The 108,270-nt window shown below is 32.8% G+C and carries 101 protein-coding genes and 2 tRNA genes (1 of these 103 only partly in view); 51 read left to right on the forward strand and 52 right to left on the reverse strand.

Annotated features, from left to right (window positions below; genetic code table 11):
* The 6 genes from Q0975_RS14840 to Q0975_RS14865 all read right to left on the reverse strand — a co-directional run.
* A protein-coding gene (locus Q0975_RS14840) for a family 20 glycosylhydrolase (protein WP_299437984.1) crosses the window boundary here: on the reverse strand, positions 1-1,001 show its start. 1,333 nt of this gene lie to the left of the window's left edge; 1,001 of the gene's 2,334 nt are visible here — the first part of the coding sequence; its start codon is at positions 999-1,001; its stop codon lies beyond the left edge, outside the window.
* Positions 1,002-1,880, reverse strand: coding sequence for a BadF/BadG/BcrA/BcrD ATPase family protein (locus Q0975_RS14845; RefSeq protein WP_299437986.1), 879 nt, complete (start codon positions 1,878-1,880; stop codon positions 1,002-1,004).
* Positions 1,881-1,908: 28 nt separating this feature from the next.
* Complete coding sequence (locus Q0975_RS14850) at positions 1,909-2,760, reverse strand: SMP-30/gluconolactonase/LRE family protein (protein WP_299437988.1); 852 nt, start codon at positions 2,758-2,760, stop codon at positions 1,909-1,911.
* An 81-nt stretch (positions 2,761-2,841) separates the two neighbouring features.
* Positions 2,842-4,767: a glucosamine-6-phosphate deaminase gene (gene nagB, locus Q0975_RS14855; protein ID WP_299437990.1), complete on the reverse strand. Its 1,926-nt coding sequence runs from the start codon at positions 4,765-4,767 to the stop codon at positions 2,842-2,844.
* Positions 4,768-4,898: 131 nt separating this feature from the next.
* Positions 4,899-6,434 carry a SusD/RagB family nutrient-binding outer membrane lipoprotein gene (locus tag Q0975_RS14860; protein ID WP_299437991.1) on the reverse strand — a complete coding sequence of 512 codons (1,536 nt, stop codon included), beginning with the start codon at positions 6,432-6,434 and terminating at the stop codon, positions 4,899-4,901.
* A gap of 40 nt (positions 6,435-6,474) precedes the next feature.
* A complete protein-coding gene (locus Q0975_RS14865) occupies positions 6,475-9,585 on the reverse strand; it encodes a SusC/RagA family TonB-linked outer membrane protein (protein ID WP_299437992.1) in 3,111 nt (1,036 codons plus the stop codon).
* Between the two features lie 227 nt (positions 9,586-9,812).
* Here Q0975_RS14865 and Q0975_RS14870 point away from each other — a divergent pair, with 227 nt between their 5' ends.
* The 5 genes from Q0975_RS14870 (at position 9,813) to Q0975_RS14890 (ending at position 16,477) form a co-directional block, all read left to right on the forward strand.
* Positions 9,813-10,865, forward strand: coding sequence for a histidine kinase (locus Q0975_RS14870; RefSeq protein ID WP_299437993.1), 1,053 nt, complete (start codon positions 9,813-9,815; stop codon positions 10,863-10,865).
* Positions 10,862-11,590, forward strand: a complete 729-nt coding sequence (locus Q0975_RS14875) for a LytTR family DNA-binding domain-containing protein (protein WP_299437994.1) — start codon at positions 10,862-10,864, stop codon at positions 11,588-11,590. Before Q0975_RS14870 ends, Q0975_RS14875 begins: the two co-directional genes overlap by 4 nt.
* A 108-nt stretch (positions 11,591-11,698) precedes the next feature.
* Positions 11,699-13,510, forward strand: a complete 1,812-nt coding sequence (locus tag Q0975_RS14880) for a sodium:solute symporter family protein (RefSeq protein ID WP_299437995.1) — start codon at positions 11,699-11,701, stop codon at positions 13,508-13,510.
* 188 nt (positions 13,511-13,698) lie between these two features.
* Positions 13,699-14,670 carry an aldo/keto reductase gene (locus Q0975_RS14885; RefSeq protein ID WP_299437997.1) on the forward strand — a complete coding sequence of 324 codons (972 nt, stop codon included), beginning with the start codon at positions 13,699-13,701 and terminating at the stop codon, positions 14,668-14,670.
* Between the two features lie 487 nt (positions 14,671-15,157).
* Positions 15,158-16,477: a lytic polysaccharide monooxygenase gene (locus Q0975_RS14890; RefSeq protein WP_299437999.1), complete on the forward strand. Its 1,320-nt coding sequence runs from the start codon at positions 15,158-15,160 to the stop codon at positions 16,475-16,477.
* A gap of 343 nt (positions 16,478-16,820) precedes the next feature.
* On the opposite strand, the gene Q0975_RS14895 is transcribed toward Q0975_RS14890, so the two are convergent.
* From Q0975_RS14895 to Q0975_RS14910, 4 genes are all read right to left on the reverse strand, one after another.
* Positions 16,821-17,222, reverse strand: coding sequence for a rhodanese-like domain-containing protein (locus tag Q0975_RS14895; RefSeq protein WP_299438001.1), 402 nt, complete (start codon positions 17,220-17,222; stop codon positions 16,821-16,823).
* A 21-nt stretch (positions 17,223-17,243) separates the two neighbouring features.
* Positions 17,244-17,558: a rhodanese-like domain-containing protein gene (locus Q0975_RS14900; RefSeq protein ID WP_299438003.1), complete on the reverse strand. Its 315-nt coding sequence runs from the start codon at positions 17,556-17,558 to the stop codon at positions 17,244-17,246.
* A gap of 117 nt (positions 17,559-17,675) precedes the next feature.
* Positions 17,676-18,302 (reverse strand): thioredoxin family protein, encoded by a 627-nt coding sequence (locus Q0975_RS14905; RefSeq protein ID WP_299438005.1) that lies wholly within the window; start codon positions 18,300-18,302, stop codon positions 17,676-17,678.
* A gap of 51 nt (positions 18,303-18,353) precedes the next feature.
* The gene (locus tag Q0975_RS14910; RefSeq protein WP_299438007.1) at positions 18,354-18,875 is read right to left on the reverse strand and encodes a TlpA disulfide reductase family protein; all 522 of its coding nucleotides are present in this window, start codon (positions 18,873-18,875) and stop codon (positions 18,354-18,356) included.
* Positions 18,876-19,093: 218 nt separating this feature from the next.
* Here Q0975_RS14910 and Q0975_RS14915 point away from each other — a divergent pair, with 218 nt between their 5' ends.
* The 11 genes from Q0975_RS14915 (at position 19,094) to Q0975_RS14965 (ending at position 27,899) form a co-directional block, all read left to right on the forward strand.
* Entirely contained in the window at positions 19,094-19,546 is a 453-nt protein-coding gene (locus tag Q0975_RS14915) for a MarR family transcriptional regulator (protein WP_299438009.1), read from the forward strand.
* A 40-nt stretch (positions 19,547-19,586) separates the two neighbouring features.
* A complete protein-coding gene (locus Q0975_RS14920; RefSeq protein ID WP_299438011.1) occupies positions 19,587-20,153 on the forward strand; it encodes a YceI family protein in 567 nt (188 codons plus the stop codon).
* Positions 20,154-20,382: 229 nt separating this feature from the next.
* Positions 20,383-21,783 (forward strand): anthranilate synthase component I family protein, encoded by a 1,401-nt coding sequence (locus Q0975_RS14925; protein ID WP_299438013.1) that lies wholly within the window; start codon positions 20,383-20,385, stop codon positions 21,781-21,783.
* Positions 21,784-21,810: 27 nt separating this feature from the next.
* Positions 21,811-22,380, forward strand: coding sequence for an aminodeoxychorismate/anthranilate synthase component II (locus tag Q0975_RS14930; RefSeq protein ID WP_299438014.1), 570 nt, complete (start codon positions 21,811-21,813; stop codon positions 22,378-22,380).
* Positions 22,381-22,382: 2 nt separating this feature from the next.
* Entirely contained in the window at positions 22,383-23,378 is a 996-nt protein-coding gene (gene trpD, locus Q0975_RS14935; protein ID WP_299438016.1) for an anthranilate phosphoribosyltransferase, read from the forward strand.
* A gap of 123 nt (positions 23,379-23,501) precedes the next feature.
* Entirely contained in the window at positions 23,502-24,287 is a 786-nt protein-coding gene (gene trpC, locus Q0975_RS14940) for an indole-3-glycerol phosphate synthase TrpC (RefSeq protein ID WP_299438018.1), read from the forward strand.
* Positions 24,284-24,958, forward strand: a complete 675-nt coding sequence (locus tag Q0975_RS14945) for a phosphoribosylanthranilate isomerase (RefSeq protein ID WP_299438020.1) — start codon at positions 24,284-24,286, stop codon at positions 24,956-24,958. Before trpC ends, Q0975_RS14945 begins: the two co-directional genes overlap by 4 nt.
* Positions 24,959-25,090: 132 nt before the next feature.
* On the forward strand, positions 25,091-26,272 hold the full coding sequence (trpB, locus tag Q0975_RS14950; RefSeq protein ID WP_299438022.1) for a tryptophan synthase subunit beta: 1,182 nt from the start codon (positions 25,091-25,093) through the stop codon (positions 26,270-26,272).
* 104 nt (positions 26,273-26,376) lie between these two features.
* Positions 26,377-26,679: a GIY-YIG nuclease family protein gene (locus tag Q0975_RS14955; RefSeq protein ID WP_299438045.1), complete on the forward strand. Its 303-nt coding sequence runs from the start codon at positions 26,377-26,379 to the stop codon at positions 26,677-26,679.
* 90 nt (positions 26,680-26,769) lie between these two features.
* Positions 26,770-27,531 (forward strand): tryptophan synthase subunit alpha, encoded by a 762-nt coding sequence (gene trpA, locus Q0975_RS14960; RefSeq protein ID WP_299438047.1) that lies wholly within the window; start codon positions 26,770-26,772, stop codon positions 27,529-27,531.
* 185 nt (positions 27,532-27,716) lie between these two features.
* The gene (locus Q0975_RS14965) at positions 27,717-27,899 is read left to right on the forward strand and encodes a DUF6576 domain-containing protein (RefSeq protein WP_299438049.1); all 183 of its coding nucleotides are present in this window, start codon (positions 27,717-27,719) and stop codon (positions 27,897-27,899) included.
* A gap of 5 nt (positions 27,900-27,904) precedes the next feature.
* Here Q0975_RS14965 and Q0975_RS14970 read toward each other — a convergent pair whose 3' ends face one another.
* The gene (locus tag Q0975_RS14970) at positions 27,905-29,167 is read right to left on the reverse strand and encodes a hypothetical protein (RefSeq protein ID WP_299438051.1); all 1,263 of its coding nucleotides are present in this window, start codon (positions 29,165-29,167) and stop codon (positions 27,905-27,907) included.
* A 212-nt stretch (positions 29,168-29,379) separates the two neighbouring features.
* Here Q0975_RS14970 and Q0975_RS14975 point away from each other — a divergent pair, with 212 nt between their 5' ends.
* A complete protein-coding gene (locus Q0975_RS14975; protein WP_299438053.1) occupies positions 29,380-29,961 on the forward strand; it encodes a DUF1287 domain-containing protein in 582 nt (193 codons plus the stop codon).
* 44 nt (positions 29,962-30,005) lie between these two features.
* On the opposite strand, the gene Q0975_RS14980 is transcribed toward Q0975_RS14975, so the two are convergent.
* The 6 genes from Q0975_RS14980 to Q0975_RS15005 form a co-directional block, all read right to left on the reverse strand.
* Positions 30,006-31,157 carry an NAD(P)/FAD-dependent oxidoreductase gene (locus tag Q0975_RS14980; RefSeq protein ID WP_299438055.1) on the reverse strand — a complete coding sequence of 384 codons (1,152 nt, stop codon included), beginning with the start codon at positions 31,155-31,157 and terminating at the stop codon, positions 30,006-30,008.
* Entirely contained in the window at positions 31,105-33,015 is a 1,911-nt protein-coding gene (locus Q0975_RS14985; protein ID WP_299438057.1) for a LodA/GoxA family CTQ-dependent oxidase, read from the reverse strand. Before Q0975_RS14985 ends, Q0975_RS14980 begins: the two co-directional genes overlap by 53 nt.
* 145 nt (positions 33,016-33,160) lie before the next feature.
* Positions 33,161-34,297, reverse strand: coding sequence for a nucleoside hydrolase (locus Q0975_RS14990; RefSeq protein WP_299438059.1), 1,137 nt, complete (start codon positions 34,295-34,297; stop codon positions 33,161-33,163).
* Positions 34,298-34,324: 27 nt separating this feature from the next.
* Positions 34,325-36,076: a thiamine pyrophosphate-dependent enzyme gene (locus Q0975_RS14995; protein ID WP_299438061.1), complete on the reverse strand. Its 1,752-nt coding sequence runs from the start codon at positions 36,074-36,076 to the stop codon at positions 34,325-34,327.
* A 12-nt stretch (positions 36,077-36,088) separates the two neighbouring features.
* Positions 36,089-37,834 (reverse strand): FAD-dependent oxidoreductase, encoded by a 1,746-nt coding sequence (locus Q0975_RS15000; protein ID WP_299438063.1) that lies wholly within the window; start codon positions 37,832-37,834, stop codon positions 36,089-36,091.
* Between the two features lie 147 nt (positions 37,835-37,981).
* The gene (locus Q0975_RS15005) at positions 37,982-39,415 is read right to left on the reverse strand and encodes a hypothetical protein (RefSeq protein ID WP_299438066.1); all 1,434 of its coding nucleotides are present in this window, start codon (positions 39,413-39,415) and stop codon (positions 37,982-37,984) included.
* 195 nt (positions 39,416-39,610) lie between these two features.
* Here Q0975_RS15005 and Q0975_RS15010 point away from each other — a divergent pair, with 195 nt between their 5' ends.
* Together Q0975_RS15010 and Q0975_RS15015 are read left to right on the forward strand one after the other, a co-directional pair.
* The gene (locus tag Q0975_RS15010) at positions 39,611-40,582 is read left to right on the forward strand and encodes an NAD(P)-dependent oxidoreductase (RefSeq protein ID WP_299438067.1); all 972 of its coding nucleotides are present in this window, start codon (positions 39,611-39,613) and stop codon (positions 40,580-40,582) included.
* Positions 40,579-41,277, forward strand: a complete 699-nt coding sequence (locus Q0975_RS15015) for a glycosyltransferase (RefSeq protein WP_299438069.1) — start codon at positions 40,579-40,581, stop codon at positions 41,275-41,277. The genes Q0975_RS15010 and Q0975_RS15015 overlap by 4 nt, the downstream gene beginning before the upstream one ends.
* On the opposite strand, the gene Q0975_RS15020 is transcribed toward Q0975_RS15015, so the two are convergent.
* From Q0975_RS15020 to Q0975_RS15030, 3 genes are read right to left on the reverse strand one after another with little or no spacing between them, the layout of a single operon-like run.
* Positions 41,258-42,031, reverse strand: a complete 774-nt coding sequence (locus tag Q0975_RS15020; protein WP_299438071.1) for a hypothetical protein — start codon at positions 42,029-42,031, stop codon at positions 41,258-41,260. The genes Q0975_RS15015 and Q0975_RS15020 overlap by 20 nt on opposite strands.
* The gene (locus tag Q0975_RS15025) at positions 42,021-42,848 is read right to left on the reverse strand and encodes a class I SAM-dependent methyltransferase (RefSeq protein WP_299438073.1); all 828 of its coding nucleotides are present in this window, start codon (positions 42,846-42,848) and stop codon (positions 42,021-42,023) included. Before Q0975_RS15025 ends, Q0975_RS15020 begins: the two co-directional genes overlap by 11 nt.
* Entirely contained in the window at positions 42,838-43,590 is a 753-nt protein-coding gene (locus Q0975_RS15030) for a class I SAM-dependent methyltransferase (protein ID WP_299438075.1), read from the reverse strand. The genes Q0975_RS15025 and Q0975_RS15030 overlap by 11 nt, the downstream gene beginning before the upstream one ends.
* Before the next feature lie 167 nt (positions 43,591-43,757).
* On the opposite strand from Q0975_RS15030, the gene Q0975_RS15035 reads away from it, so the two are divergent.
* Both Q0975_RS15035 and Q0975_RS15040 read left to right on the forward strand, forming a co-directional pair.
* Entirely contained in the window at positions 43,758-44,105 is a 348-nt protein-coding gene (locus Q0975_RS15035; RefSeq protein ID WP_299438077.1) for a hypothetical protein, read from the forward strand.
* 17 nt (positions 44,106-44,122) lie between these two features.
* Entirely contained in the window at positions 44,123-45,196 is a 1,074-nt protein-coding gene (locus Q0975_RS15040; RefSeq protein WP_299438079.1) for a hypothetical protein, read from the forward strand.
* Between the two features lie 3 nt (positions 45,197-45,199).
* On the opposite strand, the gene Q0975_RS15045 is transcribed toward Q0975_RS15040, so the two are convergent.
* The 8 genes from Q0975_RS15045 to Q0975_RS15080 all read right to left on the reverse strand — a co-directional run bounded on the left by Q0975_RS15045 (position 45,200) and on the right by Q0975_RS15080 (position 56,904).
* Entirely contained in the window at positions 45,200-45,892 is a 693-nt protein-coding gene (locus Q0975_RS15045; RefSeq protein WP_299438206.1) for a uracil-DNA glycosylase family protein, read from the reverse strand.
* A gap of 182 nt (positions 45,893-46,074) precedes the next feature.
* On the reverse strand, positions 46,075-47,733 hold the full coding sequence (locus tag Q0975_RS15050) for an MBOAT family O-acyltransferase (protein ID WP_299438081.1): 1,659 nt from the start codon (positions 47,731-47,733) through the stop codon (positions 46,075-46,077).
* Complete coding sequence (locus Q0975_RS15055) at positions 47,726-49,006, reverse strand: GDSL-type esterase/lipase family protein (RefSeq protein ID WP_299438083.1); 1,281 nt, start codon at positions 49,004-49,006, stop codon at positions 47,726-47,728. Before Q0975_RS15055 ends, Q0975_RS15050 begins: the two co-directional genes overlap by 8 nt.
* Complete coding sequence (locus Q0975_RS15060; protein WP_299438085.1) at positions 48,993-50,507, reverse strand: lipase; 1,515 nt, start codon at positions 50,505-50,507, stop codon at positions 48,993-48,995. The genes Q0975_RS15055 and Q0975_RS15060 overlap by 14 nt, the downstream gene beginning before the upstream one ends.
* Before the next feature lie 222 nt (positions 50,508-50,729).
* Positions 50,730-50,990, reverse strand: a complete 261-nt coding sequence (locus tag Q0975_RS15065; protein WP_299438087.1) for a hypothetical protein — start codon at positions 50,988-50,990, stop codon at positions 50,730-50,732.
* 244 nt (positions 50,991-51,234) lie between these two features.
* The gene (locus tag Q0975_RS15070) at positions 51,235-51,957 is read right to left on the reverse strand and encodes a hypothetical protein (protein ID WP_299438089.1); all 723 of its coding nucleotides are present in this window, start codon (positions 51,955-51,957) and stop codon (positions 51,235-51,237) included.
* 155 nt (positions 51,958-52,112) lie between these two features.
* Entirely contained in the window at positions 52,113-55,565 is a 3,453-nt protein-coding gene (locus Q0975_RS15075; RefSeq protein WP_299438091.1) for a pyruvate carboxylase, read from the reverse strand.
* Between the two features lie 196 nt (positions 55,566-55,761).
* Positions 55,762-56,904, reverse strand: a complete 1,143-nt coding sequence (locus tag Q0975_RS15080) for a TRAP transporter substrate-binding protein (RefSeq protein WP_299438093.1) — start codon at positions 56,902-56,904, stop codon at positions 55,762-55,764.
* Between the two features lie 206 nt (positions 56,905-57,110).
* Here Q0975_RS15080 and Q0975_RS15085 point away from each other — a divergent pair, with 206 nt between their 5' ends.
* Complete coding sequence (locus Q0975_RS15085) at positions 57,111-57,440, forward strand: hypothetical protein (RefSeq protein WP_299438095.1); 330 nt, start codon at positions 57,111-57,113, stop codon at positions 57,438-57,440.
* Between the two features lie 76 nt (positions 57,441-57,516).
* On the opposite strand, the gene Q0975_RS15090 is transcribed toward Q0975_RS15085, so the two are convergent.
* The 9 genes from Q0975_RS15090 to Q0975_RS15130 all read right to left on the reverse strand — a co-directional run bounded on the left by Q0975_RS15090 (position 57,517) and on the right by Q0975_RS15130 (position 66,015).
* Positions 57,517-58,863, reverse strand: a complete 1,347-nt coding sequence (locus Q0975_RS15090) for a TRAP transporter large permease subunit (RefSeq protein WP_299438097.1) — start codon at positions 58,861-58,863, stop codon at positions 57,517-57,519.
* Positions 58,863-59,366, reverse strand: coding sequence for a TRAP transporter small permease subunit (locus Q0975_RS15095; protein ID WP_299438098.1), 504 nt, complete (start codon positions 59,364-59,366; stop codon positions 58,863-58,865). Before Q0975_RS15095 ends, Q0975_RS15090 begins: the two co-directional genes overlap by 1 nt.
* Before the next feature lie 114 nt (positions 59,367-59,480).
* Complete coding sequence (gene yaaA / locus Q0975_RS15100; protein WP_299438100.1) at positions 59,481-60,242, reverse strand: peroxide stress protein YaaA; 762 nt, start codon at positions 60,240-60,242, stop codon at positions 59,481-59,483.
* Between the two features lie 119 nt (positions 60,243-60,361).
* Positions 60,362-61,357, reverse strand: a complete 996-nt coding sequence (locus Q0975_RS15105; protein ID WP_299438102.1) for an NAD-dependent epimerase/dehydratase family protein — start codon at positions 61,355-61,357, stop codon at positions 60,362-60,364.
* 149 nt (positions 61,358-61,506) lie between these two features.
* Positions 61,507-61,698, reverse strand: coding sequence for a cold-shock protein (locus tag Q0975_RS15110; RefSeq protein ID WP_299257466.1), 192 nt, complete (start codon positions 61,696-61,698; stop codon positions 61,507-61,509).
* 124 nt (positions 61,699-61,822) lie between these two features.
* On the reverse strand, positions 61,823-63,154 hold the full coding sequence (locus Q0975_RS15115; protein ID WP_299438104.1) for an amidohydrolase family protein: 1,332 nt from the start codon (positions 63,152-63,154) through the stop codon (positions 61,823-61,825).
* A 90-nt stretch (positions 63,155-63,244) separates the two neighbouring features.
* Positions 63,245-64,339, reverse strand: a complete 1,095-nt coding sequence (locus Q0975_RS15120) for a helix-turn-helix domain-containing protein (protein WP_299438106.1) — start codon at positions 64,337-64,339, stop codon at positions 63,245-63,247.
* Positions 64,340-64,362: 23 nt separating this feature from the next.
* Positions 64,363-65,409, reverse strand: a complete 1,047-nt coding sequence (locus Q0975_RS15125; protein ID WP_299438108.1) for an RluA family pseudouridine synthase — start codon at positions 65,407-65,409, stop codon at positions 64,363-64,365.
* Between the two features lie 27 nt (positions 65,410-65,436).
* On the reverse strand, positions 65,437-66,015 hold the full coding sequence (locus Q0975_RS15130) for a PASTA domain-containing protein (protein WP_299438110.1): 579 nt from the start codon (positions 66,013-66,015) through the stop codon (positions 65,437-65,439).
* A 94-nt stretch (positions 66,016-66,109) separates the two neighbouring features.
* On the opposite strand from Q0975_RS15130, the gene Q0975_RS15135 reads away from it, so the two are divergent.
* The 9 genes from Q0975_RS15135 to Q0975_RS15175 all read left to right on the forward strand — a co-directional run bounded on the left by Q0975_RS15135 (position 66,110) and on the right by Q0975_RS15175 (position 75,397).
* Positions 66,110-67,093: a D-alanine--D-alanine ligase gene (locus tag Q0975_RS15135; RefSeq protein WP_299438112.1), complete on the forward strand. Its 984-nt coding sequence runs from the start codon at positions 66,110-66,112 to the stop codon at positions 67,091-67,093.
* Between the two features lie 80 nt (positions 67,094-67,173).
* Positions 67,174-67,635 (forward strand): pantetheine-phosphate adenylyltransferase, encoded by a 462-nt coding sequence (gene coaD, locus Q0975_RS15140; protein ID WP_299438114.1) that lies wholly within the window; start codon positions 67,174-67,176, stop codon positions 67,633-67,635.
* A gap of 29 nt (positions 67,636-67,664) precedes the next feature.
* The gene (locus Q0975_RS15145; RefSeq protein WP_299438115.1) at positions 67,665-68,399 is read left to right on the forward strand and encodes a hypothetical protein; all 735 of its coding nucleotides are present in this window, start codon (positions 67,665-67,667) and stop codon (positions 68,397-68,399) included.
* 2 nt (positions 68,400-68,401) lie between these two features.
* Entirely contained in the window at positions 68,402-68,794 is a 393-nt protein-coding gene (locus Q0975_RS15150; RefSeq protein ID WP_299438117.1) for a VOC family protein, read from the forward strand.
* A 55-nt stretch (positions 68,795-68,849) separates the two neighbouring features.
* Positions 68,850-70,247 carry a DUF1800 domain-containing protein gene (locus Q0975_RS15155; RefSeq protein ID WP_299438119.1) on the forward strand — a complete coding sequence of 466 codons (1,398 nt, stop codon included), beginning with the start codon at positions 68,850-68,852 and terminating at the stop codon, positions 70,245-70,247.
* Positions 70,248-70,258: 11 nt separating this feature from the next.
* Positions 70,259-71,452, forward strand: coding sequence for a DUF1501 domain-containing protein (locus tag Q0975_RS15160; protein WP_299438121.1), 1,194 nt, complete (start codon positions 70,259-70,261; stop codon positions 71,450-71,452).
* Positions 71,453-71,561: 109 nt separating this feature from the next.
* Entirely contained in the window at positions 71,562-73,748 is a 2,187-nt protein-coding gene (locus Q0975_RS15165; RefSeq protein ID WP_299438123.1) for a M28 family metallopeptidase, read from the forward strand.
* A 338-nt stretch (positions 73,749-74,086) separates the two neighbouring features.
* Positions 74,087-74,428 carry a hypothetical protein gene (locus Q0975_RS15170; RefSeq protein ID WP_299438125.1) on the forward strand — a complete coding sequence of 114 codons (342 nt, stop codon included), beginning with the start codon at positions 74,087-74,089 and terminating at the stop codon, positions 74,426-74,428.
* A gap of 147 nt (positions 74,429-74,575) precedes the next feature.
* Positions 74,576-75,397 carry a class I SAM-dependent methyltransferase gene (locus tag Q0975_RS15175; RefSeq protein WP_299438127.1) on the forward strand — a complete coding sequence of 274 codons (822 nt, stop codon included), beginning with the start codon at positions 74,576-74,578 and terminating at the stop codon, positions 75,395-75,397.
* Here Q0975_RS15175 and Q0975_RS15180 read toward each other — a convergent pair.
* From Q0975_RS15180 to Q0975_RS15195, 4 genes are read right to left on the reverse strand one after another with little or no spacing between them, the layout of a single operon-like run.
* A complete protein-coding gene (locus Q0975_RS15180) occupies positions 75,394-75,612 on the reverse strand; it encodes a hypothetical protein (RefSeq protein WP_299438129.1) in 219 nt (72 codons plus the stop codon). The genes Q0975_RS15175 and Q0975_RS15180 overlap by 4 nt on opposite strands.
* Entirely contained in the window at positions 75,609-77,003 is a 1,395-nt protein-coding gene (locus tag Q0975_RS15185; protein WP_299438131.1) for a radical SAM protein, read from the reverse strand. The genes Q0975_RS15180 and Q0975_RS15185 overlap by 4 nt, the downstream gene beginning before the upstream one ends.
* The gene (locus Q0975_RS15190) at positions 76,993-77,736 is read right to left on the reverse strand and encodes a prolipoprotein diacylglyceryl transferase family protein (protein ID WP_299438133.1); all 744 of its coding nucleotides are present in this window, start codon (positions 77,734-77,736) and stop codon (positions 76,993-76,995) included. The genes Q0975_RS15185 and Q0975_RS15190 overlap by 11 nt, the downstream gene beginning before the upstream one ends.
* Before the next feature lie 42 nt (positions 77,737-77,778).
* Positions 77,779-79,422 carry a SulP family inorganic anion transporter gene (locus tag Q0975_RS15195; protein ID WP_299438134.1) on the reverse strand — a complete coding sequence of 548 codons (1,644 nt, stop codon included), beginning with the start codon at positions 79,420-79,422 and terminating at the stop codon, positions 77,779-77,781.
* 151 nt (positions 79,423-79,573) lie between these two features.
* Here Q0975_RS15195 and Q0975_RS15200 point away from each other — a divergent pair, with 151 nt between their 5' ends.
* The gene (locus tag Q0975_RS15200) at positions 79,574-81,319 is read left to right on the forward strand and encodes a M14 family metallopeptidase (protein WP_299438136.1); all 1,746 of its coding nucleotides are present in this window, start codon (positions 79,574-79,576) and stop codon (positions 81,317-81,319) included.
* A 6-nt stretch (positions 81,320-81,325) separates the two neighbouring features.
* Here the strand turns inward: Q0975_RS15200 and Q0975_RS15205 are convergent, their stop codons facing one another.
* The 3 genes from Q0975_RS15205 to Q0975_RS15215 form a co-directional block, all read right to left on the reverse strand.
* On the reverse strand, positions 81,326-82,003 hold the full coding sequence (locus Q0975_RS15205; RefSeq protein WP_299438138.1) for an ABC transporter ATP-binding protein: 678 nt from the start codon (positions 82,001-82,003) through the stop codon (positions 81,326-81,328).
* The gene (locus Q0975_RS15210; protein WP_299438140.1) at positions 82,000-82,917 is read right to left on the reverse strand and encodes a hypothetical protein; all 918 of its coding nucleotides are present in this window, start codon (positions 82,915-82,917) and stop codon (positions 82,000-82,002) included. The genes Q0975_RS15205 and Q0975_RS15210 overlap by 4 nt, the downstream gene beginning before the upstream one ends.
* A 111-nt stretch (positions 82,918-83,028) precedes the next feature.
* Entirely contained in the window at positions 83,029-83,637 is a 609-nt protein-coding gene (locus tag Q0975_RS15215) for an NUDIX domain-containing protein (protein ID WP_299438142.1), read from the reverse strand.
* An 8-nt stretch (positions 83,638-83,645) separates the two neighbouring features.
* On the opposite strand from Q0975_RS15215, the gene pyrE reads away from it, so the two are divergent.
* Both pyrE and Q0975_RS15225 read left to right on the forward strand, forming a co-directional pair.
* On the forward strand, positions 83,646-84,287 hold the full coding sequence (pyrE, locus tag Q0975_RS15220) for an orotate phosphoribosyltransferase (RefSeq protein WP_299438144.1): 642 nt from the start codon (positions 83,646-83,648) through the stop codon (positions 84,285-84,287).
* Positions 84,288-84,300: 13 nt separating this feature from the next.
* Entirely contained in the window at positions 84,301-84,693 is a 393-nt protein-coding gene (locus Q0975_RS15225; protein ID WP_299438146.1) for an SRPBCC family protein, read from the forward strand.
* Positions 84,694-84,704: 11 nt separating this feature from the next.
* Here the strand turns inward: Q0975_RS15225 and Q0975_RS15230 are convergent, their stop codons facing one another.
* Entirely contained in the window at positions 84,705-85,436 is a 732-nt protein-coding gene (locus Q0975_RS15230) for a biotin--[acetyl-CoA-carboxylase] ligase (protein ID WP_299438148.1), read from the reverse strand.
* A 90-nt stretch (positions 85,437-85,526) separates the two neighbouring features.
* On the opposite strand from Q0975_RS15230, the gene rsfS reads away from it, so the two are divergent.
* From rsfS to Q0975_RS15260, 6 genes are all read left to right on the forward strand, one after another.
* Positions 85,527-85,898, forward strand: a complete 372-nt coding sequence (gene rsfS, locus Q0975_RS15235; RefSeq protein ID WP_299438150.1) for a ribosome silencing factor — start codon at positions 85,527-85,529, stop codon at positions 85,896-85,898.
* An 11-nt stretch (positions 85,899-85,909) separates the two neighbouring features.
* Positions 85,910-87,856 carry an ATP-dependent zinc metalloprotease FtsH gene (gene ftsH, locus Q0975_RS15240; protein WP_299438152.1) on the forward strand — a complete coding sequence of 649 codons (1,947 nt, stop codon included), beginning with the start codon at positions 85,910-85,912 and terminating at the stop codon, positions 87,854-87,856.
* 121 nt (positions 87,857-87,977) lie between these two features.
* Positions 87,978-88,589, forward strand: a complete 612-nt coding sequence (locus tag Q0975_RS15245; protein WP_299438154.1) for an LUD domain-containing protein — start codon at positions 87,978-87,980, stop codon at positions 88,587-88,589.
* A 1-nt stretch (position 88,590) separates the two neighbouring features.
* Positions 88,591-89,400 (forward strand): phosphatidate cytidylyltransferase, encoded by an 810-nt coding sequence (locus Q0975_RS15250; protein WP_299438155.1) that lies wholly within the window; start codon positions 88,591-88,593, stop codon positions 89,398-89,400.
* Complete coding sequence (locus tag Q0975_RS15255) at positions 89,390-90,037, forward strand: phosphatidylserine decarboxylase family protein (protein WP_299438157.1); 648 nt, start codon at positions 89,390-89,392, stop codon at positions 90,035-90,037. The genes Q0975_RS15250 and Q0975_RS15255 overlap by 11 nt, the downstream gene beginning before the upstream one ends.
* 2 nt (positions 90,038-90,039) lie before the next feature.
* Positions 90,040-90,309 carry an acyl-CoA-binding protein gene (locus Q0975_RS15260; protein ID WP_299438159.1) on the forward strand — a complete coding sequence of 90 codons (270 nt, stop codon included), beginning with the start codon at positions 90,040-90,042 and terminating at the stop codon, positions 90,307-90,309.
* A 55-nt stretch (positions 90,310-90,364) separates the two neighbouring features.
* Here Q0975_RS15260 and Q0975_RS15265 read toward each other — a convergent pair whose 3' ends face one another.
* Positions 90,365-92,998, reverse strand: coding sequence for a valine--tRNA ligase (locus Q0975_RS15265; RefSeq protein WP_299438161.1), 2,634 nt, complete (start codon positions 92,996-92,998; stop codon positions 90,365-90,367).
* A 126-nt stretch (positions 92,999-93,124) separates the two neighbouring features.
* On the opposite strand from Q0975_RS15265, the gene Q0975_RS15270 reads away from it, so the two are divergent.
* Positions 93,125-93,529 (forward strand): DUF1573 domain-containing protein, encoded by a 405-nt coding sequence (locus Q0975_RS15270; RefSeq protein WP_299438163.1) that lies wholly within the window; start codon positions 93,125-93,127, stop codon positions 93,527-93,529.
* 53 nt (positions 93,530-93,582) lie between these two features.
* Here the strand turns inward: Q0975_RS15270 and Q0975_RS15275 are convergent, their stop codons facing one another.
* Positions 93,583-94,962: an aspartyl protease family protein gene (locus Q0975_RS15275; protein WP_299438165.1), complete on the reverse strand. Its 1,380-nt coding sequence runs from the start codon at positions 94,960-94,962 to the stop codon at positions 93,583-93,585.
* Positions 94,963-95,067: 105 nt separating this feature from the next.
* Here Q0975_RS15275 and Q0975_RS15280 point away from each other — a divergent pair, with 105 nt between their 5' ends.
* The 4 genes from Q0975_RS15280 (at position 95,068) to Q0975_RS15295 (ending at position 98,294) form a co-directional block, all read left to right on the forward strand.
* Positions 95,068-96,297, forward strand: coding sequence for a pyridoxal phosphate-dependent aminotransferase (locus Q0975_RS15280; protein WP_299438167.1), 1,230 nt, complete (start codon positions 95,068-95,070; stop codon positions 96,295-96,297).
* 67 nt (positions 96,298-96,364) lie between these two features.
* Positions 96,365-97,378, forward strand: a complete 1,014-nt coding sequence (gene murB, locus Q0975_RS15285; RefSeq protein WP_299438169.1) for a UDP-N-acetylmuramate dehydrogenase — start codon at positions 96,365-96,367, stop codon at positions 97,376-97,378.
* 104 nt (positions 97,379-97,482) lie between these two features.
* The gene (locus Q0975_RS15290) at positions 97,483-97,689 is read left to right on the forward strand and encodes a membrane or secreted protein (protein ID WP_299438171.1); all 207 of its coding nucleotides are present in this window, start codon (positions 97,483-97,485) and stop codon (positions 97,687-97,689) included.
* Positions 97,690-97,721: 32 nt separating this feature from the next.
* Positions 97,722-98,294, forward strand: a complete 573-nt coding sequence (locus Q0975_RS15295; protein WP_299438173.1) for a sigma-70 family RNA polymerase sigma factor — start codon at positions 97,722-97,724, stop codon at positions 98,292-98,294.
* Positions 98,295-98,347: 53 nt separating this feature from the next.
* Here the strand turns inward: Q0975_RS15295 and Q0975_RS15300 are convergent, their stop codons facing one another.
* Positions 98,348-98,581, reverse strand: coding sequence for a hypothetical protein (locus tag Q0975_RS15300; RefSeq protein WP_299213528.1), 234 nt, complete (start codon positions 98,579-98,581; stop codon positions 98,348-98,350).
* A 546-nt stretch (positions 98,582-99,127) separates the two neighbouring features.
* Here Q0975_RS15300 and lipA point away from each other — a divergent pair.
* Genes lipA through Q0975_RS15315 form a run of 3 tightly spaced genes read left to right on the forward strand, consistent with a single transcriptional unit; the run spans position 99,128 to position 103,282 of the window.
* Positions 99,128-100,000 (forward strand): lipoyl synthase, encoded by an 873-nt coding sequence (gene lipA / locus Q0975_RS15305; protein WP_299438175.1) that lies wholly within the window; start codon positions 99,128-99,130, stop codon positions 99,998-100,000.
* Between the two features lie 26 nt (positions 100,001-100,026).
* The gene (gene gap / locus Q0975_RS15310) at positions 100,027-101,031 is read left to right on the forward strand and encodes a type I glyceraldehyde-3-phosphate dehydrogenase (protein WP_299438177.1); all 1,005 of its coding nucleotides are present in this window, start codon (positions 100,027-100,029) and stop codon (positions 101,029-101,031) included.
* A 28-nt stretch (positions 101,032-101,059) separates the two neighbouring features.
* Positions 101,060-103,282, forward strand: coding sequence for a response regulator (locus Q0975_RS15315; RefSeq protein ID WP_299438179.1), 2,223 nt, complete (start codon positions 101,060-101,062; stop codon positions 103,280-103,282).
* Between the two features lie 104 nt (positions 103,283-103,386).
* Here Q0975_RS15315 and lpxK read toward each other — a convergent pair whose 3' ends face one another.
* A complete protein-coding gene (lpxK, locus tag Q0975_RS15320; RefSeq protein WP_299438181.1) occupies positions 103,387-104,394 on the reverse strand; it encodes a tetraacyldisaccharide 4'-kinase in 1,008 nt (335 codons plus the stop codon).
* Between the two features lie 109 nt (positions 104,395-104,503).
* Here lpxK and Q0975_RS15325 point away from each other — a divergent pair, with 109 nt between their 5' ends.
* The 3 genes from Q0975_RS15325 to Q0975_RS15335 all read left to right on the forward strand — a co-directional run bounded on the left by Q0975_RS15325 (position 104,504) and on the right by Q0975_RS15335 (position 107,700).
* Positions 104,504-105,598: a Nif3-like dinuclear metal center hexameric protein gene (locus Q0975_RS15325; protein ID WP_299438183.1), complete on the forward strand. Its 1,095-nt coding sequence runs from the start codon at positions 104,504-104,506 to the stop codon at positions 105,596-105,598.
* 3 nt (positions 105,599-105,601) lie between these two features.
* Positions 105,602-106,381 carry a C4-type zinc ribbon domain-containing protein gene (locus tag Q0975_RS15330; RefSeq protein WP_299438185.1) on the forward strand — a complete coding sequence of 260 codons (780 nt, stop codon included), beginning with the start codon at positions 105,602-105,604 and terminating at the stop codon, positions 106,379-106,381.
* Positions 106,382-106,455: 74 nt separating this feature from the next.
* On the forward strand, positions 106,456-107,700 hold the full coding sequence (locus tag Q0975_RS15335) for a glycosyltransferase (RefSeq protein ID WP_299438187.1): 1,245 nt from the start codon (positions 106,456-106,458) through the stop codon (positions 107,698-107,700).
* A gap of 75 nt (positions 107,701-107,775) precedes the next feature.
* Here the strand turns inward: Q0975_RS15335 and rpsT are convergent, their stop codons facing one another.
* From rpsT to Q0975_RS15350, 3 genes are all read right to left on the reverse strand, one after another.
* Positions 107,776-108,024, reverse strand: coding sequence for a 30S ribosomal protein S20 (rpsT, locus tag Q0975_RS15340; RefSeq protein ID WP_299438189.1), 249 nt, complete (start codon positions 108,022-108,024; stop codon positions 107,776-107,778).
* Between the two features lie 35 nt (positions 108,025-108,059).
* Positions 108,060-108,131 (reverse strand) — tRNA-Glu (locus Q0975_RS15345).
* Between the two features lie 68 nt (positions 108,132-108,199).
* Positions 108,200-108,270 (reverse strand) — tRNA-Glu (locus Q0975_RS15350).

Here is a 108,270-nt window from a genome sequence, read left to right on the forward strand (position 1 = left end):
CAGCTTTTCTTTGGTACTTCGTCACCGCCGACATGAAAATACTGATAGGGGAATAAAGATGACATTTCATCAATCACATCTTCTACAAATTGATATACATTTTCTTTACCTGCGCAAAGGATATTATAGTCTACCCCCCAGATTTCTCTTATCTCGAAAGGACCATTTGTACAGGCTAACTCTGGATAAGCAGCTAGAATGGCTGAGGCGTGACCGGGAATATCAAATTCCGGAACAATATCTATAAATCTTTCTTTTGCATATAGTACTACTTCTCTAATTTCTTCTTGAGTATAAAAACCATGATATTTCTGTGCTGTATTGTCTCCTCTTTTTGCACCTATCTGAGTTAGTTTGGGGTACTTCTTTATTTCCATACGCCAGCCTTGGTCATCAGTAAGATGCCAATGAAACTTATTGATTTTAAAAACCGCTAGCATATCCAATTGTTTTTTGATAAAATCTACTGAGAAAAAATGCCTTGATACATCTAACATGGTTCCACGCCACATAAATGATGGTTCATCTTTGATGATAAGCTTAGGAATATCAATAGATAGACTCTCAGAGTGTTTTTCTTTGGGAATAACTGGTAATAATTGAATAAAAGATTGTAACCCGTAGAATATTCCCTTTGGGGATTTTGCTTCTAAAACAACATGTTCATTTTTGAAATTTAAAATATATCCTTCTTCATTAAGATCTAATGTGCTATTCAGCAAAAGTTGTATACTGTTTTTTTCTTTTTCATCAAGAACAGGGATCTGTAATCCTGTTAAATGGTTAATCTTAGTTGCAAAAAAACCTGAAATAGGTTGTATAGAAGAATCTTCATAAAAGAATGATGTATCACTATTTAATGTAAAACTTCCTTCTTTTTTGTGAATTGAAAGAGGTTTAGGAATAATTGCTATACTATCAGAAATTATTTCGTCTGTAGAGGTTTGTGTGCAAGACCAAAAAAATAATAGAAACCCTATGATTGCGATGCATCTTTTCATTTATGAAATTTTTTCTAGTGAGGTTGGAGTTAGATTAAAAACGAGTGTTTTGATAAGTTTATCAATAGGTCTCTGTATATAACTTCTGACTACATAACCTTTTTCTTGTAATATTTTATTTATTGTATCCTGGGCATAATAAGCAACAGATCCTACAAAATGTATTGGGGCATTGTTTAATTCTTCTGTATATAACATCAAATAGTTTTCAATAAACAGACGGATTCCTTTGTCCAATATTCTTTGAATGAATGGATGTTCTTTATGTTTAAAAATAAAACTTGCGTAAGACGCTAAATATCTATTAGGGTATTGAGAATTATATAATTTTTGAAAAAGCTTGTTGAGATCAGCATCATATTGTTGTGTGAAACTAATGACAAGATCTTCTGGCATTTGGTGCAGATAAAAGCTCTTCAGTAATTCTTTGCCAAAATAATTACCACTCGCATCATCGGCAATCATATATCCTAATGAAGGAGCTTTCTGAATGATTTCATTCCCATCAAAGTAACAACAGTTAGAACCTGTTCCTAAAATTGCAATAATCCCTGGCTCCTTTGTTGCAGCGTATACTGCTCCAACAATATCCTCTTTAATATTAATTATTTTACAGTTTTCAAAAACCTTTGATAAGCATGTCTGTATTTTATAATTAGCTTCTTCAGTGCCACATCCGGCACCAAAAAAATAGATTTCAGAAATTGAATTCTTAAAATATACTATCTCCGATGCTTCCCATAACACATCTTCAATCTCTTTACTAGATAAAATCAAAGGATTTAACCCTTTCGTTTTAGATTTGGCTATATGTTTTCCTGTCTCATCGGCAATTATCCAGTCGCATTTGGATGATCCGCTATCTACTACTAATATCATTCGACCCTGTTGGTTTTATAGTTAAAAGCTAAAAAATTGATATTCGAAACATCTCAATACAGCCTCTATCTGCTAATGTTATATATGCTATTTCCGAATCGTTACTAAATGTTATGTTTGTTGGTTTTTTTCCTTTCAAAAAAAATTCTTTTATCAGTTCTCCTTCTGGTGTGAAAACAACCACAGTACCTTTATCATATCTACATACGAATAGATGTCCGGATGAAGTACAACGCATACCATCCATTCCAAAATCATCAAATTTTGCAAAAAGACGTTTGTTTGTAATATCATTGTTGCTAGTGATATCATATACCCATATGTTTCGCTGAATTGATTCATTTACATACAGGTGTTTTCCATCTGGGCTAACTTCTATTCCATTTGTTGTTCCCATATTTGCTTCGAGCAATTCGAACCCTTTTTCTTCTGTTACTCTCCATAAATTGCCACTATTGTCATGCCAGTTTGGGTCACTGGCATATATTGTTCCATTTGGAGAAATAGCTAGATCATTAGGTTGGTTTGCTGATGGTTGATTTGCTACTACTTTTATTTCCTTATTTTTTGTGTTAATTTTCAGTATGTTATGGTTCACATAGTCGGCTACGTACATTTCATCATTTCCCTTAAACCGTATACCATTACCGATACTACCATCTGGCAACTCTATAAATAAAGAGGTATCACCCGTTTTTGTTACTTTACCTATGGTGCCTTGCTTTTTATAATTTACGGCATAAATATTACCTTCACTATCAGTTGCAGGACCTTCGATACCATCTGTAAATTCTCCTTCTTTTGTAAAATCTTCACTTGTTATTTTTTTAGAACAACTAATAAAAATCAGAAAGAACATAAAATGTTTACTTACGCGCATAGCTCACAAAAAATTAAAAACTTTTTTTTCAAATAATGCATCTTCTGCATTTTTAGTTTTATATCATATTACAACCTTGGCTTACATAAAATGATATCTCTTAAAAGCTTCAATAGCTTCATAATTGGCTAATCCAAGGTTATCATATAACAATGCAGTATTTCTATTTCTATCCTGAGCTCTCATCCAAAACTCTCTAAAATCTTCTCCTTGAAACATCACTCGATCCTTTTGAGACTGATGAAAAAGGATTGCATTTGTTTTCCTACTAACCTCATCAGGACTAAGTGGCACTGCCATTTCTATTTCATGTATATCCCACTCATGCCAAGCTCCTCGATATAACCAAACCCAACAGTCTTTCATAAATTCTTGAGTTTTAAGCCTACTAAGTGATTCAAATATTGCATCTAAACATAATTTATGAGTTCCATGAGGATCTGCTAAATCACCTGCAGCGTATATTTGGTGCGGTTTGATTTCTGAAATTAAACTGGAAATAATATTTATATCTGTATCATCAATTGGATTCTTTTTAATTTTTCCCGTTTCATAAAACGGTAGATCTAAAAAAAAGACTTTATCATCAGGAAGACCTATATATCTTGTTGCAGCATATGATTCCATTCTCCTAATTAATCCTTTTGTTTTTCGCACTTGAGGTGGATCAATATCTCCTTCATTTTTGGATTCAATGGCTTTTACTATATCTTGAAAAATACTACAATCATTACCCGATAAATTGGATAATTCCCTAGCTACTTCTCCAAACTTAAGCGTTTCTTCATCGGTTACTGCAATGTTTCCGGAAGTTTGATATGCTACATATACATCATGCCCCTGATCGATCAATCTGGAAAAAGTACCTCCCATAGAAATAACATCATCATCTGGGTGTGGACTAAATAATAAAACTCTTTTTTTTGATGGAAGTGATCTTTCTGGTCGATTGGTGTCATCTGCATCTGGCTTTCCTCCTGGCCATCCAGTAATAGTGTGTTGTAGATGATTAAACATTTTAATGTTTAATTCATACGCAGAGCCTTCTAATGTAAGCAGGCTGGACAATCCATGATTATTATAATCTTTATCTGTCAGTTTTAAAAGTGGCTTATTCACTATTTGACTTAACCAAGTAACCGCTTTTAATTTTAGTTCCTCTGTCCAAATACACTGATCAACTAACCAAGGGGTTTTAATTCGAGTCAGTTCACCAGCAGCTTCACTATCCATAACGATAGTAACATTTTTATGTTCCTGCAAAAAAGAAGCTGGTATTGTGGAAGTTACATTTCCTTCGATCATTTTTTTTACAATGGATGCTTTTTTATGCCCCCACGCTAAAAGAAGAATTCGTTTCGCATTCATTATAGTGCTTATTCCCATTGTAACAGCACGCTTTGGTACATTTTCTAATCCATTAAAATCTGATGAAGCATCTCGTCTGGTGATGTGATCTAATGTGATTACCCTTGTTCCTGAGTTTTGATGAGATCCAGGTTCATTAAAACCTACATGACCGGTTCTCCCGATACCTAACAATTGAAAATCGAGACCTCCAAATTGCTTAATTTTCATCTCATAATCTATACAGTATTGGTCTATTTCCTCTAGAACAACACTTCCAGATGGGATATTGATATTTTGAGGGTTTATATCTATATGATCAAAAAGATGTTGATGCATGAAATGATAATAACTTTGTTGATTATCAGGGTTCATTGGAAAATACTCATCAAGATTAAAAGTGATCACATTTTTGAAACTCACTTCTCCCTGGCGATATAAATTGACCAACTCCTCATACACTTTAATCGGGGACGATCCTGTAGCCAACCCAAGAACACATGGTTTTCCTTCTTTTTCTTTTTGCTTTATGAGATCCGCAATTTCTTGAGCAACTAGCTTAGAAGCATATGAAGAATCTTGAAAAATTTCACTATGAATTTTTTCGAACTTTGTATCCTCAAACTTACCAACTTGTCTAAATCTAATATCTTTTATCATACTCAATTTTAATTTTGATGTTGTGTAGCAATTACTTTTTTGAGATTACCAACCACATCACGGTGATTTTTGAATCTGTGATGTGATTGTGTATGTATCCTTTTAAATTTTTGTATATGTTAGATCTCTTTCTAATCGATATCCCACCATAAACTGGTAGTCATTTGATCTGGACCTTGATTCTGGATTGCCTGTTGAACATTCACTTCATTAGCTACAATTTCTGTAGAAGAGTAAGGTAATCTTTTGGGAACGCTTCCGTTATTTGGTTCTGTAACGAAAAAAACCGTATTGTCTGTTAATGTTGGAATTAGATTGGTTCTTCTTACTAGAGACCAAGACTCATAGCCATTAGTCAGAAGTGCTAACCAACGTTGGTTCCATACACTGTTAAGTTGTTGCTCTGTTGAACCCGTTAATGTGGCAATAGATTCATTGATTATAAAAGATTCAATATCACCGGCAGGGACTCCCCAAAAACTCATACTAGCTCTAATTCCTTGCTCATATAAAGACTGCGCATTTCCTGAATATCCTAAAAGAGCTGCTTCTGCTTGTAAAAAATAAGACTCAGCCGCAGAAAATACTTGAGTTGGTAAAACATTAGCAACTTCTGTTGTAGAACCTCCTATTATTTTTTCGGATGGAATAGCAAGATCATCTCTAGGAATTATTCCTCTTTGAGATATTGCAGTACCCTCATACATACCTGATGGAGAAGCTTCTGTCATTTGCTCTCTTCTAGGATCGTTATTATCATTAAGAAAACTCATAAATCGACTGGAAAACACCCACTTTGATCCAAGTCCTCCAAAACCCCAATAAACATCTTCAAAACCACCATCAAGGAAAGATAATATCAATGGTGAATCTGATTTTGACACTAATGCTTGATTAGATTCATCAATTAATGGATTGTTTAAGCAATCAATAATAATCGCATCTATAAATGATTGATCTCCTGATTGAACGAATGCATCTCTAGATCTTATTGCTAATCGAAGTCTAAGAGTATTAGCAAAAGTCTTCCATTGTTGTGGATCTCCAGCATACACGAAGTCTCCTTCGGCTCCTGCAATTTCTTCAGTAGAGGACCCAATTGCATCCATTTGTTCTTTAAGATTCGTCAAAATACCCATATAAATATCTTTTTGAGAATCATATGTGGGCTGAGGATTGTCTAAAATAAGTTCATCTCCAATAACTTCACTATAGGGAATATTACCATAGATATCAGTCATTTTCTGATAAAACCATGACATCATAATTTGTGTTACAGCCTCGCCATTAGTATCACCAAGATCCTTATATGTTTTTAATAAATTTCTAATATTTAATGATACTTTTTGATAAGAAGCATTAAAAACAGCATCTGTCCAACCTTGATTATTTTGATACGCATCTCCGCCAAACCAAGAACCTTCAGCATTATAACTAAATTGGTTCGCAAATTGACTAGAATATATTAAGTTACCTCTCCAAGTCAAGAAACGAGGTTCTGCGAATTCGAAGTATTGAACTCCAGCCATAATACCTTCAACAGTAGCACTTTCTGGATCAATTGGATTCGTATTAATATCTTCAAAATCATCGGTACAAGAAAATACCGTGAGTGTTAGTATAAAAACAGTAGCTAATGCTAATACAATATTCTGTTTAGTTTTCATATTTTTTTTATTTACATCAAACATTTTCATTTATAATCATTTAAAAAGTAAGGTTTACTCTTAATCCATGGCTTGAAGCTGATGGTATTCCAAAGAATTCTAATCCGCTAAAACTTGTATTAAATCCAGTTTCCGGATCAAAATTATCCGTATTACTATGAAGTATCGCTAGGTTTCTACCTACATAACTTAGTGACAATTTTGAAAGCTTTAACCCTTTAATCATGTTTTCAGGAAATGAATAACCGAATGTAACTTCTCTCAGTTTTACGAAACTACCATCCACAATCCAGTTTTCTGAAATCTGTCCAACTCTACCCCAATATGCTTGTGGATTTACACCATTTGCTACAACATCAGGATCTAATGTCCCATTAATTACTGCATTGTCTGGAACCGCAATCCCTTGACCTCCATCAAAAAATGCTCTTCCTTGAAGTGTTTCAACTGCTGTACCTTGAGTGTGCCTCTGACTATCAGAGAAAGAATATATATCTCCACCAAAGCGAGCATCAAATAAAAATCCTAAAGAAAATTGTTTGTACGTAAATGTATTCCCCCAATTCAAAAAGGCATCTGGTGCGGCATCTCCAATCTTCTCTACTGCACCAATCTCTGGTAAGCCATTGGCGTCATAAATAACATTCCCGGAAGCATCTCGATTAAATGTAGGACCGAATAAAGCTTGTGGACTTGTTCCAACTTCTGCAGCTAAAATGATTCGTCCATTAAAATCAGAAATCAAAGGATTTCGTGTAATTCCTTGCGCTAATTCTTCAACTTGATTTTCATTAGTAGTAAAGTTTATGTTAGTTGACCAGCTAAAATTTTCGTTTTTTATGATATCTGCTCCAAGAGATAATTCAATTCCTTTATTAGTCACCAAACCAGCATTAATGATCTGATTTGCTGCACCGCTAGAAGGTGTAAGAGTCAACCTAAGAATCTGATCTTCCGTTCTCACACTATAATAAGTTGCTGAAAATTTTATTCTGTTATCTAAGAAACTAGCATCCAGACCAAACTCTAAAGTACTCGATATTTCGGGCACTAGATTAGGGTTTTGAAGCTGTGGACCAGCTCCAGCTCCTTCTTCATTATCACCAAAAAAGAAGAAACGTTGTCCATTAAATAAACCAGAAGAAACATTATAGGTATTTATTAATGAAAATGCTCCTGTTGCATTCCCTGTTTGAGCATAACTACCTCTTAGCTTTAAATTTGATAATACTCCATTACTTTTAAGAGCAGGAATTGCATCTGAAGCTACAAAACTTAATCCTACCGAAGGATAGAAAAAAGAAGCCTCATCTATTGGTAATGTTGAACTCCAATCATTTCTAGCTGTAAATTCTGCAAATAGATAATCGTTAAAACCTAATGTAACGGATCCAAATACAGAATTAGAAGAATTTCTTGCCGAAGCAGGAGCAACAGTTGTACTTTCAAAATTATTTAAAGAAAAGAAATTAGGTATTAAGAAAGTTTCTCCAACAGCACGTAGTGCTTTAAATGAAACATCTGAGTGACTGAACCCTAATGTAGAGGCTAAACTAATATTCGAATTTAGATACGTATTATACGTAAATATTAAATCGTAGTTATTGGTTTTAGATACTGAATTAACATCAGTAAACCTACCATTCCCTGCTATATCAAACGCTCCCAACGGATTAAAAATTTGCTGGCTTGTAGCAATGTGATCCTGAGAAATTCTAGTTAATGCTTTAAGCCCTTTAGCAATATCTATATTTAACTCTAATAAACTTAGATAACGATCCGTTTCATCTTCATTTAATAATGCACTCGTTGTATAATAAGGATTGGTTATAAAAGCGCCAGCCCAGTTATTTGGAGTTCCATCAGGCTCGGTTCTATTATCTCTAAGTAATCCATTAGAAATATTTCTAGGTCTTAAAGAAAGAGCTCTGGTTATATTTGTTTGACCTCCTGTAAGTTCTGGTCTGTTTCTAGCATTCTGATTAATATAATCGATCTTTCCTGTTGCTTTTAACCAATTTGTAATTTTAGCTCCTGCTTTAATACTAAAGTTTTGTCTTGTTAAATTACTCCCTGGAACAATAGATTCGTCATCTGATCGAGCATAACTGAAACGATAATCATATGTATCTGTTCCCTGTGATACAGCTACAGAATTAAAGAAAGAATATCCTGTTCTAAAAAAATCTTTAAAATCATTATCGTTGGCAGCATATGATGCGGTACCTACTCCATCAAATCGCTCACGCTGAGAACCATCTAACCTTGGCCCAAAACTACTTCCATTTGTTATATCATATACCAGTTCATTATTAGCGGTATCAAATATACCTTGACCGTACTCATTCTGAAATTCTGGGGCAACTAATACAGAATTGGCTGTAATAGCCGAACTTATTTCTACAACCGGTTTATCGGATCTACCCTTTTTAGTGGTAATTACCAAAACACCATTAATCCCTCTAAATCCATATAATGCTGTTGCATTACCTCCTTTTAATAAAGATATATTTTCAATATCATTCGGATTCAAATTAGAAAGTGTATTTCCATAATCAATACCATCAGCAAAATCCGCTTGCCCTCCTTGATTATCATCAATAATAACACCATCCAAAACAATTAATGGTTGGTTATTAGGACTCAATGAACTAATTCCTCTTACATTAATCGAAACAGAAGACCCAACTCCTCCTGAATTAGAATTAATATTGACTCCCGCTAATTTACCTTTAATGGCGGATCCAATATTGGGATCTGCTGTCTGTACTAAAGTCTCTGACTTTAACTGTTGGACAGAATAACCAAGTTTTTTAGCCTCTTGTTTTATTCCAAATGCAGTAACGACAATTTCATCTAATTGTTCTGAATCTTGCTCCATTTGAAGATTAATAGTATTCGATTCGCCGATTTCAATCTCAACTGTTTTTAGCCCTAAAAAGGAAAATACCAGAATATTACCTTTAGTAGTTGTAATCTCATATTTCCCGTCAAAATCAGTTTGTGTTCCAATAGAAGTTCCCTTTACTATTATATTTACTCCTGGAAGAGGTATGTTACCTGCAGTATCTGTAACGACTCCAGAAACTTTCTGTTCTTGCGAGAAAATACTATTGCTTAATAATAAAAGAAATAAAAATAGTTTTTTCATGTTTTCACCTTTTGTAATGATTATTTGTTTGCGAAACTAATATAGGAGTTAAGAGAATCTTAAAATCTTTTTTTATGCCAACTACATAAAAACAGCAACAAACGACATTGGGTTTAAGATATCCCGTTTTTCGATTTTTAGCAATTTGCATATTTCTTGCTTTTTAATATAAATAGCAATACTTTTTGCCTGTTTTTAATAATAAATTAAGATATCCTATTTTGTATTTGCAAAAAAATGAAGTTTATGATACTGCCGTAAGTAAGACGATTAAAAAGAAATATCATTTTCTTTTTTGGATTGCTTACTTTATTTTCAATGTGATACGTTGGGGAAGTTATTTCAATGATTATTGGTACTCATTAAAATCCAATTTAGTAGAGTTTCCTCTTCACCTTATCATCGTCTATGTCAATATATATTACCTTATTCCTAAATACTTATTAAGAAAAAAATATTCAACATATATTTTTTTGTTAATCCTAAGTTTAGGAGTTCACTATTTAATAAGATCAGGATTAAATTATTGGTTAGTTACCGAAAATATATGGCCTGAAGCTCAAGGAGAGAATCAACCTTATGGATTTAATCATATTATAGCAGTAACTCTTGGGGAATTATATGTTTTAGGAATTACTTCATCCATAAAATTTAGTGTAGACTTTATTCTGGAACGAAATAAAACCCAACAACTTAGAGAACTACATTATAAAACCGAATTGCAATATCTTAAAGCACAAATACAACCGCATTTCTTTTTTAACACCCTTAATAGCCTGTATGCACTTATCCTTCGTAAATCGTCAAAAGCATCAGAAGTTGTTCTTAAATTGTCAGAATTTATGGGATATATTATTTATGATGCTAACAAAAAAGAAGTGTTTCTATTACAAGAAATACGTTATATCGACAATTATATCGAGCTTGAAAATATTAGATATGGTGAATTGATAAATACAGAAGTTACTATTATTGGCAATATAGATACTATAAAAGTTACTCCTCTATTGTTTTTACCATTTATTGAAAATGCTTTTAAACATGGGTATAAAAATGAAGGTGTAATGGATTTAAAAGTTAATTTTGAAGTTGATGAAGAAACCTTAATATTTACATCCGAAAACAACTATAATTCTATAGAAACAAAAAAATCTAAAGATGGCATTGGAATTAAAAATGTTGTGAGAAGATTAGATCTTTTATATGCTGAAAACTATAGTCTAAATATAAATACAACTAACGAAACGTATACAGTCACGTTAAAAATCCCTAAGACATGATTATTAAAAGTATTATAATCGATGATGAATACTTAGCGGTAAGTATAATTGAATCCTATTTAGAGGAATTTAAGAACATTGAAATTATTGGAGTTTATAAAAACCCACTAGAGGCTTTACCCATTTTAGAAAAAGGTGAAATTGATGTGGTTTTTTTAGATATTAACATGCCTAGAATGAATGGTATAGAATTCTTAAAAAGCTTGCAAAAATATCCTCAAATTATAATAACAACTGCTTACAAAGAATATGCTATAGAAAGTTATGAATTAGACGTATTAGACTATTTAGTAAAACCAATCCCTTTTAACCGTTTTCTGAAGTCTATTAATAAATTAATGGCAAGGTTTATTTCTTTAGAAAAGGTGAAATCATCTACAGAATTTGCCCAAGCACCACATATTTTCCTAAAAGTCGATAGAAAATTGGTAAAAGTATTTCTAAATGACATCCTATATATAGAAAGCTTACGAGATTACATAAAAGTATCTAGTGTAGAAGGAAATTATGTATCTCACAAATCATTAGCAAGTATTACAGAAGAACTACCTGAAGAAAATTTTATCAGGGTTCATAAATCTTATACTATTGCTATTGATAAAGTAAAATCTATAGAAGGGAATCAGATAGAAATAGAAAACAAACGAATTCCTATTGGACGGAATTATACAATACATGCAAAACAAAGAATATTGAAAAACAAAGGGAATCTTTTAAAAGAGTAATTCTTATATAACACCAACACTTACAAGCACTAAATATCAATTAGGGTAACACATCTTAATCAGCTATTATATTGCCTTTTTATTAAAACAAATTTATATCCGACTACCATGAATTTAAGCACACTCGATTACGGAATCATCATATTTTTTTTCTTAACCACATTATTTATAGGGATCGTAGTATCCAAAAAATCAGGAAAGAGCGCTTCAGAATATTTTTTATCAGGTAGAAATATGCCTTGGTGGTTGCTAGGTTTCTCTATGGTCGCTACTACCTTTTCTACAGATACTCCAAATTTAGTTACCGATCTAGTAAGACAAAATGGAGTTGCTGGTAATTGGGCTTGGTGGGCATTTTTACTAACAGGATTACTAACTGTTTTTATATATGCTCGATTGTGGAGGCGTTCTAATGTAAATACGGATATGGAATTTTATGAACTACGATATTCCGGAAAACCTGGTAGATTTTTAAGGATTTTCAGATCTGTTTATTTAGGCTTAATTTTTAATGTTTTAGCCATGTCTGGCATTACATTAGCCGCCATAAAAATTGGACAGGTAATGCTAGGGCTATCGGCAATAGAAACCGTAGGGTATGCTGCAGTAGTAACTGTAATATTTAGTGCGTTAGGTGGATTTAAAGGAGTAGTTTATTCAGATTTCTTACTGTTCTTTGTTGCCATGGCTGGAGCCATAGGTGCAGCATACTATTGTGTAAATTTACCTGAAGTTAACGGTTTACAAAATTTAATATCCCATCCCAATGTAGCTGATAAAATCTCTTTACTTCCAGATTTTGGAAATAAAGAAGCCGTTATCACCCTACTATTTATACCATTGGCAGTACAATGGTGGAGTTCATGGTATCCAGGATCTGAGCCTGGTGGTGGTGGATATGTAGCACAACGTATGCTTGCTGCAAAAAATGAGAACCATGCTATTGGAGCTACCTTCTTTTTCAATATTATGCATTATGCGCTACGACCATGGCCATGGATATTAGTTGCACTTACATCTTTAATAGTATTCCCAGATTTAGCAAGTATTCAAGAAGCTTTTCCAGATGTAACAGCAGATAAATTAGGGCATGACTTAGCGTATCCTGCAATGTTAACTAAGTTACCAAGTGGACTTTTAGGAATTGTAGTAGCTTCTTTAATAGCCGCCTATATGTCAAGTATTTCAACTCACCTAAACTGGGGAGCTTCTTACTTGGTTAATGATGTGTATCGCCAATTTATAAAACCTAATGCTAGCGAAAAAGAAATGGTAGGATTCGGTAGATTATCGACCGTAGTACTTATGGCTTTAAGTGTTTTATTAGCATTAGCTCTAAATAATGCCGAACAAATATTTACATATATTATAATGTTTGGTTCAGGAACAGGATTAATTTTTATTCTTAGATGGTTTTGGTGGAGAATAAATGCTTGGAGCGAAATCTCGGCTATGTTTTCTTCTGGGATTATATCTTTAATCATAACTAAACCAGAAGTTAATGAAGTTCTTTTTGGTGCTGATGGTATTTTTCCAACTTGGTTTAGTATCCCGTTTGTAGTTATTATAACCACATTTGTTTGGATTGTAGTGACTTTTATAACAAAACCAGATACAGACGAAAAGCTTTTTAGTTTTTACAAAAAGTTACAACCAGGTGGACCCGGTTGGAAAGCAATAATTGACAAAGCTCATAAAAAAGATGTTGCTATTATTACCGATAATAAAAAATGGGCTGTTCCCTCTGGGATATTAGCCATGTTACTAGGATGCTGTTTGGTTTACGGCACCTTATTCACAACAGGTTACGTACTTTATGGAGAATATAAAACTGCAGCAATTACGGGAATAACCGCATTAATAGCAGGGTTTTTATTAAAAAGAATTTGGAATAAAATAGGTAAAAATCTAATTGAATAATCAAAAAAGAATTACACGAGTAAATTTCTTGAATAAAGCCACTAGTATCTTTTATCTGTGGGATACTAGTGGCTTCATCCAGACAACTTATCCATTGTGTTTCTTTCTATATTAGAAGCAGAAAATAAGTTGATTTTTATTGATTTTGCACTTCTTTTATAAACCTATAATAAAGTTATTTATTAAATATGATCTATAAAAAATTCGGGAAATTAGATTGGGAAATTAGCCAAGTTGGATATGGTATGTGGGGTATGGCTGGATGGTCAAAATCTAATGATATCACTTCCCACAAGTCCTTAGATAAAGCTGTAGAATTAGGATGTAATTTTTTTGATACTGCTTGGGGATATGGCGAAGGCAAGAGTGAACGTATTCTATCAAATCTATTGAAACGACATAAAAGTAAACGATTATATACGGCTACAAAAATACCTCCCAAAATAGATCAGTGGCCTCCTAACAAATCATCATTATTAAAAGATATTTATCCATCAGATCATATTATCTCGTATACCGAAAAAAGTTTAAAGAATCTTGATATTGAAACTATAGATTTATTACAATTTCATGTTTGGGAAGATAGTTGGGCAGATAATGATGAATGGAAAGAAATGATTGTAAAACTAAAAAAAGAAGGAAAAGTTTCAACCTTCGGAATTAGTGTCAATCGCTGGGAGCCTTCTAATTGCATTAAGGCCCTAGAAAGTGGTTTGATCGATGCTGTGCAAGTTATCTATAATATATTCGATCAATCTCCAGAAGATGAATTGTTTCCTTACTGTAAAAAAAATAATATCGGCGTAATTGCCAGAGTACCTTTTGATGAAGGTTCTCTTACAGGAAAGCTATCAATACATTCTAAATGGGAACAAGGTGATTTTAGAAATACATATTTTGGATCAGAAAATTTACCTCCAACTATTGAGCGTATTTCAAAATTAAAAAAAATGCTAGGTAAAGAAATGCCGATAGCAGAATTGGCATTGCGTTTTATAGCATCCAATCCAATAGTAAACACTATGATTCCCGGAATGCGACAATTACAAAATGTAAAAGCTAATATGGCAATAAGCAATGGCATTGGTCTATCAAAACAATGGATGTCAAATTTAAAAGATCATCGATGGGATAGAGTTCCTACGAATTGGTCTTGTTAAAAGACTACATGAACAAAGAAAATAATTAGATATAAAAACAGTTCATATGGTTTTAGAAACGTAATATCTATTAAGTCTTGTCGTTTGTCTAAATATTTTCTTTTTGATTTAAGTTCTCTTTAAGTTTACCCAACTCTTAAAAAATACAAATCAACATGAAAAGATCTACAGTACTTCAGTTAAAACTTTTGTTACTTATTTAATTTTCTGAAACTATATTCTACATCTTGACCCTTACTTTCTTTTCTTTTTTGTTAAAACCCTCTTCCACAAAGGAAATAAGTCCGAAATGTATTTAGAAAATCAACAAATAAATACGATAACTCTTACTACAAAATCATCTAAAAATAGTAAACCAACTGTTCTTTAATCTTTAATGAACAAGCTTGTTTTTTAATATGATAAAAGTAGATAAAGCGCTAATTCCTATGCTGTGCTTCCAAATCTTAGATTCTTAATTAATATATAACTTAAAACCTTTTCAATTATGAAGAAAACTCTTAAATTTCTCGGATTTTTTCTTTTCTTGTTGAGCATCGCTCAACCCGTATTCTCACACGGTACTGTTATTTATCCTCCAAGTAGGATTTACAATTGTTTTAACAATCCATCCACCCCTGTCTGCACTCCTTGTGGTAGCGCAATTTATGAATGGAGGGGAGTTTTACAGCCAGATACCAATTTCGGAAACCACCAGGCTCTTATTCCGGATGGCCAAATTGCCAGTGGTGGTAACGGTAGTGCAGTAGATTTTAGCTGTCTTGACGCGTTAAGTAGTGATTGGCCAGCGACAACTGTCAAACATGGATATATTGACGTAGAATGGACAAATACTGCGCCTCATAAGACTGAATATTACAAGGTTTACATTACTCAATTAAATTGGGATCCTACACAACCATTACGATGGAATGACCTAATAGAGATTGGTAGCGTGGGACAAGGACCTGCAGCAGCATCCACTATTATTAGATCTTTTATTCCTGATTCTTATGCCGGTAAAAAAGCTGCTTTAGTAAGTATATGGCAAAGAGATTACAATGATAGCCATGAAGCATTTTATTCAGTAAGTGATATAATCGTTGAAGGTGGCGGTGTTGGATGTACTACTGGCGACGCAATAAATGCTACTTTTACCAATAATACAGATTGTACATTACAGTATTATCAGAATAATTCTTTACAAGGATCTGCCAATGCAGGAGGTTCTTATGCTACAACAACTACGGTAGGAAGCCAGTGGGAAACTCGAAACCCTTCAGGGGATCAAGCAGGCAACTTCACTATTACTTGTAATCAAGCAATCTATAACTCTACAGGACAATGCAATGGAGGAGGTGGAAATGGCTGTAACGGAATAAGTGCCTGGTCCACCAATGCAACTTATGTTATTGGTAATAATGTCGTATACAATGAGGTCGAATATGAAGCCAAGTGGTGGAATACAGGGAAAAATCCAGAACAAAATTCAGGTCAATGGGAAGTATGGATAAATCTTGGAGCCTGTAACTCAAAGTCTAATGTTAATACTAAAGCATCCAATTCTGGAGAGTTAAATTTTATTGTTTTCCCTAACCCAGCCAAAGATATTCTTAATCTGGAGATTTATAATCTTCATTCTTCATCTTCTAAGATTAGTATTAAAGATATTAATGGAAGAACTGTGGAAACCCTACTAGTAAGAACACCTGAAAAAACAAATAAAGTAAGCCAGATAATTAAGCTAAATAATCTGACTTCGGGTATCTATTTTATGCATGTTACTACAGGAAATAAAACGTTGGTTCAAAAGATTTTTGTGAAATAATATAAAAACAGAAATATTATTTTTCACCTTATTCATAAAAGGGCTGTCTATATCTTTCTAGACAGCCCTTTTTATTATCAAGTTAAAGGTAAAAACTTTATAATTTATTACAGTTACCATAGTCCCATGTATGTTTTAGTTCTATTCAATCATTACGTCTGCAAGAGAACTATTTCAAGAATGCCGAACCCTACAACGATATTTTTGAAACCAAAAGGTTTGGGTATTATTTTTTTAACACTAATTAATTGAAAACACTATAAATAGAGGTTCACTATTAATATAAAAAAAAGCAAAACTTTAAGGTTTTGCTTTTTAAATAATATATAACGATCAAAGTATTTTATTTAACCGTTTCCTTTCCTTTATATTTCCATTCGGTGATTCCTCCATCAAGATCATAAATCTTGGTAAATCCAGCTTTTTTCATATAAGCAGAACACTTACCACTTCTTCCTCCACGACCACAATACACAGCAACTGGCTTTGATTTATCAACTTCAGATATCAAGGTCTCAAAATTCTCATCACTAAAATCTATATTAATAGCACCTTCTATATGTCCTTCTGCATATTCTTGTGGTGTACGTACATCTACGAGCTGTACTTTTTCTAATTCCAGCAGAGAGTCCATTTCCTCAACCGTAATAAGCTCTACCGCAGCAGTATCATTGTTATTACTATCCTTGCAATTAAATAATAATAGTGAGAAAACAGTTATGGTAACTATTGTTTTGATTTTCATAAGTAGTATGGTTAGATAATATTATTCGGCAACTTCGCCATCCCAATTCATAAAACCACCGATTAGGTTATATGTAGTTTCAAAACCCATTTGATTCATCAATGCACATGCTTGAGCGCTTCGAGCACCAGAACGGCAATACACATAGTAATTTTTCGATTTATCTAATTTCTCCACTTCATCCAGAAAACCTTGTCCTTGACGTATGTCCAAATTAAGCATATTCGGTATAAAACCATCTTCTACTTCTTCTTCACTTCTAACATCTAGAATTATTGCATTCGTATCATTAGCAATAAGATCTTCCCATTGATTTTGTGTTATATCTTCGGCCATTTTATATTTCCATTTTTTATATTGAACTTTTACCCAAATAATTCATTACAAATATAAGAGTCCTAAATGGATTGTACGAAACCATACATCCATTTATCTAAATATAATTAGATTGTTTTATGCTTTTATACTACAACCAATAGCTTTTGTAGTCTCAACAGGAACTTTCTGCCCTTTTAGTAAGGCATTAATAGCATCTTCCACATATTTCTTATCCGCTGCCGCTGCATCTTTATAATTATTATCGATTGCTCCAATATAACGAACGACATTACCGTTTTCCGTCTTTTCCAGAATATATACATGCGGTGTTTTTGTAGCGCCATATTGTGGATAAATCTTTTGACCATCATCAAATAAATAAGGAAATGTAAATCCTTTCTCTTTTGCTCGAATCTTCATTTGATCAAAACTATCTGTAGGATATGCTTTAGGATTATTAGGGTTAATTGCTATTACTGGATATCCTTTGTTCTTAAAATTTTTATCTAATTCGATAATTCTATCTTCGTAAGCAACAGAATACGGACAATGGTTACACGTAAAAATAACAATGAATCCTTTAGCTTCTTTATAATCCTTTAACGAAACCATAGTATCATCAATATTCTTAAGCTTAAAATCTGTGGCCGTATCTCCTATTATATATCCTGCATCGGTATCAGATACATTAACTTTGTCAATTGCAAATGCACTCACGGCAATTACTAAAACAACTGCTACTAAAATCTTTAAAGTCTTCATTTATCTGTTCTTTTAGGTTTTTATCATTATGAATGGGAACTCTGTATGATATTATAACATCTTTTTTAATTCTCTTTCTAATTCATCATAAGTAAAAGATCGTTCATAAAAATTTGAAGTATTTCCTTTATATATAATGGTAGCCGGTATAGATCCTGACCAATTTTCATTCACTTTAGGAATCCAACTGTTAGCATCTGGATCATCTAACAATACAATTTTACTTTTTATCCTTTGTTTTCTAATAAAAGGGATCAATTTAGACTCTACTTGATTAGGAAGATCTAAACTTACTAATATTACCTCAACCTCTTTATTCGGATATCTACTATTTATCAATTCGAAATAAGGTAATTCTGCAACACACGGTTTACACCAAGTAGCCCAGAAATTAATAATTCGAGTTTTTCCGTCATTAATACTTAATAAATACTCGAAATTCTTAAAATCATAAACAGGTATCTCTACACCTTTGCCAGAAAACACCTTAGTAGTCTCTATCGCCACCTTCTGTTCTCCTTTACAACTTACAAGCAATACGGTCAAGCCTATATAAAAGATCCATTTATGCATGATACTAAAGTATTAAAACGCTTTATTATCAAAAAGGAAATTAACAAGGTTTATGTAATTCATAAAGAGAATTTTAGGATTTCTATTAGTATTCAATCGAACAATAATAATATTAAAGAATAGTAATCATTAGAACTTTAACAAAGAATTAGTATCTATTTATGGTTTTAAAAACAATTAACATCATACATTTGTATATACAAATATTGTACAAACAAATGAATATTGAAGATATCATAAAAACCAAGACGGAACTTCCGCTTTCAAGAAAAGCAATCGTAAACTTATTATATACCGAAAATTGGATAAGTGATCAGATAAATTCTGAATTGAAGGTTTATGATATCTCTATACAACAATTTAATGTACTTCGAATTCTTAATGGTCAACAAGGAAAACCTGCCAACTTATCTACTATACAAGATAGGATGGTTAGCAAAATGAGTAACACTACAAGATTAGTAGATAAACTTATCAAAAAGAATTTAGTAAAAAGAGTTACCTGCCCGACCAATCGAAGAAAGGTGGAAATTACTATAACAAATGAAGGTCAAAAATTTCTAGAACAAGTAAGTCCTGCCATGAATAATTTTGAAAAAAGAATAACCTCCAATCTTTCACAAGAAGAATTAATTCTTCTAAACAATCTATTAAATAAACTTAGAAACTAATTAAGTAATCACAATTATATAAACATTAAATTTTAAAATCATGAAAACCAAACTTAAATCATTAATCCTAGCAGTTACATTAATAGCTGCGACATATTCTTATGCTCAACAAAAAGAAATCAAAGCCTCAGAAAGTTCTATTAATTGGACAGGTAAAAAAGTTACAGGTCAACATACCGGAACACTTAACTTTTCTAGTGGATTTTTAAATTTTGAGAATAATAGCTTAAGTGGAGGAGAATTTGTAGTAGATATGACTTCACTTGCTGTTACAGATCTTGAGGCAGGAAAAGGAAAAGAAAAATTAGAGGGGCACCTTGCTTCTGATGACTTTTTTGGAGTTAAAGATCACAAAAGTGCTAAACTTGTAATCAAAAAAGCCTCAAAAATGGATGGCGGCTATAAGGTTACAGGTGATCTTACTATCAAAGGAAAAACCAACCCTATCTCTTTTGACCTTACCGTTAATAGAGGTTCTGCTTCAACTACACTTAATGTAGATAGAACAAAATATGATATCAAGTATGGATCTGGAAGTTTCTTTGATAATTTGGGAGACAAAACTATCTCTGATGAATTTGAACTAGCAATAAATTTAAAAATGTAATTTTTTTGTTTTTTGAATTACAATAAATTTATATATTTGACTCAAGAAATAAAAAATGAATTTAATCTTAACAAATACCTGGTGGTGGTCATCTTATAACGAAAACGTCGTGAGATAGATCCTGTCATATAGTTAAGTAAACATATCAAAGGCTTGTCAAATCACGACAAGCCTTTTTTTTGTTCTAATAAATTAGGGGTTTTATAAATTATTAATATCAAAATATAACATGAGTTATACATTAACCACACATTTCAAACAAATTCTAGCGGATACTATCACTCCGGTAAGTGTCTACCTAAAAATTAGAGATAGATTTCCTAATAGCTTATTATTAGAAAGTAGTGATTATAGAGGAAATGAAAATAGTTTTTCTTACATCTGTTGCAATCCTATTGCAACTATTAAGATTGAAAATGAAACCATTTATGAATCATTTCCTGATAAAACTCATAAAGAAACCGCTATAACTCATGACACAGATATCCCACTTATCATAGAACAATTTGGGCGGAAATTCCAAACTTCAAAAAGTGATTTCAAATTCATAAACAATGGCCTATTCGGATATATTTCTTATGACGCAGTTCGATATTTTGAAGATATCACGATTACCAAAAAAGAGGATACCTTAAATATTCCAGACTTACAATACAGTGTATATCAAAATATTATTGCTATTAATCACTTTAACAATGAAGCTTATATTTTCGCTCACTGTTATGAATCAGAAAAAAGTAATGTTGCCGAAATAGAGTCTCTACTCAACGTAAAAAACTTTGCTTCTTTCAGTTTTACTACTGTAGACGAGACTACTTCAAATTTAAATGATGAGCAATACAAAGAGCAAGTGGCTTTAGCTAAAAAACATTGTCAACGTGGAGATGTATTTCAATTGGTTTTATCTAAACGTTTTTCTCAGAAATTTAAAGGCGATGAATTTAATGTATATAGAGCTTTACGAAGCATCAATCCTTCTCCTTACTTATTCTATTTTGACTATGGAGATTTTAAAATATTTGGTAGTTCACCTGAAGCGCAATTGGTCGTTAAAGATGATATCGCTGAAATTCATCCTATAGCGGGAACTTTTAAACGAACAGGAAATGATGAGCAAGATGCGAAACTAGCTAAAAAATTATCAGTTGACGAAAAGGAGAATGCAGAACATGTCATGCTAGTTGATCTAGCGCGTAATGATTTAAGTCGCAACGGTAGTGAAGTTACGGTAGACACCTATAGAGAAGTACAGTTTTTCTCACATGTGATTCATTTAGTAAGCAAAGTAACAGGTAAAAAACATAAGGATACAACAACAATGCAAGTCGTTGCCGATACATTTCCTGCAGGAACCCTAAGTGGTGCCCCCAAACATATGGCTATGCAACTTATCGAAAAATACGAAACTGTAAATCGCGACTTTTACGGAGGTGCCATCGGTTTTATGGATTTCTCAGGTAACTTTAATCATGCAATTATGATTAGAACATTTTTAAGTAAAAATCATCAACTTCATTGGCAAGCTGGAGCAGGATTAGTTAACCAGTCAAACGAAGAAAACGAACTACAAGAAGTATATAACAAACTAGGAGCATTAACCAAAGCATTAAAACTAGCTGAAGAAATATAAGGAGCTTATAAACTCCTATACAATAAAATGAGAAAAGTATTAGTAATAGACAACTATGATTCATTTGTGTATAACCTAGTTCACTATCTGGAAGATTTAGGTTGCGAAGTAATCGTAAAACGTAATGACCAATTAAGATTAGAGGATGTAGCTCCTTTCGACAAAATATTGCTTTCACCAGGACCAGGAGTTCCGGATGAAGCAGGACTGCTGAAAGATATTATCAAAACCTATGCAAATACCAAAAGTATATTTGGTGTGTGTCTTGGTCAACAAGCAATTGGAGAAGTCTTTGGCGGAAGCCTGATTAATCTAGACAATGTATATCACGGAGTGGCAACCGAAGTAAAACTTTCGGTATCGGATGAACCTCTTTTCAAAGGACTTGATACTACTTTTGATGTAGGTAGATATCATTCTTGGGTAGTATCAGATACTGATTTACCTTCTTGTTTAGAAGCTACATCATTTGACAAAAACGGACAAATCATGTCTCTAAGACATAAAGAATTAGATGTTAGAGGTGTACAATTTCACCCAGAGTCAGTACTCACTCCCGATGGAAAAAAAATGTTAGAAAACTGGATAAATAATTAATCATGAAGAATTTATTAAATAGATTAATCAATCACGAAATCATTTCTAAAAAAGAAGCCAAACAAGTTTTGGTCAATATATCAAAAGGAGATTATAACCAAAGCCAGATTGCCTCTTTTCTTACAGTGTATATGATGCGTAGTATTACCGTCGAAGAACTAGAAGGTTTTAGAGATGCTTTATTAGAACTTTGTGTTGCTGTAGATCTTAGCGAATACAATCCTATTGATCTTTGTGGTACCGGTGGAGATGGAAAAGATACATTTAATATCTCCACACTTTCTTCGTTTGTTTCTGCAGGAGCAGGTATAAAAGTAACCAAACATGGTAATTATGGAGTTTCTTCTAAATGCGGTAGCTCTAATGTGATGGAACATTTAGGTATTAAATTCAGTAATGACAAAGATTTCCTAAAACGAAGTATTGACGAGGCAGGGATTTGTGTATTACACGCTCCCCTATTCCATCCGGCTATGAAAAACGTAGCTCCTATACGAAGAGAATTAGGTGTAAAAACATTTTTTAATATGCTAGGACCAATGGTAAATCCAGCATTTCCAAAAAATCAAATCGTAGGAGTATTCAACCTTGAACTAGCCAGAATGTATGGGTACTTATATCAAAATACTGATAAAAACTTTACGATCATTCACGCTTTAGATGGATATGACGAAATATCTCTTACCGGAAGTACTAAGACCATATCTAACCATTCTGAAGGAATGTTAACACCTCAGGATTTTGGAGTAAATACTCTAAAGATGGAAGAAATAGTAGGTGGAGATTCTATTGAGGAATCTGCTGCTATCTTTATGAATATACTTAATGGTAAGGGTACTGAAGCACAAAACAATGTAGTTTGTGCTAATGCAGGAATGGCAATCGCTACAGTAGAAGGGTTACAACCTAAACAAGGGTTCGAAAAAGCGAAAGAATCGTTATTATCCGGAAAAGGATTAGTAGCGTTGAAGAAGGTGCAAGAATTAAGCAAGAGTTAAAAAACCCCTTCTCCTTGGACGACGACGTTTAGCGATAGACGAGAAGGAGCATTGGAGTTAGGATGAGGAGAAACACCCTCACCTTAATCCTCTCTCTCGAGGGAGAGGAAACTAAAAATAACTATGAACATATTAGATAAAATAGTAGCAGATAAATACAAAGAGGTTGAACTTAGAAAAAGTCTAATTCCTATTCAGCAATTAGAAAATTCGGTATTATTTGACCGTCAGGCTAGTTCGTTGGCATTAGCTTTACGTAATAGTGAAACAGGTATCATTGCAGAGCATAAACGTAGATCTCCTTCTAAATCGGTAATCAACCAAAAGGTGAGTGTACAAGATGTCGCTATTGGATATCAAGAAGCCGGAGCTTGTGGAATGTCTGTATTAACGGATGGAAAATATTTTGGAGGTTCACTAGATGATTTATTACTTGCCCGTGCTTCTGTAACCATGCCTTTACTTAGAAAAGAATTCATAATTGACGAATATCAATTGTTAGAAGCCAAGGCGTATGGTGCTGATGTAATATTATTAATAGCGGCAGTATTGTCTAGAGATGAGATTAAATCATTATCAGAATTTGCAAAAAGCATCTCACTAGATGTATTATTAGAAGTGCATAATCTGGAAGAGCTTGAGAAATCAATAATGCCTTCTCTAGATATGTTAGGAGTTAATAATCGTAATCTCAAAACTTTTGATGTCAGTACCGATGTAAGTAAAGAATTAAGCAAACATATACCTGATGACTTTGTAAAAGTTTCGGAAAGTGGTATTAGTAGTATTGAAGCGATAAAAGATCTGCAACAATATGGCTATGAAGGTTTTTTAATTGGTGAAAATTTCATGAAAACTGAAAACCCAGGTGCTAACGCCATAGAATTCATAAAATCATTGAAGGCATGAAACTGAAAGTGTGTGGAATGAAATATCAAGAAAATATTGAAGCTGTAGCTGCATTACAACCAGACTACCTTGGATTTATTTTCTATGAAAAATCTCCCAGAAACTTTGATCAAGATATTCCTGAGCTACCAGAAACTATTAAGAAAACTGGAGTTTTTGTAGGTGCATCTATCGATTTTATTTCGAAAAAAGTAAAAAAACACGATTTCAAAGCAGTTCAATTACACGGAAATGAATCTGCTGAATTTTGTAAAGAGTTAACTAATACAATAAATAGACCTGACAGGTTTTCAAAACCTGTCAGGTCTGGAAGAAACCAAATCGAGATCTTTAAAGTATTTTCGATCAAAGATGAATTTGACTTTAGCACATTAAAACCTTATGAAGGTATTGTTGATTACTTTCTTTTTGATACAAAAGGAAAAGAAAAAGGAGGAAATGGATTTACCTTTGATTGGAGTGTTTTAAACAATTATAACACTACTACTCCATTTATTTTAAGCGGTGGAATTGGATTACAAGAAATTGAAAAAATACAAACGATCCTAGAAACAGATTTACCAATATATGCTATTGACATTAATAGTAAATTCGAAATTGAACCAGGATTGAAAAATATAAATGATTTAAAAGAATTTAAAAAAATGCTAAATAATATGCGTGAGGGATAGCAGTGTAAATCCCGCAATCTTGTCATCCTGAGTGTCACACTGAGCTTGTCGAAGTGCTGTCGAAGGAAAACAAGATGAGGAATTGAAACGAATAGCCCGACCCTTTATGGGGCACGCCAAAAAAACAAAAAAATGAGTTATCAAGTAAACGAAAAAGGATATTATGGTGATTTTGGAGGAGCTTACATCCCTGAAATGCTATATCCCAATGTAGAGGAATTAAGATCTACGTATCTGAATATCATGAACGAACCTTCTTTTAAAGAAGAGTTCAATCAATTATTAAAAGATTATGTAGGTCGCCCATCACCTTTATATTATGCTAAACGGCTTTCAGAAAAATACAACACCAAAGTATATTTAAAAAGAGAAGATCTTAATCATACAGGAGCTCACAAAGTAAACAATACCATTGGACAAATTCTTGTTGCTAAAAAACTAGGTAAAAACCGAATCATTGCGGAAACAGGAGCCGGACAACACGGAGTTGCAACTGCAACAGTTTGTGCACTAATGGGTATTGAATGTATCGTATACATGGGTGAGATTGACATCAAACGTCAGGCTCCTAATGTAGCACGTATGAAAATGCTTGGTGCAGAAGTAAGACCTGCAAAATCTGGAAGTAAAACATTAAAAGATGCAACTAATGAAGCTATCAGAGATTGGATCAACAATCCTGTGGACACTCATTATATCATAGGATCTGCTATTGGACCTCATCCGTATCCGGATATGGTAACAAAGTTTCAATCTATCATTTCTGAAGAAATTAAGTGGCAATTAAAAGAAAAAGAAGGACGAGAAAACCCTGATTATGTTGTAGCGTGTATCGGCGGCGGAAGTAATGCAGCTGGGACATACTATCATTTCTTAGAGGAACCTAGTGTAGGAATTATTGCAGTAGAAGCAGCTGGAAAAGGTGTCAATAGTGGAGAAAGTGCAGCTACTTCGCAGTTAGGTAAAGAAGGTATTATCCATGGATGTAAAACTTTATTAATGCAAACACCGGATGGACAGATTACAGAACCTTATTCTATATCTGCAGGATTAGATTACCCAGGAGTTGGTCCCTTACACTCACACCTATACAAAACAGGTCGTGGTGAATTCTACTCTGTAACTGATGATGATGCAATGACTGCTGGATTAGAATTATCACAACTAGAAGGTATTATTCCTGCTATTGAAACGTCACACGCCTTAGCAATATTTAACGATAAAAAATTTCAACCGGATGATATCGTAGTAATTAGTCTTTCGGGACGTGGAGACAAAGATCTTAACACTTATATAGATTATTTCAAATTATAATAATTAGTAGAAAGTACAAAGTACTAAGTATTAAAATATTTTTTATTGATACTGACTACTTATTTGTCATTCCAGCGTAGGCTGGAATCCAAAATGAAAAATAAATGTTAAAATCAGAACATCAATATTCGGTCTACATTCTTAGTAATAAAAAAAATGGAACCCTTTATATAGGGATGAGTAATAATCTGGAAAGAAGAATTTTTGAACATAAAAGTAAAATGATTGAAGGGTTTACAAAGCAATATGATTTAAATAAATTGGTGTACTTTGAAACTCATAAATATGTAAATGATGCTATTCTAAGAGAAAAAAGATTGAAAACTTGGAAAAGACAATGGAAAATTAATCTTATCGAAGAAGAAAATACAAATTGGAAAGATTTAGCATTTGATTGGTATAATTAAAAATAGATCCCAGCCTACGCTGGGATGACAATATAAAGTATAAAAGCAAAAAAATCTGCCTTAGCGGAAATGACAATAAATGAATTACTAATGAACAGAATTAATACAGCCCTTGAGCAAGATAAAAAACTACTATCCATTTATTTTACTGCTGGATATCCATCATTACACAATACTAAAAAGGTTATTCAGGATCTCGAAAAAAGTGGTGTAGATATGATAGAGATTGGACTACCTTTTAGTGATCCACTAGCTGATGGTCCTACCATACAAGAAAGCTCTACAGTGGCTCTAAAAAATGGAATGACCACTAAACTATTATTTGAACAACTCAAAGATATCCGTGAATCAGTAAACATCCCTCTAATTATTATGGGATATTTCAATCCTATGATGCAGTATGGTGTAGAAGCTTTTTGTGCTAAATGCCAGGAAATTGGTATTGACGGATTGATTATACCTGATCTTCCAGTTGCCGAATATCATGAACAGTATCAAGAAACTTTTGAAAAATACGGATTAATCAATGTTTTTCTGATAACACCACAGACCTCTGAGGAACGTATTCGTTTTATTGATAGTGTATCTAATGGGTTTATCTATATGGTAAGTTCGGCAAGTGTTACGGGATCAACATCTGGGTTTGGAAATACACAAGAGACATATTTTGAACGTATCGCAAATATGAATCTAAAAGCCTCTCAGATTGTAGGTTTTGGAATCAGTAATAATGAAACGTTTACGCAGGCAACTAAAACTGCAAAAGGCGCGATTATTGGTTCCGCTTTTATCAAACACTTAACTAAAAATGGAGTTGATAGTATTGAAGATTTTATAAAAGAAATTCGATAATATTTATGAATTTTGAAATTAAAAAATCTTCTGTAGTTTTATAGGTTTACAATATGAACGTAATTAAACAACATTTAGAACCTTCATAAATGATTCCGACTTTATTAATAAGCTTTATATCAATTCCTTTAATAATTGCCATAATTATCATTTTTGTATTTATAAAATGGCTGAAACCCGATTTTTTGCAATTCAAAAAAACTATCCAACAAAAACCAGAAGGATTATTAGATGTAGATGATCGTTATAATGTAGATAAAATCGAAAAGGAAAAAGAATTAAACAGATTATTGGACAAAATAAACAATCAGGGAATTGATAAATTAAGTAAATCAGAAAAAGAAAGATTAGAAGAATTGTCTAAGTAAGATTATTATTCTTTCACGAATAGCTTATCTAGGAATTCCTCTAATTTTTCTCTTTTTAGTTGCTGAACATTAAGTTTAAGTTTTGTAATAAAGCCATAAGAATTACCTTCTACGCTCATCGCCCCGGAAATGTACAACTCATTTTTTTTATCTAATCGTATTTTATTTAGGTCAAGTATTGGATATTTTAGAAAAACCGATGCTACGCCATCACTACCATAGTCCGTATCTATATCACCTGTATTTAATAACTTTTTGATCAATATTTCGTATTCACTATCTAAACTTGTAGAAATAACAAATACCTCTCCTTCTTCATTGACAATAAAACTGGAGTTATAAATATCTGCGCTAAATCCCATTTCTCCCGAATCAAAAAAAGAGGTTTCTAGATTTCCTTTTACACCATATTTACGGATGCGATATACACCTTCAGAATCATTTTCTATTTGAGAAGTATATAGTTCTGCATTTGATAGAACAATATGATCAAAGGATTGATAATCTTCCTCTATAGTGAGACAATAAAGGTTATTAGATGCCATTTGATCACTATCGAATCCTGCTAGATAAGTAGATTGTTCTTGTCCATTATCTACGGATTCAGAATACGCCAGCAATAAATAATCATCCTCCATTGCCGAACAGTTTAATGTAAAATGATGATCATCATATAAACTAGATGATAATGTCTCTCCTATATCTGATAACTTCAGGATAGCAATTTTTTCTTTTTTATTTGGAGCACTAAAATCTTGCACTTTGGCGACAACAATTATTTCATCACTAGATGATGCATAAATATACTGACCATAATTATCATCTAAATTATCTAATATATTTTTTTTATACACTCCGCTACGTCCAAATCCATGGTTAACACTTCCATCTTCATAAAAACCATTTATAGAAATCATCCAACTATATCCACTCCAGAAATTAGATAAAACTAAAATACTTCCATCTGATCGAGCACTCATGCCTACGGGAATAGTATTTTGATTATTTAAATTACTAGAAGTTATATTAAATTGAAGATCCTTTGTACCATTTTTATATAGACGCACTAGGTTTTTCTTAGCATCAGACTCATATAGAACATTAATTTTACCTTCTTCATTAATATTAAAATCAATGATATGAGATGAAGCCATTCCTAGTTCTTTAAACATTAGAATTCCATTTCTCGAAAAATCAGTGTCTACTTGTTGAGCATAACCACTTGCTAGCAGACAATAAAATAAAATAAATAAGTGGTGAATTCTCATAACGAAATATCGTAGTAACTTCATTTAGTCACCTTCGCTAAAGAGGTAAAATTCAAAAAGGAAGATTAGGGGTCTAAAATAAACTTATACAATTATTTTAAAGTAATTAGCTTATTTTTAATCAGTATCAAAAAAAAGAATTAATATACTATAATGCAAGAATTTTCTTAATAATAAAAAATTAATTTTGTTAATACTGAAAACAAAACCATATGAACAGACAAATCATATTTTTACTGTCGCTTCTAATTTCTTCTACTCTTTTTGCTCAGGAGGACTTTTACAACCTCTTATCTGAAGCTTCCTTATCATTAACTACACAGGAAGTAACATATGATCCCGCTTATTTTTCTATCAAGTATCCTAATGGAGATGTACCCAGTGATAAAGGTGTATGCACAGATGTAGTCATCAGAGCTTATCGAAAACTAGGAATTGATCTACAGAAAGAGGTACATGAAGACATGAAAACTAATTTTAGTCTATATCCCAAAAACTGGGGGCTATCAAAAACTGATAAAAATATTGATCATAGAAGAGTGCCAAACCTAATGAAGTTCTTTTCTCGATTTGGCAAAGTGAAGTCTATTTCCAAAAATTCGAAGGATTATGTGCCAGGAGACGTTGTATGTTGGAGTCTGGGAGGCGGGCTTACCCATATTGGATTAGTAGTTAATCAAAAATCTGAAGATCAGCAACGATATTTAATCGTTCACAATATCGGTGGCGGACAAGTATTAGCTGACTGTCTATTTGATTATAAAGTAATTGGCCATTATAGTTATAAGAAATAACACTGTTTTATTACTTTAAAAATAAATTCTAACGTTGATATATCTTAAACCATTTTATGAGAGATGTTTAAAAACCTGTCTTTCCAATACAGACTCTCTTTCCATCTTGTTTCTGTTGAATAGTATTTTATTAATTTCTCCATGTAAGATTGGAACGCATTTTCTAAGATATATCGATATACTGACATGGCGTCTTCTTCTCCTGAAAAATAACTCCCCAATGCTTTTCCTGCATAAAAACCTGAAGCAAGTGCAGATGTAATTCCATAGGAAGAAACAGGGTCATATGCATAAGCTGCATCCCCAACAGCAATCCATTGATCTCCATAAGGTACATCAAGGCAACTAGTTCCTGCTGGCATAATCCGTATCTTTTCAAAATCACATATTATAGGATTCAAGATTTTGGATATGTGTTGTAAACACACTAATTCCTTTTTTAAAAATGCTTCTAATTCTTCTTTCTTAGGAATCTCGTCTTTGGTTGTAAAGAACATTAATGTATATTGATTCGTACCATCTGGTGCTACATACCACCATCCATTCTCGGTAGTTTCTACCATAATTTCTTGCCTAACAACTGAAGTAGTTTTTACACTAAATGTTACAGCAAATTGCGAATCTATAGCTGTCTTATAAACTCCCAATTTACGACAAACTGACGCCTTACGTCCTGTTGCATCGACAATATAAGATCCATTGATGGTTATTTCGGTTAGCATATTACTTATAACTACCTCAACTGCAGCGTTACTTCTGGAAACTGTATTTAATTTGTACCCTTCATAAAAAGCCGTTCCATTGCTCTTAATCTGTTCCCTGAGTTGTTTCTCAAAATACAAACGATCTAATAAATATCCATGTCCGTGTATTCCTTGAATAAATTCTTTTTGTTCTAAGCTTTCTGATCCCCAACAAACTTTATTCCCATAATACTCTATATGTCTTGGATTCTCTACTAAGTGCAGCATTCCTAATTGTTTTAGAATAGGCTTAGCATTAGGAGGTATTGCTTCTCCACATTTTCTTGTAGGTTCGATCGTTGCTTCTACGATACAATTAGATATCCCCATTGAAGACAATGTTATAGAGGTGGCGATCCCTGCTGGACCACCACCTACAATAATGACTTTATAATACGTATTATCTCTCGTCACGTCTAAATGTTCTTCGAACTCTAGTTCTTTCTGGAGCAATTCCTTTTCTTAATAATCCACTTTCTTTTACACTTTCTAATTCTGGAATATCTTCTTTTTCTGCATAAATTACTTGTTCAAAAGTAGGATCCCCACCAGTAAAATGTCGATCAGATTCTTTCCACGAAACATCCGGAAGATACCCTTCTTTGTTATTTGGTATTGCATCTTCTGCCTTAGCTATAATTCCAAGTTCATGCCATTCACTAATCATAAGATTTATTTTTTTCTGATAATTAGAACCAAAATCCCGTAGCCAATCTTGTCTGTAGTCAAAATGTTTTAATCGTTGTGCAATATTCACATCTCCATCCTGCATTCTTAAATAACTCTGTTCACTCAGTACTTGATTTGGAACACGAGCTGCCCAAAAAGAAGGCAATGGTAAATAAGTAGAGGTATCATATCCTGATAAGCAACTTGCTTCATCTGTTTGCCAAGGTACGCCCAACCACCTGGTTAAAGATCCTGGACCACTTTTAGATAAAGGACCATCAGCTGCTAATGCTATTGCAGGTGATAACAAAGGACCAAAATCTAATTTTGTAGCCTCTCCTTTATCTACTATATTTAAACGATATGGTTTTTCCCACATTCGTTTTATACGCATGGGCCAGGTGAGTTCTATTCCAGGATGAAAAGGGCCACCCAAACATTCTTCCAGAGGAGCTTGATTCAAAGAATGTAACTGTTCCTCTAAGGTTTGCTCAGAAAAAGGTATTGGTACTACTGGTTTCCCAGTTGTAAAATCTCCTTTCGCCCATTTTTTTAACCGTTCATATTGTGTTCTCGTGATCGGTAAATCTACGAGTGCTATTTTTTCATATTCTCCAAAACCATCTCCATAAAACGGAGGAACTTTAGTAGGCGTATACTCCGTAGAATCCGGATCTCTAAACCAATTAAATACACGCTGTCTTTCGCTACCAGATTGGTCAGAAGGATCTTGCAGGGCTTTTAGCAATGTGGTGTTCGTGAAATCTGAAGGAGAATTTTTTCCAAACAACATAAAGAACCCTTGATTTACCCATTGAGTCGCTGTCATACGTTCTAGTATTGGATAAATATGCTCCCAAAATACGACACCTTCCTTGGATGGATTGGGGTACCCCATTTCTCGAATAAACAAGTCTTGTACAACATCATTCATAGTAATAACCCCAAACAATCCTGGTCCAAAATTAGGAGGCGTAACAGCAACCATTGCTGGTGTAGCTTCTAAAACAACATCTCCAATATGTACTGTTGCTCTGATTACACCATCACAAGTATCATCATGCCATCCATCATTATTAGCGAAGGTAATAGCGGGCTTATTGTCTTTAGATTGTGCATCACCATTACCAGGAAAAAACAGTAAGCGACCCGCTTCATCCGTTTCTACATGTCCCAGATTTACCGGTGTTCCATAAAACTCTCCATCATCAAAGCTGTTTTTTTCATCCTTAATATTTACACCTGATATTTGTACTGAAGATGGAGTAATTGCTAATTGTTTGCGATCCTCATCAGTGACTTCTTCATTCCTATACGCAGAAGGAATACCTGCTTGCGGTAAATCCAGTGCATTATTAAACTGATACCAAGCTGCTTTTATATTAGCAACATCCACATGCCATTGGATTGTTGCTTCTTTTGCAGTTACTTCTCCAAGGACCTCTCCTGCTGCATTAAAAGCATACACTCTATAGCGTACTACTTGTTTTTTAACACGACCATTGACATCTTTATAACCTCCAGCAGGATCAGGTGCTACTCCTGTAACTTCTGAAGCCATAAAATATTCGGATGAATTTCCTATACGGGCTATGCCAATTGGAGGATAAATGGCCACGCTACTAATTTCATTTTTAATCATTTGGATAGGTTTTGAGTTGTTATTCTTATTTAGTCTGCTATAGATTACATAATATCACTTTAGTATAAAACTTCTATCTTTTGAAGACCTGTTAGGTTATTTAACATATAATCATAGATTTCATAAATCTTCAGTTTCTATTTGCTTACTTTTCATTACTAATTTCATAAGCCTTCAACTGTTCTGCAAAAGCAGGAAAAATGCTGTTATAATTTGTATAATAGCATTCTCTAATCAAGTGACTATCTTCTTTTGGTTTCCAATATCCTTCTTCTGTTAATATTGGAGAAGGCACTACGTGAGATGGAACTGAACCTGGATCTATAAACCAAGCAATATTGATTAAATCCCAGATATTCCAGATTTGTCCAAAAAGATTGTCTTTATCTTTTCCATACCAGGCAAATAACGGGTTATTCATATATCGATCATAGAGTGCTTTTCCTATCGGACCTGAGTCTTTGAACCAAGCTTCCATATCCGCCTGAGACAAGGTTAGCTGTTGGCCGACATAAAATCCAGGAATATAAACCAAGGGAACACCACTACTAAATAGTATTTGAGAAGCTTCTATATCCTGCGATAAATTGAAAGAAGTATTCTGTAAATCAGTAACATTTGTTGGATAACCCGCCGTCCAGGTATACACCACTTTATCTATGATATCAGGCGCAATCATAATAGCCGAAGCCAGATTGGTAGCACAAGCTATACCCATCACATAAATAGGATCATCCATAGAAGCTCCGCGCGCTAATTCTATAAAATGATCAACTGCTTCACTTCTTACAGGACAACCATCTTTTATATAATGCCTTGCTCCTTTTAAAACAGGTACCTCTGGTTTATCAAAAAGCTTCATGAATTCCAGCAGTTTTTGATAACTACTCTCCATTCCTTCTTCAGGTGTCAAGGCAACATGACTTCCTTTTTCTAAAAGACTTTCGGGAGTAATCCCAAGTTTTTCTATAGCTTCTATTTGTCCCTTGTACTTATTTACTAAAGCCTTTTCATCCTCTGTTAAATTATCTGGAGCTGCTTTAATAAGATCATTAGCTCTTAATAAAGCTTTTAATCGCTCCAAAAACGAAAAAGGTGCTGCATAGATTCCTTCAACTTTAATATTCTCGTGAGGCAATAGTAACCAGGTTAATGCAAAAAAATCGTCTATTTCATTATCAAAATCAGTATCAACAACTACTCTTAATGGCTTATTTCTTTTGTTAGGTAGCTGTAACAGATTTTTCATCTGTTCTTCTGTTAATTTTGGGTATTCACTCATATATAAAGTTCGCTTAGTTTTGATTAGTTAACATAATGACCAATCAGGATTTAAGGTTTCGTCTTCTCCCGCTTTTTCTGTTCTGTATTGAATTGAATCTGGGATATCGGTTTTAGGGATGTGAACGTGTACAATAAAATTATCATTAGGATATTTATCAATCTGTTGCAATGCAACATTCAACTCATCTTGAGTCTTCACTTCCAGTCCAATACCTCCAAAAGCATCCGTAAGTTTTGCATATTTCCAATTGTTTAAATCATTGTACGGATACACTTTATTCAGATCTTCCTGAGGGTAATCAATTTTATCTTTTCCTCTGAATGGATTTGGATTTACTAACATTTGTTCGATACCATATATTTTATTGTCCAATACAAAAACCACCGTATTCTGTTCTAAATGATGTTGTGTAGAAACTGCTTGACAGGTTTCCTGAAAAGCACCATCTCCTACAAACACCATCACTCTTTGATCAGGTGCTGCACATTTAACTCCTATCGCAGCGGGAACAGAGTATCCTATAGACAACCAATTGGCCTGCGCTATAAACGTATTTGGTTTTCCTCTATGTAATCCTTGAGCTCCTAATAAAGGGAACCCTGCGTCAACCACTACTGTATTAGTATCCGTGATATAACTGTTCATTTTTGTAAAGAATCGATCATATGTCAACTCTTCAGAAGTTTGAACTGGAGCAGCCTTTCTTAATCCATTACTAATAGCAGCATCCATAGAAAACTTTTTGAATTTCTCTTTTCGCTGCATCAATTCCTCTCTAAGTTCATCTATAAATGCCTCTAGTGACATATTTGCATAAAACTTTGCACCTACCCTAATCCCGGAATGATTTGCCAATACAGTATTATCATCCCAAATATTAAATCCTCCTAGGTTTTTACCTGTGGTCCAGGCACCTATTCCTATTTTAGATCCTGCTTGAGTAAATCTTTCGTAGACATCATCTGGAGATGCATTTCCATTAAAAACACCTTTAAATAATGGATGATCTTCAGAAACAATGGATTTACCCATAATAGAGGTTGTAAACTCAATATCCGTATCTTCTACAAGTTGTAAAAATTTCTTTTGAAGCCCTTTACGCTGAATTTCTACTCCTGCCCAAAAAATAGGTTTGTCTTTTGCTTCAATTAAATCAGCTGTAGCTACAGCTGCACTTTTTGCAGTAGATATACACAAATCACTATGTTTTCGGGTAATAGGGCGATCAGGAATATCACACTCCGAACGCCAAACATCTTCAAAAACCTCTAAGTACACTGGTCTACCATAACTAATCATAGCATTTAACACACCATCTATTTTATAAGGTGCTTCTCCTCCTCCTGTAACTTGTTCTGCCGCAACAGTTACATTACGAAAAACATTAATGTTACTATACATATCTCCAGTCATATGAGAAGCCATCAACCCTTCTCCAAGGTTTTTTGATTGTTCTGCATTTGTTGGGGCACCATTAATCACTAGTACAGGATTATGTTCTACATAAGATCCCGCTACTGGATTCAAGACACTAAATGCTCCAACGCCATAGGTAACTGCAACCGCACCAATACCTTTTAATCTAGCATAGGCATCAACACAGTGTCCCGCATTTATTTCATTGGTATTTCCGATAATCTTAATTTTAGCTTTTGGATCCTCAATAATGGTATTTAGAAAGGGTGCTGAATAATTTCCTGCAACACCAAAAACTGTATCTAATCCAAGTTCCTCAAGACGAAGCTGTAGATATTTTGCTACTGTTATTTTGCTCATTACATTGGATTTTTAAAGTTCTACAGGTGTTTCATTTACTTCTAGTGCTGCACGAATACCAGATTCGATAGCTCCTTCTATCCACGCATGCTTTAGGGATGTATGTTCTCCTGCAAAATGTGCTTTTCCATCCCATTCAGGTTTTTCTATAGCACCTTGTAATAGATTTAATTGTCCTGGTGTAAAAATGGCTGCCTCTCCAAAAGCATACGGATTCTGCATCCAGGATACAGTTGCTGCTCCTTTTATACCATCCACATACTCTGGATCTTCTGATGCATTGGGATTAAATACAGATAAAGATTTAATTCTTCTTTGTTCATCTAAATCGTTTGGCGCGTGTGCTACAGCAATGTTGTCCAATGCATATATATAACGATCCTTATGACTCATAGAATCCCATTTTCTGGCATCATCTGCCCAACAATAGCATGCTAGCATTAATCCATTTCCTTCTTTATTTATATGCTGACTTGGATAATAGATAAAGCGATTAGATAAATCGGTTATTGTTCCACCTCCCACAATATTATATGGATCTTTTTCCCACCATCGTTCTGTAAATTCAATCAATACTTTGGTTGCAGAATCATAATGAAGTTCTCGAATTGCTTTTCTTTTATCCTGTGAAAATTTAGGCCATACATGCACCATTCTGAATGCCGAGAAGGGTATCGTTACGATAACCTCATCAAACTCCATTTCGCTTACAGGTACCTCTTGCTTTTTAAATCCTATTTTTTCGTAGTACGAAGGATCTCTTTTAATTTCTATTTCTGTAGATATTCTAACCTTTCCGTCTCTTAGATAAAGATCTGTCATTCTTGTATCCAAATGAGTAATATCCCTTAACTCATGTTTTTCATAAAAAGACTCTGTAATCACATCTGTTCCTCCTACTACCTGCCAAAACACGGTGTCATTTTTGATAATATTAGATTCAATAAAACTCTGCAAGAAATCATAAGACATCCGCGACTCTAGATTCTGAATTACCGCAATCATTTCTATGGCATTCTCAGAGTAATTGGTGAATTCCTTTAGAAAACGCCTCATAGAGTATTCGCCTAATTTCTCGATTAGTTTAGGCCAGTTTGCTATCGGATCAATAGCTATAAAATCTTTAAGAGGCTGTAATGCGTTATTTAGTAATACATCGGCCGTCTGGTTTTCGTCTGGAACATTTGGATCTTTATTGGTTTGCACATGATAATCCAACAATTTATTAATATCAGCACCTTCTTTATAATACTCACTCTGAACTACTTGTTCATAGTTCACATATAAAAATGAGTTGAATGTTTTTTCAGGAAATGTAGCACTCTCTTTTTCGTAGTTTACATAATCCTCTTCTTTATTTTTTAGTGCTTCTTCTTTGTCTACAGAGACATAATAAAAAGGCTCTAAAGGAACCTTTAACTGCTTGCAATACTCTAGCACCATATTATGAAAATTAGGTAAGCGCATTGCTCCGGCTTCTGCATATAGTGAGCTATCTTCCCAATACTTCTTTCCTTCAGTATTTCTAAAAGTTTTCACTCTTCCTCCAATTCGGGTATTTGCTTCTACAATAGTAACCTTATGTCCCGATTGCCTTAAAATAGAAGCCGCAACCATTCCCGCCATTCCAGCTCCTACAACAAGTACATCTTTTTTCTTGCCTTTGGCTTCAGGAAATCCTGTTTTAATATATTCCAAATATTTCTGAACAATTGGATCGTTGTCTTCATCCAATAAGCTATGTAAATACGTTTTCATGTAAAGTGATTTTAGTGCGGTGATAACCACAAGAGTTAGTCTGATTCATGCTATAATTAAGCACACACCAAATTACTTCATATATTGATGAAATGAAATAGGGGTTTATACGGGAAATTAGGGAGAATTTAGTTGAAAAAATTAATCTTATGGTTCTGTTATCTCAAAAACGGAATAATATTTATAATCATAAAAACTATCTTCAAAGAGTATTGATTGGTACTTTATTATGAAAGAATCTATTTCTTTAGAAGATGTCAGGTTTTCAATAATATACGTTGCACAATTACTTCTTATGTGTTCTTTTTCAGAATCGCCACGCAACAAGTCGACTAACTTCTGAGCTGCTTTACTTCTAGTACGTTTAGATATATCAAACTCAACCACAACACTATATTTCTCACTTACAATTAATTCTCCAACACTAATACATCCATTATCTTTTTTTTCAATCAAATGATCTTCATAATTAGCGTATCTTAAAAATTTAGTTGGCATTGGTTTTTGTAATATTGTATAATATTCTTCATAACCTATAACGAAGGGTTTTTTATATTTTATTTTTAAACGATTAATTGCACTTACTTGTTCAGAAAAGGTATATGGTAAATCATAACTAAATGCATCAAAAAAATTATAAAAGATAAGCATAACAGTCATTACTATAGTAGCAACACTACCATGTTTTTTTTTAAAAAATTCAACAAAAAAGAGTGTGCTGAATATTATAACTGAAGGAATTAAAGGCAATAAATCAACATTAGTTTGAAAATCAAGAGAATTAAATGCTACCCAGAGAAAAGAATAAATAATTAAAAAGATTAATGTTCTTTTTTTTATTGAAGTATCGGGCTTATTAATATTCTTTTTAACTATTTCATAAAGCCCTATTAAAAACCCAAACAAGGCTAATACAAAATGTAATGACTCTAGTATAAAATGAGGGTAAATTCCTTTTTTTATCCAATGGAATGGTGTTTCACCTATATCCGATCCTTCTATTACTAACTTTCTTATAATAGCTTGATTCCAAAAATCCAACCAACCATCTGTAAGTTGTAGATAAAACAATACAGGTAGAACTCCAAGAAAAACTCCAAAAAACAATTCATATAAGACAGGGAGCAATTGTTTAGAATTCCATGGCAACATAATAGCTGTAGCAAATAGACTAACCATTGCTACATGCCAACTCATGGCTGCAAGAGAAAAGAAAAGACCTACCAACAACCAATCTTTTCTATTGAAAAAGTGAATTCCAAGAATAGAAAATAGCAAGACCCAAAGTTTTGGTTCTGCATTTACTCCCGAAAGAATTTGTATATATCCCAACCCACAAAATAACAAGCAAGCAATCGGCGCAGCAAATTTTTCTTTAAATAATCCTTTGCACAAAACAAAAATAGAACCGCATGATGATCCATATAATAAAAGCCCTATTATTCGAGCTGATTCAATCGTATTTAAAGATAGTAACCCACCTAACTTCATTAAGAGTCCTACAATAATTGTTGAAAGAGGTGTATACCCAAATGTAGTAGCTGTATACAATGGATCCCCTCTAAAAACTACTTGTGACATATACAACAGGTACGCTCGGTCAAATAAAATAGGTTGCTCAAAAGGTTTATAGAACATAATCGTAATTGAAATTCCTGTCAAAAACCAAAAAACAAATCCTATATTTGTTTTTTGGCTTAAAAAGCTGAGCGTGTTTTTTATTTTAATCAAATCCATAAAAATCTTCGAAATTTCTTGAATCAAAGTTAACCGTAAATGAATAATTCTGATGATTTTTTTTATGGAAAGAAAGTAATTATTACGGGTTCCTCAGGATTTATTGGATCTCATCTTTCAAGAGAACTAATGTATAAAGGCGCTAAAGTGTATGCGTTTGTTCGAAAACAATCTGATTTATGGAGACTCAAATCAATCTTTGGTAAGATTGAAATTATTGAGGTAGATCTTCTTAATTTTAAAAATACTCATAAGCTAATAGATAAAATAAGACCTAATTACATTTTTCATTTTGCTATTCCATCTCATACCTTACTTCGTGATGCATTGGATTTACGTAGACAAATTGATATAACTAATGGTCATCTCATAAATTTGTTTCAATCAATTAAATTATCGAATATCAAATTAAATGGATTTATTCATGCTTGTAGTGGTTCTGTTTATGAATGGAACAAAAATCATTTTGTTTTAACGGAATCAACACCTTTACAACCTTCAACCCTCAGAGGGATGTTAAAACTCAGTCAGCGTAATCTTTGTCTATATCTTAGTAAAAATGACAATATACCCATAAAACTTGTCAGAATATTTAGAGCGTATGGGCCCTGGGAAACTCCTAGTAAACTGATTGTAAAAGCTTTAGATTCCGAAAGATTAAAAACTCCAATACCATTAGGCAATGATGAGTATAAAAGAGATTATATTTTTATTAAAGATTTAATAGATGGAATATTAGCTTTGACAAAAAGTAATATGCCCAGCGGAACAGAAATGAATTTCGGAAGTAATTCTCAATATAATGCCTCCGAAATTGTGAGTAAATTAGAACAAATTTTGGGTAATGAAATACCTAAATCACTTAATACGTATCCAAAAAACTTGTATGACAAAGGTGATTTTATTGCAGATTGTTCTTTAGCAAAAAAGAAATTGGGTTGGCTACCAACAACCGAAATTGAAAAAGGATTAAAAGCAACTATATCTTGGTATAAAAATCAATATCAATGACCGAAGAAATAGAAATCAGTGTTGTTATCCCTATTTACAAAAATAATAAATCATTGCTTGAACTAAGTGCTAGAATTATAAAAAGTCTTGATTCATTTAAACATGAAATTATTTTTGTCAATGATAACTCTCCTGATAATTCTTTAGAAATATTAAAAAATCTTACTTCGAAATACAAACAAATTAAACATCTTAATTTAACTCAAAACTTAGGACAACAAAAGGCCACTATGCAAGGGCTAAAAATAGCAATGGGAAAGAAAATAGTTGTACTAGATGGGGACTTACAAGACAGACCTGAATTAATACCGAGATTAAATAATTCTATTTCAACAAACAAAAATTCAGTTTTCGTAAAAAGAAAAGGGATATACCAATCTGCAAGTAGAATGGTTACTTCTGTATTGATCAAAAAAGTTGTTCAATTAATTTCGGGATTACATTATAAGGCTGGTAGCTATTACATGTTTGATAGCTCTTTATTACCAAAAGTATTATTAGTAGCTTCAAAATGTAAATATCCATATCTTTCTATTATAGTAGCACATTTTTCTAGTACCATAACCTATATTTCCGCTAATCGAAATAAAAACATAGAGCCATCTAATTATAATTTTGCTACAAGAATAAAGGCAGCTATTATGGCTATTTATTGTTCTTTTTATTGTAGCTATTTCAAATTAAATCCTGACTAAACAAACGTTTCTCATCCATAGTTAAATCATTAACTATTAAATTATTATCATTAAAATTTTCTCTTAATGCATTAATAATCTCTGATATCTCGTATATATCAAGATCTTTATAAAAAGATCTTCTTAAAAAGCCAAAAGAAGCATCATACCTTTTCATTTGTTTAATTAAAAGGGAACAAGGTACCGGATCTCCCGCTAATGGATGTGTAAGTCCCGCGATACCAAATTTTTTGCTGATTTTGGGTCTTAAAACATCAATTGTTCCATCCACGAAAGGAAAAAATATATTTCTAGAACTCCGCTGAATAGAAAGATCATTTAATCCGACAAAAAAACGATGAACTGGCATTTTATCAAGTTGTTCAATTATCATTAATGCCTCATTTGTCTCCAACATAAGGCTTATTTTTACACGATTTTTTACGCAATCCAAAACAAACTTAACCTCATCAACACTTTTAATCATTGGAACTAAAAGTTCACTAGCTCCTAATTCAATTGCCAGATCTATTTCCTCTTTAGACCAATATTCTGGTCCATTAATTCTACATATTAAATTCTTAACCTCTTTTATACCTACAATCTCTAAATCCTTAGCAGTATGTTCATTTACCTGAGTATTATACAGATCCTGTCTATTGGATTTTCCTTTATTCTCCCAATCAACAACAATACCATCTATATTTGCTTCAATAAGCTTGTCTAGCGTTCGAGCGTTCGAGTAAAACGCGAATAATTCAAAATTACTTTTCATAAGTTTCTGGTTTATGAACCACTACTAAACAACTTGATCCAAAAGGAATTTTAATCTTCTGTTTAATTATTAATTTTTCTGGAAATAATAAAAACCTAAATAATCTTCCTAATACACTATATTTATTAATATGTCCTGTGGATTTTCTATTTTTCTCACTCTTAAACCTATTTATCAACAATCTTCCGATAACAATAGGAAGAGGCAGAAAAGAAAAAAAGTAGGTTTTATAATCCATTGTAAAGCCAGTGTCAGAAAGTTTCTTACTCAGACTATTTAAGGTATATCTTCTATAGTGTCCTACTTCCTTATCAAAACTTGAAAACAAGAATTGAAAAGCAGGGACAGTAATAATCAATTTTCCTCCTGGTTTTAGAATTCTAAAAATCTCTGCTAAGAATTTTTTATCACACTCAATATGTTCTAACACATCTAGTAAAACTGCGGAATGAAAAGCTGAATCTATAAATCCAGCATCCATTAGCGATCCATTAATAATATTTTCTATTCCGTTTTCATTAGCATTAATTGCACCTTGAATGCCTGGTTCCAATAATAACGTTTCAATTCCTATTGACTGTAGATATTTAGAAAACTCACCATTACCTCCTCCAATATCAATAGTAGTTTCAATAGGACTACTGGCGATAACTTTTTTGAGGCATTCTAGTCTATGAGAAAACCAAAATGAGTTTTTTTCTTTTTCTTTAATGAGTTCATGGCCATTTATAGTATATGAAACGTTTTTTGCAGCGGGGGTTTTCCATATATCATTTTCACCTAAAATGGCATTTGTAGCCAATTGATCAATATTCATTTTGATTTGGCTTATCCATTTTAACAATCTGAAACGCAGAAAATGCTTTAAATATTCTTAATTTTTCAATAAATTTCTCTACTGCTCGTCCTATTTTTGTATTAACAACAAACGGTGGGAAAAATCCATATTTATTAATAGAAACATTTTTCAACCCTGCATACTCAGAAGCTTTATGAAAATTTTTATTAGTCATCCTTGCCACTCCTTTATCTCCAGCCCAGGACATAGTTGGCGAAAAAACTATCTGAAAATAATATAACGGATTATAAGCGTTTGGTTCTAAAAAAATAATTGATCCTCCAGGTTTGAGCAAACGAGACATTGCTTTGATATAAGTATCAAGGTTCATAAAATGATGTAGTGTAAAAAAGCCTATTACATAATCAAAACGATCATTTAGTTCATTTGGTGCTTCGAGAATATCAGAAGCAACTAAATCAATCGGGAATCGATTTCCATTATGTTCTAACATTTTTTGCAACAATACTGGAGATAAATCAAGCCCAGTAATTTTGTATCCTTTCTTCAATAGAGGGAAGGTGAACTTACCCATCCCACAACCAACTTCTAAAATTTTATCTTCTCGGGTAATTCCAGAAAATCTAACAAACTGGTTTATATGATTATTTACGTAATACGAATCAACAGGAATCATGGTTTTTTTTACCTTGCCTGCATAATAATCTAATTGTACAGAATTATGATGATGTATTCCTGATTTTACTAATTGGTTTGACATATTACTGTAATCTTACTTTATAGCTTTAAAAAGAAAAGGTTCGTTTTTAATTTCTCTAACAAAGTTAGTACTATTTTCACACAGAGATGAGATATATTCGTTTATTAAATAATCGACTCAGATCTAAACAGTATTAGATTAAAAATTATTTTAGTATTTAGCGATATATGATTAAAAATGTAAAACATATAATTGGTATTACGTATTTGTTATTGCAACTAGGTCTAATAATATCTGCCCGTTTTAATTCCAACAGATACTTTGTTTGGGCTCCTCATGATATCCAAACCGAGTACTTTTTAGAAGTCTATTCTTTTCAAAAGAAGCTGAATGATCTGAAAATAAAAGAAAGATATGGATTAAGCTCACACGGATGGATTGATCTGCCAGCAAATCACTTGATTAAATTCATTACAGAATACGAAAGAATACATCCAGATTCGGGCACTGATTCTATACTATTAAAATATAATGTTAATGGTAAAAACTGGAGTACCTGGAGCTATGAAGAATAAAGAAAAATGACTCAATTATGATCAAACATTTTTTTGATTTAAGTAAAACAAAATTCCCTACTAACATTGATTTGATGTATAAATTGATCGTTATTCTACCTATATTTCATCACTATTTGTTCAAAAACTATCTTAAATTACCTTTTCTAGATTTCATAAATGAAATAGGAAATTTTCATTTAATTTATTGGATTGTTATCCTCTTTACTATAATAGGAATTACAATTACCTTATTTAATATTGCTCCTAAAATAGGCAGTGCTATGATTGCTTTCTGTTTACTGACAATAACAATTGGATGTAGATCTTGTTATTCAGATAGTAGATTATACATCGTAAGTCTGTTAATCTTATTAGCTATTTATCAAAAAGATTTTGGTGTTAAATTATTACGTTGGCAAGTTATCATTCTCTACTTTGGTTCTGGAATAAATAAATTACTCGACCCTGATTGGCAGGTAGGAATATACATGGATAATTGGTTAGATTACAAAATGAATTTCTCTTTATATAAAGAATTTGCGACAATCTTGCCTGATTTATTGCTTGCCCAAATTATTTCCTGGTCTGTAATTGTAATAGAACTATTAATATGTTTTTGTTTTACTAAAAAAACTTATTTTAAAATAGCCATATGGTTAGGAATAGTTATGCATAGTTCTTCTATAGTAATTACTAATCATACTTTTGGTTCATTTGTAGCTACTGTAATAATTTCTTATTTAGCATTTCTAGAGTGGCCAAAAAAAATTATCATTTCTCTACCAAAAACTAAGGTTTCTAGTTTTGTCAAAAAATATAATCACATTATAGATCCGTATCATACTATTCAAATACTGATAAATTCTTCTTCTCAAAAAATTGAATTACAACTTAAAAATCGATGGTATTTAAATTTTATAGCATTACAACAAATAATTATATATACTCCTATCTTTTACTTTTTGGTGGTTTTACTATTAGTATTGCCTAGATATGGTTCAATCAAAGGAATAATTCTATTGGTCATTTCCGTTTTACTATTACCAATAGTTGGTAAATTATTAAACTATCTATTTACAAAGAGCATTAAACATTCTGGAAGTAACTAAGCTTTAAAAAAACTCTCTGTACTGCATCACTCTAAAATCTATTGTATTGAATTTAGGGTTTTTATTTTTTAAATCTTTATAGGATTGTAAACTTCCTATAGATCTATTAGCTGCTCCCGATGGTGCTGTTAAGGACACTGTTTTTATAGTTCTATTTGAATTGTCTCTCGACTCCGCTCGAGATGACAGTTTTGAGGAAAGCTTAAATTGGTGTATTCTAGGAATCTCATTAGAAACTAATTCTAATTGTAATTGGTATTCTTTAAGATGTTTTCTAAAGAAATATTCTGGTCCATTTTTACTATTACCTCCCGTAAATAAAAGTGTATCAATCTGAGGATACTGATGTAAATATGACACTACATCTCTTAGCTGTATTTGTTGCATCCCTAGATCTGAAGCATCAATTTTATCTCGCTGACAGCTATGCACAATATCACACACTCCTATCCCTCGAGAGATTAAAAAATTCTTTCGCTGATCTATTGCTTCTGACGTGGTTTCAAACTTCAAATTCAGGTCAAAAATACGATCTAAAACTGGCCATAATAAACCACTGATACTTCCATAACAAAAATCGACATCTCCTTCTTTTAAAACTCCTGATGTAAAACGCGGTGGTGGTAAAGTACCTACTATTAATTTAGTTGCTCCTTCTGGAAAAAAAGGTTTGTATGGATGCGTATGATTGAACAAAGTTAATTTAGATTTATGATTTACGAATGTAGAAATATTTTGCGTTAAGGATAGAAACGACATCCTTTTATTTTTTTGTTAAAAAAATAAAAGATACAGTGGATAGCCTGATCTGCCTCAGGCGGAAAACGCCCTAAGTATTATTATAAATATAATCAATACTACAGTTCTGTTTTTTAAAATCAAAACTGAAAATAAATAAATGGTTGAAAATCGGCAGCATAAGTTTGGTAACAGATAATAGCCACAATAGTTGCTATTAGACCTTTAATCACAATATTACTTTTAACAAACTGATCTAGCAACCAATTTTTTGTTTTATATGGTAGCCAATGTGTAATATACCCAATCAGCATTACAATAAACACAACTCTGTATTCCCAAAGCACGATTAATGCATTGGTCCAATCCATATTGGTCATTATTGACTGATAGAAACGATCAATATGATCCATACTATTACCTCTAAAATAAATCCTTGTAAAGGTTATGAAAACAAAAGTAAAAGTGATTTTCCATATTGTTGCTAACCACGCATTAGAGTTTTCGTAAGGGCTTATTTTTCGCCAATATTTATAGGCAACAACTCCTAAACCATTAAGTCCTCCCCATATTACAAATTTCCAGGACGCACCATGCCACAAACCTCCGACCAACATCGTGATCATAATATTTACATTCCTATTAAAATGCCAAGCCAGTTTCGCTGAAAATAATGTAACTATGAGTAATACTCCTATTCCTGCAGTAGCGATAATAGCAATACCAAAATCTGCATATGCAAATGCTCCTAAAAAGGTAAAAATAATAATGAATACATACGAAAATATACTTCCGTTACGATTCCCTCCTATTGGGATATATAAATAATCTTTTAACCAACTGGATAATGATATGTGCCAACGTTTCCAGAAGTCTCCACAATGAATTGCTTTATAGGGTGAATTAAAGTTAACAGGTAATTTATATCCCATTAGTAATGCAAGGCCAATTGCAATATCAGTGTATCCAGAAAAATCTCCATAAATCTGTAATGAATATCCAAACATCGCCATAATATTTGTAAATCCAGAAAACATCTCTGGAACATCAAATACACGATCCATAAAATTCATTGCAATAAAATCTGCAAAAAGCATCTTCTTAATAAGTCCTTTGAGAATCATAAAAGTTGCATTACCAAAATCTTCTTTGGTAATATTAATTTCTTTTCTGATCTGTGGTACGAAATCGGCTGCACGAACAATAGGACCGGCAACCAATTGAGGAAAGAAACTTACAAAAAAACCAAAATCAATAATTGAATTCAATGGTTTGATCTGTTTTCTATAGATATCTACACTATAACTTATAGTTTGGAAGGTATAAAAAGAAATTCCTACAGGTAATATAATCGTATCTACTGTAAAATAATCCGCATTTGCCCAGGTATTAGCAAACTGCGCCAGGTAATTAATTACCTGATAATCTGTATTAAAAAGGTTGTTATATGATTCTGTAAAAAAGTATGCATACTTGAAATAACAAAGTGTACCTAAATTAATAATCACACTAATTGCTACTAATACTTTCTTTACTACAATCGAAGTACTATTATAAATTGCTTTGCCTAAAAAGAAGTCATTTACAGTACTAAATAATAGAATTCCTATAAACAAGCCACTAGTTTTATAATAGAACAATAAGCTAATAGCAAAAAGATACGCACTACGGAGGCTCTTTTTACTATATACAATTGCATACAAAAAGTAGATCGCTGCAAAGAATATCCAGAAATCTGCTTGTGTAAATATCAAAGGAAAATCCTCTGAAAAAGAAAAAATATCTTTTAATCTATTCATTAATAATTTGATTCAAAACAGAGTTAGGCATCAAGTTTAATTCTTTTTCCCATGAATTAGTCAATGCCTGTAATAATAAATCTGCTTTAATTCTATATCCCAATTGTGTAAAATGTATTCTATCTCTAGGCATCAATTTATTCTGATACCAGTCTTTAGAGGAATTAAAACCTCCCATTATTTCATAAAAATCCCAAACAGCCATTTTATGTTTTTTAGCCAATTCATAGATAATCTTCTGCATGATTCTTGTTCTAGGGTTTGGGTATTTCCTTTTATAATAAGAATCATTAGGTACTGTAAGTAATACTGCACAATCAGGATTAGCTTTTTGAGCAGTTATAATAAGGTTTTCATAATACTTCCTATATTCTTCTGGCTTAAAATCAGGATGATATCCATCATTGGTTCCTACTGAGACAATAAACAGATCTGGTTTATACAACATCAGTTGATTGTCAAAATATTTACATCTACTGTAATAATTAAAACTTGCTCCGTTTACACCAATTGTAGTATACTCAACACCGCTATTATCATTCATTAATTCCATACCCATCATTAGAAATTCCGGATTCTCAGGATCTCCAATTCTTTGTACACAAAATTCTAATTCCTCTACTATTTGCGTAAGTGTAAACTCTATAAAATGTGCTTCTTTATTTACTTTGGTATCTGCTATCAGCTCAGATTCTTTAAAGTAAATTTCGTAATCTTCACTCCAATTATCATAAAAAATTCTGATCTTATTAAAATCATAGTGTTGGGCATCATAACCTCTATGATTTGCTTTAATCTTAATATTTGCCAGAGAATCTTTAAAAACGGCGCTAACTCCAGCCATTCCCCAAGCAACACTATCTTTTTTTATCGAACAACGATATCCGGTCCAATCGCCATCAAATTCTACATTATAATTACTGGGGTTATTAGTACCTGCAACTTTATACGGATAAATAAACCCACGCTGACCTTTTGCCGTTGGACTCATATGCTGCAGATACGTTCTCAATCTATTTGAATAAATATCAGCCTGAATATGCGATCCACCAATATGAAAAATATGAACATCTTCCTTGCTTCCTTTGGCAATTGTATCCAATTTATGAAATAGTTTGGCAAAAGAAGGAGCATCTTCTGCAAACTTGATTTGATTGGCTTTCCAGTTTACAAAAGGATATTTGTTCTGAATTGTATCCAACACATAATCCTGAGCCATTATGGAAGAACTCATTAAGAATACGCAAAAAAATAATATGCTATGTCTCATCATTTGGTTCTTCTTTTAGGTCAAGATATAGCGCTGTGAAAAATAATTCCGAAATAATTTTAGTTCCTTTCCAGGTAAAATGCATATAATCATTGGCGGTTAATTTTTCGTCCACCCAAAATGGCATAGACCCTTTACCACCCATGGCATCATACATACTCCAATAAGCTACATTATTCTCGGAGCAAGTTTCTATTAATTTAGCATTAAGGTAAGGTAATAAAGGATATGTTTCCATCTTACCATTTACAGGAAGACACATATCCGTAGGACCAATAAATATAAAACTCACATTTTTAGTTCTACGTCTTAACCAATTTATCTGATTCACTATAGATTTAGCATAATTATCAACCTTGGTAGAATCCTTAAGATATGGCATCGTATTACCTCCATATTGCATAATGATAATCTTAGGTTTTAAATTCCTTGTCATCTGGCCGTATATAGAAGCATTAGTACTAGAAAAAATTGTACCTGAAGAACCGCGCATAGCCACATTATCCATCTGAACTCTTGATCCACCATCTAATGTCAACCCATAAAAATCAGGGCTTACTTTACCTTCTACCTCAATTTTTAAATTACTAGGAGTTGTATTCGTTTTTATCTTGTATTTATGATACTTACCATCTGGAATCAGACTGTCTTGTTTAATTATTTTTCCATCATTGTATACAGAAATCTTTACTGGAAAATTACAATTACCATAATGCAAACCTATATTAGTAAATCTTCTGAACTTAGCATATGCTTTTTTAGACTTACCAATAGTCACTGATGCTTTTACTATTGGAAGGGAATCCAACGTAACACTATCTGGTTGAATCTTTTTATGCTCTGTAAATCTAGAAACTGACATATACGCACCATACTTTCTGTGCTTAAATTTCTCCTGTGTAGGATCAAATCTGGCATATCTGAACCAGTTTTCACTAGGTTTTACGATTGCTGCAATTTGATTGTATACTGGTTTTACTGGAATAAATCCAGGGCCACTACCTCCATACATTCCTTGTAACCTGTTACGTATATATCCAGTAATTCTATCGCCTTCGATCTGAGAATCTCCATAATGTATAATCCTACACGACCTAGAAGACAGTTTGGCTTGTAACTCTTTAGCAAAATCAGGATTATCAGCTGGATACCTTATCCTCTCCAATTTCGTTGTATCTATTTTAGAGAAATCTGGTCTTTGTAAACTATCTTTTTTAGCTACTGCATCAGAAGACGTATCCGGTTCTAATTCGGATTCATCGGCTACAGGAACGATGGTTTCTGTAACTTTAAGTATATCTTGCCTGGTAAGCGATGAGTCTTTTTCTAAAGCTAGAAAGGTTTTATAAGTAGGATACTTAAGAGAAATTCCTTCGTAAGAAAACCCGTCTTCTTGTATTTGTTCTTTTTGGATTCCTCCTTTTTGACTTAAAAACATTAGCCCAAACAACCCACCCAATACGAGTATAAGAAATAGGGATATTTGAATAGGTTTGATTTTCAAGGCTATCGGGGGACTTTTCGTTTTTGTAAAAATAGAAAGTTTTTGCGAAATGCAAAGGAAGAGAGACTCTTTTGAAACATTTTTTGACAAAAAAGTAGTCTTTAATAACAATAAAGCCACAATATCAATTGTGGCTTTGTTAAATATTATAATATCACAGTGTATAAACATCCTAAATATGCCAAGAAAAAAACTTAGACATTAAGAATGTTCTAACCTTATCTATGCCCAATCACCAGGTCCACCCGATCCACCACATTGAACAGCGTCATTGATAAAGTAAGGGTAATTCAATGTGCAATATTGACTTGCTCCACTAGGTTGGGATGCTCTACGCGTATTACAATTACAATTGAAGCGACAAGATCCCAAATGAAAAAATGGATAACAACTACCACGTGACAATCCGCCACCACTAATTGTTTGTTGTTCTTTTTTGGTAATTGCTTGAGCCCCTTTTAGGTTTAAGAGATTTTTAAACATAATAAAAATGAGTTAATATTAGTATTCCTTGAACCATTATAAAGGCAATCAAGGTTTTGCCTATCTAAGGAAGAATTTAAAAGAATAATCGAAAGATTATTTAAAAAGAAATCCCTCTTCTAAAGATAGTATAATTTAGGGGAAATATCAACACTCTTCATGAAGCATTGCATTTTATTAATTTATAAAAACAAAAACCTAGCTTACTCTTTATAAGTGTTTTAAAGAAGTACTGGAGCTGTATTTATAACGAAGACATTAACTTCTCTACGTCACTAACTACTGCTCTATATTTGTTTCGATTAGGTTTGGACATATTTTGTGATTCTAAAACAATCTCTTCTAAAATCTCCTTTGCTTCTGTTCTTTTTCCTTTTTCCACAAGAAACTGGGCTAAAGTATAGCGTTCTTCATAATTAGAATATCGCTGATCGATTGGTTTTAAGTTTGCTTCTGCTTCTTCAGACCTACCTTGATTCTCCAATGCTAAACCATAAAGAAACTGACTTCTAGAACCTCTAAAATCTGATCTTGAGTTTATTTGCTCTGCACAAAAAATCACTTTATCGAATTGACTTATTTGAGAATATCCTTCGAGTATTTTTTTAACAACTCCTGCATCTTGATTATAGTTGCCTTTCAAGGCTATTTCATATTCGCCGATACCTGTTTTATAATCACCCATTTCATACAAAGCGTCCCCAAGATGTGTTCGGTTTTGAAATGTATCTGCAAATTCTACTTGTTTTCTAAGATCATTAACTTTCTTAGTAGGATTAACAACATTAACAATTTCTTTTTGAACAACATCAAGATCTTTTTTATTAAATACCTGTGTTACTAAATAGATAATACTACCAATAACAGGCAAGAATAAAATTACAAAATACCAGTAGTATTCATTTCTATTCTTAATAGCATGATAAATACAAAATCCTTGTAGGGCAATAATTAAAAAGTAATACATGCGGGTAAAAGTAGGCAATTATATAATGATATTGAGAATCAAAACACCTATTCTGTCGGATGGAGCGGAGTCGAGAGATAAAAGAACTTATTTAAAGCATTTCGACTCCGCTCCATGTGACAATAGAATATTTTTTTAAGCCTTTTTTCGATATATTATTTTAAAGTGATTACCAAATCATCTGCTTCGACCATAGTCCCCGATTTTAATACTATTTTTTTAATAATAGCATCTTCATTAGCAGTAATCGTAGTTTCCATTTTCATGGCTTCAATAATAAAAAGTGGATCATTCTTTTTTACTTCTTGCCCTGTTTTAACTAATACAGAAGATAATGATCCTTGCAATGGCGCTCCTATCTGTTTTTCATCAGCTTTATCTGTTTTAACATGAGCTATTTTATCTACTTTGATTGAATTATCCTTAATCTCTACATTTCGAGTCTGTCCATTCACTTTAAAGAATACCGTTACCATTCCATCCTCGTGCGGTTCTCCAATTGATATCAACTCAATCAATAGAATCTTACCTTTGTCTAATTCTATGATGATCTCCTCTCCAGGAGTCATTCCATAAAAGAAGTTCTTAGTCGGAATATTCATCACATTACCATACTTTAGATGGTGATTGTAGGCTCCTGTAAATACTTTAGGGTATAGTTTATACGAAAGGAAATCTGTAATATCTAACTCTCTACCCATTCCTTTTTTAAAGACTTTTACAAAATCTTTAAACTCTGTTTCGAAATCTACAGGTTCTAAATGTGCATTTGGTCTATTGGTAAATGGTTTCTGATCCTTTAACACTGACTTCTGAAGATCTTTTGGAAAACCACCTTCAGGCTGACCTAATTCTCCTTTAAATAAACTTACAACAGATTGCGGAAATGAAATAGTTTCTCCTCGCTCTTTTACATCTTCTATAGTAAGATTATTACTTACCAGATATTGTGCCATATCACCTACTACCTTAGAACTCGGTGTAACCTTTACTATATCTCCAAAAAGGGTATTAACCTCGCCATACATTTTGGTGATTTCATGAAAACGATCTGCCAACCCTAATCCTTGCGCCTGTGGTTTTAAATTAGAATATTGTCCTCCAGGAATTTCGTGTTGATACACATCTCCTGTTCCTGCCTTAAGGCCAGATTCAAAAACATAATAATACTCACGAACAGCTTCCCAATAATTAGAATATTCATTTAGCTTAGTAATGTCCATCGGATTCTCACGTTCATGGAATCTAAGCATTTCCATAATTGCATTAAAGTTAGGCTGAGCAGTTAATCCTGAAAGTCCTCCAAGTGCAACATCAACTACATCTACTCCAGCCTCAATTGCCTTAAGGTATGTAGCTGATTGTACTGAAGAAGTATCATGTGTATGTAAATGTATTGGGATATTAATTTCAGATTTTAATGCCGACACCAATTCATAAGCGGCATAGGGCTTCAACAATCCGGCCATATCTTTAATTCCTAAAATATGGGCTCCTGCATTCTCTATGTCTTTAGCTAACTGTACATAATATGCTAGCGTATATTTAGTTCGTTTCGGATCCAAAATATCCCCTGTATAACACAATGAACCTTCTGCAAGACCTCCTGTACGAGTTCTAACATGTTCAATACACGGAGCGATTGATTTCATCCAGTTTAATGAATCGAAAATTCTAAATACATCTACTCCATTTTCCCAGGATTGTTCCACAAATTTTCCTATCAGGTTATCAGGATACGCTGTATATCCAACTCCATTTGATCCACGAATCAACATTTGCAGTAACAAATTAGGCATTGCTTTTCTCAAAGCACGAAGACGTTCCCAAGGGTTTTCCTTTAAAAACCTAAGGCATACATCAAAAGTTGCTCCTCCCCATACTTCCATACTAAATACTTCAGGGTGGTTTTTCGCAAATCCTTCTGCAACTTTCTGCATATCATAGGTACGCATTCTAGTAGCTAATAAGCTCTGATGTGCGTCGCGCATAGTAGTATCGGTAAAATGAACTTTCTTTTCATTTTTTAACCAAGCAGCAAATTTCTCAGGTCCTAATTCTGTCAATAAGTCTTTAGTTCCTTTTTTATATCCGTTAGCCCTATCAAATTCAGGAACTGCAGGAGTTACAAAAGTCTTTGTAGGGTCAATGATTTTTACATCTGGATTACCGTTTACAATAACATCTCCTAAAAATGTTGCTAACTTCGTAGCCCGATTTCGAGATTCTTTTATAACGAATAATGCTTTTGTATCTCTTATAAAATTAACTGTAACAGCTCCTTTTCTAAAAGTTTCGTGTTTTAAGATATTATCTAAAAATGGCATGTTCGTTTTCACACCACGAATCCTAAATTCAGAAAGTGCTCTTCGCATTTTTCTACAAGCTCCATCTAGTGTTCTACTGTTAGCAGAAACTTTTACTAGCATAGAATCAAAAAACGGTGAAATCGTGACGCCTTGATATACACTACCTGCATCTAATCGAATTCCGAATCCAGATGCACTTCTATAGGTTGTTATTGTTCCGTAATCAGGCTTAAAATCATTTTCAGGATCCTCGGTTGTAATTCTACATTGTAGCGCAAAACCTGTTGTTTTTACCGCTTCCTGATTCTCAATTTTTATTTGCGTATCGGATAGTTTATAACCTCCAGCAATAAATATCTGAGCTTTTATTAAATCGATACCCGTTATAATTTCAGTCACCGTATGCTCTACTTGTACTCTAGGGTTTACTTCGATAAAATAAATACTATTGTCATCATCCACCAAAAATTCTACAGTACCAATATTATTGTAATCTACTGCTTTACATATCTTCAAAGCATATTCATACAGATTATCTAAAATACCTTGCTCAACTCCATAAGAAGGTGCATATTCAATCACTTTTTGATAGCGTCGTTGCACAGAACAATCTCTCTCGAAAAGATGTACCATATTCCCATGGTGATCGGCAACAATCTGTATTTCAATATGTTTTGGGTTTTCTACAAATTTTTCCAGAAAAACAGTATCATCTCCAAATGCATTTAGGGCTTCTCTTTGAGATTCCGGATATGCTTTTTCTAATTCCTCTACACTTCTAATCACACGCATTCCTCGACCTCCACCACCAGAAGCAGCTTTAAGCATAACAGGGAATCCAATGCGTTTAGCTTCGTTAATCGCTATTTTTACATCTGTAAGATCTTCTTTATTACTTTGGATAATAGGAATATCATTAGCAATAGCTACTTCTTTTGCCATGATCTTATCCCCTAACGATCGAAGTACCGATACTTTTGGTCCTATAAAAATAATATCATTTTCTTCACAGCTTTGCGCAAAATCGGCATTTTCTGAAAGGAATCCGTATCCGGGATGTATTGCATCCACATTATTCTTTTTTGCAACCTTAATGATTGCTTCAATATTTAAATACGGTTTTAAAGGTTCATTATCTGCTCCTATTTGATATGCCTCATCTGCTTTATAGCGATGTAAAGAATATCTATCTTCATAGGTATAAACTCCTACGGTTTGTAAACCAATCTCTGTACAAGCTCTAAAAATCCTAATAGCTATTTCACCTCGATTGGCAACTAAAACCTTCTTAATTTGCATGATAATAATTTTGTGTTTAAATAATATTTAGCGAACATTCGCTGCGAAGATATTGATTAGAAAGAATACTTCCAATACATTTTAGCCAGAATAAATTAAATAATTAAATTTTATGTTAATAATTAACCAATTCTCTTTATATGTTATCTAAACATTTAAAAGTTACAATTAAAAAGAAAAGTGTCAGTCTAATAGCTTATTTCTGAATCTTATTATAGTATGCTTTCTCGGTTACTTCGGACCATTTAGATATTCTGTTTTGAAAATTAGAATAACTCTCATACACTTCTTTGGACAGTGGATCATCACCTATCATTTCTTGTATAGCTTCATCGGTAAACCCTCTTAACGCATCAAGGGTTTCTTTAGAAAACTCTCTAATTTCTACTCCTTCCTCATTCACTAACTTATCTAGATAAATACCATTCTGCTTATCAAACTCAGATAACACCCATACTTGAGCACGCTTAGAGGCCGCTTGTAAAACAGCCTGTAGATGTGGCGGTAAGCCATCATGAAGATTTTTATTTATAAAAAACTCTAATTGAGATCCGGTTTCATGCCAACCTGGAGTATAGTAATATTTCGAAATTTTATGGAATCCCATTTTATAATCATGATATGGACCAATCCATTCTGTCGCATCAATAACTCCACGTTCTAAACTTGTATAAATTTCACTACCTGCGACCAGAACTGCAGCTCCACCTGCTTTTTCTAATACTTTACCACCAATTCCTGGTAAACGCATTTTTAGCCCTTTGAAATCTTCTATCGAATTAATCTCGCGATTAAACCATCCTCCCATTTGTACTCCAGTATTCCCTCCCATGTAGGGTACCAAATTAAATTTAGCGTAGGTCTTTTTCCAAAGCTCATATCCACCTCCAACTTCTAACCAAGAGGTAATTTGCTGACTATTCATCCCGAAAGGAACTGCCGCAAAGAACTGTGCTGCGGGGGTTTTACCAGCCCAATAATACGCTGCTCCACAACCCATCTCGATCGTTCCCTGAGAAACTGCATCAAAAGCTTCTAAAGGTGGCACTAATTCTCCTCCTCCATATACTTTGATTTTAATCTGACCATTAGAAAGTTCATCTACCCATTCAGCGTATTTCTCAGCTACTTCTCCCACTACCGGAAAGCCTGGTGGCCAAGTAGTAGTCATTTTCCAATGAAATACTTTGTTTGGCTTTGTTACGTCATAAGATGCAGGATTATTCATACTAGCCGGAGGCTCTCCTAAACAGGATAAAAAAAATGAACTGATTAATACCAATATAAATAACCTTTTTAAATTATATGTCTGGAATAATTGTATTAAAATAGAATTCATTTTTTAATTTTTATTAGGCTTTCAATTTATAATTATTCCTAATTAAATGCTATTTCTTATGATAAAAATTCTCAAGTAACAAGAATTCTCTATGTAATAATGCTTCTTTATTTTCAATAAAAAATCATCTCGATTCTAATAAAAGAAATACAAAAAAACTCCCTTCAATTTTATATTAATTTTAATATTTAGAAACTCGATAGGGAATGAAGTTTGATTATCAAACAATGACCCTTATTAAGCCTAAAATTAATAACATAGAATATATTAATGATACACTCCCTAATTCAAAATATGAAATGTCATTATTCAAAAAAAATCATAGAACTTTGTTAATGAAAAAGGATGATTTATATGAAACCATTATTTCAAAACTCCCTATTCAAAATCGAAAAAACTATTGTGAATCTTTAATCTTCAGGACGCAACAAGATTTAACAAATCCCGAATGTCAAATACAAAAAAAAGAATTAAAAAAACTCTTAAAAGCAGCGGAGATAGAATTAAAAAACTTAGATAATATTTTAAACCATTAACCTAAGAAGCATAACAGCAAAACTTATTCGAAATAGAATTCAAAAATATGCTCTAGTTTATGAAAGTATTTTTATTCTATTTCGAATTAAAAATAATCTCTGGAAAAAATATTACCAAACCAACAATGAGTAGCTGAATAATAATAAAAGGAATAATTCCTCGATATATCTGGCTGGTTTTGACCGTTTCTGGTGCTACACCTTTTAGATAGAACAATGCAAATCCAAATGGTGGTGTTAGAAATGAAGTTTGCAGATTTAACGCCATCAAAATCCCAACCCAAAGCATATTCATATCAAAAGCATTAAAAATCGGAGTCACCACAGGAACTATTATAAATACAATCTCTATAAAATCAATAAAAAAGCCTGCAATAAAAATAACTACCATCACTAATAACAAAAACATCATAGGAGTAAGTTGAGAAGACATAATCAATTCCTGAAGATATCGATCTCCTCCTAGTGTTCTAAAAACTAGTGTAAACGTTGTCGCTCCTAATAATATAAAAAATACCATTGACGTTAATCTTGTGGTTTCTTGTGCAACTTCTTTTAATATTTTAAATGAAAACTTTTTCTGTACAATGGTTAGAATAGTAGCTCCCAATGCTCCTATAGCAGAAGCTTCTGTAGGAGAAGCCACTCCCGTAAAAATCGAACCTAACACAACAACTATCAGTAAAACAGGTAACAGCAGCACTTTAAGCACCTTAGATACAAAATTATGCTCTCTAAATGCTGCAATTTCTTCTGCAGGAATACTTGGCGCATCTTTTTTATGAATTGATGACTTTATTAATATATACACTATATATAATCCAACTAAAATTAATCCAGGAAGTAAAGCAGCAGAGAACAATGTTCCTACATCTACCGATGCCGCTCCTCTTGAGGAACTATTGATTGTATCTGCCAATAACACCAAAACAATAGAAGGCGGAATAATCTGTCCTAAGGTTCCTGAAGATGCAATCACTCCTACTGCGAGTTCTGTTTTATACCCTCTTTTTAGCATCGTTGGTAAACTAATTAATCCCATGGTTACAACAGTAGCTCCTACTATTCCGGTTGAAGCAGCTAACAAAGCTCCTACTATTACCACAGAAATCGCTAAACCACCTCGGACTCGTCCAAACATCATCGCCATAGTTTCTAATAAACTTTGTGCTAGCCCTGATTTCTCTAGCATAATTCCCATGAAAATAAACAAAGGTACTGCCATCAAAACATAATTATTAACCACTCCCATAATCCGAGAAGGCAATAAATAAAAAGTAGACATAGTAAAATACTCTGGAGCGAAAATCGAGACACCAAAAGCAAAAGCAACGGAAATACCTCCTAGCGTAAAAGCTACTGGGTATCCCTTCAGGATTAAAATAAAGATAATTACAAATAAGATGATTGCTAAAAACTCCATTAATTATCTCTATTAAAAATGATTTGAATTGATTTTAGCATCTGAGAAATTCCTTGTAGCAGTAAAAACACGAAACCTAAAGTGATGCAAAACTTAAGCACATATAATGCAGGCAATCCACCTGCTTGTGGAGAAGATTCTCTTATCATAAATGATGACATCCCATAATACCAGGAAGAAACAATTACTACATAACACCAAGGTATTAATAAAAAGGCGCCTCCTAAAAGGTCAATCCAAGCCTTGCCTTTTTCAGACAATTTCGTATAAAAAACATCTACTCTAACATGTTTCCCATATTTAAAAGTATATCCTGAGCCTACGAGAAATAAAATTCCAAATAAATAGATCTCTGTCTCGATCATCCAAATAAATGTAAATTGAAAGACATATCGAATGATGACGTCTAATCCAATAACAATTGCCAAAAGAACAGCAACCCAACTTACCAGAGTTCCCATTTTTTCACCAATCCAATCGAGAAAATCAATGGTTTTTTGCATCTAATGATTTATATAAAGAATATAAACGCTGAAGATACTAAAATTAGACACATATAGAAATTGAATGCCTCATTAGTGTTACCAAGAAAAAGATATTAATTTATAACCTAAAATTTATCTTACAAAAACCAGTTCATTTGGTTTAACAGTATGTTCTTCACTAAAACTATAGCCTTCATAATTAAACCCTTTTAAGTCTTCTATTGTTTCTGCTTCGGTATCAATAATATAACGCACCATCATGCCCCTAGCTTTTTTAGCAAAGAAGCTAATCATCTTTAATTTGTCTCCTTTCCAATCTTTAAATTGTGGAGTAATGATCGGAACTTTTAATGCCTTTTTATCAATTACGCTGAAGTATTCATTACTTGCCAGGTTTACAAACAACTCATCATCTTGGAGTTCTTCATTTAACTGTTCAGTTACCTGCTTTTTCCAAAACTCATATAAATTATTCTTACGTCCCACTTTAAGTTTGGTTCCCATTTCTAACCGATAAGGCTGCATTAAATCTAATGGTTTTAAAATTCCATATAAACCAGAAAGTATCCTTAGTTGATCTTGAAGCAAATCCAGCTTATCTTCTGGGATGGTATAGCTATCCAATCCAATATACACATCTCCTTTAAAAGCATACACTGCAGGTCTTGCATTCTCATTAGTAAATGGAAGATGCCAATCCTGATTACGTTGCCAATTTAACTGTGCAAGATTATCACTAATACTCATTAAATCAGACAATTTCTTAGGAGTCTTCTTCTGAAGTACAGCATTTAGCTTTTCTGCTTCCGCTAAAAAAGACGCCTCTGTATATTTTTTTGTCGGTAACGCCGTTTCAAAATCTAATGATTTGGCTGGAGATATTACAATTTTCATTCAGGTAACTTTTATTTTCTCAAAAATACAATAGTGTTCTGATAAATAAAATCAACTAACGTAATTCTTGTCTATTCGGGTATCGAAATGTTCTATATGATAAAACGTTTTAAGTAATATTATGATATATAGCGCTCTTTTTTAAACCAATCAATGGTTTTTTGAATCGTTTCATCTAAAGAAACTTTTGGTTCATATCCAAGTTCTCTTTTTGTTTTTTCTCCATTAAGAAATTGTCCAGCGGACATTACTGCAATGGCAGTATCGTTAAGCAAAGGAAGCTCACCTCCAAACACTTTATATTTTGTCATTTTAATCTTGGATACCATTTTCGCAAGTTGTAAAGAAACTTTTTTTGGCATTTTTGAAAGTTTAGCGGTTTGAACTATTTTCTTAACTAAACCTTCCATCGATATATTTTCGCCTGTGATTAAATACCGCTCTCCTATTTTCCCATTCAGACAAGCTAACAATAGGCCTCTTGCCGCATCGCCCGCATACACTACATTTCTATTACCATCTACATATCCAGGTAATGTTTGATTTACTGTGTTTGTTATTAAACGCCCTGTTGATGGACCATAATCAAACTCACCAAAAGTCATAGAAGGTATACCTATTACAATAGGAGTACCTAATTCTGCAGCTTCTCTGGCTATTTTATCCATTATCCATTTAACCTGAACATATGCTGATTTATTTTGCGGACTTTCAATATATATTGACTCTTCACTACCTATTCCATCTAGAGATTGCGGGATTGCAATTGCGCCTCCTAAATACAACCCTTTTTTTACATTGCTTTCGTTAATTGCATTAACGAAATTATACATTTGATTCTCTGCTGTATTAATTTCAACTTTAAGTGGCTTTGGCTTCGTTGGATAATACCCTCCACAATTCAAAATATAATCTAATCCATCAAATGACTTTTTTAGACTATCACCATCATTTAAATCTGTGACCCGACTTTCAAAACTTAAATCCTTAATAATGGAAAGATTGGAGGTTTCTCTATGTAATACAACTAGCTGGTTTTCTGTATTATCAGTAATAGCTTTTGCGACGTGATGACCAATCATTCCTGTAGCTCCAATAACTCCTATCTTACTCATTTATATTGGTTTTATTTAAAATTAATTCTACCTATAATTAACAACACTAACCAAATTAATAGTTCTTAATATTTGATTAAAATTCAAAGAAAACAAAAAAAGCCTGTCCAAAAGGACAGGCTTATGTTTTAAAAAAGTCAATATGTATATTATAATACTTTCACGTTTACCGCGTTCATTCCTTTTTTACCTTCTTGTAAATCAAACTCTACTTCGTCACCTTCACGAACTTCGTCGATTAAGCCTGAAATGTGTACGAAATGGTCTTTGTTTGATCCTTCTTCTGTGATGAATCCAAATCCTTTGGAGTCATTAAAAAATTTTACTGTTCCTTTGTTCATTATAAATAATTAAAGCGCGAAGATAATATTATTTCCTGAGCATTCCTTGTTTATTTCAAAATAAAGTATTTAGTAACATTTATTTAATATTGAAATCCAGTAATCATAATAGAAATTTTATCTGCTAATTTTTTGTTTTTTTTACTTTATACTCAACATCCTTCAACATCAAATCAAGTGTTTTTCTATCTAGCCATTTCCCTTTAAGCACCACTCCCTCAATAGTTTTGGTGTTTTGTATGTTTTCTAATGGATTTTTATTCAATAACACCAGATCTGCAAATTTACCTTCCGCAATAGTACCACTTGATTCTCTATTTAGATATTTAGCAGGGTTTACCGTTACAGTTTTTAAGGTTTCATAAGGTGATAATCCTGCTTCACAGATCAACTCCAACTCTCTATGTAATGAAAAACCTGGCAAAAACAATCCATACGTATCACTTCCTGCCAATAATGAAACATTTTCATCACTTAATATCTTAGTAAACTTCTTTTGCCATTGTAGCTCTTTTTGCAGTCTAACCAGGGATTCTGGAGCTGTAAACCAGGAATTGGTTCTATAATGAATGCTGTCAGACATACAATAAGCAGCATATTTTTCTGGAAGATATTTTATTTCATCGCTTTTCTTCAAAACCTCAAATTTCTGATCATCAGCATATCGACCAATCATTTCGAAAATACCTAAAGTGGGCGAAACATAAACGCCACTTTTTTTTATTTTGATCGCGGCTTGCTTAAGATATTTAGGATCTTCTTTTTGTTCAGAACTAAAAATATTCATGAATTCTTCTATGTGGGCGATTGATTTCATTTTAAGTGAATATTCTAAAGGTAGCTTTCTTTGACCATGTCCAATAATAGGAATATTATGTTTTGTTGTCTCTTCTATAAGTTTCAGATACATTTCTTTCGGTAAGTTATCTGCTATTTTCAGAAAATCATATCCTCTCTCTTTGTGCATTTTCACCATATTTACAACATCATCAATTGTTTGTAAATCTCCTGCTTTAAGATACGGTCCAGAAGTCACATAATAAGGCGCCAATATTTTGTTGATATTAGCTTGCTCTCTTATTTTTATTTGATCTTGACCTTCATACTCTGCCATATTTCTAGCTGTAGTGACACCATTGGCTATCAATAATTTGAATTCATTTTGTGCATTGTTTTCCAAATGATAATGCATTTCTGCTAAACCAGGAATCAGATATTTATCTTTAGCATAGATAACACTATCTACATCTTCCGTGATTTTAGCCGAAACTGGTTCAATTTTGGATATTCTTCCATTTACAATTATCACCCGTTGATTATATAATACAACTTCCCTATTCATCGGAATAACATTAACATTTTCGAAAGCAATACTTTTTTGTTGAGCTTGTAATATCCCAAAGTTGTATACACATAAAATGCAATAAGAAATAAAGGTTTTACTAAATTTAAACATCTGTTGCTGTTTTGATTATTAACAGTGTCAAACCTAGTAAGAATGATTATTCACAATGTTCAGGATTGTAAGATTCTGAGAAATCCGAACCTATTTTTGTTCCTTTTTAAACGTATTTGGAGACATTCCCGTTTCTTTTTTGAAGGCAGTATAAAAAGTCGTTTTAGATTTAAAACCCGCCTCCATACCAATAGCTAACAAACTATACTTATCAAAATCTTGGTCAAGAATCATCCGTTTTATATCATTTACTCTATAATGATTAATAAACTCAGAAAAATTCATACTACAATTGGTATTTATCTGCTGTGAGAGATAACCACTACTTATTCCCAATCTTTTAGCAACCAAGTCTCTACTTAGATCAGGATTATGATGTATCTGTTCTTCTTGTATAAGGATCATCAACTGATCTATATATGGATTCCTGTCATTCTTTATTAAAGACTTTATATCTTTTGCAGAACTCCCAAGAAGTTGTCTTATCTCATACTGCTCATTAGACAATTTAAATTGATATAGTCCTTTATAAATTAACCAATACATAAAAACTGAAACTGCAACCCATAAAAATGTCAAAGGCATCTTAGAACCAAAAAGAAACCGATGTCCTTCTAAAACAATTCCATAAAGCTCTAAAAAAGACATAAATATCCAGATCCATTTAACCCACTTAATAGCAACTTTTGCGTTAGCATAAAAAACAAACTTGGCTGAAAAAAACATTAAAATAATCGGGAAAATAATTGAAAAGATACTTACTCCCTTATAGAAGTAAAATATGATTTCTTTCTTGTGTACCAAGGTAATCTCATACAATCCAAATATGGTATCCAGAGAGATCAGAATATTTATAATACTCAATAAAACGAATGGAATATATAAAAGCTTACGCTTCTTTATTTCTACAAACGGATGCTTTACTTTCTTTAGAAAAAAAATAAACAATGTTACCGGGTATAGAAACTGCCATAAAAAAAGATCCGAAATCGAAATGATTATCGGGTTTCTTCCTAAATCCCAAAACCAGTTATTTATCCCAATAATGGATAATATTACAAGTGTATACGCTAAATAAGAATGATCTTTATTTTTGAAAAATCTGGAAAACAGAATAATAAGCCCTAAAATGGATCCATGAATAATTCCTATTAGGGTAAAAATTTCTATAAAAGATATTTCCATTTCTTTATTTGAACTCCAATACGCTAAGTATCCAACTGATTCTTAGCATACTTTCTCCAACGCTCTACACATTGCTGCATATCATTAGGAATAGAAGTCTCAAAATTCATTTTTTCTCCGGTTACTGGATGTATGAAACCTAAAGTCCTTGCATGCAAAGCTTGTCTTGGCAGCACTTTAAAGCAATTTTCTACAAACTGCTTATACTTCGTGAAAGTGGTTCCTTTAAGGATTTTTTCTCCTCCATAACGTTCATCATTAAACAAAGTGTGGCCTATATACTTCATATGCACACGGATCTGATGTGTTCTTCCTGTTTCTAATTGACAAGAAACCAAAGTAACATATCCTAAGCGTTCTATAACTTTATAATGTGTAACTGCTGGCTTTCCTTTATCAGCTTCATCTCCTTCAAAAACAGTGTTTTGCAACCTGTTTTTAGGGTGACGTCCTATATTACCTTCAATAGTACCTTCTTCTTCATTCATATTACCCCAAGCAATTGCCACGTATTCGCGCTCCGAAGTTTTATCAAAAAACTGCTTTGCCAAATGTGTCATAGCTTCTTCAGTTTTAGCAACTACCAATAAACCACTAGTATCCTTATCAATACGATGCACTAATCCAGGACGATCACTACTATTGTTAGGAAGATTATCAAAATGATAGATTAAAGCATTAATCAAAGTTCCTGAATAATTTCCATGTCCCGGATGAACAACCATTCCCGCTGGCTTATTAACCACTAATAGCACATCATCCTCATATACAATATCTAACGGAATATCTTCTGGAATCAATAAATTCTCATACGGAGGATGTGAAAACAAAACCCGGACAACATCATTTGGCTTTACCTTATAATTAGACTTTACCGCAACGTCATTAACAAATACGCTTCCATCCTTAGCGGCTTGCTGAATTTTATTTCGAGTAGCATTCTCCACAAAATTCATCAAAAACTTATCTACACGTAAAGGAATTTGCCCTGCTCCTGCTACAACACGATGATGTTCATATAGATCATCTTCATTAGGTCCTAAATCTTCAATATCTGGGTTTTCTTCCAAAAGTACGTTATTTATGTATTTTTAATTTTATTGAGAAAGTCTAAGATTCCCGCTTTCGTCACCTACAACAAGATCAATCGTCGACGTTTTCATTATTTTATCACCTGGTTTCAAAGATTTTCCTTTATACCTAAGCTCAAGCACCTGATCTGAAGGATCTGGTTTATAAGTAATCGAACCTATCTTAAATCCAAGAGCCACCAGTCTTGGCTCTACTTGTCTTCTGGTTTTACGAATCACATCCGGCACCTCAATCTTACGATAACCTGAAGGATTTAGCGTAACATAGATTTTTCTATTTTCTTTAACCATATTACCGGCTACAGGGTTTTGCTCTATTACCGAATATCTAGGAAAATCAGGATTAAAATTAGCAGAATCCTGAACCTCATATCGTAAATCCTTAGATTCTACAAGTGTTTTTACTTCATCTAATGTCTTCTTGCTCAAACTCGGCACTACAATTCGCTGATCGTGATTGGTAGAGCTATCCAACCACTTTAATGCTACAAAACATAAAATCGCAATCATCGCAATTGCAATTACTAGTTGAATAAGAAATGTCTTGCTCCAAATAAATCTAAAAAGGCCTTTAATAAAATCCATGTATCAATTGATAGTTTCGGCAAAGATATAAAAACGGAAACTTTTTAGCTTTTGTTGTGAGATAAATGATATTTTTGTTTGTAAACCATGTTCAATGAAGAAAAATATTGCCATCCTTATGGGAGGTTACTCCAGTGAATTTGACATTTCAATCCAAAGTGGAAATGTAGTATACAAGCACCTGGACAAAGACATATACAACCCATATCGCGTTCATATAACTAAAGATTCTTGGTATTATGTTGATGATAAAAATCAAAAAACCGACATAGATAGAAATGATTTTTCACTACATATAGATGGATCTAAAATCAATTTTGATGCAGCTTTTAATATTGTCCACGGCACTCCAGGAGAAGATGGTCTGTTACAAGCATATTTTGAGTTGATCGGTATTCCGCAAACGGCTTGTGATTTTTATCAAGCTGCTCTTACCTTTAACAAAAGAGATTGTATCAGTGTTCTAAAACCTTATGACATACCAACTGCTAAAAATTATTTTTTAAATAAAGGAGATGCAATCAATGCCAAAGCTATACTAGACACGGTAGGTTTACCTTGTTTTGTAAAAGCTAACAAGGCTGGAAGCAGCTATGGAGTCTCTAAAGTTAAAACCGAAGAAGAATTGCTCCCTGCAATTGATGTAGCTTACAAGGAAGATGATGAAATAATTATTGAATCTTTTCTAAGTGGAACAGAAGTTTCTGTAGGTGTGATTACTTATAAAGGAAAAGATACAGTGCTACCAATCACTGAAATTGTTTCTGAAAATGAATTTTTCGATTATGAAGCAAAGTACTTAGGGAAATCTCAAGAGATAACACCCGCTAGACTTAATGAAGAAGATGAAAAAAAAGTAAAAGATTTAGCTTTGAAAATATATCAAATACTTAAAATGAAAGGTTTCTCCAGAAGCGAATATATTTTTCATAATGGAGAACCTCATTTTGTGGAAATGAACACCAATCCCGGATTTAGCGAAGCTAGCATCTTACCTCAACAAGCAATTGCTGCTGGCATTAGTTTATCAGATTTACTAACCAATACCATTGAAGAAGCAATAAAAACAGGCAGTTAAAACACATCTAAAATTAGAGATGAAACTAATTTTTAACGTGTAACTTTACCTATCTTTATATAAATAATTACAAATCACTTATGAGAAGAGCTGTTTTTCCAGGTTCATTTGACCCTATCACTCTAGGACATTACGACATTATCGAAAGAGGATTGACTCTTTTTGATGAAGTTATCCTTGCTATTGGAGTAAATTCTGAAAAGAAATATATGTTCTCTTTAGAAGAACGAAAGCATTTTATTGAAGAAGCCTTCAAAGGTGAACCCAAAATTAAAGTAATGACCTATAAAGGGCTTACGGTAGATTTTTGTAAACAACAGGATGCTAATTTCATTCTCCGAGGTCTTAGAAATCCCGGAGATTTTGAATTTGAAAAAGCTATTGCCCACACAAATAGAAAACTAACAGAAATAGAAACTGTTTTTCTACTTACCTCCTCTGGGAAAAGTTATATTTCGTCATCTATTGTTCGTGATGTTATTAGAAACAATGGTGATTATACAGGGTTAGTACCTGATACCGTAATTGTCAAAAAAACATAAAATTCGCCAAATCCCCAAAACCCATACCTATGCAAACTATATCTAGTGCATATAAATTATTGTTATTCTTTTCTATGGCTGTGATTTTTTACTCTTGCAGCAGTGATGAATCAAACGATAACACTATAGATCCAGTAGGTTGTCTGGATTCTGACAGTATTATTTATGAAGAAAAAGATGGCTTGATTGCTGTCGAATTTGAAAGCATTTCGGATCACAATGATTGGATAAAAGAAAACACAATTACTGGATTTCTAGGAACAAACTATCTAGTTTGGACCGGAGACCAATTTTTGAATACTCCAGGTAATGGTCTTCTTACCTATAAAATAAAAATCAACAATCCAAGCACTTACAGATTTATCTGGAGATCTAGAGTAACAAACGGCACTTCTGGATCCGAACATAATGACTCATGGTTACGATTTGCTGATGCTTCTGGTTTTTATGGTAAAAAAGGAGAGAGTATTGTATATCCCGCAGATACAAATCAATCCCCTACTCCAAATGGTTCTAGTAAAGATGGTTGGTTTAAAATTTACAAAAGCGGTGCTGCAGAACAATGGAAATGGCAATCCTCTACCAGCGATAATGACGCACATGATATTTTTGTTCAATTTGATACATCTGGAATATACACAATGGAAGTTTCTGCGAGATCTACCTTTCACGCGCTTGATAGATTTGTTCTTTTTTCCGAAAATGTAGCGCAAAATGATGCTATAAATGAAACTGCTGTTTTGAGTGAAATAAGCTGTAATTAATCATGAAAAGAAATATTGGAGCTATTACCCTAGTTGTTAAAGAATATGATGAAGCTATTCATTATTATGTAAATAAGCTTAACTTCAAACTTATTGAAGACATTAAACTAAATGATAAAAAACGTTGGGTTACCATTGCTCCTGAAAACAGTTCTGAAACTACAATTCTACTAGCAGAAGCTGCTACTCAAGAACAGAAAAAAGCGATTGGATATCAAACAGGTGGTAGAGTTTTCTTATTCCTACATACTACTGATTTTTGGAAAGATTATAATGACATGAAATCCAAAGGAGTGTCTTTTCTTGAAGAACCTAGAGAGGAAATTTATGGAACCGTTGTCGTTTTTGAAGATTTATATGGCAATAAATGGGATCTTATAGAGCATAAAAATTAAAATCTTAATTAAACCTTCTTCCTAAATCACAGTCATATATACAAAGCCTGTGATTATGAGTACTTCTTTATCAGATAAACAAATACAGCATCTTTATTGGAGAACTGGTTTTGGGATCTCTTCATCAGAGCTAAAATCCGTTAGAAAGTTTTCAAAAAAACAAATGATAGATCGATTGTTTTTAGAGAGTCTAGAGGAGACTCCCCTATCACTTGATTTTGGAGCTTTACTCAAAAACCCAAGAGATCTATCTCGTGAAGAACGAAAGGAATTACGACAGGTTCGGAATAAAAAAATGTTAGAACTCAATGTACTTTGGATAAAACAGCTAGCAGAAACTAAGCAAACTCTCAGAGAAAAAATGACATTATTTTTTCACGATCATTTTGCGGTTCGATTAAAAACACCAAGAGCCAGTCTTCATCTCAATAATGTAATTAGAAAACACGCATTAGGAGACTTTAGAGACATGCTAATGGAAGTTTCTAAATCGCCAGCAATGTTATCATTTCTAAATAACAGGCAAAATAGAAAAAATAGTCCCAATGAAAACTTTGCACGTGAAGTTATGGAACTCTTCACACTAGGCAGAGATAATGGTTATACAGAAAAAGATATCAAAGAAGCAGCAAGAGCTTTTACAGGTTGGAACTTTAACAAGAATGGTTCTTTTGTATTTAGAAAAAATCATCACGATTTTGATTCTAAAACAGTTTTAGGAAAAACCGGAAACCTTACTGGAGAAGATGTTATTAAAATTCTTTTGGAGCAAAAGCAAACCGCTAAATATATCTCAGAAAAAATCTATAAATATTTTGTAAATGAAAAGATAAACCCAGAACACATAGAAGAATTAACAGATACCTTCTACAACGCCGATTACAATCTAGAGATCTTAATGCGAAAAATATTGATGAGTACTTGGTTTTACGAATTTCAAAATATAGGAGTAAAAATAAAATCACCTATAGAATTGATTGTTGGGTTAAGTAAACCGTTTCAGGTTGTATACAAGGATCCTAAAGTCCTTCTATACCTGCAACGAAAGTTAAATCAAACATTATTCCTTCCTCCCAATGTAGCTGGTTGGCCTGGTGGAAGGTCGTGGATCGATAACTCAACCTTGATGCTTCGTCTAAAATTAGCATCTGTGACACTAAATAGCGGAGTGATAGAACAGTATGATGATACTGATGACCAAACAACCATGATGAATAAACAGAAGTTTTATAAAAAGATGAAAACTCAAATTGAGAAGCGAGTAAAAGCAACACCAAATTGGGAAAACTTCCTTACTTCTTTAGAACAAAAAGACAAAAAAGAATTAATCGATTTCATAATACAACCCACATTATCGAATAGCGCATCTACTATGATTGCAAAAATTGATCCCATAAATACCAAAAGTTTTATTATTGAATTAATGAGTTTACCCGAATATCAACTTTGCTAAGCCCTTAAATTATGGACAGACGAAATTTCTTAAAACAATCAGTTTTTGCTTCAGGAATATCACTAGTTCCTTCTTTTCTAAAAGGAATGGAATTCTTATCTCCTAATCAATTATCAGGGTACAAAAACGTGATTATCATTCAACTCTCTGGTGGAAATGATGGCTTAAATAGCATTATACCAATCAGCAATGACATATACCATAGATTAAGGCCTTCTATTGCTAAAAAAGAAGGACAAACCTTAAAAATAACGAATGATCTGGCATTTAATGACAAGCTAAAAGAATTAAAAGGATTATATGACCAAGGAGAGGTATCTATTATTAATAATGTCGGATACCCAAATCCAAACAGATCACATTTCAGAAGTACGGACATCTGGCAAACGGCTAGTGATACTAACCAGTATTTATCAACAGGTTGGGTAGGCAGATATCTCGATGCTAATTGCCAGCATCCGTATCAAGCAATAGAAGTAGATAATTCACTTTCTCTCGCTATGAAGGGAAATAAGATGAACGGTATTGCTGTTTCTGATCCCAATCAGTTATATCGCACAACACGAGAACCTTTTTTTAATGATCTTGTAAACAATACTCATAAAGATATGCTGGATGAAGATAATCAAGGATATCTCTACAAAACTATGCTAGAAACCTACTCTTCTGCGTCTTACATTTATGAAACTTCTAAGATTTATACAACAGATACCGCATACCCACAATCAGCATTTGCTAGAAATCTAAAAACGATTGCCGATTTTATTGTTTCTGGATTAAAGACAAGAGTTTTCTATAGTTCTCTTGGTGGTTTTGATAGTCACGTAAACCAATTAAACAGTCAGGATAGATTATTAGGAATATATTCGGAAGCTATCGGTGCTTTAGTAAAAGATTTAAAAAAGAACAATCGATTTAAAGACACCTTAATACTTACTTTTTCTGAATTCGGTCGTCGTGTCAAGCAAAACGGAAGTCGTGGAACAGACCATGGAGCAGCCAATAATGTAATTGCTATTGGCGGTTCTCTTAAAAAACCAGGGATCTACAATGAAATCCCTAATTTATCAGACCTAGATGATAATGGTGATATTAAATTTAGTGTAGATTTCAGAAGTGTATATGCTACTATTTTAAACAATTGGCTAGAGGTAAATGATCAAGAAATTTTGAACACTAATTTTAAGAATTTAGGGTTTATATAGTTTCTTATTTGATTAAGTTGTTTTAGATTTAGCTACTCAAAAAGTAAATTACTTTTTTCGTCAATCAAATCATAAACATACATCATTCTTACTCACATCCTAATCAAAAATGAAAAACCACATATTCAATGTATTAGTGATTTCTATATCGCTAATATCTAATATTTCCCTAAGTCAAGAAAAACCTATAGATCCATTTGGCCCTATCAGCCCTAAAACTGGTCTTATCATCACTGATGATGCAACTAGGATGCTTATCCATAATAGCTCTGGAGACAGAGCTCATAACTATGTACAGCAAATATCTACTTGGGATCGTCAACAAAACACCAAAGATATCAACACAGCAACAGAGTGGGTTTCTAAAAAAGCAAAAGAATTCGGTTTACAAAATGTAACTATCGAAAAATTTGCTGCGGATGGTAAAACCGAATATTTTGGCAAAAGCTCGGATCCATTTTGGATTGCTAAAAAAGGGGAGCTATGGGCTAAGTCGCCTTACGAATTCAAAATCACTTCTTATGCTGACCTACCAATGTCATTGGCCACTAATAGCTATTCCACAAGTGCAACTGCGGAGTTAGTAGATATTGGTGCTGGAGTTTCGGATGTAGATTATCAAGACAAAGATCTAAAAGGGAACATTGTACTCACATCAAGTAATCCATATCGAGTTATCAGAAAAGCAATTTGGGAAAAAGGCGCCATTGGTATCATATCCTACTATTCTATTCCTTATTGGGACAAACCAAATCGTTTAGAAGGTGATTTTCCTGATCAAGTTGGCTGGAGTGGTATGCCTATGAGTGACGAAAAAGAAAAACAATCTTTTGCTTTTATGATTTCTCAGCGCAAAGCAAAGGAATTACAAGAAGTAATGAGAGCTAATAAAAAAGTAACCCTTTTTGCTGATATAGAAACAGAACATCGTAATGGAGAGCTCAACATAGTAAGTGGTGTTATTCCTGGTTCTAAATACCCAAATGAAGAAATAGTGATTACTGCACATATTGATCATTATAAACCTGGTGCCAACGATAATGCTTCAGGAAGTGCCGTAAGTCTGGAAATGATCCGCACCTTAAATCATCTTATAAAAACAAAACAGATAGATCGACCTCTTAGAACAATACGTTTTCTATGGTTGCCGGAATTTTCAGGAACAGAAGCTTGGTTTTCTAGACACGCAAATGACTCAAAAAAAATAATTCTGAACCTAAATATGGATATGCTTGGGGCAAATTTAACTAAAACAAATTCTTCTTTTGATGTTAGTTTTACTCCTGATTGGAATGCTTCTTTTGTTAATGCATATTCTATGTCTATTGTCGACTTTCTTAATAAATATAATAATTCCAGATATCCCAAAAGAAAAGATTTTCATATCATTTCTATAAATGGAACCAGAAATCATGTCAATGTACATAACCAACCATATACTAGAGGATCTGATCATCAAATTTTTAATGATTTCGGTATTCCAGGGATTGCATTCGGAACCTGGCCCGATAATTTTTATCATTCAAGCGAAGACACTCCAGACAAGGTAGATCCTACTCAACTACATAGAGTTGTATTTTCTGGATTAGCCTCTTTACTTATGACTGCTTATACAGATGTATCACAATTACAGCACATTACTGATTTAGTAGAATTATACGGAATAAAACGCCTGCAAGATGATGAATTTAAAGCTAAAAAAATCATCCTATTAGCAGATAATACTACAATAACTAAGAGTTCTTATTTTGCAGAAAAAATAATACAATTTGGATACGAGAGAGAACGTAAAGCTCTTCAATCCTGTCTTATTTTAAGTCAAGGAAAAGATAAAACAAATAACATTCGGCAAAAAATTGATTTATATAATGAAAAAGAAAAATTAACTTTAAATCAATTAAGACGTACCGCCAAAAAGAAAGCAACTTCAAAAAAAACTTTCTCTTTATCTGCTAACGAAAAAGAAGCTTCACTATTAATCCCACAAAGAGTAGCTGGTAAGGAGTTAGTAACATATTATGCTGCATTATCGACCATTAAAGATGTAACGTCTGTTAATTATAAGGATGTACAAAAAGGGATTAACAATGTATTAAGTGAACTAAGAGAACAAGAAGTTGGAGAATTACGCATTTATGATTTCCAAAATACGATTGCCAGTTACACAAATGGTAAAAGGTCATTAGTTGACATACGAGATGCTATGTTTGCGGAATATGGTATTGAAATACCTATAGATGTTATTAACGACCTATTTGAAATTTTTATAAAAGGAGGAGCCATGGTCTACAAGTAACCAAACCCAGAAAAATGCTCCTATTATTGATTCACAAAAACAACTACACTTTAACTATTTTTAAATCATATTTATCTTACAAACAAAAGATGTACTCCTCTTTTAAATTCGCTCAATTATTAGCGTAAATAGCACATTTTCAATCAGAAAATGTAATTAAAAACAGTCTACACCTAATAAAATGCTTAATAAAAAATACGGTAAAACCGTAAAAATTGTGTTGTTTATCGATATAAAGGATGTCTTCATCTAAAAGATTTGAAATCATTTTTATGACTAACCATTTCAGTGTAAATTTGTTACAAATCAAGTAGTAACTTCATTAAGCCCCAAACAATATGAAAACTATCATTCTTACAATAATCGTTTTATTTTCTTTTTCTAATATAATCGCTCAGGATACTGCATCTATAGAGATAAACAAAGAAGAAAACAACACGGTTAAGAGCACTAAGGTTGATTTTTATGAAACTTTGGTAGCAGTAAATAATTTTGATATCAAAATCAAAAAAATTGAAACGGCAACTACTGAGACTAAAACTGATTTCTACAAGGCTTTGATGATCAAGAATGGTTTTACTACTGATAGCAAAAAAAATACTCGTTTAGCAAATAACGATAATAAAGAAAAAGACAGTATAATTACTGATACCACACAAATTACTGGATTATTGCCGTAATTTTAAACATAAACATGTTATAAACACCACTATCTTCTTGCTTGACATAGTGGTGTTTTTTTTATGTTCATATTTAAAAAAAACAAAACCATCAATACTTAATAGAATATTTTTGATAATTTTAGAAATCAAAAATATTATGATAGTATGCAAATTCATGAAACCGCCTTTGTAGTATCTACATATAGATCACAATATGAAGATGTTAGCAAAGATATATATGCTAAACTTTGGAACAATTCTTCTACCGATAGTTTGATTCCTGAGATTCTAGAAAACGTTTCTACATACGAAGCAATTCTACACAGCCTTAGAAATAGATTTTTTTATGAAAGCATGAAATCTTTTTTTGAAAGTAATAAAGGCGGAACTCTGATTAATTTTGGATCTGGCTTTAGCATGTATCAATTCTTAATGAATGATAATGTTTCAACTATTGAGATTGACAAAAAAGACATTATTGACTACAAAAAGGAAAAAATAGATCAATGGATCCAAGAAAAGAAGTTACCCAATCGTGATATACTATACATATCATTAGATTTTAACACTCTATCGGAAGAAGAAATTGTAAAATCACTAAAACCTCATCTAAAAAAAGAGCCTATTTTTATATTATTAGAAGGAGTATTATTCTTTTTAGACCAACAAACAACGAAAAAATTATTCAAGGTTTTTCGAAACATACAACGATCAGGTGATATAGTGGGAAGTGTATCCTATCTTCCGGAAATAGAACACACCAAAGTTTACAGGAGACTACTTCATTATTTTGATAGTCACAATGACACCAACGACTCTTTTTCTCATCAAACCATATCCAATTCATATTATCAAAACATAGATGGATATACCTTAAAAGAGCACGTTGACGAATATAGTTTAGCAAAGACTTATGCTTCAGAATTTGGTATTAATGACAAAAATCAAATTCTTAATGAAAACATGTATCTGTTAAAAAGAGATTAATTTTGGCTTATCAAAGCCCCACAAATTCCTAACCCAACGACAAGATAGACACCAGCAAGGATAAAAAAGACTTTTCCTGCTTTACGGTTTTTAGTTCTAAAAAGGATCAAACCAATAATTCCTAATAGTACCGGAGGGCCTAATAATATCAATAATATGAAATAAACTATACCATTTAGGTTTCCTACTTCTAATAAAATTGAATTTGTAATCATACCGTCTCTTTTCTTAATTGTTTCAAATACTCTAGCTTATCATCCCTATAAAAAAGATTCATAGTCTCAAAAGGAATAATTTTATAATCCTTATTCACTATATGCACACACGATTTCTTAACAGCCCTTACATCAAAGTTATAAGCATCAATAAATTGCATAATAATAATTCTAAATAAGTTATCATACCCTAAATCCGGCGCATCAATCTCCGGCAAACAACACATAATAGATTTAAGGTTCTCTGAAGCTACATCTACGGAGTTCCCAGTACTAAACAATTCTAACATTTTACCATGCAATTCGGTATCCTGTTCATAAACAATAGTATTCTTACCATTATCTAATAAATCAGCTGGATTAATATATCGTGTTAAAGGAATAATTCCGTCCGCATTCTTCAATGCATATCCCATTACCAATGCATCTGGATTACAAGGAACAGGAATCAAATCATCCGACTCAAAAACAGGGAACTGCTCCAGTATTTTTCTGCGAACTTCTGTTAAAGTAATTCGATTTTCTTGCGTATCAAAATCTTCTAATCGGCCAGCAATCTGAGTGGGCTGTAGAGTTACTCCTCTCACACATTTCTGCTGAGTAGCAAAGGTTATGATTTCTCCTATCTCCTCATCATTCAAACCTTTTTCTAATGTTACTACCAAAGTGGTAGAAAGATTAAATTGATTTAAATTTTCAACAGCTTGTCTTCTTATCTTAGTCAGATCTTCGCCTCTCAATTTTTCTAAAACCTCCCCTTTCAATGAATCAAATTGCAGGTAGATTTCAAAATCAGGCATATATCCCGCTAATCGCTCCACAAACTTCAAATCCTTAGCAATTCTAACGCCGTTTGTATTTACCATTAAATGCCGAATGGGTAATTGTTTTGCGTAATCAAGTATCTCAAAAAATTGAGGATGTATAGTTGGCTCACCACCACTAATCTGAACGACATCAGGTTCTTTTTCATTTTCAACAATCGTATCCAACATTTTTTTTATTTCATCCAGCGTTCGATGTCTACCATAATGCGGTGATGAAGAGGCATAACACGTAGGACAGGTCAAATTGCACCTATCCGTAACTTCGATAATCGATAAGCAAGAATGTTGTTCATGATCTGGACACAATCCACAATCATATGGACATCCATAATCGGTAGTTGTGTTGAATTTATAAGGAAATTCCGAAGGTTTATTATAGTTTCTAATGCTCTTATAATATTCTATATCATCTGCTATCAACACTTTAGATCTACCGTGTTCAGGACATCGTTTTAGCATAAAAACCTTATCATCTTCAAAAACAATTTTGGCATCAATTCTCTTAAGACAAGTTGGACATAAACTTAATGTAAAATCGTAATAGGTATAGTTTCTAGTTGGCATAAAAGAATTTTCGGATGGTTTTTTGATAATAAATTAAGCATAAGATACACAAATACTGAATACTGCTAAGCCCCAGCACTAAAAAAGTATTCGGTTTTAAAAACTCTATCAAAAAACGAAAAAGGAAATAAGAAATCATAAAGCATTTAAAAAGCATACCAGATTCTAAATTGATTTTATTATGAAATCGCTTTAAAAGAATCCATAATAGTAATAGAAAAATCACTTCGAAAAGTGCAATTGGATATCTTAACAAACCATCTCCTAAATCCATTCCAAAAAAAGAGGTTGTCTGTTTTCCATAAGTAAATTCATTAATTCCTGCCAGAAAGCAACCTACTCTACCAATAATAATTCCCAGTATAATAGGAAACGTAAATAAATCACCAGAAGATTTTTCTTCTCCAATTATTTTTTTAGCCAATTCCACTCCAAGCAAACCTCCAAAAAGACCACCCATAATAGTTTTAGCACTTAACAACTGAACTACATATTCCAAACTAAACGACAAAAAAGAAGGGTTTTCTAAAAAACCAATAATTCTAGATCCTAAAAATGCACCAAAGACAGCGCCAATAATTATTGACAATCTATTAGAGGAAGATATTGGGTCGGTTATATTCTTTTTTAAAATTATATAATACCGAAATCCAACAAAAAAAGCAGCGTATTCTAAAATCAAATGGATATTCACTTTAATACCAAAAACAACAGGTTCAAAAGGGACATCCATTTAATACTTATTTCGACTTAGTGATCGAAATATACATTTTATTTATTTCATAGCTTTAGCCATCACGTGATATCTTGGATCATCAATATCATGTGCTATAACACTAGCTAATCTAGGAGAAGCTTTAATCATCAATGCTTGACATTCTTCACTTAGATGTTTTACACGAACTTTTTTACCAGCTTCTTCATACTTACCAACCAAATTAAAAATAGCTTCTAGCGCAGAATGATCACTTACACGAGATTCAATAAAATCAATTTCTACATTCTCTGGATCATTAGCTATATCAAACTTAGAGTTAAAAGCCTGTATACTTCCAAAGAATAGAGGACCCCAAATTTCATATACTTTCGTACCATCTTCTTTAATATGTTTTCTTGCTCGGATTTTTTTAGCATTCTCCCAAGCAAAAGCCAGTGCTGACATAATTACTCCTGCAATTACAGCCACTGCCAAATCAAAAAACACTGTTAGCAATGAAACCGAAATCAGAACAATAGCATCGGTTAATGGGATTTTATTCAATATTCTAAAACTAGACCAAGCAAACGTACCAATCACTACCATAAACATTACACCTACCAATGCTGCAATAGGAACCTGCTCAATTAATCCTGAAGCAAATAATATAAACATTAATAGCGTTACCGCAGCAACAATTCCGGATAAACGAGTACGTCCACCACCTTTAATATTTATAATGGATTGTCCAATCATTGCACAACCACCCATTCCACCAAAAAGACCTGTAACAATATTCGCACCACCTTGAGCAAGACATTCTCTATTAGAATTACCACGTGTCTCTGTTAATTCATCTATAAGGTTTAATGTCATCAATGATTCTATCAAACCAATTGCTGCAAGAATCAAAGCATATGGACCTATAAACCACAATGTTTTCCAGGTCATAGGCACTTTATTAAAAATATCAAACTGAAATTGAGGTAAACCTCCTTTAAGACCTTCTCCTCCTCCATCTTTAATAAAACTACCCACAGTAGCTGCATCCAATTTTCCAAGGATTACTATTGCAGAAACCACCAATATCGCAATTAAAGCTTCTGGTAACTTAGCCGTGGCTTTAATTTTAGGTAATCCCCACATAATTAACATAGTCAACAACACAAACCCAAACATAATCCATATAGAACCATTTGTTGTCAAACTAGTAAAAAACTCACTAAACCAAGTACCCATATCTCCCCAAAAGGAAACATCTTCAGACACCATATCTGGGAACATCCCTAACTGAGAAAGAAAAATCACAATTGCTAAACCATTTACAAATCCCATCATTACCGGATGGGGAATCAAACGTACAAATTTACCAAGCTTAAAAACACCTGCTAACATTTGGATAGCACCCATTAATATCACGGTAGCAAAAAGATAATACAACCCTAATTGTTCTCCTTCAGCACCCATTGCATTTCCTTCTGCAACGAGACTTACCATAACCACAGCCAGTGCACCGGTCGCTCCTGAAATCATACCTGGACGCCCACCAAAAACAGAAGTGATTAATCCGATCATAAATGCCGCATATAACCCTACCAAAGGATCTACTCCTGCTACAAATGCAAAAGCCACCGCTTCTGGAACCAAGGCTAAAGCCACAGTTAGACCAGACAGAATATCATTTTTGGCATTTGCCACTCTTTTTCTTACAAACTCAGTCATAATCAGTCTATTTTGAGGGTGCAAAAATACAGTTATTTTATGTCCTGACAAGTAAAATCAGGTTCTATCTATCTCCAAAACTCAACTAAAACGTTATAGAAGATTCAAAAATCGTAAAACTTAGTATATTTATCCCTTACATATATCACCTATGCGAATTACACTACTCACTATCAGCCTGGTAACGATTATTTCTTGTAACACTTCCCAAAAAAAATCTGCAGAAAATATTGATTTTACCACAATTTTCGAAAAAAGTGACGGTATGGAAACACCAACATACCCAGAAGTGATTACTTATTACAAAAATCTTTCTGAAGCATATCCAGAAATCCACATTCAAGAAATTGGAATGACGGACAGTGGCAACCCTTTACACATTATCGCCTTAAATCCTGATAAAGAATTTGATTTTGAAAAGATTCGAGAAACAAAACGGATTTTATTAATTAATAACGGAATTCATCCTGGAGAAAGCGATGGTATTGATGCCACTATGTTACTCTTTAGAGATATTGCTAAAGGAACTATTGAAGCCCCAAAGAACACTGTTTTAGTAGCTATTCCTATTTATAATATTGGAGGTGCTTTAAATCGAAATACAGGAACTCGCACCAATCAGAATGGTCCTAAAGCCTATGGTTTTAGAGGAAATGCTCGTAATTATGATCTGAACCGTGACTTTATAAAAAACGACACGAAAAATGCACAAACCTTTGCACGGATTTTCCATTTAGTACAGCCTGATGTTTTTATCGACAATCATGTTAGTAATGGAGCTGATTATCAATATACATTAACGCATTTGTTTACACAGCATAATAAATTAAGTGGTAAACTTGGTGATTATCTAAATACTGAAATGCATCCTCAGTTAGAAGCCTCTCTAACTAATAAGAATTGGGACATTACTCCATACGTAAATGTATGGGGAACAACACCCGACAAAGGTTGGACACAATTCATGGACTCTCCCAGATACTCTACAGGATACACTACACTATGGAATACTTTAGGAATGATGGTAGAAACTCACATGCTAAAACCCTACAAATCAAGAGTATTAGGCACGTATGAATTAATGAAATCAATGATTGCCATTACCGAAAAAGATGGAGAAAAAATCAAGAACCTTAGAAAACAGGCTTTTGAAGATTTACCTAAACAAAATACCTATGCTGTAAATTGGAAAGTAGACACCACCAAAACAACAGTTTTTAATTTTAAAGGATATGAAGGAAAGTATATCGAGAGTAAAATCACAGGAGTCAAACGACTAAAATACGATCAAAACGAACCGTACACTAAAGAAGTTCGATATCAAAATTACTTTACAGCAAGTACTGAAATCACTGTACCTAAAGCTTATATAATCCCTCAAGGATGGTGGAATATGAAAGAGAAATTAGATCTAAATAAAATATCCTACAAAACCTTAGAAAAGGATTCTACAATATCCGTAGAAGTGTATCATATCAATGATTACAAAAGCCGAAAAATGCCTTATGAAGGTCATTATCTCCACTATTTGACTTCTGTAATAAAAAGTATAGAAAAAATAGCCCTAAAAAAAGGAGATCTGATTATTCCTACTGATCAAAAAGGGTTTAGATACTTATTAGAAACATTAGAACCAGAAGCTCCAGATTCATTTTTTAACTGGAATTTCTTTGATACTATCTTACAACAAAAAGAAGGATTCTCACCATATGTTTGGGAGGATAAAGCTTTAGAACTATTAGAAAAAGATAAAAAACTAAAACAAAAGTTCGAAGAGAAGAAAAAAGATACTGCTTTTATTAAAAATTGGTATGCACAACTAGATTGGATTCATAAGCAATCTGACAACTATGAAAAAGCCCATATGAGGTATCCAGTGTATCGTGTTTTAAAATAGAAATTGCTATAAATTCAACTTATCTATTTTAACTCCAACACCAGAGGATTGCATCTCTTTTTCAATGATTTCAAATTGGGGTTTACCGACGCTTTTTACAATACTTCCATTTTTTAAATAATGTAAATAATCGCAAGTTTCATACAAAGTAGAAAAAATATGTGATGATAAAACCACGATCTTGTTCAGCTCTTTTAATTTAGTTAAAACCTGATTGATAATAATATTACTGTAGATATCAACTCCGTTAAATGGCTCATCCAAAATAAAAATATCATTCTTTTGTAAGAGAACACCCGTTAATGCCAACTTCTTTTTCATTCCTGTAGAATATGTTTCGGCATATTGACTCAAAGGTAGATCGAAAATATTTTTTTCTTCAAAATCACTTATTTTAATATTTCTAGCGTTACACAATAATTGTAAATATTCTTTTCCAGTAATCTTGGAGAGAAAATATGGATTCGTTGGCAAAAACCCTATGGAGTCTTTTATTTTACCTTCTGTATATTTTACTGTCCCTTTAAAATTTTCCATACCCGAAATAGCCCTAAACAAAGTTGTTTTTCCAGCCCCATTCTCTCCTACAATACCATGAATTTCTCCTGGGCTAAATGCTAAATTGACATCATTAAGCACCTTATTATTTCCGTAATGTTTATGTAATTTTTTAATATATATCATTTCAGTAGTTGATCTAAGTTATTTATAGCCTTGTTATAAAAATAAGGTATCGCAATTACCATAATTGGCGGAAACAAAAGACATAAAACACCTATTATCCCTTGAAACATTTCCATTCCCTGATTCTGAAAAGAATATTTCATCAATAAATACATCATCATATACAAAAAACCCATACACAAGAAAAACAAGGTTATATACCACTGATCAAGATAAAAAATTGATAAAGTAATAAGAATCGGAAGCGCTAACACAAAACTATTTCGAAAAGCTATTAATATTTTATGTTTTAGAAATTCTCTAGAATTCATAGCATGAACCCAAATATAAAATTTAGGATCCGGTTTCAGATAATAGCTCGAACAAACGAAAAAAACTGATACCAAAGAGAATATACCTAAGTTAAAATTGTCCTTATAGACAGTTACAAAAGCTACACCATAAATCAACAAGAATAACCAAAACGTTTTACGAAAACCTACAATAAAATCCGGAGGTCTTTTACCAAAAGGCGTAGGTATTGTTATTGAAATTTTATTCTTTTTATTGGCGAATGATATAGAGAATGTCAGAAAACATGCCAACAACGCTTCTATAAAACACATTTTATAAATTAAAAACATTACAAACGGTGCTACTTTAAGTAAGTTATTATAAACTATAATTTTTTGATAGTTAATTGCTGAAAAATGCTGTTTCAAAAACCTAGCATGTTCGGTGTTACTTAAAGTATAAGCAAAAACAATACTAATCATAACATATATATAATTAGCATATAAAACTTTATCAAAAAAACTTGAAGATATCCAACAAAATAACACGATGATTAATGGGTATCCTATAAAAGGTTCTGTCCCAAAATCCTTAAAAATTCGATAAATACGCTTGTATTGTAATTGGTAGTAATACCTCAAAGATTATTGATTTAAAAAATGAAACAATGTATATCATATGTCATAAGATGAACACAAAAGTTACAATCCATTTCTCTTCTTAACTTCTTAAAATAAATCTTTAAGTGTTAACTATGATAAATAATCATGAGAAAAAAGCTTTTTTATATTCGCATATGAATTAGTTAATGCCTTTTTTGCTTTTTTCCTATTTTTCCATTTTACTTTAGTGATACCTTCTTCTTTCTGAGGCACTAATACTCCATTAAATTCAGTTTTCATCTCAAACCAGTACGTAACCTTCAATCGAAATTCTCCATTTCTTCTGAATACATGAAATGTTTTATATAAAAATTTAGTGATTTCTAAACCTGTTACTCCTGTCTCCTCCTCTACCTCCCGAACAGCTGCAGTTTCTATATGCTCATTTTTTTCTATTTTACCTTTAGGCAAATCCCATTTTCCATTACGATAGATAAAAAGAATTTCATCTTCCGCATTATAGGCTTTACCTCCTCCTGCAATCACTACCGGTAATTTAGCATACAAATGTTCGATAAGCTTATTCTCACTTTTATGATAAAAATGGTATTTCGCCTCCTCACCTTCATCCTCTTTTTGCAAAATATCCCTTATAATTTTAGGAAATTCTACTTCTTTGATATGAATTGTTTCATAATCTTTAATTACCTTTTTTGTAGATAGAATAATAGGCGTATTATTCACAAAAACTTTATACATTTGCAACTATGATTTTTGATAAAAATACAGCAAAAAAAACTGCTGAACTACTATTGCAAATTAATGCAATTAAATTACAACCACAAGAACCTTTTACATGGGCTTCTGGATGGAAATCTCCTATCTATTGTGATAACCGCGTAACACTCTCTTATCCTGTTATCCGGAATTTCTTAAGAGAGAACCTTGCTAAGTTTATCGAAGAAAAATATGGCAAGCCTGATGTGATAGCAGGAGTAGCTACTGGAGCTATTGGTATTGGCATGCTAGTAGCTGAGCAATTAAATCTACCTTTTATCTATGTACGCCCAGAAGCGAAAAAGCATGGAAGGAAAAACCAAATAGAAGGAATTGTTCCTTCAGGAAAAAATGTAGTGGTAGTAGAAGACTTGATTAGCACCGGAAAAAGTAGTCTTAATGCAGTAAAAGCATTAAATGAAGTAAATGCCAATGTAAAAGGAATGGTAGCTATTTTTAATTACGGTTTTGATATTGCATCAAAAAACTTCGAAGAAGCGGCATTATCTTTGCACACTTTAAGTAATTATGAAAATCTTCTGGAACAAGCATTAGACACTAATTACATTACTGAAGAACAACAAGAAACACTACAAAACTGGAGAGTTAATCCAGCAGAGTGGAATCAATAAATTTTTAATCTCCATGAATTTAAAAAGCCCTACAGTTACTGTAGAAAAAACTCAACAAGAAGTATTTGAATTTTTAATGAAAGTTGAAAACTTCGAACAATTAATGCCAGAAAGCAAACAAAAGTTTGAAAAACTAAATGATGTTCGATTTCTTTTTCAATTAAAAGGAATGCCAGAAATCGTTTTGGAACATAAAGAAAATACGGAACACTCAACGGTAATCCTTGGAGCAGCTAGTGAAAAGCTACCTTTTACACTGACTGCTGACATATTGGATACTGGAGACAATAAATGTACGACTCAACTTATTTTTGAAGGTAAGTTTAACGCCATGATGGGTATGATGATCAAAAATCCTATCCAAAATTTCATTAATACATTGAGTGAAAATATTGGTAAGCTTTAGTCTTTACCTTTTTAATATAACAACTTTACTTCTTTCAGATCGAAACTTTTGACAATCTCATCTTCTAAAAGTATTTGAAGCTTTCCGAACGAAGTAATACCTTGAATAATACCAACGAAAGAATTACCCTTTACATCTAAAAATGTAGAGGGTTTATTTTTTCTAAACAGTAACGATTCGTATTCTTCCTTAAGAACTTTAAAAATAGAGGTCGTAAGGATTGAAAATCGATATTCAAGTCTTGTTAATAGTATAGACAAGATTTCATCTAAATCGAAATTCTTACCCAAAAGTTGTTTTATGGATCCTGCAAGCGGAAGATTATCAAAATTCTGTTGATTTACATTTATTCCGACACCTACGATCGCACCTCTTAATCTGCCATTATTAACAAGATTTTCAATCAATATACCACATATCTTAAATCTATCTGACAGAATGTCGTTTGGCCATTTTATAGATAATTTAGGCAACGTTAGTATATCTAAAGTATCATATACCGCCAGCGAAACGGTCATCGAAATATAAAACTGATCCATCACATCAAGTTCATCAACAGGCAAAAACACACTACAGGTAAGGTTTTCTCCTGAATTACTTTGCCAAATAGTTCCCATCTGCCCCTTACCTTGTAGTTGTTCTTTTGCAACAACACAAACGGGTTTTGTGAAATATTTTTCTCGATTCATGTCTCTAAGAAAAGTATTTGTTGAGTCAATGGCATCAACTTTGATTATATGCATAAATAACGATGTGAAAGTTTTTACAAATGTCCGCAAATACAGACATTAAAACCATAAAAAGTAATAACTTTACACAAATTAAAGAAATGCATGACTAAAAAAGAAATCGGTACTGATGAATTAATAACTCAAATTATTAAAGGTATTGAAGAAGTAAAGGGTAATGACATCAGTATATTAGATTTGCGAGAAATCGAAAATACCGTTTGTAGTTATTTTGTTATTTGTAACGGAACTTCTAATACTCAAGTAAATGCCATTGTTAACTCCATCCAAAAAACAGTAAGCAAATCACTTAAAGACAAACCCTGGCACATTGAGGGTAGTGAAAATGCAGAATGGGTCCTGATTGATTATGTAAACGTGGTTGTACATGTTTTCCAAAAACACATAAGAGAGTTTTATGACATAGAAGGGTTATGGGGAGACGCGAAAACAACAACTATTGAAACGAACTATTAAAAAAAGCGTAAATGGCTAAAGAAAATAAAAAAATAGAACCAAATAAAAAACCAAAGTTTAGCGCATATTGGATTTATGCTGTAATAATTGTTGGATTTTTAGCATTAAATTTTATAGGTGGTAGTGACATGGGATCAGCTCCCGAAACTACTCCTTCAGATTTTAATAATTTCTTAAGTAATGGAGAAGTAGAACGTGTATTAATAGTCAATAGACGTAAAGCAAGAGTTTTTCTGACTCAAGAAGCAAAAAGCCAAGAAAAACATACTAAAAATAAAAAGAATTCAATACTACCAACTAGTCCTAATGATCCGGATTATGAGTTCGAATTTGGAGATCTGCAAAACTTCGAAAATGATATTGCAAGAATAAAAAGTGAAAATGGAGTAGCTACTGAGGTAGGTTACGATACGGAAAGTAATATGTGGGGTGATATTTTTATCACTTTACTTCCTTTTGCGCTAATTATTGGTGTATGGATATTTATTATGCGAAGAATGAGTGGTGGCGCTGGTGGTGGTGCCGGTGGACAAATTTTCAACATTGGTAAATCTAAAGCAAAACTGTTTGATCAAAATACTGATGTAAAAGTTTCTTTCGAAAATGTAGCTGGTCTGGAAGGAGCCAAAGAAGAGGTTCAGGAAATTGTAGATTTCTTGAAGAATCCTGAAAAATACACTTCTTTAGGTGGAAAAATACCAAAAGGAGCATTATTAGTGGGTCCTCCTGGAACAGGAAAAACATTATTAGCGAAAGCTGTAGCCGGAGAAGCCAAAGTACCTTTCTTTTCTTTATCGGGATCTGATTTTGTAGAAATGTTTGTTGGTGTTGGAGCTTCCAGAGTTCGTGATCTTTTCAAACAAGCGAAAGAAAAATCTCCTGCTATCATTTTTATTGATGAGATTGATGCTATTGGTCGAGCAAGAGGAAAAAGTAATTTCTCTGGATCAAATGATGAACGAGAAAATACACTAAATCAACTTCTAACAGAAATGGATGGTTTTGGCACAAATACTAACGTAATTGTTATAGCTGCCACCAACCGTGCAGATGTCCTAGATAAAGCTTTAATGAGAGCTGGTCGTTTTGACAGACAAATCTATGTAGATCTTCCAGATGTTAGAGAACGTAAAGAAATATTCGAAGTGCACCTTAAACCTCTTAAAAAGGAAGAAGGATTAGATACTGATTTCCTATCAAAACAAACACCGGGATTCTCTGGAGCTGATATTGCTAATGTATGTAATGAAGCTGCACTTATCGCAGCTCGTAAAGGTAATAAAGCAGTTGGTAAACAGGATTTCCTTGACGCAGTAGACAGAATTGTCGGTGGATTAGAAAAGAAAAATAAGATAGTTACACCAGGAGAAAAACGTGCTATTGCATTCCATGAAGCAGGTCATGCCACAGTAAGTTGGATGTTAGAACACGCAGCTCCTTTAGTAAAAGTAACTATTGTTCCTAGAGGACAATCTCTAGGTGCTGCTTGGTATCTTCCTGAGGAAAGACTCATAGTTCGTCCTAATCAAATGTTAGATGAAATGTGTGCCACTCTTGGAGGTCGTGCAGCAGAAAAAGTAATCTTTGATGAGATTTCCACAGGAGCTTTAAGCGACTTAGAAAAAGTTACAAAACAAGCTCGTGCTATGGTAACCGTTTATGGTTTAAATGATAAAATTGGTAATTTAACATATTACGATTCTTCTGGTGAAAATGAATATGGTTTTACAAAGCCATATAGTGAGCAAACTAGTGAACTAATTGACAAAGAGATTTCCAATATTATCGAAGAGCAATATCAACGTGCTATCAAGTTATTAGAAAAAAACAAAGATAAATTAACTGAACTTGCGGAAGTACTGCTAGAGAAAGAGGTTATATTCAAAGATAATTTAGAGAAAATCTTTGGAGAACGTCCATTTGGTAAAAAAGAAGAGACAATAATAGAGCCTTCATAAGAACAATTATTGTAGTTTTTACTAGTAAATTAAAAAAATCTTAATCTAATGAGAATATTAGATTAAGATTTTTTTATCTTTGAAGGTATTGTTAACCCGTAATCCCCGATCGAATCTAAACATGAGTCTATTTAGAAGAATATTTTCCTCAAAATCTAAATCAGACCAAAAGAGTAAGGAACGTCATGCTGATGATCGCAGTAAGTATATGCCCGAAATCAATCTTCCGGTTGATGAAAGCTTTATGATTAATTTCAAAAGGAATGGTGGTAAATTCTTGTATTGCGATAATGAAGATGAAGTACTTGATTCTTTTGACAAGATTCTATTGGAAAATGATTGGTATGAAAAAGATGTATGCTGCTTCGATATGGGGCTTGAGCATAAATTTTCAGGATTCAATCTTAGCTTTGTAAAAAAATCTCCAGCATCATTTTTTTTTGCTACCTGTGAGTATCTCATCGCTGATAGTGGAGCTATTCTTATCTCATCTAATCAATTAAGAGAAAAAAAGCTAACAGAGTTACCCGATGACTTTATCATACTAGCATCTACCAGTCAATTAGTTAATACCATTGGAGAAGGACTTAAAGGAATTAAAGAGAAAAACAAAAATTCAATCCCCTCTAATATCACTACCATCAAAAACTTCGAACCGCAAAAAGAAAAAGACTTCTTAAGCTATGGAAGTAGCTCAAAAAATCTATATTTGCTGCTGCTGGAAGATTTATAATATGAAGGAACTGCTCACAAGGTCTTTATCGGGATTTTTATATATCTCGATATTATTAATTTCTATATTTATTTCTAAATATACCTTTGTTGGAGTATTCTTAGTCTTTGGTATTATCTGCATCTATGAATTTCAGAAATTAATTCATTTAAAAAAAGCTTGGCTCTACTTAGTTTTTATTGGGTGTCTCCTTTTATTACACACTCCTAATTTTCAAGTTCCGTTATACGCTATTCTAATCACCTTAGGACTCACCATAATTACTCAATTATTTTTAGTGAGAGATCTTATTACTATTAGAATAATCCCTATGTTCGAGAAAAGAAAATACTTTACTAGTATATTTTATCTTATTACATCTATTCTATTTTTAACACTTATACCTTGCTATAATGGAGAGTACAATCCCATAATGATAGCTGGACCGCTTCTAATGATATGGACCAACGATACATTTGCTTATTTGGTTGGTAAAAATTTCGGAAAGCGTAAATTATTAGAACGCATATCACCAAAAAAAACCATAGAAGGTTTTATAGGTGGGTTTCTGTTTACTTTAATAGCTGGATATTTAATAGCATTTTTTTCTGACACGCTATCGGTAAGCGTTTGGTTGATTATAAGTATAATTATGAGTATTTTTGGTACTCTTGGAGATCTTATACAATCTAAGTTCAAAAGGCAAGCTGGTGTAAAAGACAGTGGATCAATAATGCCTGGACATGGCGGGATTTTTGATCGGTTAGATAGTATTATATTCGCCAGTCCATTTTTATACGCATTTTTACAAATATTAAATTATGTTTCATAAAGAAGGTTACAAAATTATTTCAGTTGCAATAGTACTTTTTTTAGGTATTAATGCAGCATCTTATGTGTCGATTCAGATTGATGAATGGATCATTGCTATATTTTCTGTAACATTAGTTTTTTTGATATTAATATTACAGTTTTTCAGAAATCCGAAAAGACATACTGATGTTAATGACAATACCGTTGTAGCACCTGTTGATGGAAAAGTAGTGGTAATTGAAGAGGTATTTGAAAAGGAGTATTTTCAGGAAAAGAGATTACAGGTATCTATTTTTATGTCACCTATTAATGTACATGTTACCAGACACCCAATTAATGGAGAAGTAAAGTTGAGTAAATACCACCCTGGTAAATATCTGGTTGCTTGGCATCCTAAGGCTTCTGAAGAAAACGAACGAACTACTGTAGTTGTAAAAAACAACTTCGTAGAAATTCTTTATAGACAAATTGCTGGGGCATTAGCAAAAAGAATCGTAAATTATGCTAAAGAAGGTGAAAAAGTAAGCCAAGGTTCGGATAGTGGATTTATTAAATTTGGCTCTAGAGTGGATGTTTTTCTGCCAGTAGGAACAAAAATTAATGTTTCTTTGAACCAAAAAGTTAAAGGAGGGGAAAGTATTATCGCGAATGTATAGTTATGACCAATGAGGAGTTAAATATCGCTTTCCAAAAGGCTTTTGAGAAAGCCAGTAGTACTAAAATTGAATTGCCTCCAGATGTTATGCTTCATTTCTATGCATACTATAAACAAGCAATGCATACGGAAGGTTTTTACACTCCATCAGGAGATAGTGAGTTAAGAAATGCTTTTAAGCTTAATGCTTTATTTCAAGTAAAGAATCTTACTCCAGATCAAGCCAAACTAAAGTATATAGAACTAGTAAATAAGTATATTACCGATATATAAAAAAAGCACTTTAATTTTCATTAAAGTGCTTTTTTCTTCTAATAACTTTCTTAGACTATTGCAAACCCGAAAGACTTGATTTTAGTGTCGCTATTTTTGCTTCAGCATCAGCTGCTTTTTTACGTTCGTTAGCAATAACTTGTTCTGGTGCATTATTTACAAAACGCTCATTCTGAAGTTTTTTCTGAACAGATTTTAAAAACCCTTCGGTGTATACTAATTCCTCAGTAAGCTTCTTAATCTCATCTCCCACATTAATCGCCCCAGAAACAGGAATAAAATACTCATTAGATTTCACTCTAAAAGAAAGCGCTCCATCTACTTTATCATTCACATAAGCTAAAGAAGAGATATTCCCCAATTTAGTAACAACTGAATCAAAGGTAGTAGGTGTATTCTCATTATTTACAACCATCAATTCGATTGTTTCCTTAAATGATATATTTTTTTCTTTACGAATCGTTCTAACTCCCGAAATTACATCTGCAGCAACCTCGAACTCTTTTACTAAGGTTTCGTCAGCAGAAGTAATTTCTGGCCAACTAGATACAATTAAAGCTTCCTCTGGAGTTCTATTAGCAATATCTTGCCAGATTTCTTCAGAAATGAAAGGCACAAAAGGATGTACTATTTTTAATGTATCTTCTAGTATTGCAATTACCTCTTTATATGTCTTAGCATCAATTGGGCTTTTATAAGCAGGTTTGATCATCTCCAACAGCCAACCACTAAAATCATCCCTAACTAGTTTATAGGTAATCATTAATGCATCACTAATTCTATATTTAGAATATGCATCTTCTAACTCTACTAAAGTATTTTGAAACTTCGATCGATACCATTCAATTGCTATTGCGGATGATTGCGGTTGTTCGATTACAGAATCTACCTCCCATCCACTTATAAGATTATAAGAATTATATATTTTATTTACAAACGATTTCCTTCCTTGATCACAAAGATCTTCATCAAACATCAAGTCATTACCCGCAGGAGAACTTAACAACATCCCTACCCTTATAGCATCTGCTCCATATTTAGATATTAAATCTAACGGATCAGGAGAATTACCTAAAGATTTAGACATTTTACGTCGTTGTTTATCCCTTACTATACCTGTAAGATAAACATTAGTAAAAGGCTTCTCATTTCTATACTCATATCCAGCAATGATCATTCTTGCTACCCAGAAAAACAGAATTTCTGGAGCTGTTACTAAATCATTAGTCGGATAATAATAGTTGATTTCTTTATTATCCGGTTCTAAAATACCATTAAACACACTCATTGGCCATAACCAAGAAGAAAACCATGTATCCAAAGCATCAGGGTCTTGTTTTAGATCAGCATCTGTTAAAGAAGTATTACCCGTTCTTTCCTTTGCTAAAATCAGCGCCTCTTCTTTACTTTCTGCAACTACAAAATCTTCTTTACCATCACCGTAGAAATATGCAGGGATTTGATGCCCCCACCATAACTGACGGGAGATATTCCAATCTCTTACATTCTCCATCCAATGGCGATATGTATTTATAAATTTCTCAGGAACTAGATTAACATCTTTATCTAATACCGCATCCAACGCAGGCTTAGCTAAATCTTCCATTTTTAGAAACCATTGATCACTCAATTTTGGTTCTATTACCGCTTTAGTACGCTCGCTGGTTCCTACTTTATTAAGGTGTGTTTCTGTTTTTTCCAGAATTCCTAAACCTTCTAATTCCTTAAGAATCTCCTTTCTTACTACAAAACGATCTTTCCCTTCATAACGTAATCCAAAAGAATTCAATGTAGCATCATCATTAAAAATATCTATTACCTCTAATTTATGCTTATCACCTAAAACTTTATCATTTTGATCGTGTGCCGGAGTCACTTTTAAACATCCAGTACCAAATTCCATGTCTACGTATTCATCTTCAATGATAGGAATTGCTCTATTTGCAATAGGTACAATTGCTTTTTTACCCTTTAAATGTGTAAATCGTTCATCATTTGGGTTAATACAGATCGCAGTATCACCCATAATTGTTTCTGGACGAGTTGTAGCAATCGTTAACGTATCATTACTTCCTTCTATTTTATATTTTAAATAATAAAGGTTTCCTTGTTTTTCTTCATAAATCACCTCTTCATCAGACAAGGTAGTCTTTGCTTCAGGATCCCAATTAACCATCCTGTATCCTCTATATATCAAGCCTTTATTATATAAATCAACAAAAACTTTAATTACAGATGCAGACAAATTGTCATCCATTGTAAACGCAGTACGTTCCCAATCACAAGAAGCACCAAGTTTTTTAAGCTGCTCTAAAATAATCCCACCGTGTTTATGAGTCCATTCCCAAGCATGTTCTAAAAATTCCTCGCGAGTAAGATCATTTTTATCAATTCCTTCCTCTTTTAACTTTGCCACTACTTTAGCTTCAGTTGCTATAGAGGCGTGATCCGTACCTGGAACCCAACAAGCATTGTACCCTTTAAGACGAGCTCTTCTGATCAATACATCTTGTATTGTATTATTAAGCATATGGCCCATATGTAGCACTCCTGTTACATTAGGAGGAGGAATAACAATAGTATATGCCTCTCTATCATCAACTTCAGAATGGAAATAATTGTTCTCCATCCAGTAGCTATACCACTTATCTTCTATTGATTTTGCATCATATTTTCCTTCTAAAGCCATAGTTTGGTCTGATTTTTGGAATTTAGAGTGCAAAAGTAATTATTATATACGACAACGTGAAAGTCTTTCGTGATTTTGAAGTTGGATAAAAAGTAACTACTTTTACAAATTATAAAAACCTACGTTATGAAAAATGTAATGATGATTTTATTTATTGGTTTTCTGGGAATTACCCTAAATGCTCAGGATACTAAAGCAAAAATCGAATTTAAAGCAGAAGTAATCGATTATGGTGAAATCACTAAAGGTAGTGATGGTATTCGCCAGTTCGAATTCACAAATACAGGGGACGCTCCTTTGATTATTTCTAGAGTATACTCTAGTTGTGGATGTACTATACCTAAAAAACCAGAAGATCCAATTGCTCCAGGAGCAACGGGAATCATAGAAGTGAAGTATGACACAAAACGAGTAGGACCTATTCGTAAGACTATAACAGTTTATTCTAATGCAGAGGAGTCTACTAAAGCTATTAAGATTAAAGGCACTGTGCTAGATGATACCAAAAGTGTTCTGGAAAAAAAGAACTAAAAAATATCACATATTTTTTATAGAAGGTTTTACGTTTACTCGTAAAACCTTTTTTATATCACTTTTTTAAGAAAGAACGTAAATTTCATTTCCACACCCATACGGTCTACTTTAATTGTAATTTTTTTACCCTCTTCTGAGTAAAACAAATCATTTAAATCCGAAAGCTTATATAAATGAGACTTACGACCATTTACTTCTAAAACTTTATCGTCTTTTAGCAAACCTGCCAATGCCGCTGGTGAATCTGGCCTAACTTCAGTAATTTTATACTCTGACTCTAAGGAATACACAAAAGTACTTGCGTCCGCTTTATAAACATTAACTGAGATTTTACCGTTGTCCTTGCTTATAAAGCCCAATGATGGTTTAGAAGAACCTTTACGTATATTATAATTCTTTATAACTCGTACTCCACTGTGCTGAACAGTAAGACCACTCATATTATAATAGAATGGCTTATTAAAAAAACCATTCTTTTTAAAAGAGATTTTTTTGTTTGGGTAATCCACAATTAAATTAAATCTTCTTAACACACTACCTCCTATGGATCCTTGACGATTCTTCAATGAGATTCCTTGAATATATAGAGAATCAGGAAAAGAAGCTGTCACTTCTTTTATCTCAAAATCACCAATATAAAAACCGTCCACTTTAGTTTTTTTACCATAAATATCGCCATTGAAACCTTTTCCTAGAAAATCATCAAATGAACTACTTGGAACAGTAAGACCCATTTCTGGGTTCTCAAATAGCCATAATGCGGAACTAGACCCAGAATCTAGCAAAAGATTCACATCAATCAATCCTTTACTAGTTTTATATTTAGCCTTAATTAAAGGTCGCTTTCTTCCATTACTTATGCCTAAATCCGTCTGATAACATTTTCTACACTTTTTATACTTATATGATTCAGGATTAAATATTTTAATAACTTCTTTGGAGTAATTGATATTCAAAATGAATTCCTTAAAGAGATCATACCCTATAATCCCATGAACAGGAAACCCCATTAAAGGTGAAAAATTCATAGATTCATCAAAGATCATATATACAGTATGATCTGCACTATAAGCATTTCCTATTTTCAATAAATTGTTAGTAGATTTAATTGCTTCTGCTGGTTCATCATTTCCTAAACCCCTAAGTAAAATTTTTGAAGCATTTTTTAATTCCAAAGATTCTCTTTTATCAATACTAAAAAGAATAGTAGAACCTACTCCTGTATCCAATATAAAAGATAACTGAACTCCATTAAGCTCAACAGGTATTATAATAAGGTTATTTGCCAATTCAAACTTAATTTTATCACTACGCACACCTTCAGGTAATTTAAAACCCTCTTGTGCACTAAAAGTAAAAGAAGTAAGTAAAAAAAGAATTAGGGCGTTCTCTTTAAGAAAATGATAAAAATCCCAGTACAAAATCTTCATTCCACTAAATATAGAAAAATACTTGAAAATTCCTGATAATAATTAACTTAAATCCTAAATAATTTAAGAAATTTACCGCTATTTTACTTTATAAATTCAAAAAGAATGCCTGTAATATCAAGTAAAGGTAAGGCTATGCCCGAATCACCGATTCGTAAGCTAGCTCCTTTTGCAGAAAAAGCGGTAAAAGAAGGGAAACATATTTTTCATCTTAATATCGGTCAACCAGATATAAAAACACCTATCGAGGCTCTGGACGCAGTAAGAAATCATAAATTAGATGTTCTTGCATATAGTCATTCAGCAGGTTTTGAAAGTTTTAGAAATAAATTAGCTGGTTATTATGCCAAACATGATATCACTATATCTTCTAATGACATCTTAGTCACCACTGGAGGTAGCGAGGCATTAATTTTTACAATGGGCAGTATCACGGATCCTGGTGATGAAATTATAGTTCCAGAACCATTTTATGCTAATTACTATAGTTTTTCTACGCAATCTACAGTAACTGTGGTACCTGTAATTTCAAAGATTGATAATGGGTTTGCATTACCTCCAATAAAAGATTTTGAGAAACTTATAACACCAAAAACCAAAGCTATCCTTATTTGCAACCCAGGAAATCCTACTGGTTACCTGTATAGTAAAGAAGAAATACAACAACTTGCTCAACTTGCTATCAAGTATGATTTATTTTTAATCTCTGACGAGGTATATAGAGAATTTGTATATGGGGATTCTGAACATTACTCCATCTTACAAGAAAGAGCTCTTGATGATCATGCAATAGTTGTTGATTCCGTTTCTAAACGATACAGCATGTGTGGAGCTAGAATAGGTTGTATGGTAAGTAAAAACAAAAGTGTTATGGAGACTGCAATGAAATTTGCTCAAGCTAGACTGAGTCCTCCTACTTTTGCGCAAATTGCTAGTGAAGCGGCGCTAGAAGCTCCTGAATCATATTACACTGAAACTGTTGCAAAATACAAAACAAGAAGAGACACTTTAGTTAAAGGACTTAGGGAAATTCCCGGTGTTAAAGTAGCTATGCCGAACGGAGCATTTTATTGTATTGCGGAATTACCTATAACAGATGCTGATCATTTTACTAAATGGCTTTTGGATGAGTTTCACGTAAATAATGAAACTGTCATGTTAGCACCAGCTTCTGGATTTTACTCTAGTCCTAATGAGGGATTAAATCAGGTTAGAATAGCATATGTTCTAAACAGAAGAGATCTTAAAAAAGCAATCAATATATTAAAACTAGCTTTAGACAATTATACTGATCAACAACCTTTAGTAGCTGTCGAACAAAAAATTAGCTTATAAAAGCATAAATAATCATATATTTCGCAAACTAAAAAGAAAATAATATCTAATCCAAATTTAATCTTTTTTGAAAATAGAACGTAACAAATCTCTTAAAAGCCATAATACATTTGGCATAGATGTAAAAGCATCAGAATTTATAGAAATTAATTCTGAAAAAGAACTTATAGAGACTCTTTCTATTCATAAGAACAAGAGGATTTTCATTCTCAGTGGTGGAAGCAATATGTTACTTACCAAAGATCTAGAAGCTCTAGTTCTACATATTGCAATGAAAGGGATCACCACAACTATTCAGTCTAGTAATTCGGTATTAGTTTCCGCTAACGCAGGAGAAAATTGGCATGATTTCGTTCAATTCTGCATCAACAATAATTTTGGTGGCCTAGAAAACCTGTCATTAATTCCTGGTTATGTAGGCAGTGCTCCAATCCAAAATATTGGAGCCTATGGTGTAGAGTTAAAGGATAAATTTATTAGTTGTGAAGCAATTCATCTAAGTACCGGAGAGAAAAAAAAATTCACAAAAGAAGATTGTAATTTTGGTTACAGGAATTCTATTTTCAAAAATGAACTAAAAGGAAAATATATAATTACCAAAGTAACTTTTCGATTAACTACGAAAGAGCATATACTTAACACAAGTTATGGAGCTATTGAAAATGCTTTGAAAGAAAAAAACACTACCCATCCTACGATTAAGGATGTTTCTGAATCCGTTATAGCTATTAGAAAAAGTAAATTACCCGATCCTGCAGAGATTGGTAATAGTGGGAGTTTTTTTAAAAACCCAGTAGTTACATTACAAGCATTTGAGCAAATACAAAAATCGTATACCAACATTCCGTATTATAAAGTAGATGAAAAAAGTATAAAAGTTCCTGCCGGATGGCTTATTGAACAATGTGGTTTCAAAGGAAAACGTTGGGGAGATGCAGGTGTTCACACTAAACAAGCTTTGGTATTAGTAAACCACGACAACGCTACAGGTCAGGAAATACTAGACCTATCGAAAAAAATTCGGGAAACGATTAAAGAAAAATTTAACATTGTGTTAGAAACCGAGGTAAATATTATTTAAATTGGCTTTTTTTTTTAAATTTTGACATAAATCAAATTTTCTACAAATCACAATTTCAGCTACTTTTCTTTGTATCTTTGCACACAAATTTTGATAGTATTATTATGAAATTGTTATTACTAACAGTTGGTCTTTTATTAATTGCCTTCGCAGGAATTGCAATTAAACTATGGGCTAAAAAAGATGGAAAGTTTGCCGGAACATGTGCCAGTCAAAGCCCTTTCCTTAATAAAGAAGGTGAATCTTGTTCTATGTGTGGTAAAACTCCAGATCAATATGCTAACTGCAATGAAACGGAACACGCTAAATAATCGATTATAGATTTTTATTCAAAAGTGCTTCATTGGAAAAAGAATTCTCAACGCTGTTAGAACATATAAAAAAAGCAAAAGAGGGCAAACAAGCATCCTTTAATTACCTATTGCATACTTTTTGGAATGATGTTTTTAATTTTCAACTTAAGAGGACTCAAAACGAATATGAGGCAGAAGACATAACCATCCAAAGTTTTTCTAAGGCATTCGACAAAATAGACACCTTTAAAGAAGAATACAATTTTAAAACCTGGTTAATTCAGATTTCCAAAAACATCCACATTGATCTATTACGAAAAAAAAATGCATCTATACGCTCTAAAACAACTACAGAAGTTGACGATGTAGTCTATAAAATAATAGATGATACACCTACACCTGAAGATAAATTGATTACCGAGCAAAACCTTGCTCGACTACTTAGATATATCAAACAACTGAAACCACATTACCAAGAAGTCATTAACCTAAGATATTTTCAGGAATTAAGTTACAAAGAGATTTCTGAAGTATTAGATGAACCGATGAATAATGTTAAGGTAAAGTTGCTTAGAGCCAGAAAACTTCTTGCAGAAATCATTACCAATAAAAAAGAGAATTAATTAGGTTTAATGCCTAATTAATTCTCTTTTTCTGCTACAAATAAAAACGTATTCTATCTCAGACTAAAAGTAGCTATTCTTTTTAAGACCTCATGCAAAGGATTAATCCACTTGTCATTTATCTTCTTATCGTATTTGATAAATTTTTGTACCAGTCCTTTTGGAGCTGATATTTCTTTTTCAATACCGGTTATATTAATAAAGTTTTGATTACTAATTAACCATTTTTCGACTCGTTTCCTGTTTTTTTGGAGTTGTTTCTGTTGTTCTAAATCTTCTTTTGACATTTTAATTGGTTTTTTAACTTTTTTTTAATGAATAAAAAATGGGGTTAAGCTAATTTTAACCATGATTTTAAGTTTTTAGACTTAAAATTATGAATATCAAAAATATGAAAAGAAATTTAATTAAACAGAAAAACCTCAATAAAATTATGGTAAAACCGTAATTTTATTGAGAAAATATCCCTTGAATTATTCAAACTGTTTAAGACCATCAACCATAACAAACTGAAAATCAATATCAAAAATTGTTGTTTCTACAATAATGCTCAACAATTATTAATTTTATATTTCTTCTTCTTTTTATCTAAAAATTCCCTTTTGAAATACTTTTTAACATCAATTTTTCAAATAATACTTGAGCAATAAAATTAACTTTTAGATATTATGCTAGATTTTGCTTTCATAAATGTTTTATTATTCATTATATAATGAATTAATAAATTTCTGAATCATCCAAAAATCAATTGCACTTGTAGAATACTTAAGAATATCCAAAACTATATTTTAATCTAAGCTTTCTTTGTATTTTTGTACAAAATATTGCAACGCATGAATAATGATGTTACCACTGTAGCTCCTCCAAAAGGAAAACCAAAATGGCTACGTGTAAAATTGCCTACCGGAAAAAAATATACAGAACTTCGTGGTTTAGTAGATAAATATAACTTACATACTATATGTACTTCTGGTAGTTGTCCTAATATGGGAGAATGTTGGAGTGAAGGAACGGCTACGTTTATGATACTTGGTAATACATGTACTAGATCCTGTGGTTTTTGTGGTGTAAAAACTGGAAGGCCAGAAACTGTGGATTGGGAAGAACCTGAAAAAGTTGCTCGATCCATTAAAATCATGAATATAAAGCATGCAGTTGTTACCTCTGTTGACAGAGATGATTTGGCAGATGGAGGATCAATCATATGGGCAGAAACCATACAAGCGATTCGCAGAATGAATCCTGAAACCACTTTAGAAACTTTAATACCAGATTTTCAAGGGAAAACCAAAAATATTGATAGGATTATTGCCGTAAAACCGGAAGTGGTTTCTCATAATATGGAAACTGTAAAAAGACTTACAAGGGAAGTTCGGATACAAGCTAAATACGAACAAAGTCTTCAGGTTTTAAAATACCTAAAAGATAATGGTATCAACCGTACAAAAAGTGGAATCATGCTTGGTCTTGGAGAAACAGAAGAAGAAGTCATACAAGTACTTAAGGATCTCAGAGCAGTAAATCTAGACATCGTAACTATTGGGCAATACTTACAGCCAAGTAAAAAGCATTTACCTGTGAAACAATTTATCACACCTGATCAATTCAAAAAATATGAAGAGATTGGTCTGGAAATGGGATTCAGACATGTAGAAAGCGGAGCATTAGTTCGTTCTTCATATAAAGCTCAAAAACACCTGACCTAATCATTTATTTTCACAAATAAAGATGTATGCATACTCCAATAAAAGTAGCCATTAATGGATTCGGAAGAATTGGTCGTAATCTTTTTAGATTATTGATTGACAACCCAGATATCGAAGTCCTAGCAATAAATGATATAGCTGACACCAAAACACTTAGTCACCTGCTTAAATATGATAGTATTCATGGAGTCTTATCTAAAAATATATCATATAATAATGACCACATAATAGTGGACAACAAATCGATTCCTTTATTAAACAAAAAACAGCCTTTTGATTGTAATTGGGGAAAGTATGACATAGATATTGTAGTAGAAGCAACTGGAAAATTTAAAACGAAAGAAGCTGCACTACAGCATATCAAAGCTGGTGCTAAAAAGGTAATTCTTTCTGCTCCACCACTTGAAGACTCTATAAAAACTATTGTTTTAGGAGTAAATGAGCACATTCTCAATGGATCAGAAACCATTATCTCTAATGCCTCATGTACGACTAATAATGCAGCACCTATGATCAAAGTAATTAATGAACTTTGTGGTATAGAACAAGCATATATAACTACGGTTCATAGTTATACAACAGATCAAAGTTTACACGATCAACCTCATAGAGATCTAAGAAGAGCCAGAGCTGCTAGTCAATCCATTGTTCCGACTACTACGGGAGCTGCAAAAGCATTAACCAAAATTTTTCCAGAATTAAGTAATGTTATAGGTGGATGCGGGATCAGGGTTCCAGTTCCTGACGGATCACTTACCGATATTACATTTAATGTAAAAAAAGAAACTTCTATTGAAGAAATAAACAATGCCTTTAAAAAAGCGTCAGAATCTCACCTGAAAGGGATTCTCGACTATACGGAAGATCCAATCGTGTCCGTTGATATTATAGGAAATCCTCACTCATGCGTTTTTGACTCTTTGATGACTTCAGTAATAGGAAAAATGGTGAAAATCATCGGTTGGTATGATAATGAAATAGGATATAGCAACAGAATAATAGATTTAATTGTCAACATTTGTAAGAAATAACTATATTAGTTGAGTTATTTCAAGGAAAATGCCAACCCAAATCAAACATTTACTACTTACAATCATACTTAGTTGCAGCTTCATGGCTTCTTCCCAGACGGAAGGAACCAATGAAAACCGCCAAGTTAAAGACTCTATTGAGAACTATCTAACCAAAGCTTCTGAAGCTATTAATACTGCTCGGCTAGAACGGGCATTAGACAATATCACCTTAGCAAAAGAGTTAGCATTCAAAAATCAAGATAATACCTATAGGGCAAAAACCAATCGGGTATTAGCAGAGTTATATTTAGAACTAGGTGATTTCAAAAGCGGAAAAGAACAAATTAAGAATGCAATAGAAATCCAACTTGAAGAAGAGGATGAGATTGCATTGGCAAATTCCTATAATGTTTGTGGATCAATCCACACCAAACTTAGAGATTTCGAAAATGCCCAGAAACATCTTGAACTGGCTTTTTCATTAGTTAAAAAAAATAACCTAGAAGCATTAGAAGGTCCTGTAAAAATTAACCTAGGCCTCCTTGCTCTGGAAATGAATCAACCGGATACTGCCATTAAACACTTTAATAGTGGATTACCTAAAATAGATTTTCTCGAACAATCTTATTATAAAGCAAAACTCTATACTAAAAAGGCAAGAGCTCAAATGGTGATGGGTTTATTGGATGATGCTATCGGTACAAATGATTTAGCAATGCAGATAGGATCAGAAATGGGGTATTTTGAAATAAGATCTGAAAGCTATGAACTATATAGTGAAATCTATGAAAACAAAGAAGAGTTTAAAACTTCATTACTCAATTTAAGACTTCACCAACAATTCAAGGATTCTCTGTTCAATATCAACAAAGAAATCATAGCTCAAGATGCCCGAGCAAAATTAAATGTAGGAGACGATAAGGTTAAAATAGAAGAGTTAACTGAAGAAAACAAGCAACAACAAAAATCTCTAAAATTAGGACGATTAACTACAATATTAAGTATTGCTTTGATTACGATTTTATCACTTCTCACACTTTCTTTATACAAAAATAACAACCTGAGAGCTAGAGCAAATGAACTATTACAAAACAAGAATACAGAACTTATTCTAGCTAAAGAAAATGCAGAACGAGCGAGTGAGGCAAAAGTTCAATTCTTATCCACAATAACACACGAGCTCAGGACTCCTTTGTACGCTGTTACAGGATTAACTCATTTATTATTAGAAGAAAGTCCAACTCCTAATCAAAAAGAGCATCTCAATTCTCTTAAGTTTTCTGGAGAATATCTACTTTCTTTAATTAACAATATTTTAGATCTAAATAAACTAGAAGCTAATAAAGTTGAGGTAGAAAACACTTCCTTCAATCTGCAAAAAAGGATTAACGATGTATTGATAGCCTTAGGGAAATCGGCAAAAGATCGCAACAACAAACTTCATTATGAATTTGACAAAGATATTCCTGGCAAGCTTAAAGGAGATCCACTAAAAATCTCTCAAATCCTTATTAACCTCATTGGTAACTCAATAAAGTTTACTCAAAATGGAGATATCTGGATTAAGGTGAAGATGATCAACCATATTGAAAACAAGGTTTTCCTTAATTTCGAAATTAAAGATAATGGAGTTGGTATCTCTGACAAAAAACAACTGAGTATTTTCGAAAACTTCACACAAGGCTCTGTTCAGATAAACAGAAAATTCGGAGGTACAGGTTTAGGGCTATCTATTGTTAAAAATTTACTATCATTAATGGATAGTGAAATCAAATTAGAAAGTGAATTAGGACAGGGATCTAGATTTCATTTTGATCTCAAATTCGATGTTTTCGAAGATATTGTTTCTAATTACCAAGAAGAAGCTAAGAAAATTGACTATAGCATTATGGTAGACAAAAAAGTACTAGTGGTTGAAGACAATAAAATTAACCAACTTATTACACGTAAGATATTAGAGAAAAATAAAATGATCTGTGATGTAGCAGATAATGGAGATATCGCTGTTAATAAAACAAAAAATGGGGACTTTGATTTAATCCTTATGGATATTCATATGCCAGGCATAAGTGGAATAGAAGCAACAAGACAAATTAGAGAATTTAATACTGAAATTCCTATTGTTGCGCTAACAGCTGTAACACTAGATGACAACTTAGATGAATTCTATAATAATGGCTTTAATGATATCATTCCTAAACCTTATAAAACAGAGGAATTTTTCACTAAACTACATAAGGCTTTATCAAAAAAAGAAACCACTTCTTAACAGTTTGGCATATCTATTGATAAATATCTAACTCAACATAAGAAATCTTTATTTTCTTTGTTTGAGTTAGCCAAAACACATAAAATGAGGTCATATCTATGGCCTCATTTTCTTATATAACTCAGTATGTTATTATCAAAAACTTCTCGATTTTTGATAAACTTCATTTCAATTGGTTGATACCATAATACATCTTCAGAAAAATTAGAAACTAACCGTACATAATCCTTTTCTGTAGTAATTATGCAGGTATGTTTTTTTAACTGATTAAGTTCCGCATCTGTAAAGTTATGATGATCAGGATAATTAATATGAGTAAAATTAAGACCTAAAGAATGATAATAATCAATTAAAGGTTTTGGATTTGCTATCCCTGTTACCAAAGTAAATGAAGTATCTTTTAACGTTTCTACAGATCGCTTTCCGGATACACTAACAATATCGCTTCCATAATCAATTGTTGCAAACAATAAAGCTTGAGATGGTTTAGCCTTTAACTTCTTTACAATTTTCTCCTGAGTTTCTTCTGACAAATCACTCGGACATTTAGTAACCACAATCACATCGGCACGAATAGCACCATGTCTGGGTTCTCGCAAATTTCCGGTCGGTAATACTATATCATCACAATACAAATCATAATAAGGAGTAAGCAAAATATAAAAACCCGCTCTTACTTTACGATGCTGATAAGCATCATCCAATAAAACAACATCTGGATCAGGGCTCTGGGTTTTTAGCCTTGATATTCCATTACGTCTATCTCCATCAACTGCAACTAAAACATTCGGAAATTTAGTTTTAAACTGCAATGGCTCATCTCCTACTTCTTTTGCTGTAGAATCAGTTTGAACCAACTGAAATCCTTTTGTCTCTCTTTTATACCCTCTACTTAATGTTGCTAAAACGACTTTATCATTCAATAAACGGATAAGGTATTCCACCATTGGTGATTTACCTGTACCTCCTACACTTAAATTACCTACAGCAATCACAGGAAAACTATATGAAATTGATTTTTTAATTCCTAAATCATACAATTTATTACGTAACCACGTCACGAAATAGTAGACAGGAACAATGGGTAAAAGTATTTTTCGTAATAAATTCAAAAGCGTAACCTTATTGTTGATTATATTATAATGACAAATGTATAAAACGAAACTTTGATTATTGGCAAAAGTTTTTTTACATTCAATTTATATTTAAAAACATTCACAGATGCAGATTAATGAGGTCATACAACACCTTGAAACTTTAGCGCCAACAAACTATGCTGAAGATTTTGACAATGTAGGGTTATTAGTTGGAGATAAGAACACTACCGTTACTGGAATTCTTGTTACACTAGACACTTTAGAAATTATTATAGACGAAGCTATAGAAAAAAACTGCAATCTTATTGTAAGCTTTCATCCTATCGTTTTTAAAGGCATCAAAAAATTTAACGGTAATAACTATGTAGAGCGAGTTATAATGAAGGCCATCAAACATGATATTGCCATTTTCGCAATTCATACCGCCTTAGACAATGCTTTATATGGTGTAAATGATATGATATGTGAGCAATTAGAATTGAATAACAGAAAAATTCTTATTCCTCAAAGTGGAAACATAAAAAAACTAATCACTTTTGCTCCTAGTAAAGAAGCTGATGCATTGCGATCCAAACTATTCGAAGCAGGAGCGGGAACTATTGGGAATTATGACAATTGTAGTTTTTCGTCAGAAGGAACTGGAACTTTCCGAGCTTCCGAAAATGCGAGCCCTTCTATTGGCGAAATTGGAAAAACCCATCACGAAAAAGAAACTCAAATACAGATCACATACCCTAAACACAACGAAGGTAAAATTCTAAAGACATTAATTGACAACCACTCTTATGAAGAAGTTGCCTACGAAATCACAACTTTAGAAAACAAAAACCAACATATCGGTATGGGAATGATTGGAGAGCTACCTAAAGAAATGGAAGAAATAGCATTCTTGAAGCATATTAAAGAAATATTTAAAACTGGTAGTGTCAGACATTCTGCATTACTAGGCAAACCTATTAAAAAAGTTGCCGTATTAGGAGGTAGTGGTAGTTTTGCAATTAAAAATGCACAAGTGGCTGGAGCAGATGTATTTATAACAGCTGATTTAAAATATCATCAATTTTATGAAGCAGAAGGAAAGCTTATTCTAGCAGATATTGGTCATTATGAAAGTGAACAGTACACAAAAAACCTAATTGTTACTTATCTTAGAAAAAAAATCAGTAATTTTGCAATCATTTTATCGGATAAAAACACCAATCCCATTCAATACATATAAAATATGGCAAAGAAAGAAGTTACTGTTGAGCAAAAATTAAGAGCACTGTATGATTTGCAATTAATTGACTCTAGAGTTGATGAGATTAGAAATGTACGTGGAGAACTTCCATTAGAAGTAGAAGATCTTGAAGATGAAGTAGCCGGATTAAATAAAAGATTAGAAAAACTAAACGCAGATCTTGAAACCATTGACGAAGGCATCAAGACTAAGAAAAATCTAATCGAAGAAGCTAAATCTTTAATAAAAAAATACGGAGAGCAACAGAAAAATGTACGAAACAACCGTGAGTACAACTCTCTCAGTAAAGAAATAGAGTTTCAGGAACTAGAAATTCAGTTATCGGAAAAACATATCAAAGAGTTTAAGGTTCAGATTATTCAGAAAAACGAGATCATAGATCAAACCAAAGAACGTCTTTCAGAGAGAGACAAACACCTTGGTCACAAAAAAGGTGAACTTGATGCTATTCTTGCTGAAACTGAGAAAGAAGAACAAGCTTTAATTGCTAAATCTGAAGATTTCCAGAAACAAATTGAAGAAAGATTAGTAGCTGCTTATAAAAGAATAAGAAATAACGTAAAGAATGGACTAGCAGTAGTACCAATCGAGCGTGGAGCCTCAGGAGGTTCTTTCTTTACTATTCCTCCTCAAGTTCAGATGGAGATTGCTTCTCGTAAAAAAATCATTACTGATGAGCATAGTGGTCGTATCTTAGTAGATCAAGCTTTAGCACAAGAAGAAAAAGAAAAAATGGAGACAATGTTTTCAAAGTTATCATAAATCTATTTTTTTTTACATAATATTATAGCCTCAGAAATTTCTGAGGCTTTTTTATTTCCTTCAAATGCGAGTAAATGAATAATATACTTATTATAGGTAATGTATGGCCAGAACCCAATTCTTCTGCAGCAGGGAGCAGAATGCTACAGTTAATACAACTATTCTTATCCAAAAACTGGAGCGTTACTTTTGCAAGTACCGCGATAGAAAGTAATCACATGCATGACATCGCTTCACTCGGAGTCAATAAAATGAATATTGAAATTAACAATGATAGTTTTGACCATTTTATTAAAGATTTAAAACCAAACATTGTTATGTTCGATAGATTCATGACAGAAGAACAATTTGGATGGAGAGTCACAAAACAACTTCCTAATACCTTAAAAATACTAAACACCGAAGATCTACATAGTCTTCGAAAAACTAGACAAGAGGCATTTAAAAACGAAATCACATTTAGCCACTCAGATTTAAAGAAAAGCGACATAACAAAAAGAGAAATTGCAAGCATATATCGCTGTGACCTTTCCTTAATCATCTCTGATATTGAAATAAACTTATTAAGAAAAGAATTTAATATCACTAAAGAACTAATACACTACCTACCTTTTTTATTAAACCCAATAACAGTAAAAACAAAAGAAAACTGGCCTTCATTTGACAAAAGAGAGCACTTCATGACTATTGGAAATTTTCGTCACGAACCCAACTGGAACAGCGTCTTATATCTAAAAGAAACTATTTGGCCTTTAATAAAAAAACAACTACCAAAAGCTGAGTTGCATATTTACGGAGCGTATCCTCCTCCTAAAGCAACTCAATTACACAATCCACAACAAGGTTTTCATATTAAAGGATGGACAAAAAATGCGCAAGAAGCCATGAAACAAGCGCGCGTATGCCTAGCTCCATTGCGTTTTGGAGCCGGAATCAAGGGTAAATTGGCAGAAGCAATGCTATGCGGAACTCCAAGCACAACTACGACTATTGGCGCAGAAGGCATGCTTGGGGAAGATTCTGACTGGAATGGTTTCATTACAGATAATCCTACAGAATTTGCAAACGCTGCAGTAAAACTACACAACAACCAAAGCATTTGGCATCAAGCACAACAGAATGGAATAGAAATTATTAATACGCTATTTCAAAAAGACAGACATAGCAATAAACTTATTCAACGTATTATTGATTTACAGAATAACCTTGAAGAGCATCGTTCTAAAAACTTTACAGGGTCCATGTTACAATTCCACACCTTACGGAGTACAGAATTCATGTCTCGCTGGATTGAAGAAAAAAACAAACAGCGCAAGTAATCTTATTTTTTTTCAAACAAAAAAAGCTTCTCCATAAAAATGGAGAAGCCTAAATATCGTTAAAATTGTCTCTAATTAAAGAGCAGTTACGTACTTAGCTAATTTAGATTTTAGGTTAGCAGCTTTATTATCATGAATAATATTACGCTTTGCTAATCTATCAATCATAGAAACTACAGAAGGAAACAAAGTTTCAGCCTCTTTCTTATCAGCTTCACGTAATTTCTTGATAGCATTACGTGTCGTTTTATGCTGATATTTGTTTCTAAGACGCTTAGTCTCACTGTTTCTAATTCTCTTTAATGCTGACTTATGATTTGCCATCTTTTCTTTGTTAAATTTCTTTATTATAAAATTCGTAGCCCGTAGGGGAATCGAACCCCTCTTACCAGGATGAAAACCTGGCGTCCTAGCCGATAGACGAACGGGCCATTTTCCTTTTTCAAGGATTGCAAATTTATAGCTTTCACTCTAAATTTGCAATTATTTTTTTAATTCGTAGCCCGTAGGGGAATCGAACCCCTCTTACCAGGATGAAAACCTGGCGTCCTAGCCGATAGACGAACGGGC

The organism is uncultured Aquimarina sp. (genome assembly GCF_947500065.1).
In the GTDB taxonomy this organism is placed as follows: domain Bacteria; phylum Bacteroidota; class Bacteroidia; order Flavobacteriales; family Flavobacteriaceae; genus Aquimarina.

What these genes read in the sequence shown, in the direction of transcription:
- yaaA (WP_299438100.1), bottom strand. Translation starts at nt 60,242, where the DNA reads ATGAAAATTGTAATATCTCCAGCCAAATCATTAGATTTTGAAACGGCG.
- pyrE (WP_299438144.1), top strand. Translation starts at nt 83,646, where the DNA reads ATGATTTTTGATAAAAATACAGCAAAAAAAACTGCTGAACTACTATTG.
- Q0975_RS15335 (WP_299438187.1), top strand. Translation starts at nt 106,456, where the DNA reads ATGAATAATATACTTATTATAGGTAATGTATGGCCAGAACCCAATTCT.
- Q0975_RS15085 (WP_299438095.1), top strand. Translation starts at nt 57,111, where the DNA reads ATGAAGTTTGATTATCAAACAATGACCCTTATTAAGCCTAAAATTAAT.
- Q0975_RS15020 (WP_299438071.1), bottom strand. Translation starts at nt 42,031, where the DNA reads ATGAAAAGTAATTTTGAATTATTCGCGTTTTACTCGAACGCTCGAACG.
- Q0975_RS14890 (WP_299437999.1), top strand. Translation starts at nt 15,158, where the DNA reads ATGAAGAAAACTCTTAAATTTCTCGGATTTTTTCTTTTCTTGTTGAGC.
- Q0975_RS15135 (WP_299438112.1), top strand. Translation starts at nt 66,110, where the DNA reads ATGAAGAAAAATATTGCCATCCTTATGGGAGGTTACTCCAGTGAATTT.
- Q0975_RS14905 (WP_299438005.1), bottom strand. Translation starts at nt 18,302, where the DNA reads ATGAAGACTTTAAAGATTTTAGTAGCAGTTGTTTTAGTAATTGCCGTG.
- Q0975_RS14955 (WP_299438045.1), top strand. Translation starts at nt 26,377, where the DNA reads ATGTTAAAATCAGAACATCAATATTCGGTCTACATTCTTAGTAATAAA.
- Q0975_RS15130 (WP_299438110.1), bottom strand. Translation starts at nt 66,015, where the DNA reads ATGGATTTTATTAAAGGCCTTTTTAGATTTATTTGGAGCAAGACATTT.
- coaD (WP_299438114.1), top strand. Translation starts at nt 67,174, where the DNA reads ATGAGAAGAGCTGTTTTTCCAGGTTCATTTGACCCTATCACTCTAGGA.
- Q0975_RS15330 (WP_299438185.1), top strand. Translation starts at nt 105,602, where the DNA reads ATGGCAAAGAAAGAAGTTACTGTTGAGCAAAAATTAAGAGCACTGTAT.
- Q0975_RS15165 (WP_299438123.1), top strand. Translation starts at nt 71,562, where the DNA reads ATGAAAAACCACATATTCAATGTATTAGTGATTTCTATATCGCTAATA.
- trpB (WP_299438022.1), top strand. Translation starts at nt 25,091, where the DNA reads ATGAGTTATCAAGTAAACGAAAAAGGATATTATGGTGATTTTGGAGGA.
- Q0975_RS14995 (WP_299438061.1), bottom strand. Translation starts at nt 36,076, where the DNA reads ATGAGCAAAATAACAGTAGCAAAATATCTACAGCTTCGTCTTGAGGAA.
- Q0975_RS14875 (WP_299437994.1), top strand. Translation starts at nt 10,862, where the DNA reads ATGATTATTAAAAGTATTATAATCGATGATGAATACTTAGCGGTAAGT.
- Q0975_RS15050 (WP_299438081.1), bottom strand. Translation starts at nt 47,733, where the DNA reads ATGAATAGATTAAAAGATATTTTTTCTTTTTCAGAGGATTTTCCTTTG.
- Q0975_RS15230 (WP_299438148.1), bottom strand. Translation starts at nt 85,436, where the DNA reads ATGCATATAATCAAAGTTGATGCCATTGACTCAACAAATACTTTTCTT.
- Q0975_RS15195 (WP_299438134.1), bottom strand. Translation starts at nt 79,422, where the DNA reads ATGACTGAGTTTGTAAGAAAAAGAGTGGCAAATGCCAAAAATGATATT.
- Q0975_RS15180 (WP_299438129.1), bottom strand. Translation starts at nt 75,612, where the DNA reads ATGATTACAAATTCAATTTTATTAGAAGTAGGAAACCTAAATGGTATA.
- Q0975_RS14910 (WP_299438007.1), bottom strand. Translation starts at nt 18,875, where the DNA reads ATGCATAAATGGATCTTTTATATAGGCTTGACCGTATTGCTTGTAAGT.
- Q0975_RS15250 (WP_299438155.1), top strand. Translation starts at nt 88,591, where the DNA reads ATGAAGGAACTGCTCACAAGGTCTTTATCGGGATTTTTATATATCTCG.
- trpC (WP_299438018.1), top strand. Translation starts at nt 23,502, where the DNA reads ATGAACATATTAGATAAAATAGTAGCAGATAAATACAAAGAGGTTGAA.
- Q0975_RS15010 (WP_299438067.1), top strand. Translation starts at nt 39,611, where the DNA reads ATGAATAATTCTGATGATTTTTTTTATGGAAAGAAAGTAATTATTACG.
- Q0975_RS15015 (WP_299438069.1), top strand. Translation starts at nt 40,579, where the DNA reads ATGACCGAAGAAATAGAAATCAGTGTTGTTATCCCTATTTACAAAAAT.
- Q0975_RS15325 (WP_299438183.1), top strand. Translation starts at nt 104,504, where the DNA reads ATGCAGATTAATGAGGTCATACAACACCTTGAAACTTTAGCGCCAACA.
- Q0975_RS14860 (WP_299437991.1), bottom strand. Translation starts at nt 6,434, where the DNA reads ATGAAAACTAAACAGAATATTGTATTAGCATTAGCTACTGTTTTTATA.
- Q0975_RS15065 (WP_299438087.1), bottom strand. Translation starts at nt 50,990, where the DNA reads ATGTTTAAAAATCTCTTAAACCTAAAAGGGGCTCAAGCAATTACCAAA.
- Q0975_RS15205 (WP_299438138.1), bottom strand. Translation starts at nt 82,003, where the DNA reads ATGATATATATTAAAAAATTACATAAACATTACGGAAATAATAAGGTG.
- Q0975_RS15040 (WP_299438079.1), top strand. Translation starts at nt 44,123, where the DNA reads ATGATCAAACATTTTTTTGATTTAAGTAAAACAAAATTCCCTACTAAC.
- Q0975_RS15070 (WP_299438089.1), bottom strand. Translation starts at nt 51,957, where the DNA reads ATGTATTACTTTTTAATTATTGCCCTACAAGGATTTTGTATTTATCAT.
- Q0975_RS15000 (WP_299438063.1), bottom strand. Translation starts at nt 37,834, where the DNA reads ATGAAAACGTATTTACATAGCTTATTGGATGAAGACAACGATCCAATT.
- Q0975_RS15280 (WP_299438167.1), top strand. Translation starts at nt 95,068, where the DNA reads ATGCCTGTAATATCAAGTAAAGGTAAGGCTATGCCCGAATCACCGATT.
- Q0975_RS14865 (WP_299437992.1), bottom strand. Translation starts at nt 9,585, where the DNA reads ATGAAAAAACTATTTTTATTTCTTTTATTATTAAGCAATAGTATTTTC.
- Q0975_RS14850 (WP_299437988.1), bottom strand. Translation starts at nt 2,760, where the DNA reads ATGCGCGTAAGTAAACATTTTATGTTCTTTCTGATTTTTATTAGTTGT.
- Q0975_RS14925 (WP_299438013.1), top strand. Translation starts at nt 20,383, where the DNA reads ATGAGTTATACATTAACCACACATTTCAAACAAATTCTAGCGGATACT.
- Q0975_RS15110 (WP_299257466.1), bottom strand. Translation starts at nt 61,698, where the DNA reads ATGAACAAAGGAACAGTAAAATTTTTTAATGACTCCAAAGGATTTGGA.
- Q0975_RS14915 (WP_299438009.1), top strand. Translation starts at nt 19,094, where the DNA reads ATGAATATTGAAGATATCATAAAAACCAAGACGGAACTTCCGCTTTCA.
- Q0975_RS15030 (WP_299438075.1), bottom strand. Translation starts at nt 43,590, where the DNA reads ATGTCAAACCAATTAGTAAAATCAGGAATACATCATCATAATTCTGTA.
- gap (WP_299438177.1), top strand. Translation starts at nt 100,027, where the DNA reads ATGCATACTCCAATAAAAGTAGCCATTAATGGATTCGGAAGAATTGGT.
- Q0975_RS15055 (WP_299438083.1), bottom strand. Translation starts at nt 49,006, where the DNA reads ATGATGAGACATAGCATATTATTTTTTTGCGTATTCTTAATGAGTTCT.
- Q0975_RS14900 (WP_299438003.1), bottom strand. Translation starts at nt 17,558, where the DNA reads ATGGCCGAAGATATAACACAAAATCAATGGGAAGATCTTATTGCTAAT.
- Q0975_RS15300 (WP_299213528.1), bottom strand. Translation starts at nt 98,581, where the DNA reads ATGTCAAAAGAAGATTTAGAACAACAGAAACAACTCCAAAAAAACAGG.
- Q0975_RS15090 (WP_299438097.1), bottom strand. Translation starts at nt 58,863, where the DNA reads ATGGAGTTTTTAGCAATCATCTTATTTGTAATTATCTTTATTTTAATC.
- Q0975_RS15185 (WP_299438131.1), bottom strand. Translation starts at nt 77,003, where the DNA reads ATGCCAACTAGAAACTATACCTATTACGATTTTACATTAAGTTTATGT.
- Q0975_RS14845 (WP_299437986.1), bottom strand. Translation starts at nt 1,880, where the DNA reads ATGATATTAGTAGTAGATAGCGGATCATCCAAATGCGACTGGATAATT.
- rpsT (WP_299438189.1), bottom strand. Translation starts at nt 108,024, where the DNA reads ATGGCAAATCATAAGTCAGCATTAAAGAGAATTAGAAACAGTGAGACT.
- Q0975_RS15255 (WP_299438157.1), top strand. Translation starts at nt 89,390, where the DNA reads ATGTTTCATAAAGAAGGTTACAAAATTATTTCAGTTGCAATAGTACTT.
- Q0975_RS14990 (WP_299438059.1), bottom strand. Translation starts at nt 34,297, where the DNA reads ATGAGTGAATACCCAAAATTAACAGAAGAACAGATGAAAAATCTGTTA.
- trpD (WP_299438016.1), top strand. Translation starts at nt 22,383, where the DNA reads ATGAAGAATTTATTAAATAGATTAATCAATCACGAAATCATTTCTAAA.
- Q0975_RS14985 (WP_299438057.1), bottom strand. Translation starts at nt 33,015, where the DNA reads ATGATTAAAAATGAAATTAGTAGCGTGGCCATTTATCCTCCAATTGGC.
- Q0975_RS15105 (WP_299438102.1), bottom strand. Translation starts at nt 61,357, where the DNA reads ATGAGTAAGATAGGAGTTATTGGAGCTACAGGAATGATTGGTCATCAC.
- lipA (WP_299438175.1), top strand. Translation starts at nt 99,128, where the DNA reads ATGAATAATGATGTTACCACTGTAGCTCCTCCAAAAGGAAAACCAAAA.
- Q0975_RS15265 (WP_299438161.1), bottom strand. Translation starts at nt 92,998, where the DNA reads ATGGCTTTAGAAGGAAAATATGATGCAAAATCAATAGAAGATAAGTGG.
- nagB (WP_299437990.1), bottom strand. Translation starts at nt 4,767, where the DNA reads ATGATAAAAGATATTAGATTTAGACAAGTTGGTAAGTTTGAGGATACA.
- Q0975_RS15075 (WP_299438091.1), bottom strand. Translation starts at nt 55,565, where the DNA reads ATGCAAATTAAGAAGGTTTTAGTTGCCAATCGAGGTGAAATAGCTATT.
- Q0975_RS15170 (WP_299438125.1), top strand. Translation starts at nt 74,087, where the DNA reads ATGAAAACTATCATTCTTACAATAATCGTTTTATTTTCTTTTTCTAAT.
- Q0975_RS15005 (WP_299438066.1), bottom strand. Translation starts at nt 39,415, where the DNA reads ATGTCACAAGTAGTTTTTAGAGGGGATCCATTGTATACAGCTACTACA.
- Q0975_RS15150 (WP_299438117.1), top strand. Translation starts at nt 68,402, where the DNA reads ATGAAAAGAAATATTGGAGCTATTACCCTAGTTGTTAAAGAATATGAT.
- Q0975_RS14920 (WP_299438011.1), top strand. Translation starts at nt 19,587, where the DNA reads ATGAAAACCAAACTTAAATCATTAATCCTAGCAGTTACATTAATAGCT.
- Q0975_RS15095 (WP_299438098.1), bottom strand. Translation starts at nt 59,366, where the DNA reads ATGCAAAAAACCATTGATTTTCTCGATTGGATTGGTGAAAAAATGGGA.
- Q0975_RS15115 (WP_299438104.1), bottom strand. Translation starts at nt 63,154, where the DNA reads ATGTTTAAATTTAGTAAAACCTTTATTTCTTATTGCATTTTATGTGTA.
- trpA (WP_299438047.1), top strand. Translation starts at nt 26,770, where the DNA reads ATGAACAGAATTAATACAGCCCTTGAGCAAGATAAAAAACTACTATCC.
- Q0975_RS15225 (WP_299438146.1), top strand. Translation starts at nt 84,301, where the DNA reads ATGAATTTAAAAAGCCCTACAGTTACTGTAGAAAAAACTCAACAAGAA.
- Q0975_RS15200 (WP_299438136.1), top strand. Translation starts at nt 79,574, where the DNA reads ATGCGAATTACACTACTCACTATCAGCCTGGTAACGATTATTTCTTGT.
- Q0975_RS15315 (WP_299438179.1), top strand. Translation starts at nt 101,060, where the DNA reads ATGCCAACCCAAATCAAACATTTACTACTTACAATCATACTTAGTTGC.
- Q0975_RS14975 (WP_299438053.1), top strand. Translation starts at nt 29,380, where the DNA reads ATGAACAGACAAATCATATTTTTACTGTCGCTTCTAATTTCTTCTACT.
- Q0975_RS15190 (WP_299438133.1), bottom strand. Translation starts at nt 77,736, where the DNA reads ATGGATGTCCCTTTTGAACCTGTTGTTTTTGGTATTAAAGTGAATATC.
- Q0975_RS15080 (WP_299438093.1), bottom strand. Translation starts at nt 56,904, where the DNA reads ATGAATTCTATTTTAATACAATTATTCCAGACATATAATTTAAAAAGG.
- Q0975_RS14945 (WP_299438020.1), top strand. Translation starts at nt 24,284, where the DNA reads ATGAAACTGAAAGTGTGTGGAATGAAATATCAAGAAAATATTGAAGCT.
- Q0975_RS15120 (WP_299438106.1), bottom strand. Translation starts at nt 64,339, where the DNA reads ATGGAAATATCTTTTATAGAAATTTTTACCCTAATAGGAATTATTCAT.
- Q0975_RS15290 (WP_299438171.1), top strand. Translation starts at nt 97,483, where the DNA reads ATGAAATTGTTATTACTAACAGTTGGTCTTTTATTAATTGCCTTCGCA.
- Q0975_RS15270 (WP_299438163.1), top strand. Translation starts at nt 93,125, where the DNA reads ATGAAAAATGTAATGATGATTTTATTTATTGGTTTTCTGGGAATTACC.
- Q0975_RS15025 (WP_299438073.1), bottom strand. Translation starts at nt 42,848, where the DNA reads ATGAATATTGATCAATTGGCTACAAATGCCATTTTAGGTGAAAATGAT.
- Q0975_RS15155 (WP_299438119.1), top strand. Translation starts at nt 68,850, where the DNA reads ATGAGTACTTCTTTATCAGATAAACAAATACAGCATCTTTATTGGAGA.
- Q0975_RS15175 (WP_299438127.1), top strand. Translation starts at nt 74,576, where the DNA reads ATGCAAATTCATGAAACCGCCTTTGTAGTATCTACATATAGATCACAA.
- Q0975_RS15035 (WP_299438077.1), top strand. Translation starts at nt 43,758, where the DNA reads ATGATTAAAAATGTAAAACATATAATTGGTATTACGTATTTGTTATTG.
- Q0975_RS15160 (WP_299438121.1), top strand. Translation starts at nt 70,259, where the DNA reads ATGGACAGACGAAATTTCTTAAAACAATCAGTTTTTGCTTCAGGAATA.
- Q0975_RS15145 (WP_299438115.1), top strand. Translation starts at nt 67,665, where the DNA reads ATGCAAACTATATCTAGTGCATATAAATTATTGTTATTCTTTTCTATG.
- Q0975_RS14880 (WP_299437995.1), top strand. Translation starts at nt 11,699, where the DNA reads ATGAATTTAAGCACACTCGATTACGGAATCATCATATTTTTTTTCTTA.
- rsfS (WP_299438150.1), top strand. Translation starts at nt 85,527, where the DNA reads ATGACTAAAAAAGAAATCGGTACTGATGAATTAATAACTCAAATTATT.
- Q0975_RS14895 (WP_299438001.1), bottom strand. Translation starts at nt 17,222, where the DNA reads ATGAAAATCAAAACAATAGTTACCATAACTGTTTTCTCACTATTATTA.
- Q0975_RS15215 (WP_299438142.1), bottom strand. Translation starts at nt 83,637, where the DNA reads ATGTATAAAGTTTTTGTGAATAATACGCCTATTATTCTATCTACAAAA.
- Q0975_RS15260 (WP_299438159.1), top strand. Translation starts at nt 90,040, where the DNA reads ATGACCAATGAGGAGTTAAATATCGCTTTCCAAAAGGCTTTTGAGAAA.
- Q0975_RS15275 (WP_299438165.1), bottom strand. Translation starts at nt 94,962, where the DNA reads ATGAAGATTTTGTACTGGGATTTTTATCATTTTCTTAAAGAGAACGCC.
- Q0975_RS14930 (WP_299438014.1), top strand. Translation starts at nt 21,811, where the DNA reads ATGAGAAAAGTATTAGTAATAGACAACTATGATTCATTTGTGTATAAC.
- ftsH (WP_299438152.1), top strand. Translation starts at nt 85,910, where the DNA reads ATGGCTAAAGAAAATAAAAAAATAGAACCAAATAAAAAACCAAAGTTT.
- Q0975_RS14970 (WP_299438051.1), bottom strand. Translation starts at nt 29,167, where the DNA reads ATGAGAATTCACCACTTATTTATTTTATTTTATTGTCTGCTAGCAAGT.
- Q0975_RS15245 (WP_299438154.1), top strand. Translation starts at nt 87,978, where the DNA reads ATGAGTCTATTTAGAAGAATATTTTCCTCAAAATCTAAATCAGACCAA.
- Q0975_RS14885 (WP_299437997.1), top strand. Translation starts at nt 13,699, where the DNA reads ATGATCTATAAAAAATTCGGGAAATTAGATTGGGAAATTAGCCAAGTT.